Here is a 115,343-nt window from a genome sequence, read left to right on the forward strand (position 1 = left end):
CTCATGAAGGCTGTCTGTTTGTATCAGAGTGCCGTCCAAGTCACAAACCAAAGGCAGCTGGCGATCAAAGCAGTCCAGATCGAGCATCTTCCCCTCACCAATCACCGCGACATCATCAGAGAGGCGAACGTCCTCAGGGCGGAGCTCCCGATAAGGATCCAAAGTGCGGCGAGCGTGACGCGGACCTAACATGATGCTTTTGCCTCTTTTTATCGACCGAGACATCACCCAAGAGATGACCACAGGTCCGTACTCCAGACGCATTGCGACAAAAGAGCATCAAGACTCGTGCCAACTGTGCGAAACGAGGGGGGGAGACTTTCTGCACATCGTTCAGTGACGGGTATGAGTGGCGGCAGGAACGCTGCTGGGCAGCGCAGTGTCGCCGACTTGACAAAATCGACAGCGGGTGTCGCTTGTTTGAAGTTTCCTACGATCGACTTGTCCAGCATCGAATCGAGTCCAGGCCAGGGTCGAACGGCACTTGGTCTAAACCCGAGAGCTGAGTCATCGCGAGCTTACCCAATATTACCCAATCGCCGCCTTCGTCGCCGTTGCGCCAGATATGGGGCTGCCGTAAGCCCTTCATCATGGAGCGAGTGGAGAAGCGATCGGAGGGGTCGCAAGTGCTCCAAAACGGAGGAGAACATGAAACGTCGCGCCTTTACCGCCGGGCTGGCGGCTTTGCCGTTCCTCGGCACCAGTCTGACCCGCGCTTTCGCACAAAGCGCTGCTGCTCCGCTCCCGAAAAGCTATTCGGGGCAGAAGATTCGTGCTCTCGCCTCGACCGGCGCGGTTTGGGAGTCAATGGCAAACATCAGCCGGGAATTCACTGAGGCGACCGGCGTTGCGGTTGAGTACGTCAATCTTTCCTACAATGAGCAGTACCAGAAGCTGATCCTCGATCTGACCAGCGGCGCGGCCTCATTCGACGTCTTCAACTTCGCCTACCAGTGGAAGTATGAGATCGAACCTTATTCCGCTGATCTCGCGAACATCGCAACCGAAATTCCCGGCGCTCCAGACCTCGCCCTCGATGATTACCCAAAGCGCGCCTTAGACATCTACGGTCGCGTCAAAGACAAGCTTGTCGGACTACCGACGATCGGCGACGTTACGCTTTTCGTCTGGAACAAGGATGCCTACAAGGCTGCGGGACTGGACCCGGCCGTCGGACCGAAGACCTGGGACGAAGTTGCAGAGCGCGGAGTCAAGCTCGTCGGCAACGGCCAGTTCGGCTATGCCATGCCGGCAGGCAAAGGCATTCAGACGACAGTCACCTGGATTTTGATTTTCAAGTCGATGGGTGGCGAATATTTCAACCCCTCCGGTGCGCCGACCTTCGGTAGCGAAGCCGGCGTCAAGACCATGAAATTCCTGGTCGAGAAACTTGCCCCAATCAGCCCGCCTGGCAATCTGACATGGGATTTCCCGGAGATGTTCAACAGCCTCTCCACGGGTCAGGCCGCGCAATCGATGATGTGGCCGGGAGCGTTCGGCGATCTGCTTAACCCGAAGACATCCCAGGTCCACGACAAGGTCGCCTGGTCGCCGACGCCACAGGCGTCACTGCTTGGTGGCTGGGCGATGGGTGTAAATGATTCTTCCCGTGCCAAGGATGCAGCTAAGCTCTATGTTGCCTGGCTCACATCACCCGACATTGTTCGTCGCATGGGCCTGATGGCAGGCGCCCCAGCCCGCATTTCAGCGCTTAAGGATCCGGAACTAGTCAAGCAGGCACCGAACCGCCCCGCCGTCCTTGCCGGCTTACAGGGCGACGTTGCCGAATATCCGCCGATCAAGGAAGCCGAGCAGATCCACATCATGATCTATGATGAGGTGAATGCGGCGGTGGCGAAGATCAAGACGCCGGAACAGGCGGCTAGCGATCTGCAGGGCAAGGTGGAGTCGTTCATGCGGCGCCGCGGTTATCTCAAGACTTGAAGCCGCGCTCCCGCGAGGGGCAGGTGATCCTCCCGCCTGCCCCTCCTGTTACAACGGCAAATCCGTGGTGGTTAGTTGATGACAATTTCACAAACAATGATCGGCGATAGAGTGGTGCCCCGGCGGCGGCGCATCCGTATGAGTTCGGTGTTCTGGTTTACGCTGCCGGCCGCGGCAATCATGCTGCTCGTGGTGGGCGTGCCGCTCGTTTATTCGTTCTACTACAGCTTCACGGGCTGGTCCCTCGTCTTACCTGGCAGCGACCAGGACTTCATCGGGCTTCTCAACTACACCGACGTGCTTGGCAGTAGCGAATTTTGGGCCGCGATCCGCGTGACGCTGATCTACGCTGTCGTGGCGGTCAGTCTGGAATGCGCCCTCGGCATCCTCTTTGCGGTGCTCCTGAACATGGAATTCTTCGGCCGGGGACTATTTCGCTCCCTGATGTTGATCCCCATGGTGATCACCCCCGCGGTGGTCGGCATTTTCTGGAAGCTGCTCTACGAACAGGATTCCGGCGTCTTCAACTATCTGCTCGGCACCATCGGCTTCGAGCCTGTGCCGTGGCTCAGTCTCACCTTTGCGCTCGCGTCCGTCATCATCATGGATGTCTGGCAGTCGACGCCATTTTTCACGCTGATCATCCTGGCGGGCCTGCAGTCGCTCGACCGAGATACGATAAACGCGGCGCAGGCAGATGGTGCCAATGCGTTTCAGGTCTTCCGCTACCTGACGTTGCCGCACCTTGTGCCCTACATCATGATTGCAGCTGCGTTTCGCATAATCGGCGTCATGGCCGACTTCGACAAAATCTTCCTGTTGACGCTGGGCGGGCCCGGAAACAGCACGACGACGCTGAGCGTCTATGCCTACAACACGGGATTTAAAGTCTTCGACATCGGCAGAACTACAGCGATCTCCTGGATCTATGTCGTTTTCGTCCTTCTGATCAGCGCTCCGCTGATCTGGCGCCTGTTCCGTGGCGCTAGCGTCAACCGGCACTAGGGAGGTCAGCTATGATTGCTGCAACCATGGCCAATCGCTCCACACGCAAGATGCTCCTGACACTCTTCTGGTGCGCGCTCGCCTTTGTATATCTTTTTCCCTACACGTGGATGGTGCTGACCGGATTTCGGCATGGCGTCGACACGATCTCTGTTCCGCCACGCATCATCTTCCAGCCGACGCTCGACGGGTTCCGACACCTCTTTGAGGTGACCGGGTTCCAGAAATACCTCTTCAACAGTGCTGTGGTGACCGTGGCGAGCGTCCTGTTGGTCATTGGTGTTTCGGCTCCCGCCGCTTATGCCCTTGCCCATCTTAGCAAGCGCAGCGGGGTCCTGCTGGTCGCAATTCTCATCGCCCGCATCATCCCGGGAATTGCGATCGGTGTGCCGGTCTACCTGCTTGCCACGCGCTTACATCAACTCGATACCTACCAGGCGCTCGTCGTCATCAACGTCGCCGTCAACATTCCCTTTGCGATGTGGCTAATGCGCAGCTTCTTCATGGAGGTTCATCCGAGCCTGCGCGAGGCGGCGATCTCGGACGGCTGCAGCGAATGGCAGGTGTTCACGACGATCATGCTGCCGCTGGTGCTTGGAGGAATGCTGGCAACGTCGGTGTTCGTATTCATCGGGGTGTGGAACGAGTTTCTCTTTGCGCTGATTCTGACCACTTCGGTCAGTCCGACGGCGCCGCTCGCGATGCTCGGCTTCAGGACCCAGTACGGCGTGCAATGGGATGCGGTGGGCGCTGCCGCGCTGCTTGTCTCGACGCCTGTTATCATCTTCGCCTTCATCATGCAGCGTTATCTGGTGCAAGGCCTCACCATGGGATCCGTCAAATGACAGGCAGGGCTGAACAGATTCACAGAAAGGCCAGCAGATTATGACTGATGTGACTATCCACAATGTGACCAAGCGCTACGGCGCTCTGACAGTCATCCCTCAACTTTCATTCCGGATCGAGGACGGGGAGTTTGTCGTGCTGGTCGGGCCCTCAGGATGCGGCAAGTCCACCCTCTTACGCATGCTGGCGGGGCTGGAGGAAATTTCCGGCGGCGAGCTCCTGATGGGGAAAGAGGTGATCAATGACCGTCCCGCCAAAGAGCGCGACATGGCGATCGTCTTCCAGAACTACGCGCTCTATCCCCATATGACGGTCGCCGAGAATATGGGCTTTGCGCTGAAGCTCCGCAAAAGACCACGGGCGGAGATTGATGAACGCGTCGACAAGGCCGCGGCGATCCTCGGTCTCGGCAGTTTACTAGACCGCTATCCCCGCGCCCTTTCTGGCGGCCAGCGTCAACGGGTTGCGATGGGGCGGGCAATCGTGCGCGATCCACAGGTCTTCCTGTTCGACGAGCCGTTGTCGAATCTCGACGCCAAGCTCAGGGTGCAGATGCGGGCCGAGATCAAGGCCTTGCACCAGCGGCTGAAGATTACCACCGTCTATGTGACCCACGATCAGATCGAGGCCATGACCATGGCCGACAAGATCGTGGTCATGAATGACGGTAGGGTAGAGCAGATGGGCACGCCACTTGAACTCTACGATCGACCGGTCAACCTCTTCGTAGGCGGCTTTATCGGGTCGCCGGCGATGAACTTCCTGCCCGCCAGGATCGCCTCTGCAAGCAATTCGGTGCTGAAGACCCCCGAAGGCGTCGACCTGCCGATCGGTGGCGGTATGGGGCTTGCGGGACGCTCGCAGGTGACCTACGGCATTCGACCGGAGCACCTACAGCTCGGAGAAACAGGCATTCCGGCGGAGGTCGTAGTCGTGGAGCCGACCGGCTCGGAAACGCAGCTCTACGTCACGGTGGCAGGCCGGGAGATCATCGCCGTCCTGCGGGATCGGGTCGATGTACGGCCGGGCGAGAAAATCTGGCTCACACCCAAACCCGGATGCGCGCATCTCTTCGATCCTGATTCCGGGATGCGGATTACCAACTGAATTCGCGTTCAAGTCTCGTCGATGGCGTCAGGAAGGCGAAACAGCCCGAGCGTGGTCTCATGCGCAAGCTCCGTTAGCTCTGCGAGCATAGCGTCAGTCGCATGCCGTGCTGCAATTAGTCCACTGACACCGATGGCGACGGCTTCTTGTGCCATGCCAAAACTATCGACCACTGCGAGGGCGCTGAACCTATTCGCGACCGCCGCCCGCAGCAGATTGATTTCGGTCGCCGCGCCGTATCCAAAGTCCTCGAGACCGACCCGCATTTCGCCGTCGATCGCAGTAACGCTCGGGAAATTGACGACGCCAGTGCACCCGGCGGTCTCTAGCGCCTTCAGGATGTCGACGTGGCGGCGGAACGGGTCGAGCGCAAGCACGCCGGCAAAAATCTGGTCCACTCGTGGGAACCCGTTCGTGATCTCCGCGAGAAGGCGCCCGTTGGCGTCGTGGACCGGAAGCAGCACCAGGCTGTCGTAAGCGCTGCTCGCCAGCCCATCGCACGAAGGGCAAAAGATGGAGACGGCCTGTGGCTCGCGATGGGGGATCGCCGCAAGGCGGGTTACGATGTCGACGGGGCGAAGAGAAGAAGAATGCATCTTGGTCCTGCGAAACGGTTACCCAATTCTACCCAAAACGTCCGGCCGCGCCAATTGATTTGCGGCAGGCTCGGCGGCTAGGTTTTTGCTGAGGTGAAAAGGCCGACGGAGCGCCGGTCAGGAGTAGAACAATGAACACAGTTTATGTGGTGGGTACCTGCGACACCAAGGGCGGCGAGTTGCGCTATCTACGCGACCTTATCCGCGACGCCGGTTGTGACGCAGTTCTGGTCGATGTCTCGGTATCGGAGTTTCACAAGGAGGCCGCCGATGTGGACGTTCAACCATCGGAGGTGGCGCGTTTTCATCCGAACTCTCCGAAGGCCGAGGCGCTCAAGGACCGCGGCAAAGCGGTCGCCGCCATGTCTGAGGCGCTGATAGCGTTTTTACGCTCCCGTCCGGACGTTGACGGTATCATCGGCGCGGGCGGAACGGGCGGCACGGCGCTGATCGCCCCTGCCATGCGCGCGCTGCCGATCGGCACGCCGAAGGTGCTCGTCTCCACCGTCGCTTCAGGCAATGTCGCCCCCTATGTCGGACCGACCGATATCAGCATGATGTATTCGGTGACGGACGTCTCGGGACTGAACCGTATCTCACGCGTCGTTCTCGCCAACGCCGCCCATTCCGTGGCCGGTATGGTGCTCAACAAGCCGACTGGCATCGCGGCCGATGAGCGGCCGGCGATCGGCCTGACCATGTTCGGGGTCACCACCCCTTGCGTCCAGGCAGTCACCCGGGCGCTGGAAGCCGAGTTCGACTGCCTGGTGTTCCACGCTACGGGCACCGGCGGGCAATCCTTCGAGAAGCTCGCCGATTCCGGTCTGCTCGTCGGCGGCATCGATGTCTCCACGACCGAGGTCTGTGATTATCTCGTGGGCGGTGTCTTCCCCTGCACGGCCGACCGCTTCGGCGCCTTCGCCCGGACCAGACTGCCCTATGTCGGCTCCTGCGGCGCGCTCGACATGGTCAATTTCGGCGCCATTGACACGGTCCCCAGCCAGTTTCACGCGCGCCGCCTGCACGTGCACAATCCCCAGGTCACGCTGATGCGCACGACCCCGGAGGAGTGCGACAGGATCGGCGAGTGGATCGGTGAGCGGTTGAACCTTTGCGAGGGACCGGTGCGCTTCCTGATTCCGGAGTTGGGCGTCTCGGCGATCGATGCGCCCGGTCAACCCTTCCACGACCCACAAGCCGACGCCGCGCTGTTTTCGGCGCTCGAACGCACGTTACGGTGCGCTGGCACGCGGCAGTTGATCCGCGTCCCCCTCCACATCAACGACCCGCAATTTGCGGAACTCCTCGTCACTAACTTCAAAGAGGCCCTTCGTGAGCACTGATATCTTTGCCAAGCGTCCCACTCGTTCTGAGCTGCTCGAGCATTTCCACAAGAAGATCTGGGCCGGCGAGCCGATCATCGGCGGCGGCGCCGGTACGGGCCTGTCCGCCAAGAGCGAGGAAGCCGGCGATATCGACCTCATCGTGATCTACAATTCCGGCCGCTATCGCATGGCCGGCCGCGGCTCGCTTGCCGGCCTTCTCGCCTATGGCAACGCCAACCAGATCGTCGTGGAGATGGCGAGCGAGGTCTTGCCGGTCGTCAGACGCACCCCAGTGCTCGCGGGCGTCAATGGCACGGATCCATTCGTCGTCATGTCGACCTTCCTGCGTGAACTCAAGGAGATTGGCTTTGCCGGCGTCCAGAACTTCCCGACCGTGGGCCTGATTGACGGGCTCTTCCGCCAGAACCTCGAAGAGACGGGCATGAGTTATGCCCAGGAAGTCGAGATGATTGCCGAGGCGCACCGGCTCGATCTCTTGACGACGCCCTACGTGTTCAGCCCGGAGGACGCGATCGCGATGGCGAACGCCGGCGCCGATATCCTCGTCTGCCATATGGGATTGACGACGGGCGGCGCAATCGGCGCACAGACGGGCAAATCGATGGAGGACTGCGTCACTCTGATCAATCAGTGCATCAAAGCGGCAAGAGAGGTCCGCGAAGACATCATCATCCTCTGCCACGGCGGCCCGATCGCCAATCCGGAGGATGCCCGCTGCATGCTCGATGCCTGCCCAGGATGCCACGGCTTCTATGGGGCGAGCAGCATGGAGCGGCTGCCGACCGAGGACGCGATCAAGTCGCAGACGCGCGCCTTCAAGGCAATCCGGCGCAAGAGCGCCTGACGGAAGAGGAGACAGGAAGATGTCGGTCTTTAAAAGTGGAGATCAGCCGCCCGGCTGGTGCGAACTCACCTCATTTGAGTTCGCCGATCTTTCCGACCAGCCGCGGCCGGTTCCGATAACGGCTCAAAAGCAGCGCCTGCTCGTCACGCGCGGATCGTGCCGGCTGACCGGCGCAAAGGGAGCGCAGGTCTTCAGCGAAGGTCAGTTCGCCGATATGGATGCGGCGGACGGCCCCTTCACCGTGGATTCCGGCGACGGCACCGCCCAGGTCATCGTTTTCTACGGCCGCTGGGGTAATGAACTGGGCGGGTGCGGCGTGTTCAAGCTTGCTCCGGACTCGCTCATTCAGGTGAAAGGCGATCCGGTCAGCTACCCGAAGTCGACCAATTTCGATTCCCACTATCACGACTGCGACGAGTACTGGGTGATCATCGAGGGGGCGGGTACCGTCGTCGTCGGCGCGCGCAGCTTCGAGGTCGAGGTCGGCGATTGCGTTGCCATCGGCATGGGATACCATCACGATCTTCCTGAGGTTCGGGCTGACGTGAAGGGTGCGTATTTCGAGACGACGCTCGAAGGAAGGAAGCGTTTCGGTCACCTCTGGGAGCACACGCACGGGCCTGCCGATATTCGCCAGGAGCGCGTCTGACCGTGCGCGCCAAGTCCTGCTCATCTGGAGGTGAATTTCATGACGTATAGGGTCCTGCATATCGGCGCCGGCGGCTTCGGAGAGCGCTGGTGCGACACGTTCCTGCCGCCGAATGTGGTTGACGGAACGATCGAGGTTGCCGGCCTCGTGGACATCGATGCCAAAGCGCTCGAAACCGGCCGGAAGCATCTCCACTTGGAGGCGGGACAGTGTTTCACCTCGGCCGCACAGGCCTTCCAGACGGTCGACGCCGACTTCTGCACCATCGTCATCCCGCCCGCTCTGCATGAGGGAATCGTCGACCTGGCGCTCGCCCGCGGCATGCATATTCTGTCCGAGAAGCCGATCGCCGACACCATGGAGGCTTCCGTCCGTATCGCTGAAAAGGTACGAGCGGCGGGCTTAAAGATGGGCGTCACAATGAGCCACCGGTTTGATCAGGATAAATCGACGCTGAGGGCGCTCGTCGCTGCGGACGCCATCGGCCGCGTCAATACGGTGTCATGTCGGTTCGCCGGCGACTTCCGTGTTTATGATTCCTGGGGGCGTTTTCGCCATGAGATGATACATCCTATGCTAATCGAGGGTGCCGTGCATCACCTGGATATCATCGCCGATCTAGCCGGAGCACCCTGCACGTCGATTTATGCCCGAACTTGGAAGCCAGAATGGGCGGATTACAAGGGCGACACAGACGCCATAGTATTGATGGACTTCGGCAACGGCGCTCGTGGTGTGTATGAAGGATCGTCGGCACAAGCCACGGGCCTTAACGACTGGACATTCGAATATTTTCGGGTGGAGGGGGAAACCGGGACGGCTATTCTCGACCACCGTGAGATCGAGGTATTCCACCGCTATCCGATGCGACTTCGACATACGAGCCGTCAGGGAAAAGGTCAGCAAGTGTCGCTGCTACCGGGCCAGAAGTGGCAGAATTCACTTTTGATCGAGCAATTCTGCCAGTGGCTCGACGGCGGCCCGCCCATGGCAACCAGTGTCTGGGACAACCTGCAGTCTGTTGCGCTAGTGTTCTCGGCCATCGAAAGCGCGCGACTGGACCAGCCGGTGAAAGTACAGGAATTCCTCCAATCCTATTGGCAGGGGGCTTCGATCGAGCCTCAATAAGCTGTAGATTGGCCTGACAATGGCTGAGCTTGTCGTTCACGCTTCGGAATCGCTAACTTCGTCGTCAGCTCGCGCACTCGCAAGAGCCGATATTGTCGCGACCCTTAAAGCTGCCCTCAACAAACCTAACACCACTCTCGTGGGCGCTGCAATCGGCACAGGATTGGCCGCCCAGGCTGCCTCGCGAGGTGGCGCCGACTTTATACTCGCACTGAACGCCGGCCGTTTGCGTAGCATGGGGGCGCCCTCAATTTTTTCCCTGCTCGCATTGCGAAGCAGCAATGACTTCGTCTTGGATTTCGCCCAATCAGAGATCCTGCCGTTCGCCAAAATACCGGTTTTCTTCGGAGCTTGTGCGTTCGATCCCCGCCGCCCGATAGAGACTGAACTGGAAAGGATCGCAGATGCGGGCTTCGGCGGGATCGTTAACTTCCCCACGTCCGTCTTCCTTGATGGACGCTTTCGCACCAACATCGAGCGCGCAGGGCTGGGATTCCAGCGTGAACTTGAAATGCTCCGTGCCGCCCAGAGAAGAAACATGGCGACTCTCGCCTATGTTCGAACAGTAACAGAGGCTCAGCAGGCCGCTGAGGCCGGTGTGGACATCATCAACCTCAATCTCGGCTGGAACGTCGGAGGAACCGTTGGGAGTCGCACTGGGCTCAGCCTCACTCAGGCGGCCGAGTATGCAAAGATTGTCTTCCGTCGGATACGCAGCATTTCACAAGAGACTCTTTGTGTTCTAGAGGGCGGTCCCATCGTCAGTCCGGACCAAATGTATGAGGTATCGGCGGTATCCAAGGCAGACGGATACATCGGCGGCTCTACCATTGATCGAGTGCCTCTCGAAGCCTCTATGGAGCAGATTACGTCCGCCTTTAAATCCGTCGGCACGTTGCAAAAGCGAATTGATGAATTGGAGCGCCAACTCGAGCATGCGCAGCGCGAATATTCAATCGTCGGGCGGTCACCCTCTATTCAGCAAATCAAGCAACGCATCGAAAAGCTTGCGGCATCGACGCTGCCGGTTCTGATTACCGGCGGAGCCGGAACAGGCAAAAAGCTCTTGGGGCGAGGCATTCATGAGGCGGCCAGACGCTCCGGGACCAAGCTAATCAATGTCGGCCCAGTCGACGCAAGCGGTGTATCGCTTTTCGGCTCCGTCCAAACGGAGCGCGGAAAGAAGGCGCTTGGGCTGCTGCAATACCATCCGAAGGCCACCTTGCTGATCGAGAACGTCGAATGCCTATGCATCGACGCTCAGGAACGACTGGTGGAAGTGATTGAGACAGGCATTTGTCCCCGTCTCGGGGATAACGAGAGAGGGCGCTTCGAGGGCCGCCTAATCCTGACGTCGAAGCAAACACTATCCCAGTTGGGCTCAAGCGGGCTTTTGATACCTTCGCTAGCGTCGCGTCTGTCTCCTGGACACGTGTTCATCCCCGATTTGCGTGACCGCCTCGAAGACCTGCCACTTCTTGCGGAACACTTCCTTCAAGAACTTAGAAAAGATCGTCGTAGCCGAAAGCTATCAGTTGACCACTCAGCTTACCGCATTCTTATGACATATGGATGGCCCGGAAACGTCCGTGAGCTACGGTCTGTATTGGAGACTGCTGCCATGAATTGCGAGGGCGACTGGATCCAAGCCGAGTGTCTGCCTCCGCTTGGTACCTCATCCCAGCCTCAGCCGCACTCGGCGGACGAACGGGAGTGGATCCTTGACGCTTTGCAGCGGCATCGTTTCCGCCGCGGGGAAACTGCGCGCTACCTCGGGATATCGCGCAAGAGCCTATACAACAAAATGCGAGCTTACGGTCTCCCATTGCAGCAACGCACCACCTCCTAGCCTGGGCGATCAAATCCTTAGGAGCGCCTTACCCAATTCGTGCCTTTCGATCCGCATTTGCATTGTCCGATCGTCGACAAATGTCAGACATACGACAAAACGGTGTTTGAGCTTTCATCTTGATTAGAATGGTTTTCTCGTTGGCACGCTGCGTGCATCCTCGTTCGCAAATGCGTCTCGGAGCCAAGACTACGATGCAATGATTACACTCACAGAATAATGCCATCCTCGCATTGAAGGATGCTCTTTCGGGGCTCGTCGGTCTGAGATTCCTTGTGGGCCCGGAGAGCGGGCCGCGTGAGCCCGATGCTGTCATTGAAACGGGTGCGGCTAAATCACGGTCCTGATCTGTCTGTCACCGGCCTGACCCTGTATGCCTCACGGATTTGCTTGGTTTTTCTCCTCGACAATCATAACGCGTCGGAAACGTGCGCCCGCGGCGAGTCCGCCGAGTGCCAGAAACCGGGAGAACGCCTGGCAGGCTTTTAATGAGGCGGTCGAGGAGTACTCCTCTGGCGCCGCGTCCCAGCGGGCTCGGCGCCAGTTCGTGAGCCTCATGTCATTTCGACTAAGCGGAGGAGTATCTTGAGGCCTATCTACCTCGACAATAACGCGACGACGCATGTCGACGCCCAGGTTCTCCAGGCGATGCTGCCGTTCTTTACAGGTCAGTTTGGCAACGCTTCGTCGATGCACGACATTGGCGCCGCTGCCGGCGCCGTGATGAAAGCGGCGCGTCGTCAGTTGCAAGCTCTGATCGGTGCGCAGTTCGACCATGAGCTCATTTTCACCTCAGGCGGGACCGAAAGCGACAATACGGCGATCCTTTCCGGGCTCGACGTGATGCCCGAGCGTACGGAGATCGTCACCTCGGCAGTCGAGCATCCGGCAGTGTTGACGCTCTGCACCCATCTTGAGAAGACGCGCGGCGTCAAAGTGCATAGAATTCCGGTGGATCACCATGGCCGACTCGACCTTAACGCCTACGGCAAGGCCCTTTCCGCTCGCGTGGCACTTGTTTCGATCATGTGGGCGAACAACGAGACGGGTACGATATTCCCGGTGGCTGAGCTTGCCGAGATGGCCAAGAAAGTCGGCGCACTTTTCCATACGGACGCAGTGCAGGCCGTCGGCAGGCTTCCGATGGACCTGAAGTCGACCGCTATCGACATGCTGTCGCTCTCCGGTCACAAACTACATGGGCCGAAAGGTATCGGCGCACTGTATGTAAGGCGGGGTGTGCCTTTCTCCTCGCTAATTAAGGGAGGGCATCAGGAGCGCGACCGACGTGCGGGCACGGAGAATACGCCCGGAATTGTAGGTCTTGGCAAGGCGGCCGAACTGGCCTTAGGGTGCATGGACGACGAAACCACACGGGTGAAGCTGCTCCGCGACCGATTGGAGCAGGGACTTCTTGAGCGCATTCCCGACGCCTTCGTCACCGGTGATCCGCTGGAGCGGTTGCCCAATACTGCAAACATTGCCTTCGATAGCATCGATGGCGAGGCCATACAGTCTCTGCTCAATCGTGACGGCATCGCCTGCTCCTCCGGCTCCGCCTGTTCCTCTGGCTCCTTGGAGCGGAGCCATGTCCTAGAAGCCATGGGCATCCGGGGCGCACGCGGGGCGATACGCTTCTCCTTTTCACGCTATAACTGCGAGGAGGATGTCAACCGGGTGTTTGAAGTGCTGCCAGGGATCGTGGAGAAACTGCGCGACCTTTCCCCAATATCTTCAAAGCGCACGAAATGCTGGTGATTTCGGTTGGCGATACCTGTGCCGATAACAACGAATCTGGTGGGTCTGGGGTTTCAATGAAGCAACGAACTCGTTTCTCAGCCGTTGCAGCCGCTGTTGCGGCAAAACGGTCTCAATGGTCAGCGGCTGCATAACCACACTTTGCATCTTCTGTCCTATGTCCGCTCCAACCGCAGTGGCATCATCAAATTCGCAATCCGCTAGCGCGCCGACCTGCCCGTCGCAACCACCGTTGCCGAATCTGCAGTCAATTCCGTGCGCGCAAGGGCATGTGAAGAAATAACAGATGCGCTGGTCTCAGTGCGGTTGGCTACAGCTTTTTAATTCAATCGACGGTGCGCAAGGCCGATTGATCGCGTTAGTTCCCTGTTTTCTCGGCGGCGACCTTGACTGAGCCCGTGCCCGTCGAAAGCGGGATAATGGTGCAGCCGCCAAGTGCGGCGACCGGATGTGAGGTTGTATAGGCCCGATGACGCTTTCAGTTACCCACATTTCATTCCGGTGAGGATGCCTTGATGCTTTGCCCTCTTGCGTAGCAGGAATCGCCCGTGATTCCTTGTCTGGCACCGAATCGCACAAGAGCGGTGCCAATGGACGCAGGAGTGAATGCGTGGTTTGATGACGAACTTGCCGGTTCCACCTTCGCAGACGAGCGGCTTGGCAAGCGGTTACGTCGGCTTGTGGAGAGATTGGACGGAGCCATGGGAGCAAGCGTTCCACTGGCGTGTCAGGACTGGGCCAACACCAAGGCGGTCAAGTGCAGACCGCCGCGATGATGCCGGCTGAGTCCGCCCGGCGCTGGATCAGCAAATATGCGTCAGCCGGAGTTAGGCGGATCGACTTTCACAACACCAAGGATGATAACTGCACATCACGCGTTGGCAATCGCGCTAGCTCGAATGCTCGACGAGACTGTTTTAACCGGGCAGACCACCTTTACCGCTGAGTTCGACCTGACAGCAGAGCGGCGCAACGCTTATCGGGCATTGCCCGACCTATCACATCATTCCAGGCGACTGCAGGAACGACCGATTTGGTGCCGAGGGACTGACCACTTCAGCGTCCATATCGAGAATGCGGACGTTCAGGTTAGCCAGACCAAGCTTTACGCTTTGCCCGAAGCGGTCAATCGTGCGACGCTAGTCAACCCTCCGCCGATCAAACCACCGTGGCCAAATTGGTAGGACTGCTGTGTTTAATCTCTAGTCCGAACAGCTGCCTCCCACATACTCCCAGAGGATCATTCGAGACGGTGGTGGATTGATGTTTTTTTAAGGATGAGCATGCAACAGCTGACATAATGAAATTGGCGGTTTAGTAGGAGACCGGGTTTGGACACAGTACATTTTCCGCCCATGCATCGTATGCGAGGAGCATTACCCGCTATAAAGACTCCCGAGGTCAAGGCTTTACTCGAGACTTTAATTAGCTCGGTCACCGCCCAGGCAGATCTCTATGCCTGCTTGCTGTTCCTCGAGACGCTAGTGAAGGAAAAAGATGCGAAGATTTTATTTTCAAGGTCGATAGTTCTATTAAGCAATGATTTTCCGAGTGGTATCTTCACATCGACCACAACGATCGATGATTTGATAGAGAAAATCAGGTGCGGTGAATTCGTCCCGGATGCGCGTAACCGTATCATTGTCGCGTTCACATCGATTTTTGAGGCGGCGGTTACCGCGGCGATGAGCCATTTCAATATACAAGCCCCCACCGGCAACCAAAAATTTCAAGATTTCAATGGTGCCACCTATGAAACCAAAACCGTCAATCAGTGGCTGAAGCTTTATCGCGAAACCATAGCGCAATGGCCAAACGACAAATACTTCACACAAGCGGTTAATACGCACGCGGCCACTTATTGGTCGAATCTGTATAAGTCCCGAAACCAAATCGTACATGACGGCGGCAGAGCGAAGCAGGACCAAGTTTCACTGGACGGCAAACCGTGGGGAGTTACTGCCGTCGGGCAGCCGATTAAGACGGTTCACAACAAAATTGACGACGTCATCCAGTTTTTCGATAATTCATTCGGTAAATTTTTGTGCGACTTGGACAAATTTCCATAAACAATGACCGCTGCTGGGCATAGTGGCTTTTAATTCACCGCCTTGAACAGAATCGAACCTTCGACCCATAAATAGGATTTCAACTTTTCGGCCATGCACAACGTGGAATACTATTGTAGCGCTTGCGTCCTTCGTTGCCAGTAACATTCGCTACATTAGTAGCGAAACATAATTCGACTCGAAGATCCGCTGATCGCTCTCTATCGCCAAGCGGAGATGACAGTAGAGTGCCCAATACTTGCGCCATATTGGGTCATCAGGCGGCAGATATTCGATTGTGAGACCGATGTTGCTCGCCGCCTCCCAGCCGATCATCTGGCCATGCGATGGATAACGGTTAATATCCATCAACTCGCTGGCAATCCTTGAAAAGTTCAGTCCACGCCGCTTAAGGAGGTTCTCAGCAAACAGCCGAGCACGATCTTTGACCGACTTAAACTTGCGAACTAAGATCGGGTCAAATTTCTCAAACGTGATGCGACTTGCGGTATCGTCTGGTGTATCATTCAGTGCCTTCCGGGCCTCGTCGTAAGCGTTGAGATAGGTCAGGACCGAATATATTACATCGTTACCATTTCCGTCTTTTGACGACACTTGTGGGTCTATTGGTCCAAGCTCGGACGAGTCGCTCATCAATATTGCGTTGGCGCCGAGCGCCATTAATGTACCAGCGCTCTTGGCGTAGTCAGGTACGATGACCCGAAGCCGCCCTTCCTCCCCAACGGCGTTTCGTAGGAGCGTTATCAGCTTTTCGGCGGCATCAACATCACCACCCGGCGTATGTAGCATTAGATCGATCGGCGCGCCGGGAGGCACATTGTGTAGCATATCTACGAAGCCGAGCGTGTCCAGTCTATCTACCGGGGCTTTGTTGCCAGCAACATAACATAACAACTTTGGCTGACTCGTCTCGATCTCGCGAATAATTGTTTGACGCTGGTAACGCGCTGCATTCATTGCCGTGAACATAGGCGTCTTCTCGATTGCGCGAGGAGGCTGCGGCGCGATAGGATTCTGCTCGTCCCTAGTTTCTCCAGTCTCACTCATCGGTCACTATCCTTTGCCCACATGATCCGGCCATATCGAATAAAATAATGGCAACGCCTCTGACTACCGCGGTAGTCTATACTCGGAGAAATTGTTAGTCGCGCACCTTTAGCCAACTTCCAATACGGAAGTCGCCCAGAATCCGCATTCAACATAATTCGATGGCCAGTACGACATGGACAGTCAAAAACGATCCACTTAGTCTGGTGTGTGTCACCTACCAGTGCGACACCATTATTCGGTAGTCGGTCTGGCACTTCGTCGGCCGACTCCGCTATGCCGACAATCCGCCAGCGCAGAAACGGCAGCCAATGCCACCAGGAAACCTTCATTCCGCCCCCCACAGTTGTCCGAGGAACGGTTCTTCCTCGCCTGCGCCCCACTTCCCTTGCGATGGGTGGCAGTAATGGGCGCTGCGTGGCAGGGCGCGATTGGTCGAAATTTCACGCTCATGCAGACGCAGCAGCGTCTCGGTGGGGCGATCGGGCGGACCATAGCCAATCAGTCGATCGAGCAGTTCATTTACGCCCGCCGCAGCCACAGCCGTTGTAAAGGCAACGACCGCCGGCTCCACTCGACCAAGTGCGGGTGCGTAACCCTCATCGGCTAAGCGTCGTCGTTCCTCCGGCGTTTTCATCTCGGCCGCTGCGCGGGCCATATCCACTCGCTCCCGGCAGACCAGACAACCGGCGCCCGGCACTAATGTCGTGACACGCCCATCGATGCCGCTCAGTACGCCGAGACTGTCACTGCTTAGCAAGACGCCGAGATCGATCACCGGCGTCAAGAGATAGGTTGAAAGCCGGGACAGAACTAACCGTCCGGCGTTGTCGTCGGTGCAGCCGAAGACGACATCCCTGTCTGAGAGGGTCTTGGCAACACTCTTCATCGTGATCATTCCCCGCACCGCGGTGCAGGCAAGATCGGGCGATATGGCCGTCAGATGATCACGCAACACTTCAGCTTTGGGCCGTCCGACATCACGCGGGGTCGAGCCATAGACGCGGGTAACATTGCTATCGGAAAGGACGTCGTTGTCCACTAGTAGCAAGTGACGCACACCGAGCCGGACGAGTTGCTCGGCGACGGCTGATCCAGTTCCTCCGGCACCAACAATGCCGACACGCAGCTCGCCAAGGACAGTTTGTATCGCCGAACCGAATGCTCGCACATTGCGATCGAACAATGAGCCCGGCCGACTTACATGCGCCCGAAAGTTGCAGATTAGCCGCCAACGCTCTCCAAGCACCCAAAGGCGGTCAATCGCGATCGTTTCTCCATTTTCAGGAATGATTTCACCACTAAATACGAAATCCCGTCCGCGCGGAGACACGATCAAGGTCCCATAGTAGCCAGAGCCGCTGCGTAACTGGAAGAGGTCGGAGATTTCCCGATCGACTTGACGATCATGCGTGCTTGGAAGAGGAACACCGTCTTGACCCGGGTGCGTATGAAACCAAATTGGTATCGCACTATCCGCCTCCGCCGCCCCCAACGCTCCTACATAACCATCGGAACGAATGAGCATATGGTGCGAGCTTTGCTCAACATATGAGTCCGGCGATACCCAATGCAGGCTGCGGGCAAGCAGTCGGACGTGTCCGCCCTCCGCTACGACGCGACGCACGAGCAGAACGGCAGCACGTTCCACTGGGCTGCAGGACGCAGCCGCGATCTCGTCAGCTATCACCTCTGTAAGAACGAGCGTCGCCGTCATGCAGCGAACGACCTAGCTGCAGTCTCAAGCTCTTTGCGAACGAGCGCTAGATAGCTCTCCAGCGAATCGACCCCAGATCTCCACTGCCCGGGATTGAGGTGACGCGACCAGCGCTGCCAGGTTCGACCGAAATGAACTTCCTGAGACTCCGTGGCGGGGATCGTCCGACCATCAACTCGACCTATTGCAGGTGAAAACCACCACATATCGGGCGGGACATCGGGATACCCTGGCGAGAGGCGCAATAGAAGATCAGACCCTGAGGCAGTAAACCCAATGGGTAGCGGAAACGAAGGGATCAAGATGCAGATCATGCCGCCGTCGAGTGAGACGGCACTACCAGATAGGCGCGCCGCCAGATAATCTTGGTCAATCGATGGAAGCATTAGAAGCACCTCTTACTGCTTGCCTGGATTTATTTGCGCCGGCGCGGTGAAAAAGCGTAAACCGTTACGCATTTCCACCTCGGTATCAGCCTCGATCTTGCGGTCTGACCCTCCAGGCACCACCTCAAAGAGATCGCGATCCGACCCCACGTGGGGCTCCGGCAAGCGCCGTAGCAGCGCGCCAGTCAATACCGGCTCCTGAACCTTATATGAGGTGCGGTCGATCTTGATTTCATACGCCTTGGGTCGGTCAGGCCGACCCGGATCTTCAACATGATGCGATTCGCTCATTGCTATCTCCATATTTGCCACCGTGATACCATGATACCACGTCACTTGACAAGCGCGAAAGTTTGGTGCAAAAACGCAGTTATGAAGCAAGCAAAAGCGATGACAGTCCGCCTCTCTGATGAGCAAGCAAAGGCGCTTGAAATGGTGGCTAGCGTGGAAAATCTACCCGTGTCAGATGTGATTAGGGCGGCGATCTCAACTCATATCGAGAGTCGTCGACGCGATCCGAGTTTCCAAGAAGGGCTCAAGGATCGTATCTCGGAGGCCAGAAAGCTGCTTGATCGTTAGGGCACTTTGTCTTAGCGGTAGTTGATTCCATTGCATGCTTCGAAGGTGGGCGACGAATGAAAAAAACGAAAATACGATCAACCGACGACACCCATGTGCTTGGGCAGCGCACTTTTGCAGCTATCACCGCCGTCGAGGGTATTAGCTTGAGTGCCGCCAGCCGGAAGCGTCTCGCCGATATGAAAAAACGCAATCTTTCCCACGACGAGCAGCGTCTTGAAGTTATCCGCGCTTACGTCGATACAAAGACACGTGACTAGTGTCGGATGGCTACGATGCCTTCGACGACCCTTATGCCTATAAGAGGACAACAACTCTCAAGAATAAACTCGGGTTACGTGATTCTGCACTGCTAGAATCGTTTGAGCTGGAAATGACGACCCTGCGGGCGCGCGAAGCTTTGCCAAAAGGCAATTTTGATGCCCCTCATTTCCGTCGCGTTCATTTCCATTTGTTCCAAGATGTTTACAAATGGGCCGGAAAATACCGAACGGTTCGAACGTCCAAGGGCGGAAATGCATTTTGCTTTCCCGAATACATCGACCGCGAAATGAACCGTCTTTTTGCCACATTGAAAAGATCGCTCGGGGCGGGAAATGATGAACAGTTTGTCCGTGAGGCAGCGGAGTTTCTTGCCGAGCTGAACGCTATTCACCCGTTCAGAGAAGGCAATGGGCGCACACAACTCACTTTCATGTCGATGGTCAGCAAGAGCGCCGGCTTCCCGCTAGACTTTTCTGTCGTTCGACGAGCCTCCTTCCTTCCAGCGATGATTGCAAGCTACGCGGGGCAGCTAGATCCACTGATTGCCGAATTTCGAAGATTACGCCGGTAGCGTGGCCCACGCCCCCACGTTCAAGATTTTAGCGATGCGGTGAACATTCAGCTGCCGATAACAGCGTTCCATAGTGCCGTTATCGAGAGGCCAAGAATCTGGCGGTGAACCGCGCCGGGTTTGCCGGAGGCTCCAACTTCTGAGAATGCGGAGCCGATATGAGCAAGACAACGAAACGCCTTGCTCTCGCGCGACTGATCCGCTTTGCCAGGGCGTTGGCGCCAGCCCTGCGAAGCCGCGATCTGCTTTCGGTTGTCGAAGCTCCGATAGAGACCTTCTGACCAGAGCACGGCGGCAAATTCCGGACCGATCCCTCGCAGGTCGATCAACATCGCCTGTGGCGCCGATGCTCCTTCGGCCTTCAGGGCGATCAAGGCGTCCCGTTCAGCCTCGACGGTCTTGATCTGCTCAATCAGAAGCTCAAGCCGATCGAGCTCGCGGCTGATCTGACCCTTGAGATGCGGCGGCAACGGACGTCCGTCGCCGGTCTTCAACTCGTCGAGCCGCTTCCGTCGGTTGCAGCGCAACGGCTCGTAGCCGGAGATACCCTGGCAGAACAGCAATCCTTTGATCCGGTTGGCATGTTGAATCCGCTCGACGGTCAGCGTCTTGCGCTCACGGCAGAGCCGTCGGCGATCTTCTTCCTCCGGGCTTGGTGCTTTGACCATTGCGCAAACACGAGGCTCTCCACGCTTGAAAGCCAACAGCGCTCGGCCAGCGCCTCGCCATCCAATCTGTCCGTCTTCGCTCGCCGTCGCCTGCGCGAGGTTGCGATTGAAGCTGGATCGACGACGTAACTTTCTATGCCGTTTGCCTTCAGCACACGATCGATCCAGAAGCCGTCAAGTCCTGCTTCCTGAATGGTCACGATCGGAAACTGATTGGCCGTGCGAGATCGCGCCTTCTCCTGGAGCTGAGCAAAACGACCCAGCAATGCAGTTACGTTGCCGGCAACCACCGAGTGCTTCGACATCCTCTCGCCGTTTCCCGGCGATAACGATGTGATCAGCCAGGTTGAGCGACTGAGTTCCAATGACACGAAAATTGCGGCAAGATCGGTACGGATAGCGGTCGGCAAATGCAGTTGGGAAGTTCCAGCTTCCATGACGGCGTCTCCTATGAGGTGAATGCGTTATCACGGCCTCACTTTGCCAGAGCGCCGCCCGCTATTCACTCCCCATGGGATCTTATGTGAGGTCGCTCGAGTTCGCCGCGACGATCCGAAGGTTAAATGCGGAGGTGACACAATGCTATCGGCAAGAAGAGAGGGACCAGCATATCGCCGCAATCAGCCGAAACGGCCGGATGAGCCAGCAGGAGATCTTGCACATCAATGATCCGGCCGGCTCACGCTTCAAGGGGTACAAAAGCGTCTATGTTCGCGACCTGGTGCTCAAGGCGGAGCTCGTGCATTACCGTCGCGAATGCTGGGTGACGCCGGATGGAAAGACGGTGCTGGCACGGCTTTGGTGCATGGATCGTTCAGCAGCTTGAGTTAAGTGGGACACTCCCGCAATAGCCGTTGTAGCTCCGCCATGCCTTTCAAACACAATGCTCATGGCTTGGGGCAGTGGGGCAGAGCGACGGTAGGTGCTCCAAACCTGCTGATTTAAGCTGGTTTCGCGAGTGCCGCAGCATGGCGTGCGGCGCACGATCTCACTGGGTCGCCGACTTCCTGAACGCAAGAATGACAACCTATCTTGTTATTGTCAGCCGAGCAGCCGGCTCTGCCGCTTTTATGCGCCTCCTCACTGCTACAGAGAACAAATGGCACGAGAGACGCGTTCGCGTGCTCTATGAACACAATCGATTTCATCGTGGACAACCTGCTGGCAACGGAAATTACAAGATGTCCGCGGAATGCATAGTTGAGACGGCGGGAGCATCTCATTTGACGCGTCTGCACCGGGTTTAGGACACAGCTTTGTTGAGCAAACTCGTTTTGTCTCAAGTTAAATAGCTGAAAAGCTGACAGGAAGTCTTTCGGTGTTTTTGGCACGAGCCTTGCAGCCCTGTAGCGAAACGGCGGGAGCTGCCGGCGAGCATTCCTTTCTCGGCTAAATCCAGCGGACGGACCGGGGCTACAAGAGCAACATGTCAGATATCTACCAGAGTACGTTCTACCGGAGAAGGCATTGACCACAGCGTCAATCCCTTCCGCCATAGAGCGGATTATCCCGCGACTGAGGAGGACTTCTGATCCATAACGTCTTTAGCAATCCTCGACGCACTCGGAAGCGAAGCAGTCGGTTCGAGGTCGGCATTGACACCGAAATCCATATGCCCCAGCAAGAAGTGCGATTCACAGTGCTAAACAGTGGAAATAAGCTTGGGAATGCGAGTTCGTATCTGAACAGCAGCGCACCCTATTGGAGGAAGAACCTTATTGTTTGTGCTGCCGGTTCGTTCACCACGACCGTCGCCATGACAATGATACTTCCCTTCTTACCCCTATATATCCGGGAACTAGGCGTCAGCGACCAAGCGTCCATAGCGCAGTTTTCGGGCGTGGCTTACGGCGTGACTTTCCTTGCGGCCGCACTGGTTGCCCCGCTCTGGGGAAGACTTGCCGACCGCTACGGTCGGAAGGCGATGATGGTTCGCGCAAGCTTGGGCGTGGTCGCAGCGATGGCCTTAATGGGTGTGGCTCAAGATGTATGGCAGTTGCTGGCTATGAGATTTTTAGCCGGTCTACTCGGAGGCTACTCGTCTGGATCATATGCTTTGGTAGCGACACAGGTTCCCAAAGACCGTATTGGCTGGGCGTTGGGGTTCTTGGCCACGGGGATTATGGGGGGCAACCTCGTCGGCCCGCTGATCGGCGGATTTCTACCAACATTAATCGGCATTCGAGAAACGTTCTTTTTGACCGCGGCCTTAGTCTTCCTCACTTTTGTTGCCAGCGCATTTTTGATCAGAGAGGATTTCAATGCTCGAACGACAGAGCGTGAATATTCCAACAGTTGGTCGACGATCCCAAGCAGGAGGCCTGTCTTGGCAATGCTGGCGACGGGCTTGCTTCTGATGATCGCCAATATGTCCATTGAACCAATAACAGCGATTTACATTTCGCAACTCGTCGAGCCTAATCGCCATGTTACCCTTTGGGCCGGTCTCGTCATTTCGGGTACAGCGTTTGGGAGTGTTCTTTCCGCCTCGCACCTTGGAAGACTGGCAGATCGCGTCGGACACTGGAAAGTTATCGTTGTCGCGATGTGCACCGCTGCGGCACTCCTTCTGTCACAAGCTTTCGTTACGAACGTTTTGGAGTTGGTGGGGCTGCGAATATTGATGGGGCTCGTTTTAGGGGGATTGCTGCCTTGTATCGGCAGCGTGATACGCCACAGCGTCCCCGAGCAAGCCGTCGGCGCGATCCTCGGCTGGTCGACATCGGCGCAGCACGCCGGTCAAGTGCTGGGCCCGGCCATTGGGGGCGTATTAGCTGCTCATGCCGGTATACATTCAGTGTTCTTTTTTACCTCGTTCCTAATGCTCGTCGGAGGTTTTATCGCTTGGAGCAGTCGACCTCAAGCGAACAGTGCTTAAAGGTCGAGCCCATTAGCCAACCTGCACGAATAGCAGCGAGCCAGCCTGCAATGGCCTGGCCTTATTGCCTTTAGACGCGGGATTTCGCGTGGTGCCCAGCTTCGAGCAGCTCGTCACTCTACGGGCCACTGGGATCACTGTCGGCGGTCCATTCCGCAATGTGACGGCAAGGGCTGGGCTTATGAAGTGATCAATCCCAGCCCAGTAGGCCAAAGGTCCGGACAGTGCTCCACGCGAACATTCACTGATTTTCATGTGCCCGCAACAAGATATATTATAAAGTATATTTAGTTATAATGATTTATGAAAGACCATCCGGTGTCCTGCTATATATAAAGTTACGGTGCCGTTCCAGGATATATTAAAACATATACCAGTTTAGTCATTGCATTTCTTCGAAAATGCATTCAGCCTTTATTTTATGAAGGAGGAATGACAGTGGATCAGAAAGTTTTTATCTCCAACCCGATCGGAGCCGTTGAGAACCCGACAACGACGCTCCTTGATCTTATTTACTCCAGCGATCTGTCGTTCCTCATGGAAGCTCATGATGGACTTTCAGCGGCAATCGCCAGGCAGGCTGGCTTCAAGGGGCTTTGGGCCTCGGGACTTTCGATCGCTTCGGCGCTTGGCTATCGAGACGCGAACGAGGCGAGCTGGACCGACGTCGTGCACGTGGTGGAGCGGATGGCCGATGCCAGCGGACTGCCCATCTTGGCCGACGGTGACTCGGGCTTCGGCAATTTCAACAACGCCCGGCTATTGGCAATGAAGCTCTTGCAGCACGGCGCCGCCGGTGTCTGCCTGGAAGATAAGGTCTTCCCGAAAAGGAACAGTTTCATCGGAGAGCGTCACCCGCTCGTCGATATCGATGAGTTTTCCGGCCGCCTTCGAGCAGTCAAGGACACGACCGGGAACGACCTCGTGCTGGTCGCTCGCATCGAAGCGCTGATCGCCGGCTACGGTCTGGACGAGGCTCTGCAGCGCGCGGACGCCTATGCGGACGCTGGCGCCGACGCGATCCTTATCCATTCACGCAAGAGCGATGCGAATGAGGTCCTCGGTTTTGCGAAGCAGTGGCAGAAGCTTCCAATCGTGATTGTGCCGACCAAATATTACCGCACTCCGGTCTCGGCATATCGAGATGCCTGCATCTCAACGGTGATTTGGGCCAACCACGCAATGCGGGCTGCGGTTGCCGGGATGCGCGCGGTGTGCGGCCGTATAGCCGCCGAAGAGAGCATCGCCGGGATAGAGCCGGAAGTCGCCACACTCGAAGAGATCTTTGATCTCCTCGGTTACGACGAATTGGCATCGGCCGAAGATCGCTATCTGCCGAGAGAGAAATGATGGACGTCGGGGACTGACGCGCCAGCCGGATATCGATACTTGAATTCTTTAGGAGGCGCACATGCTTGCGCAACGGATGTCTTCGCTCTTAGAGCCAGGAACGGCTGCGGCGCGCGAGATCGCCAGGATTGCAGCAGCAGCCGGAAGGCCAATCGTCGATCTCGCCGCTGGCGAGGTGGTCATCGGGCTGCCGCCGACAGTACGCGAAGGCGCCATTGCTGCAATCGAGGCTGGCGCCAACCGCTACACGGATTCGATCGGTATCGAGCCATTGCGGGAGGCGGTAGCCGAAAAGCTGACGGCGAGCACGCATGTAAATTGGGCGGCTCAGAACATCGTCATCACCAACGGTGCCAAGCAAGCACTCCTGAATGCGGTGTTCGCAATTCTCGATCCTGGCGACGAAGCGATCATCTTCCGGCCCTGCTGGCCAACGATTCCGTCACAGGTCCTGCTCGCAGGCGCAAAGCCCGTCTTCGTCGATGTGAAGCCGCCGACGTATATTCCGACGCTCGAAGCCATTCACGCCGCCGTCACGTCGCAAACGAAGGCGATAATCCTCAACTCACCGAACAATCCAACCGGCGCAGTTTACGACCGGACAACCCTGCAGGCGATCGGCGACCTCGCCGTCAACTATCAACTCTGGATCGTTTCGGATGAATGTTATTCGAGTTTCGTCTTCAACGGCCACGGACACGAGTCGATCGTCACCGCCCATCCCGGTGTCCGGGCGCAGACTATTCTGGTCAATTCTTTTTCGAAGGAACTAGCAATTACGGGCTGGCGTCTCGGATACTTCGCGGCCCCGCCGGCAATCGTATCGGCAGCAAAGAAGTTGCAAAGCCATATGACGTCGAATGTCAACGTCATAGCCCAGCATGCGATCCTGCACCACCTCAAGGTCTCCGACGGCTCGTTCGAGAGGGACATGTTCAAGCGCCTCGCTTCGGCGCGGCGGGACGGCATCGCGGTTCTATCGCGGCTTGTGGACGTTCAGACGCCATTGGCCGACGGATCTTTCTACTTTTATCTCGACCTTGGCGAACGAATAGCCAAGCTGCCTGTCAACGGTCCGGTTCAGGGCATCGATGACATCGCACGAATTCTCCTTGAGGAAGCCGGTGTCGCCGCGGTGGCAGGCTCGACCTTCGGCGATCCAGCAGGCTTGCGCCTGTCGTTTGGTGCACCGGGCGAACTTCTGATCCCGGCCCTTGAACGGGTGGTTGATACGCTCAACGCGCTGAACGACCGTCAGCGGCCAAAAGATGTTTTTTCCCGAAGCGGAGGCTTATCGTGACAGAGGTAACAAGGGCCGTCATTCTGGCTGCGGGGCTTGGTTCGCGTCTTCGCCCCCACACCGATCTTCTGCCGAAACCTCTCGTGAAGGTGCTTGGCACACCGATCCTGCACAACACCCTGCATCAGCTTTCGGAGCATGGAGTGTCAGAGGCGACGATCGTCGTCGGCTATCGGCAAGAGGCGATCCGTGAGGCCTGCGGCTGTCGTTTCGGAAATGTGGAGATTTCCTACGTTACCAATCCGATATTCGATCGCACGGGCAGCGCCTATTCGCTCTGGATGGCTCGCGACACCCTTCTCGCCGACCACACGCTCTTCATCGAAGGCGATGTGTTTTTTGACGGTGAGGTACTCGGCCGCACCCTTGAGAACCAGAGGCGTTCGCTGAGCGACCAGAATGTCGCTGCGGTCGCCTCCTTTACCATGGGAATGAGCGGCTCAGCCGTTAAGCTCGGCGCCAACGGCTTGGTTTCGACTTTCGTCATGAACCAGACCCGGCAAGCGGCGCAAGCGCTGGATCTGTTTAAGGTCATCAATATTACCGCGTTTTCGGCCGCGACGTCGCGCGTCCATCTCGTGCCGGCTCTGCAATGCGCCGTGGAGGCCAGCGCCACGACGGCCTACGTAGAACAGATCCAGGGATCTCTTAGAGTCGGATTCGAAAAGCGTTCAACGATATCCATACCTTGCTAGCCGTCTGGTGATGAGACGAATGTGGGCGATCATGATCCACGCTTCGGCTGATGCGATCGAGCGTTCGACGTCTTTGGCCAATCTGCGGCATCTGCCAAGCCAGGCGAAGGTCCGTTCGACCACCCATCGACGCGGCAGAACCTCGAAGCCTTTCGCCTTGTCTGAGCGCTTGATGATCTCGATCGTCCAGCGCCCGATCTTTTTCAGTCGCCGCTTCAACTTATCGCCCGCATAGCCACCATCGGCGAAGACATGCAGTAACCATGGCCACCTGTGGCGGATGGATTTCAGGAGATCGGGAGCACCGTCGCGATCCTGGATGTCGGCGCTGTGCACCATGAGACCGACCATCAGGCCGAGCGTATCGACGATGATATGGCGCTTGCGGCCTTTGGTCTTCTTGCCCGCGTCATAGCCCCGGATGCCGCCGCTTTCGGTGGTTTTGACGCTCTGGCTATCGATCACACCGGCCGTCGGGCTTGCCTCCTTGCCCTCCAACTCGCGCGTTTCCATCACGAGACGATGGTTGATGCGTGGCCAAAGTCCCAGCGCTCTCCATTCATAGAAATAGCGCTGGACGGTCGAGCAGGGTGGAAAATCCTTCGGCAGCATCCGCCATTGGCAACCAGTTGTGGCGATGTAAAGCAGGGCATTCACCACCTCTCGCAAATCCGTGGTCCGCGGGCGGCCCAAGCGGCGCGGCATTGGCAGGAAAGGCTGAACCAGACCCCATTCCCGATCCGTCATATCGCTTGCGTAGCGTGCCGTTCGCCGGGCATATTGCCGACGGGTGATTTTGGTCCAGGCCATCGTGTTCTCCATCGAATCTCGCAAATCCGAAGGAATCATAACCTGTTGAAATCACCCACCTCTTTTTGAGGCAGCCTCTTATTGATCGCGGCGAACTTCGTCTTTCGACTGTCGACTGCTCTGACACGCGCTGGTTCGAGATCGACACCGAGGCCGACCTCCGGATGGCCGAAAAACTCTTTGCGGATGGCTGCTGCAATCAAAGGGCACCCGACCACACTGAATTGGCAGGGGGGATGCCGTGATGCTTCACAATCTCCGGGATTACGCCAACGCCATCACCGCTGTCAGCTACCTCTTCGCGATCACCGGGCTTTTCCTCGCGATGAACGGCCATATCGAACTCGGGACGGCGTTCGTACTCTGGACTTGGTTCCTTGATCACTGGGATGGACATGTCGCACGCAAGACGAAGGACCGCCGGCGGCCGGGTGTGGCGGATTTCGGGAAGAGCTTTGACGGGTTCGGAGATTTTATCCACGGCATCCTTTTCCCGTCGATCATCATCACACTTGTTGGTCATGGGAGCTTGCTATCTTTCGTCGCCGTTGCCGCGTTGATCATGGCCGGCGCTATCCGGCTCAGCTACTTCGAGAATGTTGGTCTAACTTCGGATGCGAAATTCAGCGGTATCCCCGTTTCATACGATACGCCGCTACTGGCGTTGCTGCTTCTTACGAGGCCGCAATTTCCTGATAATGCCTTTCCAACAGTATTGGCGATAGCCTTCATCATACTCGCACCGCTCCACGTCACGACCGCAATTAGGGTCCCTGCTATCCGGGCAAGCGCTTTGCCGATCGCGACTTTCTGCGCGATCGCCGGTTCAATCGCGCTAGCAACGGCTGCGGTGACGGATCGTTAAGAGGGCTGAACATCCTGTGGATCCAGGCACGGAGAGAGAAATGGGCAGACCTTGGAACATCCGGGAAGTTGGGTGGCCTTCCGCCACACTCATTGACGTTGGAAGGAATTTTCCACCTTCGAGCCCAGTTGGGGGAACGGCGATATACAAGGCGCTTTCATATCTTCTGAAAACCGACATCGCTGACGCGGTTTGGCTTTCCTCGCTTTGTCGCAAAAAGAACGATCGTAATGCCGGCGCCGTGTGGCATGCGCGCCAGATGCGCCAGAAGCCGGGGTCGGAAGGGATCCACCTCCTTACGGTTTCCCGCCAACCATGGCTGTTCAAGCACGGGTGATCATCGGAAGAGCTGTCTCGCCTTTTATTGCACGTGCGACACTCGTATCGGGATTTCTGGCCGTTCCGACCATTTATTCGCAACCGGTTTGTAAGGAAGAGAAGACGACCATGAGCGGGTTTATCGGGTTCTTTGGCAATGTCGGCTTTGATCTGAGGCGAGCCGCGGACCTTCTCTCTCATCGCGGATGTCGACATGCATTCGAGAACGATCGCTTTGGCATAGCTGCGGTAATGGACAGCGATAACGGCCTCTTCACCTCAGAGCACGTTACGGTTGCCGTAAGTGGAAACCCCTACTATTTGCCCGGGCGTCTGTTGTCCGCAAGGGAGCTGGCAGACGAATACCTTGCATCGGGAACGGTTCAGGCATCAACTATTCTCGGAACCTTTTCTTTCGTTATTTTCGATTCAAAGGCTGAACGAGTTCTCCTTTATCGTGATGCGATAGGCATTACTCCGCTCTATGTTATGAGGCTGGAGAACACTGTCTATTTCGCAACAGAGTACAAGGCACTCTTGAACGTGCCTGGATTTCATCGCCAAATTGACGTTCGTGCCGTAAATCACTTCCTTTCAACCGGATGGAACATCCATGGCACGACATTCTTTTGCGATATACGCCCTGTTCAACCTGGCCGACTTGTTGCTCACACGCCAGATGCGACAATCCTCAACAATCCGAAGGATAGACGGATCGAGACGGACGGCACAAACAAGGTCACATCCGACGATCTGCTAGCCGCGCTCGATCAGTCGATTGACTCCTCTTTGTCCGTCAGCGGACCGAATATCGGCATCATGTTAAGTGGTGGAGTTGATTCCGCTCTGATTGCCGCACTTCTAAAGCGCAGGGTTGGTGAAAAGCCTGTCAGATCCTTCACAGTTGGATACGGTGAGAGCGATCCGGAGATTATCGGAGCTCGGCAAACCGCGCATGCATTAGGGCTCGACCATAGTGAACTCATTCTTTCCCTTGACGAGTTTGATAAACTGATCGCTCCAGCGATATGGACCATGGAGAACGTTTGTGGCTTCGACGAGTATCCATGTCTGTTTGGCTTGCTACAATCGGTTAAGGGGACTGTTGATACCGTCTTTTCGGGTAACTTTTCTGACACCATATTCGCTGGCATGGCGACCCATCGTAAGATTTGGGAAGACGACCATGTGGCCCATCGTAAAAGTTCTGCGGGTAAAAACATCTCCAACGACGCGCCAGAAGGCGCCGAACTTGTTTCCGATCCGTGGACTTATCCCGCACTTTCGCGAAGTCTGACAGAGGAACTTTCGCGCGCGCTCACGGAACGGGATGAGCGAATGAGTGCGCAGGAGCTGTTCGTTGCATCAATTGGTGCACACTTTATATTGCCATATTCTCACCCCGCCGTGATCAATGTGGCCATGCTCTGTACGGATGAGCAAAAGTTGAGCGCCGAAAGAAACAAAATCATTCTACGCGATGCTGCACGCAATGTTCTGCCGTCTAGCATATCCGAACGTCAGAAGCATATTCAGCAGATGCCGTATGATCGAAGGATGCAAGATTATTTACTGCATCAGCTCGACGGAATTCTCTGTGATAGCAGCTGCATCTCGCGTCGATATATTCGGTATACCTATCTGCTATACATACGATCCTTGTTGAAGCAACGTATAAATGTGACGAGCATTCAAAAAGCCTGGAATATTATTGCTTTTGAAACTTGGTGTCGGCTCTTTCTGCCGTCGTAAGCGGCTTCGGAACAGAACAACAGGATTTTACAACATCGCAGTCCGCTGATGGCGGGACATAGCCATTCGACCTTGGAGAGTTCATTGCGGGTACACTACCCGTCACGGCTCGCGCTTGCTGGAGGTTTTCGGGCTCGGCTCCTAAAGAGGCTTTAGCGCATCGGGAACGCCGCGAAGTTCGATCGTGTCCCGGCAAGTGGTGTAGCTGATGGGAGGTAGCAAAGCCGAGTGCCCGCGCGCTTCTCGCTGCGCTGTAGCGGGTGATCGGCTTTGCGGGCGGCCATCAGTGTTTTCCGCTAGGGTCGGGTTGTTCAAGACCAACCTGACGGAAAGACCACCGATGACCAATGACATGATGAACGTGCGCTCCCTCGTTGAGAAGAGCGCCGATGCAGATTTATTGCGTGAGATGATTGGCTTTGCCGCCGAGCGGCTGATGGAGTTGGAAGTCGGCTCGGCCACGGGTGCTGACTTCGGTGAGAAGAACCCGATGCGGCTCGCTCAACGCAATGGCTACCGTGACCGCGATTGGGAGACGCGGGCTGGCACCGTCGAGCTTCGCATTCCGAAGCTGCGCAAGGGCAGCTACTTCCCAAGCTTTCTCGAACCGCGTCGGATGGCGGAAAAGGCCCTGACGGCGGTTATCCAGGAAGCGTATATTCAAGGGATATCAACACGCTCTGTCGACGACTTGGTCAAGGCCATGGGCATGTCTGGCATCTCCAAAAGCCATATGTGGACGGCCCCCTCCTTGCAAGAATTCCTTTGATGATATTGATCGGATCGCTTGCGTTCATATGTCCGGCCTGTTGTTGCGCTCGCACATGAACGCTGGCCAAGATGGATTCCGCGACGTGGGTTCCAAACAGGTTTTGCGACCAAACTGGCCACTGGCTTTTACGGAGTATTCCGCGTCTCGGATCGATCGATCACACCATCTCCTCGTTTCCTGCAAGTTCACGCGTCAGATCAGCGCGGCAGCTTTGATTGCCAATTCACCACGGCTATCTGATCTCTTATGCTGCGGCGGACAACTTTGATGACCCAACGTTTTGGCGGTAGACGTCACCGGTCACCATCATACTCCACGCAATCCGGGCGATCTTGTTGGCCAACGCGACCGCGACGAGTTTAGGTGCCTTACGCTTGAGCAATGCCGCGAGCCATGGTGAAGCATTCCTTCCACGTCCCACTCTCACATGCCGAAGCAACGACGTCGCACCCACTACTAAGGTTTTGCGTAATACCTCGTCTCCGGCCCTCGTAATGACACCGAGCCTGACTTTGCCTGCAGTCGAATGGTCCTTGGGCGTTAGCCCCAGCCAAGCGGAAAATTGTCTGCCAGATGCAAACAACTCTGGCGCAGGTGCTTTCATCACCAGGAGTACTGCACCGATTGGCCCGACACCCGGGATTTTTGCGAGGCGGCGACAGCATTCATTGTTCCTGTACCAGGCCATCAGCTTTGCCTCCACTTCCTTGCGCCGCTCATTCAACTGCACGAACTCATCGGCCAGTGATGCGAACAGGTCTCGTGCCAGATCTGGAATGGTCTCATCGATCCTGATGCGTTCCAAAAGCAGCGGAATATGAGACAGGCCTTTGGCGGCAGTCAGCCCAAACTCGGCCGCATAGCCGCGAATACTATTCGTAAGCTGCGTCTGTGCGGCAACAACACGTTCCCGTAAGCCAACCAGCATCAGCGCGGCTTGCTGGTCAACCGACTTCACCGGTACGAACCGCATTGTCGGGCGGCTCACTGCCTCACAGAGCGCTTCTGCATCCGCTGCATCATTCTTGCCGCGTTTGACATAGGGCTTCACCAGCTGGGGCGGGATCAGTTTGACCTCATGCCCGAGCGCTGACAGTAATCGAGCCCAATGGTGTGAAGCACCGCAGGCTTCGATTGCGATCAGGGTCGGAGGGCACTCGGTAAAGAAGTCGACCATTTCCCTACGCCGCATCTTCTTGCGCAGGATTGGCCGCTCAGCAGCGTCGACACCATGCAGTTGAAAGACATGCTTTGACGTATCCATGCCAATACGAATAATCTTTTCCACGGACGGCTCCCTGTTTGAGTTAACAACGACTCACCCTGGCACGTTTCGATGCCGTTTTAGGGGCCGTCCACTCCAGCAGGTGAGCCGTCTATGCGAAGAGATCGACGTCAAGGTCAAAGCGTTCCTCGACAGGCCAATTGAAGGCGAGTGGCCGTATGTATGGGTGGATGCGACCTACCTCAAAGTCCGGCGCGGCGGCCGCATCGTTTCCGTTGCCGTTATCATCGCCGTCGGCGTCAACAGCGATGGTCGACGCGAGGTCCTGGGAATGGAAGTCGGCACGTCGGAAGCCGAGCCGATATGGACGGAATTCCTGCGCAGGCTGACACGTCGAGGATTACGTGGTGTGAAGCTTGTTGTCTCCGATGCTCACGAAGGTCTTAAGGCCGCCGTCACCAAGGTTCTCAACGCCACCTGGCAACGGTGCCGGGTTCACTTCATGAGGAACGTACTGGCGCATGCTGGAAAGAGTGGCAGGCGGGTCGTATCCGCCTTCATCGCCACCGCCTTTGCCCAGGAGACGCCGGAGGCCGCCAGCGCTCAATGGCGCAGCGTCGCTGATCAGATCAGACCGAAAGTGCCGAAGCTTGCCACCATCATGGACGACGCTGAAGAGGACGTGCTCGCCTATATGACCTTCCCGAAAGAGCACCGGGCGAAGCTCCACTCAACGAATCCAATTGAGCGTCTCAACGGCGAAATTAAACGCCGCACCGAGGTCGTCGGCATCTTTCCGAACGACGAAGCCATCGTCCGTCTCGTCGGTGCACTGCTGCTCGAACAGAATGATGAATGGGCCGTCCAACGCGCCAGGTACATGACGCTTGAGACCATGGCACAAATGAGCCATGATCCCCAAATCAGTCTGCCCGCTGTGGCACGCTGACATCCCCTCCGACCCGACGTCGGAAAGCACGGCAATCAGCCGTCAGCTACACCACTCCCATGGACACGATCCGAAGTTCGGCGCTGGGAAACCCGCTGCGCGAGAAAGATACCTAGCTTTAAAAGGAAAAATGAAGGCCAGCGGCTCAGGCCGCTACTTTGCAATCTCTCGACCATTGCGTCACCCATCCGCGGTTCCGCTTTCGATATAGATCGTTCCTCCAACGTGAACGCGCTGCAGAACCTGCCTGAACTTCCCCAGCCTTGCTTCGAAGGTTTCGCGACGGACGTGCGGGAGAGCCTTCGAGTCATGTTCCAGAATTTCATGCAGAATCCGTCCGCTCATGCTTTCTGGCTTGGAAAATCCAAGAAGGTGCAGGATCGTCGGCGCAATATCGCAGATACCGGTCGGAGCTGAAGAGACGGCACCTCGGCCAGAAAAGGCCGAGCCGGCTATAACACCGACGGCGGCAAGCTCCTTTGGATTGAGGCCCCCGTGGACACCGAGGCCCGATCGGCGGTCATTGTCATAGAACGTGCCGCCCTCAAGCCCGAAGGAATCCACACCGTGGTCGGCACGGAAGCAAAAGGAAACGTCCGGGGCGCGAACGTGATCGCCAAGTGCGAGGTGATTGCCGAGACTGCCGGGAGCGATGCCCTCGGTTTCGTTTTTTGCGCGAGTGAAGATCGGTCCGCACCAAACCTCGCCCGCAATCGCCGCCACAAGACGGGCAACATGTTCGTCTCTTGGGTCCGACAGATACAGCGCGCCGACCTGACCAGGCACGACGACGACGTCGACATCCGGGCCAAGTGCTATGCCGGGCCGAAAGCCAGCGCCGCGTAGGCAGTCGGCGACGGAGACGCGTGTGTGGCCAGTGATGTGACCATGATCGGAAATCGCCATGATCTGCACATCTTCAGTTCGTCCCTCCGCTTCCCACCAGTCCAGGACCCGGCCGAACTGGCGGTCGCAGTGTGCGATGATCCCGCGTGTCGCCGCGGCGCCCGTGCCGTGGACATGGGACGTAATATCGGGCTCACCAAAAGACAGGACGGTGACATCCGGTCGGTATTTCGGCCAAACCACGCTTAGGAACGCCGAGGTGATCCAATCCTGCCCGGCCGTGTCGGGCTCGTTTTCGGGCGGTGCCGGCGGAAGCTTGCCCACAAGCGCTTCCGCTGCAGCCAGCACCCCGTCGGGTGTACAGACGTCGCGGAAATGACCGGAGAGGCGCACATGGCCGAAGTCTTCGGCCTTATGATGGAAGAAACGCGTCGTACCGGCCGTATTGGTCGCCAAAACAGCCATAGGGCGGCCGCGGGCGGCAAGGATCTCACCAAGCGACGGTACGGACATAAGCCGCCCTTCGCTTGCCAAATCAAGCTTGCGCAATAATACCGCGTCTGAAGTATCGACAAAGCGCGGCGGTGAGACCGAGCGATCGATATATTTGTTGCCCACCATTCCATGCCCCGCGGTCGCAGCGCCGGTAATGAGGCTCGGGAATGCGCAACGGGTTTCGCTGGGATAGATCGTGCGATGCTCCGCCAGCGTGACACCGAGAGCCTGCAACCGGCAAAGGTTTGGTGTCAGATCAGGGGAAACGAGGTCGGGCCGAAGGCCGTCGAAGCTGACGATGAGAAATCGCATGAGTTGTAATTCCAGTTGCTAAAGGGGGTATAGGCAAATGTCAGGCGCAGATCGCCAGATCCCGCGACAACGTCCAACATGAGCAACCATATTCGCACCAACGGTCGACTGATCCTCGATCATGCATGGCCCATCGCGGTCGTACGGGCGTCGCGCAAAGGGACGGCGGGTCGGAGCCAGCCCAAGCCTGCGTTTGAGAGTTGAAGCCGAAAGACGCCTGGCAAGCCGTTCGGATCATTTGCGCCTATCCGACGACCCTGCGAATGGACCGCAGCCAGTTTCCCCCGAGGATCGCTTCGATCTCATCGCGCGAATATCCGCGGTCGATGAGAGTAGCTGTGATATTGCAAAGCCCCGCGATCGTTTCGACACCCTGCGGATATTTGAGATTGAAGAAGTCGTCGTTCGTCCCCCAGATATCGGGCCTCAGCGATCGCCAGCGAATGGATTCGGGCGGTTGGGTCTTGGAGGCGATCAAGCCATCGCTGTAATCAAGACCAAGGCCACACGATGAGAAGCCAAAATGGGACGTTATGTGATCCGCATGATCGATCAGGTCCGATACCGTGGCTTGGGTTTTTCGAACCGTGCGCGTCACGCAGCAAAGGCCGATCATTCCGCCCTTTGCGACAACCGCACTCAGTTCATCGTCCTTTACATTTCGATCGTTAGGCGTGACCGAAAAGGCATTGGCATGGGTGAACGTCGGATTGGTCGCAAGTTCTATTGCCTGCCGGCGGGATTGATGACCGGTATGCGACAGGTCCAGAAACATCGGCAATTCGTTGACCGCTGCGATGAAGTCCTTTCCCAGGAAGCTTAAGCCCGCGTCATTCAGTTCCCCACAACCGGAGCCCAGCTTATTCGACTGCGAATAGGTCAGTCCGATGAACCGGAGCCCAAGGCGAAAAAGCAGGGACACTCTCCAGAGTTGATCATCGATCATCGAGGCTCCCTGCGTGCCCGGCATGACCGCCAGCTTTCCGTCCTTTGCTGCTCTCTCGATGTCGGAGCTGTTCAGCGCTAAATGAAGCAGTGGGTTGGCCTCGATCTTGCGAAGAAAGGTTTCGAAAGATCTCAGCGTGCTTTCCCAATCCTGTTCCGCCGCGAAGGTAACGTTTGTCGCGTTGACACCGGCGTCGAGGCAAGCCTCTGCATAAGGCTTGTCAAGGACATAATTGAGCGACAGACAGTCGAACACGAAGCTGCTCCTGATAATTTCGACGGCATCGTCGCGAATTGATCGCATCTTTATTGTCTCCTTGGCGTCTTATGCGATTGTGATGCTTTCAAGCTGCTTCTTGGCTGACGATCGGTTTGCAGTCTCACTGCAGTCCCTTGTCCAGTCGGTCGCGCAACCAGTCCCCCAACAAGCTGATCGAGAGCGTCGTCGTGACGATCAGCGCCGCAGGCGCAAACATGATCCAGGGTGCGCGGGTCATGTATTCCCGGCCATAGCCGACCATGTTACCGAGGCTCGTCATTGGCGGCTGAACGCCGAGGCCGAGGAACGACAGGCTGCTTTCCATGAGAATGATTTCCGGAAAGGTCAGCGTCATCGACACAATGAGCGTGGAGGAGATGTTCGGCAGGATATGACGCAGATAAACGCGGAACGGGCTTGCGCCCAACTGACGAACCGCGCCAGCATATCCTTGCGCGCTCGCCGCGATCGCAAGCCCGCGTGAGATGCGGGCATAACGCTCCCAACCGTAAAGGCCCATCAGTCCAATGAAGAGCGGCAAAGCATTGCCGAAAAATGCCAGCACCGAAAGCGAAAGGATCAGAAACGGCATGGCTGCCTGGAAATCGGCCAGCATCAGGATCAACTGCTCGACGCGCCCGCGAAAGTGCGCCGCGACAAAGCCCATGGTCGTCCCGAAGCAGGCGGAGATCAGCGTCGCCCCGAGAGCGACCAGAGCTGAGATCCGAACAGAGAAGATCAATCGCGACAGCACATCGCGACCGAGCTCGTCTGTTCCAAGCCAATGCTGCGGATGAAAAGGCGAGGACAGACGGTTTGGCAGGTCAAGAGCCGTATATTGGTAAGGCGCGATCTGGTTGGCGAGCAATGCAACCAGCACGGTGAGGCCGATCCAGATGAGGCTGGCGATGACTGCGAAGGGCATAGGACGATGTTGCCGCGTCTTATGCTTGGGGACCGCCGTCTCGTTTACTTTTTCCATCATGGTCATAGCTCAGTGCCCTCCAGCCGAGTTGGCGTTGGCCAAGCGCGGATCGAGGAAGCCGTAGAGGAAATCGACGACGAGGTTCGAAAGCACCATTGCGACGGCGACCAGCAGCAAAATGCATTGAACGACGGCGAGATCTCGCGCCGCCACAGACACCACCAGCAGGTTACCGACACCTGGCCAGGAAAATACGCTCTCGACGACAACCGAACCGGCGATCAGATTGCCGACCATGAAGCCGACAATGGTTACCGTGGGGATTGCGGCGTTCGGCAGTGCGTGACCGCGCACGACCGCGGCCCAGGGAATTCCCTTGGCACTGGCAGTCCGCACGTAGGGCTGTCCCAGCACCTCGAGCATTGCGCTTCGAACGAAGCGGGCGAGCACGGCGGCGCCGCCGACGCCGAGCGTGATGATCGGTAGGACGAGATGCTGCAGCCCGCCCGTGCCGCCGGTCGGCAGCCACGCAACCCAGATGGCGAGCAGTTGAACCAAAACCAGGCCAAGCACGAAATTTGGCACGGTATAACCCGCGACCGCGGTCACCATGACGGCGCGGTCAATGGCGCTGTCCCGATGCAAGGCGGCGTAGATGCCGGCGGGAATGCCGATCGCCAATTTCAAAACGAGCGCTGGCAGGGTGAGCATGAGCGTTGCCGGGATACGGGCGAGGACAACATCGAGAGCGGGTCCGCCGCTGCGCATCGACCGACCAAGATCGCCCTCGAAGATCGCCGCGAAATACTTGAGGTATTGAATCCACAGCGGCTGATCGAGTCCCCATCCCTGCCGAAAGGCGGCCATGGCCTCGGGTGACGCGTCATCGCCCATAATGCTGCGGGCAGGATCGCCGGAAAGCCGGAGCACAATGAAGGCGAACGTAACGACCAGCGCGACCGTCAGGAAGGCGCGCAGGATACGGATGGCAAAATATCGAAACATCAGGGGCCAACCTTCTTAAGCGGTGGGCTGGCATCGACTGCATGGCAGGCGACAGTCCGTCCGTCCGACAGGGTTGAGTATGTGGGAGAGGTCTGCGCGCATTCCGCACGCGCGATCGGACAGCGCGGGTGGAAGGCGCATCCGGTCGGACGTGCCGCCGGGTTCGGCGGCTCGCCCTTGAGGATGATGCGCTCGCGGGTGCGTCGGCCCGCAACGGGAACCGCCGAGACCAGCGCCTTGGTATAGGGGTGCGATGGGCTCGATAGGAGGAGATTTGTCTCGCCGACCTCGACGATGCGGCCGAGATACATCACGGCCATGCGCTGGCTGACCTGGCGAACGACCTTCAGGTCGTGGCTGATGAAGAGGAGGCTCAGGTCCATGTCTTTTTGCAGGTCCATGAGCAGGTTTACGACTTGCGCCTGGATGGACACGTCGAGGGCCGAGACCGGTTCGTCACAGACCAGCAAGGCAGGTTGCATGACGAGCGCCCGTGCTAAAACAGCACGCTGACGCTGGCCCCCCGAAATCTGAGACGGCAGGCTGGACGCGTGGCTCGCATTGAGGCCAACGGCGCTGAGCATGGCTAGCGCTCTGTCGTTGCGCTCGGATGCTGCCCCGATCTCGTGGACGTCCAACGGTTCGCGTACCTGATCGAGGATGGTCAGGCGGCGATCCAGCGCCGCCAGCGAATCTTGGTAGATCATTTGCATGTGCGCGCGCAGCCGGCGCCAGCCGCGGGTATCTGCGTGCGGCATCTCCGCGCCACGGAAGAGAACCTGACCGCTGTTCGGCCGTTCAAGGCCAAGCGCGATCCGACCCGTGGTCGACTTTCCCGAGCCGGATTCGCCGACGAGTGCCAGCGTCTCACCTGGTTGCAGCGACAGCGATACGTCGTCGACGGCGCGGATCGGAATTGTCTTTCCGAAAAGCCCCTGACGGGTCGCATAGTTTCGAGAGATGTTCTGAAGTTCGAGAAGGTTGGCCGTCATACGAGCATGCTTTCGCTCGGCGTTTGGATGTGCCCGTTTCTCACCGCCGGACCAGAAATACAGGCTGAGAAGCGTCCAGCTTCGGTTGCCATGAGTTGCGGAGCGGCTGTCTCGCAAGCCTCGGAGCGCTGGCGACATCTGGGTGCGAACGGGCATCCCGGAGGCATGTTTGCCGGATCCGGCACCTGCCCTTCGATCGGAACAAGCCGATGCAATGCACCCTCGAAGGGCGGCAAGGCCGCCAGCAGACCTTGGGTATAGGGATGGTGCGGATTAGCGAAGATCGAATCCGACGGTGCTATCTCGACGACGCGGCCGGCATACATGACGACAATGCGGTCGCAGGTCTCTGAAACGACCCCGAGATCGTGGCTGATCAAAACAAGAGCCATTCCGGTCTCACGCCGGATGGTCGTCAGAAGGTCGAGTATCTGTGCCTGGATCGTGGCGTCGAGCGCGGTCGTTGGTTCGTCGGCAACCAGAACGTCCGGTTTTCCGGCAAGCGCCATGGCGATCATCACCCGTTGGTTCTGACCGCCGGACAGTTCATGGGGATAGGCATCGAACCGACGGGCCGCGTCCGGAAGACCGACGAGGTCGAAGAGACGCTTTGTCTCTGCCCGGATGCCCGAGCCGGAAACACCTTGGTGGCGGGTGAGAACTTCACCGATCTGGCGGCCGATCCGCAGCACTGGATTAAGTGCGCTTGACGGATCCTGGAAGATCATTCCGACGCGCCCGCCCCGAATTCTGTCGAGGTCGGACGGGACTGCCCTCAGCAGTTGTTTTCCGTCGAGGCGAACGCTTCCTCCCACCACGGCCGTCTTCGGCAGGAGCCCCAGAGCGGCAAGCCAGGTCACGGATTTGCCGCTGCCTGACTCGCCGACGATACCGAGCGCCTCGCCCCGCGCAAGCGTGAGGTCGATTCCTTGAAGAACCCGTACACCTTTGAAGTCGACTGTCAGGGCTTCGATCGAGAGCAAGGATCCCGACGCCGACGTCGCCGGGAAAGCAGATGCCACTGTGGTGCCGGCAAGATGTTCCACTGCCGTCCCTCCAAGATTCATTTGCGCGCGTAAGCCGCATTGAATGGGCCGAAGTTCAGATCGAGCGTCTGGCCGGGCACCCAGGCGATGTCCTTGCGCTTGCCGTAGAACTGACCGGAACCGTGTAGGATTACGCAAGGCGGATCGTCCCGGTCGACGATCTCAAGCATGCGCCTGATGATGACCCGGCGTGCCTGCGGATCGGTCGTCTGCTGCAGTTTCTCGCCAAGGCCGAAATATTCTTCGTTTTTCCAGAGGCCAGCATTAACGTTCTCGCCGGACGGTCCGAGTATGCGCCACGGAAAACCGAGCGGGTCGGGAATGGTCGCGGTATTGGAATTGTCGTAGATCGCGTGAACTGGTTTTTTCTCGATCTGCGCGAAATTCTCCATCATCTGGATCTCGACGTTGAGCCCGACGGCCCGCCACATCTCAATCATGATCTGCGCGCCTGCCACCTGGTTCGGATAGTAGTTGTTCAGGAGCTTGTAGGTGATGGTTTCGCCCTTGTAACCGGCTTCGGACAGGAGCTTGCGTGCCAAATCGGGGTCGTAGGCGAGCGCCGGGTAATCCGCGATGTAGGCTTCCCCGAAACTCGGGAGCTGATAGCCATTGGGGACAAGGAGCTTGTTTTGCCACAAGGCCTCGACCAGAGCCTTGCGGTCGATTGCGAGGCTAAGGGCGCGTCGGACGCCAACCTTGTTCAGCACCGGGTCGGTCGTATCGATATTCAGCGCTCGGATGTTCTGCACTGGTCCGCCAGCGACTTCGAGTTCGGCATGCTTTTCGATCTCGGGGAACATGTCCGGGGCGATGTCCGTGATGAAATCCACCTCTCCGGCGATCAGCGCGTTCATTCGCGAGGCAACCTCCGGAATGATCCGGAAATATATGCCGGCGTAGGGAGGCGTCCCGCCCCAATAGGCGTCGTGCGCGGCAAGCTTGACCTCGACATCAAGAGATTGGCTGACGATCCGATAGGGTCCTGCACCAATTGGCGCGGCAGTCCAAGCATCCCAGGAGCCCGCCGCTTCGAAGGCGCGCTTGCTGACGATTTCCGAGCCCCAGGAGGCCAGTCGCTTTTCCAGAAGAGCGTCGTCGTTTTTCGCATGAACGACAACGGTGTGGCTGTCGATAATCTCGACCCTGTCGATCGAACCCATCGTCTGCATGGCAGTCGACTTGCCTGCCATGCCTGGGCCAAGCAGGTGCTGTGGGCTGAAGCTGAAGGCGACGTCCTCGGCGGTGAACGCACCGCCATCATGGAAGGTCACCCCCTTGCGCAGGAAAAGGCGAACGGATTTTGCGTCCAGACGCTCCCAACGTTCGGCGAGGGCCGGTCGCAGTGCCATAGCAGGGGTCTGGTCGTAGGCGAGCAGTGTGTCGAACATCTGCGTCGCGATACGCCGTGTCGCAGTATGCGTATAAAGAGCCGGTTCGACGGCTGGGGGGAAGCCTGACAAGCCGATTTTCAGCGTCGTGCGATCAGCTGCCTGCGCCGGGGTGAAACGCACTCCGGCCATCGCCATCAGCCCGCCGGCGGCACTCGCGGTGATCAACTTGCGTCTTGTGAGGCTCAGTTCGAGCATGAGAATTCCTTTTCGGTTGCTTGGGCGGAACCCTCAGGGCTCGGCAATTGAGGCATATTCTCTGGATGGGAGGGCCATTTCGGCCGTTCAGTTCGTGGCTAGCGATCGGACGAAGGGTTCGAACCATCGGATCTGGTCCAACCCCATGCTCCAACCGCTCTTCTGAGCCGCGTCTACAAAGCGCTGTGCACTACTGGCCAGCCGCAACGGCCGCACTCGACGTCATGAAGACATTCGGGACTATCCGTCGTAGTCCACGTCGCGTCTGCACGCGTCCCGAGCGCCGTGCCGTGGGGCCTCTCCTGCGCGACACATTTCAGATCAGACGTCGCGGCAAACGACTTGCCGATCCTTGCTATTGAATTTCCCGCCATTGTGTTCCCCTTCATTTTCGAGGGCCCTGTACCAGGCCAGAAGTTTTTGGCGTTGGTAGGTAGCTATTCGGCCAGTTTTGCTACAAGTAAATGACGGGCATCGAATAATTCGATATCAAAATCACAATTGCGGATGGGTGTTTTTTTCGCGCCGCCGTCATGTGCGCAAAAAGTTGATAGGGAGCGATACCGTCGCGTAGGAGATGTCGATATCTGGAGATGAAGTTGGCTGACGAGAACGAATTGTCCCTGAACGCGGTGCGCGCCTTCGTGCAGGTGGCGCGAGATAACAGCGTCACCCGCGCGTCGAAGACGCTTGGCATCACGCAGAGTTCGGTCAGCCGCCATCTTGCGGTGCTGGAGGAATATTTCGGGGCAAAGCTGATCGAACGGCGCGGTCGCCAGAGCCAGTTGACCGACTTCGGGCGGCTCTTCGCCGACGCCGTGGCCGAACCGCTCGACACCATCCTGTTCACCGCCAAGCGGATGCGCCGCAACGGCAGGAAGGACGCCAACCGCCTGGTCGTGCGCACATCGCTCGCGACGTTCGCCTATACGGTTCTCATTCCGAACTTGCGCGAATTTTCCAAGGAAATGGGCGGCGTGACCGTCGATGTCATCAGTTCCCTTTCTGCCCCCGCTTCGACAGACAGTTTCGACGTGCTGCTCACCCGCGACCTGATGCTGAGCGAACCGGGGGATCGTTGGGACGTCTACGATGAGCAACTGGTATGCGTCGGCGCGCCAGACTGTGTCGCCGGACGCGGACTCAAGGCCTTGCGCAACACCCCCGTCATCGCCGTCACCTCCCGCCCCGATATTCTGCCCACCTGGCTGCGCGGCCTCGACCTGAAAACCGCCGACATCACGTCCGGTGCGCGCTACGACCACCACTATCTTGCCCTCCCAGCGGTCACGACCGGACATAGCCTGCTTGTGACGCCGCATATCGTGGTTGCGGACCTGATCCGGCAAGGTCTTCTGGAGGTTCTTGCCGGCTCGCGCGCACCGAGCGGCATGCAATATCGTGCTTACGCGATTGACCGCAGCAGCAATCCGGATGTCGCTCGCGCCTTCTGCCGCTGGCTCACCCGACTTTGCCGGAAGATGACGGAGGAAGACGTCGCGGGCAGATAGCCGCGTTCGATCATCGCAAAATGCGATCGGTTGGGCGCCCATACGCGATACCAAAACTAGCGAGAAGACCCCTCTCCTCGTAGTTCTCTGTCACATCAAGAGCCGAGGAGAGTTGCGTGTCGCTCATCGCCAAGAGATTACGGGCCGTCAGGCCCTCCCAAACCAAAGCCATGACGGCCGCAGCCGCCATCCTGAAGGAAAAGGGCATCGATGTCATTGCTCTGAGTCAGGGCGAGCCGGATTTCGACACCCCTGAAGCCGTCCAGGACGCGGGGATCGCGGCAATCAGAAACGGCAACACCCGATATACGCCGGTCGCCGGAGTCAAGCCGCTGCGCGAGGCGATCCGTGAGAAGCTCGCGCGCGATAACGGGCTCGACTACGATATCGAGCAGATCACCGTCGGCTGCGGCGCCAAGCAGATCGTCTTCAATGCGCTCTTTGCCAGCCTCGACCCCGGTGACGAGGTGATCATCCCGGCGCCTTGCTGGGTGTCCTATCCGGACATGGTTCGGCTGGCAGGCGGCGAGCCGGTTCTCGTCCCATGCCACGAACACTTCGGCTTCAAGCTGAAACCGGTCGATCTTGAGGCGGCGATCACGCCGCGCACAAAGTGGCTGATGCTGAACTCGCCCAACAATCCGACGGGCGCGGTCTACTCCAAGTCCGACCTTGCCGCTCTGGCCGAGGTGCTTCGCAAGCACAAACAGGTGCATGTGCTAGCCGACGACATCTACGAGAAGCTGGTTTACGGCGTACGCTTTGCCACGATGGCCGAAGCCGCTCGCGACCTGATCGATCGCGTCCTGACGGTCAACGGCGTTTCGAAGTCGAGCGCGATGACCGGCTGGCGGCTCGGCTATGGCGCCGGGCCCAAGGACCTGATCAAGGCGATGAACACGATCGAGGGCCAGACGTCATCGCATACGAGTTCGATCTCCCAATATGCCGCGATCGAAGCGATCGCAGGAGATCAGAGCTATATCGAGACCTTCGTTTCCGAGTTCCGCAAGCGCCGCGATTTCGTGGTCGAGAAGATCAACGAGGCTGACGGCCTTAAATGCCGGACGCCGGATGGCGCCTTCTATGTTTTCGTCAACTGCGAAGGCGTAATCGGCAAGGTCACTCCTCAGGGCACGGTCATTGCAGACGATATGAATTTTGCGATGTACCTGCTGGAGCAGTTCGGCGTCGCCGTCGTTCCGGGCTCAGGCTTCATGGCCTCACCCTTTATCCGCATCTCCTACGCCGCATCGATCGAAGAGCTGCAGCAGGCCTGCGGCCGCATCCTTGCAGCCTGCGAAGCCCTTTCCAAAAGCGAGACCAGTTATGAGCAACGCAAAGCAACTGCGTAACCGCATGGCCGAACGCGGCCTCGTCCATATCATGGCCGCCCACAGCCCGCTTTCAGCCATTCTCGCTGAAGAGGCGGGTTTCGACGGCATCTGGGCATCCGGCTTCGAACTGTCGGCGCTCTATGGCCTTGCAGACATGAGCCTGATTACGATGACCCAGCATCTTGACATGTTGCGTGCCATCGCCGGTCAGTCGTCCCTGCCGATCGTTGCCGACATCGACACGGGATATGGCAACGCACTGAATGTCATCCATGCCATTCGCGAATATGAGAAAGCGGGTACGGCTGCCGTCGTGATCGAAGACAAGACCTTCCCGAAGGTCACCAGTCTTGCCGCCGATGGCCGCCAGGAACTGCTGCGTATCGAGGAGTACCAGGGCAAGATCGAGGCCGCGGTCGCATCGCGCACCGACCCGGATTTCCTTGTCATCGCCCGCACGGAAGCCCTGATCGCCGGCCTTGGCGAAAAGGAGGCGCTGACGCGTGGCCTCGCCTATGCCGAGGCCGGGGCGGACATGATCCTGATTCACTCCAAGAAAAAGGACGCGGCCGAGATCGAGAGCTTCTCGCGGGCTTGGAAGGGGCCTGTCCCGCTAGTCATCGTTCCCAACGCCTACCCGGAACTCGATGCCACGCGCATTCGCGCGCTCGGCAATATCCAGATGACCATCTACGGCAATTACGGCATCCGCGCCGCGACGACAGCGATGCAGGATACGTTCCGGCGGATCATAGCCGACGGCGGCGTGCAGAATGTCCACAGCGACATCGTGCCGGTCGAAGAAATCTTCCGGCTTCAGAAGATGGACCGGGTCAAGTTAGACGAAAAGCGGTTCCTGAGATAGGAAGGCAGTATGCGCCTAACAGCCGCTGCCAATATGGATCATCCTGAAATCGCATCTCGCTTGTCCACAATGCAGATGGCGTGACGGTGTCTTTCGACTTTGTCCGGATCGGGGCTTTTCGCACCCGGTTCGGAGACGACGTCTTCATCGAAGTTGCAATCGATTTGTCGAAGGAATGGCCGAGATATTCAGTGAAGGATGAACTATGGCTCTGGAAGGAGGAGGTTCAGGCGCATGTCATGTTCCGAGCGCGCCGCCTGATAGCGATAGGGGTGAGGATGGCTACGATAGTTGATCTTGTGGGGGCGAAGAGATTGAGCGCATTGATCCCTTCATAATCGTCGGGGTAATCTAGCTTTTTACGTTTGAAAGCGGAACTACGATTGGCCATTGGCGCGATCATCGCCCGTTCAGGCGATACAAGACGCTCGCCCTTTCATGTATGTTTCCTGGCAATACCCGCGCCTTCTCGGACACCAATGTCCAGGCGAGGCGTCGCAATTCGGCTGCTCCGGAGGGAAAAATGCGCAAGGCAATTCTGGTGGTAAGCGCGGCGGCCGCTCTCGCATGCTCGGGCGCCGCATCGGCGCAGTCGCTCCCCCAGCCCGTTCAGGCGGCGATCGACGAGTCCAAGAAAGACTGCGGAGGGCCTGCCAAGCTTGAAAAGGGCTTCGTCAGCATCAAGGACATCAACGGCGATCAGGTTCCGGATTACATTCTTGATTACGCTCATTTGAAATGTGTGGGCATGCCTTCGTCCTTTTGCGGTTCGGCTGGCTGCGAGACGCAGATTTTCGTGGCCAAACCCGACAAAAGTTACAAATCCGTCTTTGACGGCTATGTGCAGGGCATAGGCTTTGTCGAGATCGCAGGGCGACCGGCGATCAAGCTTGCCCTGCATGGAAGTAGCTGCGGCCGCGCCGGGTCCGACACCTGCTATTCGACCCTGTACTGGAACGGCAGGGATTTCAAACCGGAGCAAGGAAAAATCGATCAGCCTGCCACGGAAAAAGCGACGGCCGCGGGCGGTGACCTGGACGTCCAAATTCTGGAAGAGGGCGGAGACGGTCAGGTGGCAAACTGCTCGAGCAACATGGTTGCCGGACTAAAAGCCAACGGTGACGGCTTTCTCGCAATAAGGTCCGGGCCTGGCAGCCAGTACCGCCAGCTTGGCGAGCTTCACAATGGCGATATGGTCATCGCCTTCCAGCAGCGCGGACAGTGGGCCGGGGTCGTCTACGGGAGCGAGACCCCCAATGTGAGATGCCATTCAACGAAAACGCACCCCCTGCCCTATAAGAACAAGGGCTGGGTCAACGCGAATTGGCTCAAACTCGTTGCCGACTGACCGGGCGTTGTGTTGGCATTCGTTCGCATCTGCCAAGCATTTGGCGGCGCAAATATGGGCACAAGATGGTTCCGCATTTACTGTATCCTGAAGCGTACGCGACAGTGCCGTATCGCTCTGAGATAATTGCCTCTCTTGTTCTTGAAAATGTCGGGTCACCAATCCACTTCGTCGACACATTTTGACGACCAGTCGTTGTGGATGATGAATGGTCGGCTCTTCGGCAGAGGCCCCAGGTAAGCGCCGGATCTCGATCAGCCAGCCCCTCCCAACCGACGCCTGAATATACCGCAACTTGTCCCCGCCAGAGTGAGTACCTTCACGCTCGGCTGCCGACTCATTGACATGGCGGGGCTCGCCCATTATGTTACATGTAACAATCATATTGGGGTTTGATCATGGCAAGCTCGGTCAACGAACGAGTCCAAAAGCGCCGTGAGACGTTGCGCGCCGCTGGGCTGCGTCCTGTGCAAATATGGGTTCCTGATACTCGTCGCCCTGGTTTTGCCGCCGAATGCCATCGTCAGTCCGTTCAGGTAGCCCTTGCCGATGCCGCCGACCGCGGTCTGCAAGACTTCCTTGACGCCGCTCTCGGCGACCTGGACGACGAGGGTGAAGCGTGAGGCGCGGTGACATTGTGACCGTCGCAATCAGCGGTGATTTCGGCAAGCCGCGTCCAGCACTAATCATCCAGGCCGATCAGTTTGATGCAACTGGAACGATCACTGTCCTGCTGATTTCCAGCACACTGGTCGACGCGCCGCTCATTCGACCAACCATTCAGCCAACAGTACAAAGCGGATTGCGAAAAGCCTCGCAAGTGATGGTGGACAAAGCCATGTCCGTGAAACGGGATAGAATTGGTACAACGATCGGTCGCCTGGAAGATGATGCGCTCCTGGCGGTCACAAGATCGCTCGCCGTTTTTTTAGGTGTCGCTTAAGGATGAACCCATCCGAGATGCTGGTAGCCCGGCATAACTTCGGCCGCATCCCCGTGTACCACGCCGGGAAGAACCTGCCGGCGCTCGGATAGCTCCATCTGGCGCAGATCGTGGCCGTCGAAGTACAGAAGATCGAAGGCGTAGAAAATCGCTTGCCCCGCACTCCGTTTACCGCCGCGACCGCCCAGCGCCTGCTGAAGGGCACCGAAGTCTGACCGTCCTACGTCATCAAGAACAACCGCCTCGCCATCGAGGATGGCGGTCCCACCTCCAGAGTTCAGATCAATTTGAGGCGCACCGAACGTGGATGCATCCGTTATAACGATGTGTTTTATCCAAACAAGCAATTACTCAAACCGTCCGGCAAGGCATATGAATGGGTCTGGTGGGGTTGTTTCATAAGGAGGATTGGCGATGGAAAAAACAATTCTGGGCGGCCCCGGCAGCAACAGTCTCTTTGGCAGCAATGGTGACGACATAATGGTCGATCCGACGGGAAATGACTGGATCGACGGCGGTCCCGGCAATGACTCCATCTCGGCCGGCGAGGGAAATGACCGAGTATTCGGTGGCGTGGGCAATGACCACGTGTTTGGCGACGAGGGCAACGACTACCTCTACGGCGACAGTGGCCTCGACAAACCGCGCATGCTCGCTACGGCCCTCCTCGGTGGGGACAACGACAAGCTCTACGGCGGCTCCGGCGATGACGTCCTCTTCGCGGGCGACGGTAGGGACTCTCTGACCGGTGATGCAGGCCACGACACCTTTGTGTTCCAGTTCCACAACCCGATGGCGGGGTTCGATCCAAACTACGAGCCAAAATCGGACCACACCAGCATTGTGGATTTCGACCCAATGCAAGATACCTTTACCTTCGACGCGGTAGGTCTTGGCAGCGATGGTCTTGAGGCGAATTTCGTTAATCATGCGGCGCGCGGCAATCAGGTGGACACGTTCTATAGCGGCCCTGCCAGTGGCGCGAACGGCGAGCACGTCATCGTGATCACCGATCACAGCTTCGCCGACGGTTCAGCAGCAGCCGGGGATATCTCCGGCGAGGCTGCAGGTGATATCGTTGCCTATTTTAATTACAACACAATGACGGCGGATCTGGGTTATGTTACCTCCGAGAACCACGTGGACGACTTTGCGCACTTGAGCAACGTGCAAAGTTTGCTCCACTTGGCCGGCCTCGGCCTGACCGCGTCGGATTTCATGTTCTGCTAGGATTGATATCGATTGATGTTGCGGTGAAGGTGAATATCTGATTACTCGCGATCCGAACCTAATTCGGATGGCAAAGGATTACAGGATCGAACCTTGCCATCCCCGATTTCAGACGAACACTGGTCGATGCCTCGTCGCGTTGCTTGCGAGTTGGACAAGGTCCTCGATGGTAGCGGTCCGAGGCAGGCTATGAAGTCCTTTCAGGGAAGCCCTCGACCTTTCGAGGCTAAGCTATAAGGACGGCGCCTCTTCGCTGCCCGACGTTCTTGACGCGCAGTGTTCGTTTTCAATGCGCAGGAAAGCCTTGGCTGAGGCCATTCAGCAGAGCGCTGCCGACTAAATCTCTCTGAGCGTCGCGATTGGCGCCGGTTATATTCCCGCTGAAAAGATTAATCATTGCTGCTAAGCCGACCACGGTCGTCAAGGTCGCTGCCAAGACGGCACGGAACTTACCCGACCAATCGGCCTTGCGCATGGTCGACCGAATTAGGAAGCTGTAGCCCCCTACTGAGCCCCAGCGCACCTGTTGCTTTTCACCGTTCCCTCGGCGACCAGAATTGACTGCAGGTTCGGCAACGGTGGGTGCGGCGCGCAGTCGGTGCGACAGGGGGCCCGAAGCTTGATAATGCTATCGCTGTTCGGGCGGTATATAGGAACGAGCAATCGAATCGTTCGCTTCATATGCGGTCTGTAAAAATGGGCGCGAAATACCTCATCTACGCTGATCTCCAGATACCGTCTTTCCAGGATCGCCCTCCCCGCTGTAACTCTTGGAGATCGCGCCCAGTGCCCGCGAGCGCAGCATCTTGCAATTCCGGTTCATGCGCATTAGATGTGGTTATGTAACCACGAGTCTTGGAGGCTCGCCGTGACCGTCACCACGCTTTCAGGACGAGAACTCAATCAGGATCTTGGCCGCGCAAAGCGCGCCGCCAAAGATGGCCCTGTGATCATCACCGACAGGGGACGGCCCGCGCACGTTCTCCTATCGTTCGACGAGTACAAGCGCCTCACAGGTAAGATGCGGACGCTCGGTGACATGCTGGTGGCGCCGGGTGCGGAAGATATCGACTTGCCGCTCCCGCAACGCACTGAATACGCCCAACCGGTCGATCTATCTTGATGCTGCTGCTCGATACCAATGTCGTCTCCGAACTGCGCAAGGTTGCGACCGGCAAGGCTGATCCCAATGTCGCGGTCTGGAACGAAACCGTCGATCCCGCCGAGACCTTCATTTCATCTGTCGTCCTGCACGAATTGGAGGTTGGCGTTCGGCTGGTGGAGCACAATGATGCAGTCGCCGGGAAGGTGATGCGCAATTGGCTGGAAAATAACGTTCACACAGCGTTTTCCGGCCGCATCCTGCCTCTGGACGAGGCGGCGGCCGTTCAGGCGGCCCAATGGCATGTGCCCAATCCCAAACCGATCAACGACGCCTATATTGCTGCGACAGCTTTCACCCGTCGGATGACGCTGGTCACGCGCAACGTCAAAGATTTCGAGGGAATGGGAGTTGCGCTCGTCAATCCGTGGGAGCATTCGATATAGGATTCTTAAGAATCCCACAGAGATCGTTCGTATGATCTCCGAACGACAATCATTGCATTGCGCGTTTGAGAGAGTTCGGACGTTCACGAACTAGACGCGAAAGTCATCCACCGAGCATCATCTCAGACAATTTACTCAATTACCGCTGCGGCATTTTCCGCAGTTTGCAAATCTTGAGGATGGAAGCGGCGCGCTCTTATATGTAGTTGAACATGTGAAAATCGCCCCCCGGCGCGCGGGATGCATGGGAAGAAGATCAGCCAGGCCGAGATCGCATGTGTTCCGCCGAGATCAGTCCGGATCTGCCGAGATGCGACGGAATCCCGGCATGATAGCGAGATTCGCATGGCTAAAGGCAATCGGTCCTGCTGCTTCTCGCGCAGCGGACTAACCACTATTCCTTCCGTTATCCAAGATTAAAGTTTGTGTTTAATAGCCTGGCTGAGGCGCTTTGCGCCCTCAACAAGAGTGGTGGGGCGGCCTGCGAAAGTTAGCCGCAGGAAAGAGCCTTCTGGGTCGGCAGGAAACCATGGGCGACCAGCGCCAATGATAACGCCGTTCCGGGCCAGGTCTGCAGCGAGTGCGACATCGCAGACCCGATCCGGCAAGCGTAGCCAAAGGTGCATGCCTCCGGTCGGGACATCGAACGTCACGCAGTCCCCAACTTCCTCGCGCAGCACCCCGACGAGGACATCGCGCCGCTCGATTAGGGCAGCGCGGGCGGCCTTGAGATGACGCTTCCATCCTGGCGCGGACACAACGGCCAAAGCCGCCGCTTGCAAGGGACCGGAAACAAAAAAGTCTTGACTTCCGCGGGCCACCTTCAGCCGTGCAAGGGCCGCTCCCCTTGCGATAACGGCTGCGACCCTCAAACCGGGTGCAGCTGATTTGGCAAGGGACCGAATATAAATAACGTGTCCGTGGCGATCAGTCGTCGCGAGCGGAGCCGGTGCATTGCCTGCCAGATCGAGATCCCGCGCCCAGTCGTCCTCGATGATGAAGGCGCGCGCCTTTGCCGCGATGTCGAGGACAGCAGCTCGCCGCTCGTTCGACATCACGACGCCCGAAGGATTGGAGAAGGTTGGCTGGCTGTAAAAGACCCGGGCCCCCGTCTGTTGGAAGGCGTCCTCCAGCAGTTCCGGTCGCACCCCGTTTTCGTCAATGGCTACGGGAATCACTTCAAGGCCCGCCGCCCGGGCAGCCGAAATGGCGCCAGTGTAGGTCGGCGTCTCCACAAGAATTGGACGTCCAGGCGGCACGAGTGCCCGCAGGGTCGCAGTGATCGCCGCCTGTCCGCCGTTGCATATGATGACATCGTGGGGCGAGAACACGGCGCCGTTTCCGATCTCGCGCGCGAACCACGCCCGCAATGACTGAAGACCCTCGATCGGCAGTCTATCCCAAAGATCGACACGACCTGCGGCTCGACGGAGCGCGTGTGCCAAAAGGCCAGACGCCTGTAGATCAGGCGGCAGGTAGCCCATGCTCAAGATCAGGCCGTCGGCTGGTGGAAGTGTCAATGAAGTTTCCAAAAAACCACCGTCTCCGCGCGCAGCTCCAAGCGCGACAGATTGCCAAGATAGGTCGACAACCTCGGCGGGACTTGCGGGCCCTTCGCGAACGAAGGTTCCTTGGCCTGGGCGAGGCTCGATCAGTCCCTCGCTGACGAGTTGGGCAAATGCTCGCTCCACCGTGGCTGGACTGACATGGAATTCCTTCATGAGAGAACGCACCGAAGGCAGTCGAAGCCCAGGCTTTGCCGAGGCTATCTCCCTGCGCAGCGATTGTGTAACGGTCAAGAGTCTGTTATCTACTTTCATGAGAAAGATAGATAACGCTATTAGTCCAAAAAGGGAAACGCTTTCGCCTGTGACGCCTGTCATGGCCGAAACGAACCAGAAGCTGCTTGATTGGTTGCCCGCGAGCGTTCTGGTGCCCTATCTCATTACCGCCATTGCACTCGCCCTTGCCTATGGTTCAAGCTTTCTGCTTGTCGACGCAATGCAATTCGCAGGCTTTCAGGCATCTGCCGCCGGAGGCATCGTCAGTGCTGGAATCATAGCGACCCTGATCGGTGCTATATTCGCGGGGCGGCTGGCGGAATATACAGGTATCTTGCCCCTCATTGCCGTCTCTTCTCTTGTCATGGCGGCCGCGATGACCAGCTTTGCACTGGTCGGAACTGGCGGTCTGGCGTTTGCCTATGCCGGCGGCGTTCTGCTCGGTTTTGGTTGGGCGGTCTTTTACACGCTCGCTCCAATCCAGCTCATTGATCGCCTCAAACCTTCCGCCCGCTTGGAAGCTCTGACTCTCCTTTCAGGATCCCAAATGCTCGGCATCGGCGGATCAGCTCCGCTGGGTCACTTCATTGCTGACCAGATCGGCAATCCCAGCGCCGCGTACGCATTTTATGCCGTCTTCTGCGTGGTAGCTGCGGTATTCGCTATGTTCGTACAGACACGTTTGAAGCGTCAGCCGCAACTTTCCGCACGCGCCGTTGCTCTCTCCGTCCCAACGAGCCTGTCCATTTTACGCGGGAAAACGGTGTTGCCGGTGATCATGATGGGAATTGGTGCTTGTATTTTCGCTGGTCTGTCCACGTTTCAAAGCATATATGCCGCCTCGCGAGGACTTTCACCCAATGTCTTCTTTCTGACATTCACTGTTACGACGGTCGCATTGCGGTTTTCGCTCGCCTCGATGATCGGTAAATTGCCGCTCGCTCGCCTGGCGCTCGCTCTCTTCGTAACAACACTAATTGGGATCGGACTTCTGGTTTTGAACTCGGGAAGCGCGCTGTTGTACGTCTTCGCCAGCGTTCTCTTTGCAGTAGGCTACGGCCTCACCTATTCCACCTTGAATGCCATGGTGGTGAACCTCGCTAGCGAGCGAGGTCTCTCGATCTCCGTCGCCTCTCAAGTCTTCGCGCTCGCTTATTTCGTCGGATCGTTCGGCTTCCCGTATTTCGGCGGCCTATTAATTGCAGCACATGGCATCGATGTTGCAATGCTCGCAATGGCAGGGCTGGTCGCTATCAACATCGCTATCATCAGCCAGACACTTCGCAGGCCGATGTAGGAAACCGATCACGTATCATTTTCGCCCAATGCTCGATCGGTTGCCGCACTCAACGTATGTTTTTTGACCATAGGAAAGATTCTATGGAAATTCTGGACCTAATCGGTATTGGGATCGGACCCTTCAATCTTAGTCTTGCTGCACTGGCGCACCCGACGCGCCTGCGCACGATTTTTTTCGAAAAAGAATGCAGCTTCGTGTGGCATCCAGGACTGCTGCTGCCCAATAGTCGCCTGCAGGTATCTCCGCTGAAGGACTGCGTGACGCTTGCAGATCCCACTAGTCCATTTTCTTTCCTCAACTATCTTGCAATGCATGGACGACTTTACAATTTCCTGAACCGGCGCGACGCAAAGACGTCACGCAGTGAGTTCACACACTATTTCCAGTGGGTTGCACATCACTTGCCCAGCCTTCGGTTTGGCGAGGAAGTGACCGACATCGCCAAATTCGACAAGGGTTACCGCGTGACGACGACGCGAGATGACTATCATGCCCGCGCGGTTGCGATCGGCGTCGGTGTCGTTCCGAACATCCCCGAATGCGCCAAACCTTGGCTGGGCGATAAGGTCTATCATGTGGCGAGCTATCTAGATCAGTCACCAATTGGTGTGGGTGAACGCGTAATGGTTGTTGGCGGCGGCCAGAGCGGTGCGGAGGTCGTCGAACACCTGTTGGGCAATCCTGATGTGCGTAAGATCATATGGGTGACGTCACGTGCGAACCTGTTCACGAGGGATGACAGCGCTTTCGTCAACATGTCGTACACGCCATCTTATAGCCAGCGCTTTCATTCGCTGCCACTTCAAGAACGTCGGGCTATCGTCGATGACGAATTACTCACCAGTGACGGCATTTCAGCCGAATTGTGCAACCGCATCTATGAAATTAGCTATCATCGTAGCGCGAGTGGCTATAGTGACGAGATCATTCAACTGCTGCCCGCACTCGTTATGAAGGAGTTGTCTCCTCATCCACATGGTTGGCAAGCGCTGTTGGCTCCCCGTGGCGCGCCTTTGCGAACAGTAGAAGCCGATCGTATCGTACTTGCCACCGGTTTTCAGCCTCGCTCGCTTCCGTTCATCGATCGCCTATTGGCTTCCGCCGTCATCGAAGATGACCTGCCGGTCGTAGATGAAGATTACGCCGTTCAATTCAAGGATAGTGCTCCAGGCCAGGTTTATCTGCAGAGCCGGACGCGCGTCCAAAACGGCTTGCAGAGTGTGAATTTGTCACTCGTAGCGTACCGAAATAGCCGCATCGTCAATAGACTGCTCGGGCGTGATCATTATGCGAACGTCCCAGATCGGCAGATCTTCGGGGTCTAGAATGGCAACATGCAAGAACAAAAGGATCGATAATTCTCCGCAAAAGCAATGCAGCTCGCCAAACAGCACCGTGCACAAGGACAAACGGGCGACATTTCCATGAACCGGCAAACTGCCTTCTCAACCGGGGCAGCTTTTTCAGGCAGATCAATTCTGATGAGGAGAGACTTACCCATGTTAACCGAAGCACAAAAAGCAACATGGCATAAAACTGGATACCTCAAGTTAGAGGAATTTTTCGACCAGGAAAGTCGTGACCGTCTCTCAACTCTTGTCGAAGATATTTCGTGCTGGGAGATAAGCGACGACAAATGGTTGATGTGGTTCGAAAAAACGACGGACAACAAAAAAATAATTTCCAAGGTCGAGAACTTCCTCGAATTCAATGCCCCTCTGCGTGACCTGATCCTGGCTGACCACCGTATCGAGTCAATCGTCGAGTCCTTGTTGGAGGAAGATGCCCGGATGCTCAAAGAGCTGCTGATCTTCAAATATCCCGATAGTGGCGGCTATCGCCCGCATCAGGACATCTACCATGTCCCTCATAAGCTGCCAGACCGGATGGTCCATGCAATTGTTGCAATCGGCATCGACGATTCCGGCCCAGACAATGGAGGGCTTTTCTTCAGCCCCGCCAATCACAAGAAGGGTGTATTTCCGATGGATGCCGGCGGTGTGATTTACCCCGACATCGTCGAAACGTTCGCCTGGGAGCCGGTGTCATGGAAGGCCGGCGACATCTTTATCTTTGACGATTATGCGCCGCATTATTCGAAACCTAATAAAAGTGAAAATTCCCGGAGGGTAATTTACTTGGTGTTCCAGCGCGCTTCCACCGGGGGCCCAACGCGGGCCGAGTACAACAAACTCAAGCGCGCCTACAATCCTCCCGAGGGCAAGGTCTCCAACATCGATGAACTCAAGCCGCCGAACGGCATTTTCTATCGCGAGTGAAGCACCGCGTGGGAGGCAAACATGTATACGAAACAGATCGACGGCTCAATCATGCGCCCGGAGTTTGGCGTTCTGGTGTGCCGATTGCTTGAACATCTGCCGCAGACGGTCGCAACGGGCTTCGGGACTTCGATTGTGGAGGTGGTGGCGAACGGTGCAGTCGATCTTCATTCGCACCCAGAGCACGAACTTTGGGTACTGATCTCGGGCAGTGGCGTGTTCGAAGCCGACGGCGAAACCACGGCGGTCGGCGAGAACACGTTGCTCTACATAAGGCCACACCAAACGCACGCGATCAAAAATAGCGACCCTGAAACCAGTCTGAAGTTCTTTTCGATATGGTGGGATTGAATTGAGCGTAAAGCAAAAAACTTACTTTGCCTGCTCGGCGCCCCCATGCCCGAATGGAAAGCTGCACCTTGGGCATATTGGAGGGGTGTACCTGCTAACAGACGTGTTCATACGCTTTCAGCGAATGGTAGGGAATGCGGCCTATCACGTAACAGGTGCTGATGAACATGGCACTTATACGCTGTTGAAAGCCCGCAAGCTTGGCAGGCCAGTTGATGACGTTGCACAAATGCACATTGATGAAATCCTGCGTTGTCTGCGGGTAGTAGATATTGAGCCGGACGTATTTGTCAGGACTTCAAGCGAAGACCACAAAGAGCGAAGTCTCGCAATCTACGACCAACTAAGAGCCTTAGGCTACATCGAGCTGCGGGACGCAGAGCAATTGTATTGCGAAACGTGCGGAGAGTTCGCAGCAGACTCACTTGCGATCGGGCGGTGCCCGGCTTGCAATGCGGAAACAGATAGTAACCTTTGCGAAGATTGCGGCCTCGCGCTGCAGCACAATCTACTACGCAATCCCATCCACACCGTATGCGGATGCAGCCTTGTTTTACGACCGATCCGCCAGGCCCATTTTGACCTCAAGAAATTTGCTCCCGCACTTGATGACGCCATTGAGGCCAGCAGATGGCCGGAGACCATAAAATGCAAAGAACGCGACTGGTTACGGACAAAATTGCGGTCATTGCCAATGTCGCGGCATTTCGATCGTGGTGTGACGTTGAGCTCCCCGGCAGATGTGGCAGGTCAAACTCTGCTGACGTGGTTTGAAGGATTGTGGTGCTACGAGACAGGAATCGAACGCATCTGCAAGCAAAGTGGTGCAGATCTTGACGACACTTTGCGTGACCCGAATACGAAACTCGTATTCTTCATGGGCCAGGATAACCGATTTTATTATACGATCGGCGTCACTGCTGGTTTGTTCGCACGTGGTTACGCGATCCCACACAATCATGCGATCCAGGACTTTTATAAACTCGAAAGCGCAAAATTTTCTACTGGCCGCGATCATGCTTTGTGGGCTGACGAGGTGGCGGCAGACATCGACACGAACGTGCTGCGCTATTATTTGGCCAGCATTGCAAAGCCATTTGGCAGAAACGACAACGATTTTCTGATCGAGGGGCTGGTTCAGGCGGAGGTGCGCATTCATGCTTTCGAAACCGTTTTGCGCCGACACGCTGGATGTAACGAGACGCTGAGGGTCGACAAACTCACGCGCGAGCAGATCCACAATGCTAAACGGTATTGCGAAGCCATGGAGGACACGCGCGTTTGGGATGCTCTAAATGCGTTGAACGCTTTTTTCGACGCTGCGAGTTTTTCAAAGACAGGTACCTTGGTCAGCGCAACGGAAATTTCGGTATTCCTGAGCCTTCTTTATCCGGTGACCCCGACACTTGCGGCTCGCTATGGTGCTTGCTTTTTCGGACTCGGATGGCGACCCCGGCTCTATGACGAAGCTATTCAGCCAAGTGCAGGCTCACGTGAAGCGATTGATTTCACCCGATTTGCCCGCCCGATTCCGGCCGCCTTTATAGCAGCCTACCAAAAACGATTTAGGCAACCACAGACGAAGGCGTGACTTCCTGCCTACCGCAGCGAGATCTGCACGGCTTTAAACATAGTCGGTTGTTCATTGACGATGTCAAAACCACGAATGCTTTTGTCCGCTTCACACTGTTGCGCGTTCCGGCGAACGGTTTTGATACGCAGGTGGAGACTTCAATTGTTTAGCGTCGATCGGATTGGCGTCCTTCGCGTTCCTATGGAGCGAATCTGCCTTATTCGCTGCATAATCCTTTCCGCCTGATCAACAATTTCGGGCACCGAGGTAAGTTCACCGAACGTCCCCCGGGCCAATGGGCCGGCAATGAACAGGTCATCGACGGGTGTCCCGTCCCGTGCTAAGGCGCGATTCTCGCGATCGCATTTGATGCCGAGACCATGCGGATCCTTTGTGATCAAAGCGGCGCGCTCGAGGTCCAACAAACAGGCCTGGCTGCCGATTACATTCTCATGATCGGGGCCGGTTGCGAGAATCAGCCACTGTGCGCGGTCCTTCTCTATATTGCCATGCGGCGTAGTTGCGACGTCGACTAAAATGTCTCGGCTGCCGCATTCGGCGGAAACTATTCTTCCCGCACGAATGTGGAGGCGACCAGCTGCTGTCTCGCGGGCGACGAGTTCCTTGATTTGAGGTGGCATCCGGAAGCGGTGGATGTCGTACCATCTACGAAGATGGCGCAAGAAACACCGTTGCTCCTCGAGCGGCAGCGCCTGCCATATTGCCTGCCCCTGATGCCGCAGCGCATCGAAAACGATCTGCCAGGGCAATCTTTTTTCCGTTACGTCGCTGATAGCCAATCGAACCTGTCGCAGAAGGCAAAGCGCCGTCTTAGGAACGCGTTTTAGCAAGTCATCACCGTCTAGCGTGAAGCTGCCCGTCGCGTGGGGCCGCGGCAGACGTCCTGAACGCGACAATAAAGTGATCTCTCCACTATGACCGCGAGCGCGCAAGGTTGCTAGCACGTCAAGTGCGGTCAATCCGGCACCGATGATCCATATATTGTCCCTTTGCTGGATCTTTTGAAAAGCGCCAGAGGTAGAGGGATTTGAGACAAAACGTGGATGAAATTGCAGCGCAGAAGCAAATTGTGCTGGCGTCCTTGGTGGCGGATGACCGGTAGCAACAACGACGATGTCGGCGTGAAGGATCGTCCCGGCATTTCCTTCGATTCGCCAGCGGCCATTCTGTCGATGAATGCGCTCGACACGCTCGCACGCATGTATGATGCTGCCATTTTCGAGAAGCGGCCGCATCTCATTGTCCATGAAGTCCGCAAAATCACCTCTCCGTGCATAGATTGCTCCCTCTGTTCCAGCCTCCGGATCTCGCCCAGCACGACCGGTTTCACAAAACCAGCGGGCGAACCTCTGCGGGTCTCCGGGTATTGCCCGCATCCGGTGGGCGGCAACGTTTAAGCGAAGTGACGGATCATTTGTGTCGTAGGCAACGCCGGCACCAAGGCGCGACCTTGGCTCGAAGACCACAATCTCATCAGGCTCGAACAGGCCTGAGAGTGCGAGCAAGCGACTTATCGTCGCCCCACTGAACCCGCCTCCGACAATGGCCACCCGGCTCACGGTAGTCAACGAAGGCGACGGTTCTTGTGAGGACTGCATTGGTTTCAATAAACCTAACTCCCTTCGGCTAACAGTGGCTGAAACAATGCACACTTATTTTATAGATTCAATCCATAAATATGTTGTCCCGGGTCCGGCATTTACCTCGAGCGCCGTGAGCACAATCTTGGGGTCGAGACTTAATTGGGTTCACAATGAGATCGCCACGGCGAGACAGACGCCCGATAGGGAGATGTCCGCTGTCGTGGCGATGCGTTGGAGATCCTTGAGCCGCGCTCTACCGCCTGACGAGAGCTGACACGGAAGAGAATCAAGCGGCAAAGTTGCGGCTGTATCGAAAGCTCTCCATCAGCGGGGCAAAGGCTTCAACGGCGAAAGCGGTCAAAACGCGGCCAATCCCAGGGGTGGTCCGCACGCGTCGCGCCGTATCGGCTTCCGCTACCAGCGCCTTGATCTTCCGGCTGGGATTGATGCGGATCCTCTTCTCGGCAATCTGCTCCACCAAATCACGGCACTCCTCGCGCTCAAATCGGGCAACACGGTTCAGTGCATTCAGGATATCTTTAATCCCGTTGAGCTGACGATTTCCTTGTGAAACAATATCCGCATACTAGATGCAGTGGACGACATCGCGCGCCACCATTTCCTCATAGGCAGGAAGCAGGGCGGCAAGCGCAGCCCTCTCAATAGCCGAGTTCACCGGCCACCAAACGGTATAGCGCCTTTCTACCTTAGCGCTTGGCGCGTAGACCCCTAGGATCCCTTCTGCATGCTTAACCAAATGGACACCGCTCACCCTCAATCCAAGGTCAGGCAACCATATGTCACCCACGGCTAGGATTTCATAGCTGTGGCTACCATTGTCTCTCCATTTTCGAATGTACAAAACTTCAGCTTTCATACCGGCTATTCCATCTGCGACAATGCAGGATCGCTGCGGGCAATGTGCGTGCTTGTTTTCTGAAACTCCCATACGGACAGCCTTCATTTCGCGGATTTGACATGCTGTTCGCCATCCGTCATCGGCTTTCACAGCAGCTCGCGCTGACATTCATCTCGCCACGGCCGAAAACTTGGATCCTGTTCTGACTTCCACGAGAGCGGACCGCGACGAACTTGTCGACGTTGAGGTTTGCACTGCCGCCCGTCGGCCATGCATGGCTAACTCGTCGGATGGGCCGCCAGACATTAGCGAGAATAGCGGCAGGATCTCCGCGCAGGGATAAGGGGTTCACCCGTGGTCCCCACGCAATTCGGGTCGCTTTGTGCCCACTCGTTCGAGCTTATTGTAGGATCCCGTTGAGGTCTCACCGCAGCTGCGAAGCCCCACTCATATCCGTTTGAACTTGGCATCAAGGCTCCACGCTCCCGGACCGGCCAAGACCAGGTAGAGGAACACGAAGCAAAACAGGATCGCTGCATCGCCGCCGTTAAGCACGGGAAAAATGCTGTGGCCTGGTAAATGTATGATCCAATAGGCGACGGCCATTTGACCTGACAAAAGAAAGGCTACCGGTCTCGTCAGGACGCCAACAAGAATAGCCAGGCCGCCGATCACCTCCAGAAGACCCGCAGTCAACATGAAGGGTGACAAACCACCCAAACCTCCTGTTCCGACGAGGCCGCCTGAAGGGAAGCTAAATAGCTTCATGGTGCCATGTTCGATGAATAGTAGCGCGGTAACGATCCTCAGCACGGCAAGTGCCGTCTGCGCGTATTTCGAAACATCCTTCAAAGCAGTCTCCAGTTTTCCGTTTGTCTCGTCGAAAAGGCCTAATCGACTGGAATTCGCATTAGATTCCGCCGTGGCCGTTAACACGGACCAGGGCGGATCATTCCTCGCAAATATCGTGCCATAGGAACTGCCCGGAAGCGTACGATGGTTACCGTGCAGGAGGGATAGGGATTCTGGGTGCGAAATCGTGGCAAACGATTCTGAAGCTTCACAGGAGCGGCTGACGCGCCCCACCTTTCAAATAGCACTGACACACTATTCATGCAGGACGGCTTGAAGGTCACTGCTTCTTTCTTCTTAATTCAGCCGCGCGACGATTGTAGAAGGCAAGGATTGCCCGTCTGACGATTCTGAAGGTTTTAAGGTAACAACATTCATGCATGATGCTGTCGTTATTCGTTCCGGTATTTCACAGGCAGTTGTCAACCGAAAAGGAGCAGAGCTAGTTGGGTGGCGGGTCGGTGCAAACGACCTCCTTTGGTCCCGGCGCCCTCCAGGTTGGAACCAAGCTTGTCCCCTGATGTTTCCTTCATGCGGATGGAGTGAGGCTTCGCTTGTCGAAATAAAAGGGCAACTTTATCCGATGCCCGTTCACGGCTTCATCAGCATGCAGGAATTTGACGTGGTTTCCATCTCCAAAAGCGAGGTGACATTAGAAACATCTGACGATGAATTCACGAAAACGATGTTTCCATTTTGTTTTATTTTCAGGATTACGTATAAAATTTCAGATAGTGAGCTGAACGTCGATATTTCCGTAAAAAACAGCTCCCGTAGTGAACTCCTCCCTTATGCGATCGGAATACATCCGGGATTTAGATGGCCCTTACTGTCTGCCCGGAAAGATACCTGGCGGCTGGAATTCGAGAAATTGGAATCCCCTCTCGTCCCATGCATATCTTCCGAAGGTCTAATTCGAAGTATTCAACGGAAAATTTCATTTCACGGGCGGTACCTTCATCTAAATGAGAGCCTTTTCCAAAATGAAGCCCTTTGTTTTTTGAATGCAAACAGTAAACGTCTGTCGCTGGTTGGGGAAAAGGCCTCCATTACAATTGAGGCGCCAAATGCACGTCACTGGGTCGTATGGTCTCTTCCACAGCAAGACTTCCTCGCGTTAGAACCATGTACAGGTCATGGTGACATGGAGGGTAGACGCATTCCATTCGAAGAGCGGGATTATAATGTCAACCTCGCCCCAGGAGAGGAGCAAATATTTCGAGTACGATTTGAGTTTGCGCAGCACGAAGATTAGTCTTCAGAAGACTTGCACTATAGGGCATATCAGCGGCGTTGCGTTCACGCCTCTATTTGACCTGCTTGTCCGCTGAATCGATTGGTGTTGAAACAAAGCGCATCCCAATGCCGAGCTTCTTGATATAGCGCCTTATGTCGAAGGTGCGGGAAGGCTCCGCATTTTAACAAGTTTGCAGGAGCAGCGTAGAGACTTATTCCGATAACGGTTCGTTACGGTCTCGCGGCGATGGTCTGCGGCGCAACAGTCGTGCAGACCACCGTGCAAATAAATAAATGCCTAAGATATGAATTGAATACGCTTTTTTATTTGTAAAATCAAATCATTAGCTTCAACTATGCCTCTTCCGTTTTGGGAGGACTTGTGCATACATCGGGCGAACTCACCTCTGCGACGACGTCGCACGGGCAGATGACAACGGCGGTGGGTGAAATGCCGGAGTGTTTTCAATTGGTTTCATCTCCATCGATCGCGTGCCGCACGCCGACCCTAAGCGAGGCGTTTGGCTCGACTTTTGTTTGCATACCCGTTGCAGGAAGTCATCAAGCTTCCCCTAAGTCTTGCGTTCGCCCGGGAGATTTCTCCTTCGGCACGAAAAATGCTTGGCTCATGCGGGAGCCCCCGTAAACGGAGAAAGATTTATGAGCCGCGCCAGTTCATCCGCAGCTTTCCTTATTACGGCTTCGGCCGCGCTTTTTGCATTCTACGCAATCCATGTGGAAGATTCTTCAAGTACCGGCGCGACTTGGAGCCCTTGGCAAAATCGACATGGATCCACCCGAGTGTGAACATTGGGCGTCGTCATGCGACGTCGAGTTCAAATGCGGAGGCGAATTTCAAACATCAGTCCGAACGAACCCGCGCTGTGATCCATGACGTAGATCAGTGTGATCCGAACAACCAATTTTTCCAAACAGTCGCGTGCCATTATCAAGCGTAAAAAAAGATGAAGCTGTAAGTTAGGCAGCGTCGTCATCGAAGCGCCGAGTGTCACGTTTCCCCTAAGAGCGTGATCATGTAATTCAATCGTAGGTAACGTGATGATATCCATTCGTACAGCCGCCCCCGCCCTGCTGCTTCTGCTGGCAGGTTGCGTCAGCGGCCCCGAGCATAAGACACCGGAAATGCCCCTAGCGGCCAAGTTCTCGGAGGGCGGTACGAAGATCAACGGCGACGTCGCAGGTTCGCAATGGTGGACCGCCTTCGGCGACAGGAAGCTGAATGCCTTGGTTGAACAAGGACTTGCAGAAAACCTCAATATCCAGCAGGCGCTGGAGCGCATCAATCAGGCGCAGGCGCAGGTCGTCAGCGCTGCGGCCGGCGGAATGCCGAGCCTTCTCGTGTCAGGCAGCAACACGCTCAGGGGCGAAAAGGGCAGTCAGCGCAACAAGAGGGAAACGGAAAACACCACCGGCGGCGGCCTCACGGCTTCGTGGCTGCTCGATCTGTGGGGCCAATACCGTCGCGCCAAGGAAAGCGCCAACGCATCGCTGGATGCGGCCTATTCCAACGTCGACGTTGCTCGCCTGACCTATCTCCGGGATCTGGCAAACAGCTACGTCAATGTCCGCTATTATCAGGCCCGCGTCGCGATCGCACGGGACAACCTGAAGTCTCGCCGCGAAACGCTTGAACTCACCAAATTCCAGCTCGATGCCGGCGCCGTTTCCCGCCTCGACGTTGTCCAAGCCGAAGGTCTCGTCAACTCGACGCTTTCCGAAATTCCGGGCCTCGAAATCAGCTACCGTCAGGCCGTGCATCATATCGCAACCCTGCTGAACGTACCGTCGGCAACCATTATCGCCCAGTTGCAGGGTGGCGGCGTCCAGCCGGTATTCCCCGGTCGCGTCAATTCCGGCGTCCCGGCCGACCTCATCCGCAACCGGCCCGACATCCGGGTCGCCGAGCGTAACCTTGCCGCTGCGACCGCTCAGATCGGCGTGGCGGAGGCCCAGCTCTATCCGACGATCACGCTCGGCGGTTCGATTTCGCCGTCCTATACCCATACGAAGTCCAACAACGGCAACCTGACGAAATGGTCGTTCGGTCCGAGCCTGTCGCTGCCGATCTTCGATGGCGGCGCATTGCGCGCCAATGTCAAGAGTGCCGAATCCACCAGCCGCGAGCGGTATATCGTCTGGAAGCAGACCGTGCTGTCTGGTGTCGAACAGGTCGAAAGCGCCCTGTCGGCCGTCAGCCGCGATGCCCAGACGGTTGGCGCACTGCGGGCGCAGGTGAAGTCGTATCAGGAAGCCCTCGATCTTTCCACGGAAAGCTATAAGGACGGCGCATCTTCGCTTCTCGACGTTCTCGACGCGCAGCGTTCGGTTTCTAATGCGCAGGAAAGCCTCGCTGAGGCCGTCCAGCAAAGCGCTCTCGACTACATCTCTCTGAACATCACGATCGGCGCCGGCTATATTCCCGCCGAAAAGCCGACTGTTGTTGCGAAGCCGGCCACGTTTGTCAAAGTCGCCGCCGAGCAGGCACGGAACTGACCCGATCAACCGGCCTTGCGCAGTCGGGCGGCTTACGTCGGGGTCAAACGTAGCGACATAGGCGAGTTTTCCTCAGGACAGTACATGGAAGCCTCGGGATGTTGTCGACAAATTGTTGGTCTGTGTTCCAGCGTCACCCCGGAATACGAGCTCGATGACCAAGATCTAATCGACCTGACAGCTGGACACTCGTTATTCATACCGTCAGGCGTGGTTCAAAAGACCTTGGCAACGACGAAGCGTCAGAATTGGCGACCTATGTGGGGTCAGACCTCGCCGAGACCGCGAAGTAAGTCAGAACGTCGCGGCGACACCTTATTCACATCCGTGAAGACGAGGTTCGTGGCGAAAGTCGATTGTTCCCACTGGCCCTATTTTTAATCATGCTCCTGTCGGCGGCGCTGCGGCGGACGGTTCGGACGCAAGCGCGCTACGCAGACGCTCCTCCTGCTCGGGCGAGAGCGACGTTCTCAATATCCGCGCATGTTCGCCCTGGAACTCCTGCAGCACCTTCTCCGGCTGAACCTTCCGAATTAGCAAAAAGAGCGCCGAGCTGTTTACCGGGATCGTGTCGGCCAGCCGCGTAATGAGGTCGTCGTCGATGCCGTAGTCCGTCATCGAGCCTGCCAAAGCGCCGGAACCTGCTCCGAAGGCACCGCCGAGAACCATGCCCGCAAGAGGATTTAGGAACAAAAGGCCGACAAGCGATCCCCAGATGGCGCCCGACAACCCGCCACTCGCGGCGCCGGCTGCTGTCAGATTGACGCTCTGCTTCAGACGAACCTTGCCCGAAGCGTCGCGGATCGCAACCACGGAGTCTTCAAGATCGACCAGATATTCCTTCTGGAGTTGAATGAGGCGATTGAGGACAACGTCCGCCTGGTCGGAGTTGTCAAAGCCGAGCACTACGAGTTCAGACATCGTTTTTTCCTTCGGTTTGGTGTTGCTGATATCGAAATTCGCCTTAATCCGAGAATTTTACCACGTCCGTGTGAGGTTGCGATGAAAGTAGGTACCCGCTTGCCGTCTGCGACCGATCAGCCATTGTCTATAACATCCGCTCGCATCGCCATTTCATCAGCCTGAATTAATGTGAAGTTGTCATTATGCCGGACCATACTGACCTCACTGATGATTGAGCGCACGTTGATCCCGCTCGAGACCGACGCAGTGAGCATCGCTTGCTCACGGTCTTTTCCGGCATTGGTACTCTCGTAACGCGGACTACCGCAATGCGATCTTGGAATTCGATTGGGCGCCCGGCGGCGAAACGGAATGCGGCGAATGCTACATGCGCCGCGGCTCTCGAAGCATCAAGGGATCGCAAGCGGGCCAGAGCGGGCCTGCAGCTTGGAGTAAGCCATTGACGAAGTGGCGTAATCGAGCCCATGGCGGTTCTGAAGTTCCAACCTGCAATCAAGCCTCTTTTGGATAAAGGAAAGCCCAGCTCTTGATGTGATGGGATTCGAACTTGCAGAGCCTGCAATTATCAACGCCACACGAGCTGTCGTCACGCCCTGAAACGGTCAAATGAGGTGAGGCGTCTCATCGGTGGATCAGCGTCATCCCAGCGATAGATTTCAGAGCGCAGATAGCGAAGCTCGTCGTCGAGACCCTCTTCTGCAATCTCGGTCCACCAACATTTCGGGCGACCATCACTACCATCCGACCAACGGTAGCCGCGCGCCTTCAGGTGATCCTTCATGTCGAACGGACTGTTTTCGGCGTAGATGCGGACACGACAACGCTGGCTGGCTTGATAGAGTTCGGCGAACGGCGTTTGCCCGAAGCCGATGCAATCCTCTGCGAGAACTTCGAGCAACGCAAAACAGTCATCCACTGCCCGATGCCCCTCATGAAAATAGCCTGCCTGTCCGATCAAATATCCAAGCTTGGTTCCTTCGAAGCGACGTGACGCCCAATCGATTTCCGAGACCGAGCACGCCCAGGCTTTGCCGGCGAATATGGGTGAAAAGGCCTCGCAGAAGGGCCGATCGAAGCCAGCATTGTGAGCGATGATGAGGTCGGCTCCTTCGACAAGCGCGCGCAGTTGCTGAAGATCAATGATTTGGCCGGCCACCATTTCGTCGGTGATGCCGGTCAGACGCGTGATCTCTTCTGGGATTGGTGTGCTCGGCTGCTGTAGGCCACCATAGACGCCGATGATGTCGCCGATATTGCCCGCTTCATCAAAGGTGAACGCAACAGCGCCGACCTCGACGATTTCGTCCTTGCGATGGTTGAGGCCAGTGGTTTCGGTATCGAGGATAACGCCCTTCAACGGGAATCCGGGCCGCGCCTCCGTTGCGATGGCACGCGGTTCGAGTTTTTTGAGGATGCGATATCGGCCGGTCGCCTGGAGTTGCTGCACCATGTCGTCCTCACTCAAGGCAGCCGATGGTTGGCGCTTCGGGAGCAATGAAGCAGCTGCCTTCGCGGAAGGTGTCTCACTTGAAACAAACAAATCGAACTGCTGCGTCACTCAGTCCCCGACGTTATCTTAGAACGAACTCTCCAGACTGCATTGTCCGGCAAATCGGTATAGGCTATCTCCTCCAAAAAATCAGGAGAAAAAGCACAGGATAACGGCGATGTAACTGATCTGACATGCGTCACAGCCCGACCGTACCGCCTCTCACACAATGATGCATGTTGGTCTACTTAGACAGGATCGCCGGTCCAGTCTTCATGTCTACGGCGTATTCGGATCACGAAAATTGCTCCGTTTTCCTCGATCCTGTAGACAATAGGATGGGCCTCGAACGGATGAATTCTAACTGGTGGCGAAATCTCTTCCAGCTCACGTGCCATTCGCGGGTTGGCGGCAATGAGGTCAAGCACAGCGAACAAGTCATCATGATATCGCCTCGCCTGTGTGGATCCGAACATGCTTACACCTTGTTCGGCGATCGCAATGATGTCCTCTTCCGCCTCAACTGAAAGGCTAAAATTAAAATGCATTATCTGCTGCCGCGCATAGTGTCCACGCGCGCGACTGCCGCAACAAAGAAGGCGCCGAGCTTCGCACTTGACCGCAGGAGGCAATATCAATGACAGGCCGAGGGTTGGAATTCGCGTGATTTGATCGACAACGAGAAGCGTTTGCCAAAAACGCCTCCAGTCCCGATCAAGGTGTGGGTTCGATGACTTTATGCTGAGATGGAGTCATCTCTAGGGATTTCCCCGTATCGCCGCCGAGATCGCCTGGCAAATTACTGAACTCCGTCTCTCGCCCGCAGGTCGCATGGCGTCGAAGCGCTCGGCGATTGAACGATTTGAGCAAATTTTGCAGGTCGTCGACGAAGGTGAAGATGACCGGGATAATGATGAGGCTGAGCAGCGTTGATATCATCACGCCGCCGATCACCACAATGGCCATCGGCTGCCGGAAGCTGGAATCCCCACCCGACAGGCTGAGCGCGGCCGGCAGCATGCCCGAGGCCATGGCAAGGGTGGTCATGACGATCGGCCGCGCCCGCTTGTGGCAGGCATCGACGAGCGCATCGAACCGGGACATGCCTCGGCGACGTGACATGATCGCATATTCGATGAGAAGGATGGAGTTCTTCGTCACAACGCCCATCAGCATGAGAAGGCCGATGACGGCAGGCATCGAGAAACTGGTGCCCGTCACCACCAGCGGCACCAGCGCGCCGCCGAGCGAGAGCGGCAGGGCCATCAGAAGCGTGAGCGGCTGCAGGAAATCGTGGAACAGCAGGACGAGCACCGTATAGATGCAGAACACACCGATCGCCATCGCAAGCGCGAAGCTCTGGAACAGCTCGGAGCTGCGCTGAAGCTCGCCGTGTTCCACCAGCGTAACGCCTGGCGGCAGATGCTGGAGAGCCGGCAGCGCCTTCGCCTCGCGGTTGACGTCGCCGAGGATGCGGCCATTGAGTTCGACGGAAACGGTGACATTGCGCATGCGGTCGATACGATCGATCTCCGAAGGACTGCCGCCGATGCGGATATCGGCAATCGATCCGAGATCGACATTGCCTTTGGCGCCGGGAACGCGCATGTTTTTGATGTCGTCGAGATTGGTGCGCGTTTCCGGCGAGAAGCGGACGACGATCGGGATCTGCCGCTGTGGCAGATTGAGCTTCGGCAGATCCGAGGAATATTCCCCATTTGTCGCCACGCGCACGGCGCTCGCGATTGCATTCGATGTCACGCCGAGCGCTGCAGCACGCGCAAAATCGGGGGTGATCTGGATTTCCGGCGCTTGCCTCGCCGCCGTCGATGTCACGGCGCCTATGCCCTGCAGCGTTCGAAGCTGCTCCTCGAGCGCCGTGCTTGCGCTGTCGAGGGCATTGGCATCGTCGCTGGCCAGAGTGAACTCGAGCTTGGTACCGTTGCCGATACCGACCGCCACACGCACTCCGGGGAGGACGGAGAGCGCCTGCCGGATATCGTTCTCGATCTCCGACTGCTTGCGGTCGCGCCCATCAATCGGCGTCAGCGTGGCGACGATCGCGGCAGACCCGACACTGCTCCTGGCGACCGTCGCACCACCGCCCGAGGATCCCGAGCCGACAGCAGCAAACACATGTGTCACGTCGGGAATCTCACTGAGAATATCTGCGGCCTTCCTGGTTGCAGCGTCGGTTTGCTCGACAGTGGCGCCGGGCTGCAGGGTGAGCGTGATCTGCGTCCGCGAGTCGTCAGCGGCTGGCAGGTATCCCGTTCTTAAGAGGGGGATAACGGAAAGCGAAACCGCAACGACGACGGCAGTCACGGCCACTGTTGTCTTCCGGTGATCGAGGGCAGCCTTCGCGAGCGCCATATAGGCGCGCATGATTCGGCCATCCTTCTGCTCCGACGGATGAGCCTTCATGAAATAGGCGGCCATCATGGGGGTAAGCAGACGCGCAACGACAAGCGAGGCAACGACGGCAACAGCGGCGGTGATGCCGAACTGACGGAACAGGAGGCCCGGTATGCCGCTCATGAATGCCGTCGGCAGGAAGACGGCGACCAGCGTGAAGGTGGTGGCGATGACGGCCAGCCCGATCTCGTTGGCCGCCTCCATCGCGGCATCGATCGGCCGCTTGCCCATCTGCAGGTGGCGGGCAATGTTTTCAATCTCGACGATGGCGTCGTCGACGAGAATACCTACCACAAGCGACAGCGCCAGCAAGGTGACGACGTTCAGACTGAAGCCCGCCAGGTACATGACCAGGAAGGTCGGTATGGCCGACAAGGGCAGTGCCACAGCCGACAGGATCGTCGCGCGCCAGTCCCGAAGGAAGAGCCAGACGACCACGATTGCCAGGATCGCACCCTCATACAGTATGTGCATCGAGCCGTCATAATTGCCGAGAATTGACCCGATCAGGCTGTAGACTGCATGGATCTGCACATTGGGATGCGACGCTGCGAAGTTTTTCATTGCCGTGCTAACGTCAGCCGAAACGCTGCTGTCGGAAAACCCGTTCGAACGCTTGATTTCGACGGCGATCACCGGCTTGCCGTCGAGATAGGCCATCGAGGAGCGCTCCGCGAAGCTGTCCTTGACCGAGGCGATGTCGTCGAGCCGGGCCTGCTGCCCGTTAGCGAGCGGTATAGTGAGCTCCCTCAGGGCCCCGACCGACTCTACGGCGCCGAGCGTGCGCAATGTCTGACGCGTGCCGCCGACTTCGCCAAGGCCGCCAGACTTGTCGGCTTGCACGGCCTTCAACTGCGCTGATACGGTCGCGGCGGTGACGCCGAACGACGCCATCGTCGAAGGATCGAGATCGACATGGACCTCGCGATCGATCCCGCCGATGCGGTTGACCTGGCCGACGCCCGGGACCGATAGCAGTGCCTTGGTCAGATCGTTATCGACAAACCAGGAGAGTTCGGTCTCGTTGAGAGCGGTCGAGCGGACGGCATAGGTGACAAGTGCGGAGCTTTGGACGGTGGCCTTCGTAACGATCGGTGTCGCCATCTGTGCCGGCAGATCGGCCTTGACGCTATCGACGGCATTGCGGACCTCATTGAGGGCCGTTTCGCTGTCTTTCTGCAGCTTGAAGGATACCTTGGTCGAGACGGTGCCGTCGGTGATCGTCGTGAGAATATGATCGAGATGGCTCAAGGAGGTGAGGCTATCCTCGATGGTGCGGGCAACCTCCGTCTCGAGCTGCGTCGGCGCAGCGCCGTCGAGCGTGGCGGTGACACTGATAGTCGGCAGGTCCATATCCGGAAAGTACTGAACCGCCAGCTGTTTGAATGCCCAAAGCCCGCCAAATCCAAACATCACAAACAGCAATATCGCTGGTATGGGATTGCGGATCGAGAAGGCGGAGAAATTCATCAGTTCTTCTCCGCAATCTTCACGAGGTCATTGTCCGACAGAAAGGCACCGCCCGACGTCACGACCTTCGACGACCGATCGATGCCGAAGACGATCTCGACTTCACCATTGTTGCGGCGGCCGGTTTCGACGCGGACCCGTCGCACCCGCTTGTCCTCGCCGGCGGTGAAGACGTAGCTGATGCCATCCCGGAACACGATTGCGGTCTCGGGGACGGTGAGCGCCGGTGTGGTCTGCAACTCGATGCTGCCCGTGACGTAGAGGCCGGTCCGCGGACGAATGTCGGCGGGAAGCGCGACATAGACGATCGCCCGGCTGGTGTCGGTGCTGACCGAGGGTCCGACAAGCCGCACCTTGCCGGCAATGACGTGACCTTCCGGCCCGTTGATCCTAACGCTCAGGCCTTCCGAAATCCGCGGCAGATAACGCGCCGATACTTCGGCCTGCCATTCGACACGCTGCTGGCGCACCATGCGGAACAGCTCGGTGCCGGTGGAGACGACGGCGCCGAGGTTGGCGGAACGCGAGGTTATGAGGCCATCGTCGGCGGCGGTGATGGTCGTATGCGCAAGCTTGATCTTTTCGCCGTCGAGCGCTGCTTCCTCCGATGTCAGGCTTGCCGTCGCCGTCTGCTCGTCCGCCAGATATTCAGTGATTTTCTCGTCGGCGAGGGCCCCCGAAGTGCTGAGCTGGCGTGCACGATCCGCATTCGCCTTGGCCTTTGTCAGATTTGCCTTGGCAGTCACGACAGCCGCCTCCTGCTTGCGAAGGTCCGCCAGTACGCTGTCCTGCGAAAGCCGGGCCAGCGTCTGCCCCTTCGTGACCACGGACCCGACATCCGCCAGGACGTCGGTGATGCGCAGGCCGCTCGTCTCGGAGGCGATGATTGCTTCCTGCCAGGGTTTCAGCCAGCCGCTCGCGGGAACGGTTTCCGGCCAGTCCCGTATTGCCGGCGCCGTCAGAGAAACGGTCAGAGCGGGTGCGGCCGCCTGTTCAGCCATGCTATTGGCGCAGGGAAACTGGAGTGCTGCACAGACAAGAACGGCAACGAGTAGAAGACACGGTTTTCTCAAATGGCAATTCCTCGCAGTTCACGGGTGTCCGCGCGCAACCGTGGCGTCAAAAATGTCGGCTGTTGTGGTGCAAAGTTGAAATGCCTGACGGTCTCGAAGGTGACAAAACTCAACTGTTCAAAACATCTTGGCGACACCAGTGATGTCGGGCTATTCCGCCATCCAAAGCAGCAGTTTTTTGTCGGCGACTCCGTCAGAGATCGCCAATCAGCTGCTGGATTGAGCCAGGATTGGGCGCGCTCGCCAACTATAACAAGACCACCTACGGCCGGGGAGAGGCTAGCGTTTTGAGGACACTGGCATCCGATTGGACCAGGGAAACACAGAGTCAAAGTTGTCTTCGAGGAGGTGAATACCGCTAAATCGCCTCTTAAGGTTCGCGTGGGACAATAGAGCCTGTTGCGCCGACGTTTGCTGCGTCTGGTCATCCTATTGCGTATGCTGCTTCCTCGACAGCTCGGCCTACACGCATGCGGATGGCCTCGGAAATCACCTCCCCGTGGGCGAAGTCATTACGGGTGGCATAGATTGCGGTCGGCATCGCAAGCGCTTCAAAGAACCCGAACAGAGGGCGCAACTGATGCTCGACGACAAGCGAATGACGCTCGCCTCCGCCCGTCGCAGCGATGATGATAGGCTTGCCCCTCAGCGATGTTGGATCGAGCAAATCGAAATAGTGCTTGAATAGGCCGGTGTAACTGCCCTTGTAGGTGGGTGAGCCTACAACCAGGACATCTGCCTCCAGCATTTGGTCTACGACCCCGCGTGCTTGAGCGTTAAGGTCGTCTAGCCGTTTGGCCGCCAATAGTGAAGGTCCAAGGTCATCGACATCGAAGGACTGCGCCACCGCTCGCGTTTTGATTGCCAATTGCCCGACGATATGGTCGACGAATGTGCGCGTCGTGGACGGTCGTGTTATGTTCCCCGAGAAGCCAAATATCTTCGTTTGCGGCATGTCGATCTCCAAATGCTCAGCAGTTATAAGTCATCTAAACTCTGTCATTCGTCCCTTACGGAAACGATGACCTATTCGACGGTGACTGATTTCGCCAGATTGCGCGGCTGATCGACGTCCGTGCCCGCAAACACGGCCGTATGATAGGCGAGTAATTGGACCGGCAGCGAGAAGATCATCGGCGCAATGATCTCGTCCACATTTGGAAGAACGATTGTTTGCATCGTGTCGAGCTTCAAGGCGCGAGCGCCCTTCTCATCCGTGATCAAGATGATCCGTCCGCCGCGGGCCGCAACCTCCTGCATGTTGGAAGCGGTCTTATCGAAAAAGCGGTCGTGCGGTGCGATCACGATAACCGGCATGTTCTCATCGATGAGAGCAATTGGACCGTGTTTCAGTTCGCCGGCAGCATACCCTTGCGCGTGAATATAGGAAATCTCCTTTAGTTTCAGGGCGCCTTCCATGGCCAAAGGGAAGCTGGTTCCGCGGCCAAGATAGAGCACGGCGCGGCACTTTGCCAATTCACGCGATAGAAGTTCGATCCTGGGTTGGATGCTGTTGAGCACCTGCCCCATGACGCGCGGCATCTCGGCAAGCCGGCCGACCAGTGTCTGTTCCTCCTTCTCCGTAAGGGTGCCACGCGCCCTGCCGGCAGCAACCGCGAGCGCAGCCAATACGGCGAGTTGGCATGTAAAGGCCTTCGTAGACGCAACGCCGATCTCCGGTCCGGCGAGGATCGGGAACACAGTGTCGGACTCTCGTGCTATCGTCGATTCGGGCGTGTTGACGACTGCACCGGTCTTCAAGCCGTGCTCCTTGCAATAGCGTAGGCAAGCAAGTGTATCGGCCGTCTCGCCCGATTGTGAGATGAAGAGAGCTGCCACCTGTGGCGAGAACGGGATTTCGCGGTACCGAAATTCGGAGGCGACATCAATTTCGACCGGCAGACGTGCGTAGTGCTCGAACCAGTATTTGCCGATCAGTCCGGCCAAGTACGCAGTGCCGCAGGCGGAGATCGCCAAGCTTTGCACGTTGGCGAAGACGGTGTCGCGCCAAGCCGCGACCACCTGATTGTCGCTGAAGTTGAGGTAATGGCCAAGGGTATCGGAGATGGCCTCCGGCTGGTCGTAAATCTCCTTCTCCATGAAATGGCGATAGTTGCCCTTGTCGATCATATGGGCCGTCACCACCGAGATCTGCCGCGGTCGGGTGGTGACCTTTCCGTCGATATCGAAGATACGTACGCCAGTCTTGTCGATGACCGCCCAATCGCCGTCGATCAGGTAGGTGATCTCGTTAGTGAAGGGCGCCAGCGCAATCGCGTCCGATCCGAGAAACATCTCGCCGCTTCCGTGACCGATCGCGAGCGGCGGGCCATTCCGGGCAGCCATGATGGTCGAAGGGTCCTCCTCGAAGAGCAGAGCCAGCGAGTAAGCGCCTCGGACGCGCTTCAGCATCGCATGCATAGCTTCGCGCCGGCCCATGCCGTCCCGGCGAAGTCTTGCCACGAGATGCGCGATGACCTCCGTGTCGGTGTCGGTTTGGAACTCGGTGCCGGCCGCGGTCAGCTCATCCTTCAATTCGGCGAAATTCTCGATTATCCCATTGTGGACGACTGCGATGCCGTCGCTAAAATGTGGGTGGGCATTGCGTTCCGTCGGCGCGCCATGGGTTGCCCAGCGCGTATGGCCAATGCCGATTGTGCCCGCCAGGGGCTGTTCTTTCAGCTTTGCTTCAAGGTTGAGGAGCTTGCCCTCACAGCGCCGGCGATGGAGCGCTCCACCGTCGATCGTCGCGACGCCTGCCGAATCGTAGCCACGATATTCAAGCCGTTTCAATGCGTCTATCAGCCGGTCCGAAACCGGATGATGGCCGACAATACCCACAATCCCGCACATACATTCTCCGCGTTTTCGCATATCGGCCACAACGCACTCACCTAGTCCGTCAGTCTGGAGTGAGCGAAGCTGCTTCACTCCTTGATCGCCATGACGGCTATCATTCCGTCAGAACTCCGTGGCAAAACCGTCGTGCTGTCGCGCTAAGCCAAATTCAGCGCGTTCTAACGGCACTCGACTTATTGGAAAAATCGATTCTTTGGATCGCACCCATTTACGTCATGGATTATCGCCGCATCGGTTTTCACGCTGGGACCACGGGTGCCGCCTCGGACATAAACCGGCCGGTTTCCCAAGGCAGAGGTAACGTCCGTCATGATGCGCTCAGCAGCCATCATTGGTGCCAGGTATCTACGGAAACCTCGAAGGCGGGACGGTAGGTCCGCTCACACAGCCTTTTAGAAGTCACCTTCGAGCGTTCTTGTGGGAAAGCCTCCCTGGCAATAAATATCGTCTCGACCGCTCATCGAACTCGCACAAAGGATGACTTTTCGTGTCAATCTACTGTTGGAAGTTTATACGGGTTATCGCATTTGCACCTGCTGCTGCGATCATGCTGGCCGCGCATAACATATCGGCGCAGGAATCGTTCACCGCGGTGCAATGGCCAAACACGCCAACGGCACGGATTGAGGCACTTGCGATTCTCCAAACCTTGAATGCAAATCTCCTGAGTAATGCTAGCGCCACTTTGACGCTCGACCGGTGGTGTGCCGGACACAATCTCGCACCGCAAGGTTCTAAGATCGTTGCACAGCGGGTACGCGGGAGAGACAAGCCCGTCAATAGCCGCATCCGAGAACTTCTGGCGGTCGGCCCCGACGAGCCCATCGCCTACCGACATGTCCGCCTCGTTTGCGGCAATCGCGTCCTTTCTGAGGCTGACAATTGGTATGTTCCGGCAAGGCTGACAATGGACATGAATAAAGCGTTGAATACGAGCGACGTCGCCTTTGGCAGAGCCGTCCAATCTCTTAATTTCACCCGCACAAATCTATCTTCCAATTTGCTGTGGTCCCCTCTTCCAGAAGGATGGGACGTGGAAAAGGAACTACCGACACCCGCAACGGGATCTCTTATACTACCGCCCTTTCTTCTCGAACATCATGCAGTGCTGAAGCTTCAGGACGGCACTCCGTTCAGTGCGCTGGTCGAAAGCTATACGAGCAATGTATTGGACTTCCCGCCTCCACCTCTGCTTACCCACTAAGTGCCCATTGGCGCTGCGACCAAAAGCGCAGCGCCCGGGATGGTATTTTCGATCGCGACCGTAAGACAGCGTCGCCGTTGCCGAAGCTCGTCGGGTGCGTTTGTACCCGGCGAGCTTGCAGCTGTCGGTATTATTCGGTGTTGTCGATGGCGATCCGCTTGACGTTGGCTCGCTCCTTCTCGGTCTTCGGCAGCGTAACCGTAAGAAGACCGTTCTTGAACGTTGCGGCGACCTTACTCTCATCAAGCTGGCGACCCAAAGCCAGTCGCCGTTCGAAGCGTCCGTAATAACGCTCGCTGAACCCGCGATCCTTGTCCTCGGTATCGGACTTGTTTTCACCGCGAAGCGTAAGCACGCCGTCTTTCAGCAGCAACTCGATATCCTCTGGATCGATGCCCGGAATTTCCGCTATCACTCGGATTTCGTCGTCATTCTCCTTGATCTCTACGTGCGGCCACTCGCCGCCAATCGGCGATGTGCCACCAAACAACGATGGCGGACCGAAACTGCGGAAGACTTCGTCGAACAGACGGTTGACATTGCGGTGAAGCGACAGGAACGGGTCCATGTCGTCGCCACGATAGACGTTCGGAACCTGGCTGTTGCCACGGCTCCATGGGATCAGGTCACGTACACTCATGACTATCATCCTTTCTTCGGTTTTTTTCCTCCTGTCGTGCGATGACGTCCTTGGCGGTTCGGGAACAGCCGAGGAGTAAGCAGGTGCGCATCACGCTAGGCTTTGGCGCCCTCAATCTGCTTTGAAGCGGCTTTGGCAGTCTCGGCTTGGATGGCAATCCGACGCGACTTCATCTCCTCAGGTGTTTCCTTCTTGAGATTGATGAGGAGTAGCCCGTTTTCGAGCTTTGCGCCTTCGACGATCACGTGATCAGCCAGCTCAAATCTGCGCACAAACGACCTTACGGGAAGGCCTTGATGCAGATATAGTGCTTCGTCGTCCTCGGACTTCGCGCCGTTCACCACGAGCATTTTTGCCTCGTGGGTGATCGTCAGTTCGCTTTCGGCAAAACCTGCCACCGCGATCGCGATGCGATACGTGTCTTCGCCGAGTTTTAGGATGTTGAAAGGCGGCCACTTGTCGGCGTTAACGCTGGCATTTTCGAGAAGATCGAATATGCGGTCGAAGCCGATGCTGGACCTATAGAAAGGGGTAAGATCGAGGTTTGTTCTCATAGCTACATCCTCCACGGAGCAACATAGATACGAGGAACGCCAAGAAGCTCGGCGCCCCTGACGTCGTCGACTCTTTTTGGCGTCGACGACAGATGAAATGGGTAGCTAGCGAGGTAGGGTCAAGAGGGCGCGCAAGACTTTTCGAGCGGGAGTGACCTCAAACAATCACTATAAGCTCATACGGTTAGGAATCTAGACGTTCGAGAGCTTTGGAATCTCACCATCGTGTTAAAACCGCAAAAATCAAAACCGAGATAGGTTGGCGCGATGCCAAATGGATTACAGTTCGCGCGTCATTTTCATTCCGATGCCGCGTGTAGAAACTCATAAGAACCTCTTTGTCCATGCGCAGAAGGTCGTCACGTTCGATCTCTCGAACGATGGTAATCTGAAGTGAAATTCCTTTCGAACGCTCGGGAGAAGATGCCGTAGGGCGTCGAATCTCGCCAATATGGTCAAGGTTAAGCTCGGCCCCAAGGCGCAACGCGGTTATGATGCCCGCGTGTGGTAACACTCGGTCCACCCAAGGAGAACGGATGTCGCCACGGCGATAACTGCAGGTGTCTTGGCGCTTCGCCGTCAGAGGGCGCCCAGAGCAGCGATCATCTTCATAATGGCGTCCATTTGGACAGCACCCTTGATCGCATAGTTGCTGCCTGTAAAGCCCCACCAGTCCCAACAACCCCGGGGATTATACGGCCTCCGGAATGACTTATTGACTTGCGGATACAGCACTATGATACCGTTGGTATCCGCCCAGTTATTCAGATAGAGCTTGGTATACCAATCGTCCCCAATCGATTGCTGCGATTGGCGGCAGCCATGGATGGAAACATGCAGTTTGCAGTTGGCCCTAGGCTTGCCGCAGCTGTCGGGGATAAAGACATGCCCCACATCCGCCATGCTCGACACCGGGTTGGCGGCCCCGTAGAGTTTCTGGTCGAACGCCCTCAACTTCCCAGTTGGTTTGGCGGCCGGCTGGTTAAGCTTGCCATAGATGAACTGCAAAATCGCGCCAGCCTGGTCGTAATTGTTGTCGTTGGCAGTATTTGGGGGATCGTTCACACATTCGTTGATGTACGGCGTTGCGTTGGTCGGGCACAAATTCCCGAAGACCTTCGAAACAAACGAGTGACCGGCAGGGTAATTGCTGACATAGGCGAGGTTTGAATCGGGAACTCGGGCCAATTTGAAAAACTGGACGCTAGCATCGACGGCACTTTGCTTGACGATCGTATCGGCCGTACCGCTGAAAATGTAAATCTTCTTTGATTCAAGGTTGGAAAGCGGGTCGATGGCGCCGATCCGCGAAGACGTTTCCGCCGCAGCGAACAACATCGCAGGATTTGGAGGAACGCGCGGCACTTGGCCCATGCAGATTCCCGTATAGGTGAGATTGCCCATAGCGCAAAAATAAGGTCCACCAGCGACAATGCCGGCTCCCATGAAACTTGATGAATACGCGACCTGCAACTGCGAGGCCATGAACGCTCCCGATGATAGGCCCGACACCGAGATCGCGTTGCGATCGATCTTCAGTTTTGGCAGCGCTTGGGTTTGTGCCACCCCGGTCAGCAGCAGCAGGCTGAAACTTGCGGTGACAATTCGTTTAACCAAGCTACAAAACCTGGTTTTCTTCCAATCCGGAAAAATCTTTGCGCTCATACCCTCATACCCCTTTGCGGGAATAGCTTTGGTCGCGCCCTTAAATTTGCGACCAGATTGTCAGAGGAGGCTTTTCGTGCCACATGCGGTTCACTGCCCCTGCCGAAAGCCACAGATTCGATTGCAATTGTTGCCGCGCTGCTAAACATAGAAGATGCCCAACCTCGGATCCAATGTCGTGGTGCATTCCTCCACGACTGATTTCGTACAAATCCCATGCCACCAAAAACGGCATATCATCAAAATGTTGGGGTATGGCTCCTCGCCGTGCGCCGCGTCGACGTATTCCACAAAATCGTATGTCGCTCGCTTTTGGAGACGTGACGAATTGATTGGTTCGTTGACAGCCTGATCGGGGAGCCCTCAGCGATCATTATGAGTGTGCTTTAACTGAACTGTGATGGAACTCCCGAGAATATGGCAAGGCTGGCATTTCTTTCGAATTATGCCGGTCTGAATCCGGAGATCCCCGACCCGTTCTGCACCGGGTAATAAAGTCACTATTCGAAAGATCTCATCGACATTGGTGATTTCGGGCTACTCTGCCATCCTAGACGGCAAGCTCCTGTAGGCAACAGCGATAGCGCTCGTCAACGATGACCGGTCGACTGGCGGCCACGAGGCTCGTCTTTCGAGAGTCCTGGTACCCGCCTTACTAAGACGACCTAGCGGGCCGAGGTTTGAGCAAATTACGGTCATTTAAAGAGGATAACCGCGCTGTTCAATGCTCGAGCGCGCCGTATTACCTCGTTATTCCGCTGCTACCTTAGCGGCTTCGGCGGCATACTTTCGGGCCGTCGCCCTCAGCCGGTCGGTGTATTCGTAGATCTGGTCGAGCGTATCGACGATTAAGCGCTCTTCGTTTTCCCCGTCGAAGAGCCCGATGTACTTGACTGACCTGTTGAAGTGGAGTCGCGCCAACGGTTTGCGATTGTTGTTGTCGATGAGTATCGCGCAGTAGGACTTAGCGTCTCGCATGACCACACGCTTTGCGCTGATGGTTTCGCGAACGATCGCTTTTACGATCATGTAGCCTTCTACTTCCTCTTCGGTCGTTATGACCTCAGGGTCTTCGGCGACGGGGGCATCAATCTTCTCGATGACCTCCTGCGTCTCCGCAAGAGCGCTAGACAACCGACTCTTCACCGTATCCATGATCACTTCGCGAAACGCGGTCCGGACGACGCCTGTCAGCATTTCCCGTACGGGAGCCGTTATCCTGCCCTCGTAGACATCGTGCGAGACCATCTTTACGAATTCCTCGCTCGGCTCCTCAATAAGCTTGGAAATGACCTGCTTTATGCCCGAAGTGTACTTGAGACGCTCTGCGGTGGCCAAAATGTTCGAGACGTCGAAAGTGGATTTCTCGAACTTACGCAGTTCGGACAAAATGCCCGACTGGACGTCGCTAATGTCGAAAACGAGGAATGGTCGAGCATCGAGCTTGTTCGGCGCTTCAAGGTCGGTGTAGAAATTGAAGGTCCGGCCATTTGTGAGGATCGCGAACTTGGCATCGGTGACACTGAAGTACCGATAGAGCTGGTCGAGGTGCTTGCGCTCCAACGCCACAGAAATCGGTTTGCATTCGATCAGGATTCTGATCTGATTGTCGATCTTGATCGCATAGTCAACCTTCTCGCCCTTCTTCCCCACAGCGTCCGCGGTGAACTCCGGCACGACTTCCGACGGGTCAAAGACATCGTAGCCCAAAGCCCGCAGGAACGGGAGAACGACCGCAGTCTTCACCGCTTCCTCCGTCGCCATCGTACTAGAATGCGACTTGACCCGCTCCGCAATTGCGCGAAGACTTTCTTCAATCGAACTCATCTTCCCTCCCAAGACGGTTGCATAAAAATCCGCCCTCCGCAACTTATCGCAGATTTTTCGATAAGTCTTTAGCAACCGCCATGATATTTTAGTGCACCCGGGAAACTGCGCCACGGTAAGAAGACCGGCCCAGGCCGTTGCAGGATGCGTATGTCTGTAGCACCGTCGTAGTGTAGAAAAACAAACCCGCTCTCACTAATCTCTTTTTGTTTGCCCTGGAAAGATCGTCGAAGATAGCATTGCCGGCGTTACGGCGGACATGGCGGCCAGCGACCATGAAGAACCTGCCCGACGGGATCGGAGCGTTTCGTGGGCAAAGCCATTGCCGGCTCTTCACTATGGAAGGCCAACCAAAGGGCGTGGCTTGGTAGTGTATAGTGCTCGCCGCGAGTTCTTTTATGAGCAAAACAGGATAACTGAGCGGAAATGGCGTCGATGGGCTTGCATTTGTCGCATTTAGACGGTGTTTGTCACCCCCATGATTCTGATGGGTGTCAAAGCGGAGGCAAAATGGGCGTGCGGCAGCGGATGGGGTTGAAGTTCAAGGATGAGATCGCGTTCCTGAAGGGCTGGAAGCGCGACCGCACAGCGGTAGGCGCCATAACGCCCACTTCCGTTGCGACGGCAAGGAAGATGGCAAGCGTTATCGATCCTTTCTCCAGCCTTCCTGTCCTTGAACTGGGTCCGGGAACCGGCGTAATCACAAAACAGATCCTGGCGCGCGGCGTTGGGCCCAAGGAGCTCTTGTCCATCGAGTATTCGCCCGAGTTCTGTCGGCATCTTCAGCAGGAGTTTCCCGAGGTCGACGTTCGATGTGGAGACGCCTTTGCGTTGGATCTCGTTCTGGGCGCTCAGCGAGGTGCAAAGTTCGACTGCGTCATCTCCGCTGTGCCCCTCCTTCATTTGCCGCCTTCAAAGCGATTGTCGCTGATCCTCGATCTTCTCGAACGGATTCCGACAGGGCGGCCCGTCGTCCAAATCACCTATGGATTGCTCTCTCCAGTCGTCGCGCTTCCCGCCGGATACGAGGTCCGTCACCTGGCTTTCATGATGCGCAACATTCCGCCGGCACAACTTTGGACCTACCGAAAGACGAGATGACCTCGGCCATCTCATAAACATTGATCGAAAAGTTTTGATCGCTGGGCTGATGACGAACGCGACCGATGTGGAAAGCGCTTGGGCGGCTTTCCAGACGCGCGCTGCCCTTCGTTCGACCAGCGCCCAGAGCGGGCCGAACGATCGAAGATCGAGGCCTCGGGCGGCCAAGAAATGTCCGTCTCTATCTCATCGCGGACAATCGCTCCGGCAGTCACACCGCGCCGGCGGTTTCCTCAATGTCATCACGTTGATGGTGAAAATGGCGCTGACTGCCCAGCGCTTTCGGGAAAAAGGGCCGCCGTAAGAAGGGTGTTGCTCGCGCCGGGGATTGGATCCAGCGACTGCAACGGGCATTGCGCCAAAGCGCATTGCAAAGCCCGCCAAAGCGCCATCCAGATTGCAAAAGTCGATCTGTTGGGCACCAAAAGCGGCCTCATAGAAGTCGGCAACCTCTGTTCCCGGCCATCCTCTAAGCTAAGAACAAAGACATTCCGATGCTGATATCGTTGGCTATCTCAATCCTCTCTCATCAGGGGAATCACCGAGTTCAAATATGCCATAAGCCGGTCGATACGATGGCATCGCGCAGGCAGGCGGCCGATGAAATCCGCCCGGCATTTCGAGACCGCAGGCCGCAGATCGTGACCTGGTCGATGCAGTCGAGCGTCGTTGCGTGAGGCACCTCCCTAACCAGTCCAATCCCGCTCTCTGTTGATGGAGTCCTGGCCCGGTTCCGGATCTTCCACCCGCGAGCGGTCCGCTAGCCATGCTGCGGCCGCTTCCGCGTCGCGCAGCGGTGATCGCGCCCTCCCCGGGCGGGCCTTTTGTGGAGTGATCGAGCGGGAATTGGGCCGCTCCGAAGGAACCACTCACATGTCGCACGAATCTCTCACTCGCCCAGTCCCACACTTTCCAGCTCTCCCGCAACCTGATGGTCCCGGTCACCCTCTTCTCCGTCGACGGCGGATAACGGCGTCCTGCCGTCCGACGCAATCGACGCCGATGAACGATCTTGAGATCGTCCATGAATACACGCCTTGGCATTGAGCCGGCGGCATGGCCTGCGGCGTGCCGCTAGCGAGCGGCAGGCCGCAAGGGAGGCTTCGCCGCGGTCGACCTTGCACGATTCACCAAATTGCCAGCCGCGCCCTTGCGTCCTTTGCTCTTCGCGGCCGCTGAAGTGGCCGATGAATAGAACTGACGAGCAGGAGGCGATCGCTTTCGCGATCGGAAGGAAAATGGAGAGAAGAGAAATAGAATCGCTTCGCGACAAGGTAAGCTGCGCCGCCGTGCTGGATAAGAACGGGTTTGCCATTGACGTCAAGGAAAGCACCCGGCGGGCGGTCAAGTACCGCCGCGGCAGTGAGATCATCATCGTGACGCATGGAGGGCGTGGATGGTTCGATCCGCTCAGCGATGCGAAAGGCGATATCTTTGGATTGGTCGAGCACCTTGACCGTGTTGGCTTTTCGGCATGCGTCGCAAAGGTCGCGGACCTCATAGGCTTCCATATTTCCAAGGCTGAGTGGCAGCCTGGCATTCCGGACGGCCAATCCGACCTTCCGCTTGGCGATCGCTGGCAGGCGCGCCGCCGCCCCTGGCGGGGTTCATCAACATGGCGGTACCTGCAGGACGTGCGTTGCCTGCCGACGGTTCTTTTATGCTCGGCGATCAAACGCAACCTTCTTCGCGAAGGTCCGCAAGGCACCATGTGGGCCGCCCATACGAACGAGGCAGGCGGTGTCACAGGCTGGGAGGCGCGCGGTCCGCAATACCGCGGGTTCGCCTCGGGAGGAACGAAGGTTCTCTTTCGTCTGGGGTCGCGTGCAGCGGTGCGACTGGCCGTCACGGAAGCTGCGATCGACGCGATGAGCCTTGCGGCAATCGAGGGCCTGCGAGACGGCACACTCTACCTCAGCACCGGCGGCGGCTGGTCGCCGACCACGGCCGCGGCACTCCGCAGGCTTGCGTCGGGCCCCAACGTCCAGCTTGTCGCTGCCACCGACGCCAACCCACAAGGCGAGATGTTTGCCGAGCGACTACGCGCACTTGCCGAGGAGGCGGGATGCGACTGGATGCGACTTCGCCCGTCACAAGAAGACTGGAACGAAGTTCAGAAGCTACGCCCGAAGCGGGGCAGCGAGAAACAGAAATTGGAGGAAGAAGCGAAAGAGGAAGAGGCGTGCCGCAGGCGAGCCGGCCGCGTCAAGGGAGGCTTCTCCCGGCTAAAGCCAGCCCTGGATGCGGGAGGTCGCGATGCCGGCGGCAGGAAACGGATCACGAAGGACTGAAGAAGATGGCAGGGTCGAGAGGACTGAGCCGCGCTTGGTCCGCCCGCGCAAGGAGCCGCAAATGGCCTCTTCCCTCCGCAAGTGTTTCAGGGCGTCGCAAGCCGCCAGCAGATGTTTCCCACGTTCGACCGCCACGTCCAGCGACCCGATCGTCGGGACCGTGACGCAACTCCGCTCTATGCAGGCGAATGGTTCGAAATCCCCGAGGCCGAGCACGATTACATGTTCGAGATCCTGCCGCCGATCTGGATCCGCGGCTCGCTGTTCGCGATGCGGGAATTCCTCACCGGCTCGGTGACATACGTGTTCTTCGCGCTGCGCATCGACGAGGCGATCCGTTACTTCCACGGTTACTGCGACCTCTCCGACAAGGTGTACGACGAAGTCGCCGCCAAGCTGCCGGTCCAACTGCGCCACCTCCCCGCGCCGATCGCATCTGTGCGCGACCTGGTTGCGCGCGGCAGCGCCGATGCCGCGACGTATGGCGGTTACCGCAATCGACGGCTATCACTACACAACCCTGCTGCAGCGCACCGGCGCAACCCAGGAGCTCGATCTTGCCGTCACCATGACGCCGCTCGGCGCGGTTTCACGGCTCGAGCATGCGCTCGACGGTGTCGATGAGGCGCAGGAGCGCTATCGGTATCGCTTGCACGAGGCCGAGCGGCGGTCTTGTCTCCTATCGCTCGCGCGACGGCGGCATGTTCGCGTTCGCGGACGACCTTTCCGACAAGCGCCAACAGGTTCGGGAGGTCGATGAGGTCCTGGCGACCGCGGCGCGCGGGGAAACGGCGGGGACGTCTGACGCCGCTTGACGATCAAGCCCGTCTCGATGGGTCGTCCGTGGCGGTGCAGCACGCGCATAGCTGCATTGCACAATAAATGTTTTCCTTCCGATCAAAAATTAATCATAGTGCACACAGCTGATGCACATGGCGGATTTCCTCCCAGTGCCGCCGCAGCAGCTGTTCCCCTCTGGAGGTTTATTGACCTTCACGCTTCATGGGCCGCGGTTTTCGCTGGCCCATTTTTTTTGTTCAGGTCATCCGACGATTTATCCGCGCACGATCCTGACGCGACTCCCCTTGCCAGCAAACTGCGCGTGGTCCGATAGCATCTGACACTTTCGGGCTTGTGAGGCATGGGCCCCTTGTCCATCTTGTGGTCTTCGGTCCATTGGGACAGATTGGAGCTATCGAATGCCTGAAACACGTTCACCGCGACTTGCTGTACTAATTGACGCTGACAATGCGTCGGCCAAGATCGTTGACGGCTTATTCGAGGAAATAGCCAAAATCGGCGAGGCGAGCGTCCGACGCATATACGGTGACTTCGCAAACGCTCGCTCGAAAGCCTGGATCGACGTCCTTGCCAGGCACGCGATCATTCCGCAGCAGCAATTTGCCTACACGACCGGTAAAAATGCCTCTGATATCACACTTGTGATCGACGCCATGGACCTCCTCCACAGCGGGCGCTTCGACGGCTTTTGCCTTGTTTCCTCCGACAGCGATTTTACACGCCTCGCCTCTCGGATCCGTGAGCAAGGCATCGATGTGTTCGGTTTTGGCGAGCAGAAAACGCCCGAAAGCTTCCGCCAGGCGTGCCGGAGGTTTATCTACACTGAAAACCTCCTCCCTTCAGCGCCTACAAATGGTGGAGATGCTACTCAGGCAACTCCTTCGCTCCAGCCGCCAAGCGCAGCGGCGCCGATCATCAGAAAGGTCATCGCGCAGATGGAGAGTGAGGATGGTTGGGTGCCGCTCGGCGCAGTCGGAACGCAGCTTGCGAACCTCTCTTCAGACTTCGATCCCCGAACATCAGGAAGCTCAGCGACCTCGTGAAGAAGACAAATGCGTTCGAGATAGACCATTCGGACAGCAGACCTCTGCGCATCCGCGTCAAACAACCTTCTGCCAAGAAAAGCGCCAAGTGACGTTTAGTACGGGTCTCCATCAGCACGTTTTGGTTCGCCGCATCCTCCAAGCTTTGTGGTGAGAGAGCAAGGGATAGGCGAATGGAAATGGAAGAAAAGATGGAGGAAGACTACTCGCAGATCGAGTAGCCGGGCGTCGCTGACGCTCAACCGCGCCGCTCGCAATGGCGGCCACTGGTCCTCGCAGGGCTGTCAGCTCCGCTCGTCCTTCGCGGCAGCGATGCTCGGCCGCAGTTGCACCCGGCTGCCCGCTCCGCGCTTCGGGTTGTGTCTTCGGAAGGAATGAAGACGCGAAGGACAGGCAGAGGCCTGTCCAATCCTCGAAAAGGAATATCCCATGCAATTGATGAAGGTCGATCCGCGTGCGTTAAAGGACGACCCCGACAACACGCGCCAGTCGAAGTCGACGCCCCAGGCCGACGCCCTGCTTGGCGACGATCAAGGCCGTCGGCGTGATCCAGCGCCGGTCATTTCCCGGAAGCCGGCGGCAACGGTTACATCATCGAAGCCGGTCACCGCCCCACCAGTGTGGCGATCGCCGCCGGTATCGAGGAAATCGACGTGGTCGTGGTCGCGGTGGCCAACGACAACGGCGCGATGCGCTCGATGACCGAGAATATAGCTTGTGCCTTAATCCCATCGATCAATGCGCGGCATCGAGCGGCTGGTCGCGCTCGGCTGGACCGAGGAGGCGGTCGCCGTAGCGCTTGCCTTTCCCGTCCGCCAGATCCGCAAGCTTCGTCTGCTCGCAAACCTCTTGCCCTCCATGCTCGATCAGATAGCCAAGGGCGATATGCCGAACGAGCAGCGGCTCAGAACGATTGCGGCCGCCTCGCACGACGAGCAAAAAGAGGTCTGGAAGGCCCACTAGCCGAAGAAAGGCGAACGGCGGCCTGGTGGCAGATCGCCAACGGTCTCACAAAGACCCGTATGTATGCACGTGATGCAAGCTTCGGCGACGATCTGCGCCAGGCCTATGGGATCGAGTGGGCGGAGGACCTGTTCGGCCCTGCCGATGAGGACAATCGCTATACCACCAATGTCGAAGAGTTGCTTGGCGCCCAGCAGGAATGGATGGCGAGCAACGTGCCGAAGAAGGGTACCATCGTCGAAGTCAACAATTGGGGCCAGCCGGACCTGCCGAAGAAAGCCGAACGCGTCTACGGCAAGCCAGGCAAAGGCGACTGTACCGCGATCGCGAGGGCAAGGTGCACAGCGTCCACTGCCGGATGCCCGAGGTCAGGAAGCCCACCGGTCAGACCGGCCCGGCAGCTGATGGGGCGGAGGAGGCCCGTAACAGCCGAGGCCGGCTGATCCGCAAGGAGGGCGAGCGCAGCCTCGGCGCCACCAGCCTTTCGTGGGAGCGCCTGTCGTTGATTTGAGGACGTCACCTTCCTCCCCATGCCGGATTGCCCTTCGTTTTGCTGCGGTCTGAACCGGCGGCCGTGCGCTTCCAGGCCGCTATCGCGCCGCGGAGCGGCCGGACCCCGCCGTCCTTCACGGAGCAGGCTTGCGTGCTTTATCGAGGACAGGTTGCCCTCTTCGCACGCAAACCGGCTCCGCTCGTCCAGGAGGGGCCGGACCTTGAGGCGCCCGTCTTTCCGCCGGTCCGGGGTGACCGCACCGAAGGGCAAGCCGGCATGGGGCCGGAGCCGCTTCGGACGACCTCGAAAGGAAACGACCATGGCCAAGTCCACTCCCTCATCCCGGCAATCCACGCGTGTCGTGCAACTGCGCAAAGGCGCCACCGTCGAGATGGTTCGGCTGACTTGCCCCGACGCCATGCAGGCGCTGAAGATCGCCGAGAGTTTCGGAACCGCCGTCATCGACAGCGACGGCATCCGCGACCTGCACGAGCGGCTCGTCACGGAGACAGCCGACGCGCTCGGCGACGGCCTTGGCGACAAGGCCATGCAGATCCACCTGCAACGGATCGTCGGCGCCTACGTCGGCTCCGCCCATGGCGCCGGCCAGTTCTACAGCCGCGCGGTCACCGAGGCACGCGATGCCACGGCCAAGGCCGCCAACGATGCCCGGGACGAGGACCTCGACGGTCCCGTCGGCTATGACAGCGCCGCCCAGCGTAAGCGCGAATTTGCCGCCGACATGGGCATACAGGCCCATTCGCTCAGAATGGCGGCGGAAGGCGCCGTCGCCGCCTATGTCCAGGTGATCGGCGAGAGCTGGAAACCGTTCGACCGTCCCGTCGAACAACCGGGCCGCGCGCTCGACCGCAAGGCTGCCGAAGCGCAGATCTCCGCCTTCGACTAGCCACTTCCGGCGGGGTTCCGGCCCCGCCTTTTCCATCAACTCGAGCCGGCCGGTTCCATGGCGGGACCGGCCTGTTGTCGTTTTGCGAACCCGGCCAGCAAGGAAAAAGAAATGAAGCCGATGGCACGCCCGTCGCCGCACGTTCCTTCGTCGGGTCTGCAGGAGCCGCCGGCGGATGCAACGGCTTCGCCGTCCTCCACTGCGTTGCGGCTGTTCCGGTGCATCCACCGGCTGATCTGCTCCTGCTTTCGCCCTCCGTAACGGGCGGCGACGGGCGCGGCCTTGAAACGGAGGTTTGGATATGAGCAAGACCGAAAATCAGCGGGGCGATCTCTACAGCCGCATCACCGACAGGATCATCGAAGACCTGGCGAAAGGCGTGCGGCCCTGGATGAAACCATGGAATTCGGCGAACACGGCAGGCCACATTACCCGCCCGCTGCGTTACAACGGGCAACCCTATTCTGGCGTCAACGTGCTGCTTTTATGGTCGGAGGGTATCACACGGGGTTATACGTCATCCACATGGATGACGTTCAAGCAGGCCCTGGAACTGAGCGGCGCAGTGCGCAAGGGCGAGACCGGCACGACCGTCGTCTTCGCAAGCCGATTCACCAAGTCCGAAACCGACGGGAACGGCGGCGAGGTCGAGCGGGAGATCCCTTTCCTGAAAGCCTACAGCGTCTTCAACGTCGAACAGATCGACGGACTTCCCGACCAGTATCATCACCGGCCGGCACCGGTTCTCGATCCGGTTGAACGGGTTGGGCATGCCGATCGGTTCTTCCGCGACACCGGCGCTGCAATCCGCCATGGCGGCAACCAGGCCTTCTTTGCGCCTGCCGCCGATCTCATCCAGATGCCACCATTTGAGAGCTTCAAGGATGCGGCAAGCTACTACGCGACTTTAAGCCACGAGGTCACGCACTGGACGGCGCCGGCCCACCGCCTCGCTCGCGACCTCAGCCGCTATGCCAAGGACAAATCCGAGCGAGCCCGCGAGGAACTGATAGCGGAGCTCGGTAGCTGCTTCCTTTGCGCCGATCTCGGGATTGTTCCCGAGCTCGAGCCCCGCCCCGATCACGCCTCCTACCTCGACTCCTGGCTTAAGGTCCTGACCGACGACAGACGGGCGATATTCCAGGCGTCGGCGCATGCGCAACGGGCCGTAGCGTTCCTGCATTCGCTGCAGCTCGCCGCAGCCGACGAGCGGCTCGTCGCGTGAAGACTTGTCAGCGCCGGTCGTTGGCCTCGCCAGCGGTCGGCAACTCTTGCCCGTCGGTCGGGGGGCGCGTCACGATCAGCCGCGAGGTCCAGTTTGCCCCAGATCGAGGTTGTCCGGTCGATCGGCTTGAGCTTCCGGGACGGCTTGATTTCGACGATAAACGGCTTTGTCTGCTGACGTATAGATCCTCAGGCGACGGTTCGCGAGGCGCCGCGATAGCGCGGAGCGGGCAATGCAACGCCCTCACGCTGGGTGGTTCTGCGAGGTTTGGGCTAGGCATGTGGACAAGACAGCGGACTGATCGTTGTAGCGTCCGGGCAGGCACCGGGGACGGGCTGCCATTGCCATATCCCTTCGAGCACTGCAGCAAGCCACGTCCTTCGCGGGCTCGATGAGGCATGTCTGATCGAAGACCGGCTTCGCCTCGATCGTCTTCCCGCAACGGCCTTGCGAAACTTTCTTCCGCTGAGCGCGATGCGCTCATTCCTCGCGGAGCAACAAAGCTTCTCCTCGCCGCCCGCCATTTCATTTCGGCCCTACGGGTGCGGACCGATCGTCCCCGATCCTTGCGACAGCCATCGAGGCCGCGATGGGCGCGGCCCGAGACAGCAAAGGAATACGACAATGGCAACCATCGGCACCTTCACCACCTCCGAAACCGGCTTCAACGGATCGATCCGCACGCTCGCCCTCAACGTCAAGGCCCGCATCGCCCGCATCGAAAACCCCTCCGACAAGGGCCCGCACTTCCGCATCTACGCAGGCAACGTCGAGCTGGGCGCGGCCTGGCAGAAGCGCTCCGAGCAGGACCGCGACTACCTCTCGGTCAAGCTCGACGATCCGAGCTTCCCTGCCCCGATCTACGCGACGCTCACAGAGGTCGAGGGCGAAGAGGGCTACCAGCTGATCTGGTCCCGCCCTAACCGGGACTGACACGCAGACGGCCCCGCTAAAGCGGGGCCGTCGATCTCTCGGTTAAAGGCCGGCTCAAAAGCGGTCCGCAAACCCTTACGTGTTCAAGGCGTCCTTCAGAGCCTTGGCAGGCTGGAAGCCCAGCTTTCTTGCCGCAGCAACCTTGATCGCCGCACCGGTCGACGGATTGCGGCCTTCGCGCTCCGGGGTATGCTTCACCTTGAATTTCCCGAAGCCGGGAATGAACGTCTCGGCGCCGGAGGTGGCAGCGGCCGTGATCGCCGCAAATACAGCTTCGACGATCGCCTTTCCCTGCACCTTCGTCAGGCCGTGGTCTGACGCGATCTTGTCAGCGAATCACGACTCCTTATTCGGTTGCGATGGACCGAACCGCTTTGGCAACGACCTCCAGAGCGTGCACGTCGAGTTCAATGACCCCATCAGACTTCTCGCCGATCGTTTTCGGCTTTGCGCCGCTGTTGTCCCAGATCCAGGCCTTGTCGGCTTGTTCCAGAAACCAGGGAAATTGCTCAAGGGACCGTTGGTACCGCTGGCGGACTTTTTCGTCGGGTACCGGATGTCCGCCTTTGGCTACGCGCAACTTGATCCGCTCGATCGAGCGCTCGGGGCTATCGACGACGACATATAAGAACCAGACCGCGAATCCGAGCGCCTTCGCCGCTACCACGAGACGTCGATACTTCTCTGTCGACAGGACTGTTTCGACGCCGATTGTTTTGTGGACGTTGATCGACGCTTCAAGCCAAGACTCGATCCGTTGAACCGCGGTTAGGTTGGCTTCCAGCGGCGGTCTGGACTCGACTTTGCTGATTCTGGCAGCCAGTAGATCCGGATTTACGATCCAGACTGAGCGACCTTCCATTTCAAGGTCGGCATTCTCGTACACGCTGCTTTTCCCAGAGCCATTTGGCCCGGCGATGATCAGGAAGACTGGCTGCTCAATCTTCGATGGGAGCACGATCAAGGACGCCAGTTACAGCCTTGTTCTCGCGACGCGCCTTGGCGACATTCTTGCTGAACACGTAGCTCAGATCTTTTCCGAGCGTCTTGCTCTGCGCGTCGATCGTCCGAACAGTCAGAAACTGCCCGGTACCTGCGTCACGCACGCGTTTCTGCGTGACCGCGGTATCGCGTACGCCGACTTTGGCACTTCCAAATTTTTTGACGACGACTTTGGCCATGTCTGCTCCAACCTTTCCGCAAATATAGCAATCATTTTCCCACCCGAAAAGAGCCTGTTGGCTTTTGACTGGAGGGTGTGCGAGCCTTGCTATGAGAGCGAACGGCTTCACGTTGAAGGCGAAGCAGCCGAATCGCATTGCGAAATCTACCAGGCGTGGGCCGCCACTGTCATGTCCCTTTGTCTGGTTATTCGTGGCTCCAGGGGCGCCTCGATGGGGCACGTCTGACGCGGACCGGCTGCGCCTCGCTCGCTACCCGCAACGGCGCTTCGAAATTTTCATCACCAACCGGGACTGAGCCGGAAACGCCCCAACGTGAGGCGGGGCCGACTGGCCAGATAGGCAAGCCGACGACAGACATCGAGCCTGCCGCCGGCTTTTTCGGTGCGATACGGAACCGGAATATGTTCGGCGTCAAGATCCCGTTCTTCGTCGAGATCGAGATGTCCTTCGAGACCGACTGGAACAGGCGCCGATGAGGCCCGCTTCGGCGGGCCATTCTCATGTTGGCACGGAGGTGCGTGGACGATAGCCGCGCTTTCGTTTCTGCCGCAGCAGGTCGAGAAACAGTTCGACTGCTTCCTCTTCCCGCCCGAAATGGTGGACCATCATCTGACCCTTCGTGCCGATGCGGCCCCATTTCCGGAGCAGGCAGACATCCCCGAACAGGTTGGGCTCGATCGACATGGCGTAGTAGCGCGCCATGTTTCTGGCGGCGTCAGAGCGTTCGACATAAAGATGGTACGGTTGCGCGATCATGAGACAAGAATCGCCTATGCCGGGAATCGCGTCCAACGAGACTTATGAATCGGTCGGCAAGGATCGATTCATATCGCTGATGACCTGCGACCGGACACGATGGCCTTGCTCGAATTTGCCTGATGACGGTCCGTGCGGATGGCGACCATCGATAAGGAACTTAAACCAATTCCGCGGGATTTCCTTTCGAGGCTGGGCTTGGCACAATGAGCGTCTTCGACTGCCGCCGACATCAGATGATAGAGGTTTAATTTCAGGGAGCTTCGCTTTTTTTAGGCGTGCGCTGGCGCAGGTTTCTCACTTCGCCGGGATTTCACCTCCGAGAAGATCATAAATTTCGAAAATAGCATGAGGATGTCACATGAAAGGCTATCTTCCCTATGTCATCGGCGCATTGTTGGGCGCCATCGTCGCGGTCGCTGTGTCCATTCTCTTCGGCCTTGATGGGATGTTCCAGCTTGCGGTCTTGGCGCTGCTGCCGGTTCTGGGTGCTGCGCTGGTCGAGCGCTTTTACTATCGCGGGTCACGAGCGCGCTAACGTGACTATCAACAGATGGATATCGGGCCTCGGTCGTGCAAAGCCGACGGTTCTTGGGCGAGACGCCTGCGGCGCACGGCTCTATTCGCGATGCTCACGGTGCCCGAAAACGGTCTCCGCCCATCCAGGTGCGATCCTCTCGCAGCCCCTCACCCGCACCATCCATGTCTTGCGCCGTCCCAGCGCCGGGCAAGACCTTCATCGATGAGGCGGTCGCCGAGCGAGCGCCCTTCCCGTGTAACGGTCCGGAGTTTTCGGCCATACTTGTCCTCGTCCCGCAAGCCTACTGACAACGAGAACTTGCCGGCGTTCAGAAGCGCCAGCAGGCGCGCTTTCGCTGCCTCGCCCTTGATCCGTTCCGCCTCGCAGCGCGGTGGGCTGAGCTCCGGCGTGTCGATGTCAGCGATGCGGATTTTTTCTCCCCCAAACCAGAAAGTGTCGCCATCGACGACGCAGTTCATTCGCACGCTCTCGCCGCACAACGAAAACGTGGCCTGCGACGTATCCGTTGTCGGCGCCTTGGCCAAAGCTAAGATGCCAGAAAGATCGCCGGCGCCGGCAAAGGCAAACCATCCGCCTGCTCCAATGATGATGGCTGAGATGACCGCCATCAGCGACTTGCGCGGGCCGTTCTGTCCAGTTCGGAATTTTCGCTGCGGCCGATATCGATCGCTCCCGCGGCCGGATTTGCGCCGCGGTCTCAACGGCACCACATTCGATTTCGCCACGTGCCTGTCCTCTGCTGTTCGCATCAATCTACGTCGAGCCCGGTTTCTTCTGTCTTTACGAACAAGCCGGCCTCAGATGGAGTTTAGGAGCGGGCGCAGTCGGTCCCGCCTCCCCGGTGTGGGCCACTATGTTGAGGCTCCTGCGGCTGCGCTTTTTCCCGCTCCTTGCACGACGAGAATTCCAGAAATCCCGCCCTTCGGCGGACGCCCACGCTGATTTCTCCGATACTCTTCATTGTTCTCGATCGGCCTTGCTCGCTGCGCTGCGCGCCGGCCGATCGGGCGAATTCTCTGCGGGGTTCGCTGCTTTCGAAAACGCTCTCGCGCCCACGCACCCCTTCATATCGTCACGCCGAAACCAGATCGCGCGTCCGCATCTGAGCGGCGCGTTTCCGGCGGTGAAGACGATCTGCTCGTCGGCCCGCATGCGCAGCACCTCGTGCGGCTGGATCAGCGGCCTGGCGGCGAGTTGCTTCGACCGCGTGCGCGACGATCCTTTCGATTGGACACTGCGGCTGACCTGATCGATCTCGACGGTCGTCATGCCGCAGCGGCGTGAGATGTAGTCGGCAGTCTCGGGATCGTTGATCGCGGCGAATGAAATCCAGCTTGCGCTCTCGAACCATTTGCTCGCCGCATCGCGGCCGCCATAGGTCTCGCGCATCTGGCCGATCGACTGGTAGATCATGGTCAGCGTGATTCCATACTTACGGCCGGCGTCGCGCGCGGTCTCCAGGATGCGCATGTAGCCGAGGCGCGCCACCTCATCGAGAAGGAACAGTGCCCTTCCCTGCATCTCTCCGTTGCGGTTGTAGATCGCGTTCAGAAACGCGCCGATGATGACGCGCGCCAGGCCCGCATGCGTCTCCAGCGTCTTGAGATCGATGTTGATGAAGACATCCGTCTTTCCGTCCGCCAGATCGCTCGTCGAAAAGGAAGTTCCCGAGACCAGCGCGGCGTAGTTCGGATAGGACAGCCAGTGCGTTTCCTTGACCGCGTTGGCATATACGCCCGAGAAGGTTTCCGGCGTCATGTTGACGAAGGCTGCGACATTCTCCTTGACGAAATCCGAATTCGAATCGTCGTAGATTTCATGCAGCCGCTGGCGCAGTTGGGGCTCTGGCTCGGACAGGTTCTTGCGTACTTGCCGGAGTGTCTGGTCGTTTTCCGTCGTGTGGCCTGAGAGGCAAACGTCGGCAATGAGAGCCGTCAGCAACTGCAAGGCCGAGGCGCGGAAGAAGTCGTCACGGACCCCACGCGCGCCACCGCTGTCGCTCATGATCCACGATGCGACGGAGGCGATATCCTCCTCTTTCGTTCCCCCGAACCGGCCGATCCAGTCGAGCGCGTTGAAGCCGATTTCCGAGTGTTTCGGATCGAGCACGAAGACGTCGCGGTTGGCGTCGCCACGGTGCTTCAACACCATTGGCGCAACCTCGTTCGAAGGATCGAGGACAACGAGCGCGCCACCCCACTTGAGCGCCGTCGGGATCGTGACCGATGTCGTCTTGAAGCCGCCGGATCCGGCGAACACGATGCCGTGCGACGAGCCGAACGAGCCGTCGAAGCAAAGCAGCGGCGACTTGCCGCCCGCTCCCCAGCTCGCGGCGCTGTCGGCGCGAAACGATGGTGCCGCGATGCTATCCCGGTCGACCCGGTAGCGCTCGCCGATGACGATGCCGCCGCTCTCGGCAAACAGCTTTTCGGCTTGCGATAGTTTCATCCAGTCGGCCTCGCCGTGCAGCGCCCGTTTCCCAACGATGCGCTTCGGTTCGGCCCTCGCGAATGTCGCGTTGCCGGCAATCGCCACACGCATGCCGAACAGCGCCGACATCAGCACGGCAGCAGCCCCGATCGCCGTCGCGGGATCGAGATAGTTGAAGACGGTTTTGCCGGCCGGGACTTGTTCGAGATACGCGGAGAGCCTCGATGCCTCGCGCAGGACCGCTAGGACGAGCGTCGCTGTCGCGCCCGTGACAACGCCCCATCCTGCCGTCCTGATCCGCGCGGAGCCTGCGCTCGCAAACAGAAAGATGATGCCGACGACGGACGCGGCGACATAGGGCAGAGCGATGCCGGCACGGCCGAGCATCTGCCGGGCGGCATCGCTCTTGCCGAAGTGGGATAGCCACAGTTCGGTCCCGGTCATGCCGATGGCCATCAGCATCATCAACGCGCATGGCGCTACGAACAGCAGGATCCTAGTCATCTCTCTCTCCGAACGCTTCAGCACCGAGTGCGGCGAGCCGTGAGCGCTCCTGTGCGTCTCCCTTCAGGCGCGCGGCGGCATCGATGAGGAGCCCGAGCAGCAGCGCGCGCTTCTCGTAGCGCAGCCCCGCCTTGATGATCAGGCCGCCGAGCTCGATCTTTTCGCGCGTGTCCTTCTTGCGGGCATCTGATGTCGTGGATCTTCGCATCCGCTCAAGCCTCGCCAGTCCTGCCCTCAGCCGTACCAGGCGGGTTCTGCGCGGCGGGCGCGCTGCCCTCGCCTGCGCCGCTTGCCCCCTTCCCTCCGGTCGAACGGACCTTGCCTCCGCGAAAGCGTTTCGCCAGATCCTCGAATGCTGCCTGCAGTTCACCCTCGTCGATCTCGATCTCACCGAGCCCGGCTTTAAGCGCGATCCGGCCGATGCGCTCGGCCTCCCGGGTCTCGGCGAGCTTCAATTGCTCCTGGAGCCTGGCGATTTCGTCGCGGATTTTCGAGGATGGTTTCTTCATGTCCGGATGTCTCCTTGGGTGCGAAAGCTTGTCTTTCGGACCCCATCTTCCGGATGTCGGTGCGGAACGCACTACTGTGAATCCTACAATCGCCAAGGGCGATGCTTTCGTGGATGATCCCGGCCGCTCGACAAGAGCGGCATCCGAAGGGCGCAATTATACGTCGCTGGCGCGACGTTCTTTTGAGAGCGCCTGGCGGAGCCGATCTCGCTGGCGAACATGTTGATTTTGCTCGGAATCGGGAGAGAATTCCGCCGTGGCCGTTCCTCATTTCTCCGTCAGCATCGTCGCCCGCGGCTCCGGCCGCAGCGCTGTGCTGTCGGCGGCCTATCGGCATTGCGCCAAGATGGAGTACGAGCGGGAGGCCCGCACGATCGACTACACCCGCAAGCAGGGCTTGCTGCACGAGGAGTTCGTCATCCCTGCCGATGCGCCGTCATGGCTGCGGACGATGATTGCCGACCGATCCGTCTCCGGCGCGTCGGAAGCGTTCTGGAACAGTGTCGAAATCTTCGAGAAACGCGTCGATGCCCAGCTTGCAAAGGATGTGACCGTTGCGCTGCCGATGGAGCTCTCAAGCGAGCAGAACATCGAACTGGTGCGGGATTTTATCGAGCGTCACATCACGTCGAAGGGCATGATCGCCGACTGGGTCTATCACGATGCACCCGGCAATCCGCATGTGCACCTGATGACGACGCTCCGGCCGCTGACCGAAGACGGGTTCGGCGCCAAGAAGGTTGCAGTGACCGGCCCTGGCGGCAAGCCAGTGCGCAACGATGCCGGCAAGATCGTCTACGAGCTCTGGGCCGGCAGCCTCGACGATTTCAATGCCTTTCGTGACGGCTGGTTCGCCTGTCAGAACCGGCACCTGGCGCGCGCCGGCCTCGATCTCCGCGTCGACGGCCATTCCTTCGAGAAGCAGGGGATCAATCTGACGCCAACCATCCACCTCGGTGTCGGCGCCAAGGCGATCGAGCGCAAGTCGGCGGAAGCCGAGCGGGCCCCTTCGCTGGAGCGGTTGGAGCTGCAGGAGGAGCGCCGGGCCGAAAACGCCCGCCGCATTCAGCGCCGTCCCGAGCTCGTGCTCGACCTGATCACGCGGGAGAAGAGCGTCTTCGACGAACGCGACGTTGCCAAGATCCTCCACCGCTACATAGACGACGCTGGCCTCTTCCAAAGTCTGATGGCAAGGATCCTGCAGAGCCCCGAAACGCTCCGGCTCGAACGCGAGCGGATCGAGTTTTCAGGCGGCCTACGCGTGCCGACGAAATACACGACGCGGGACCTCGTCCGGCTGGAAGCAGAGATGGCCAACCGGGCGATCTGGCTGGCTCAACGCTCTTCTCACGGCGTTGCGGACGCTGTGCGCGAAGCCACCTTCGCCCGCCACCTGCGCCTGGCGGACGAGCAGAAGACGGCGATCGCACATGTTACCGGCGGCGAGCGCATCGCTGCGGTGATCGGACGTGCAGGCGCCGGCAAGACGACGATGATGAAGGCGGCGCGCGAAGCCTGGGAAGCGGCCGGTTATCGCGTCGTCGGCGGGGCGCTTGCGGGCAAGGCCGCCGAGGGCCTGGAGAAGGAAGCCGGCATTCTCTCCCGCACGCTGTCATCATGGGAACTGCGCTGGAACCAAGGCCGCAATCAGCTGGACGACAAAACCGTATTCGTTCTCGACGAAGCGGGCATGGTGTCGTCGCGGCAGATGGCGCTGTTTGTCGAAGCGGCGACCAAGGCCGGCGCCAAACTCGTGCTTGTCGGAGATCCGGAACAGCTCCAGCCGATCGAAGCCGGCGCTGCCTTCCGCGCCATTGCCGACCGCATCGGCTATGGCGAACTCGAAAACATCTACCGCCAGCGTGAACAGTGGATGCGCGAGGCGTCGCTCGATCTGGCCCGCGGCAATATCGGCAGAGCCGTCGAAGCCTATCGCGCCCAGGGCCGCGTCAGCGGAGCCGATCTCAAGGCCGATGCCGTGCAGGCGCTGATTGCCGATTGGAACCGCGACTACGATCCGCAAAGGTCGAGCCTCATTCTTGCGCACTTGCGAAGAGACGTGCGCATGCTCAACGGCATGGCTCGCGCAAAGCTCGTCGAACGCGGTCTCGTCGCCGACGGTTTCGCCTTCCGGACCGAAGACGGGCACCGAAAATTCGCGGCCGGCGACCAGATCGTGTTCCTGAAGAACGAGGGCTCGCTCGGCGTCAAGAACGGTATGCTGGCGAAGGTCGTGGACGCAACGCCCGGGCGTATTGTCGCGGAAGTCGGAGACGGCGAACACCGCCGCCAGGTCACGGTCGAACAACGCTTCTACGCCAATCTCGATCACGGCTATGCCACCACGATCCATAAGAGCCAGGGTGCCACCGTCGATAGGGTGAAGGTGCTGGCTTCCCTCTCTCTCGACCGCCATCTCACTTACGTGGCCATGACCCGTCACCGAGAGGACTTCGGTCTCTACCACGGCCGCCGATCTTTCGCCAAGGCAGGCGGCCTGATCCCGATCCTGTCGCGCAGACAAGCCAAGGAAACGACGCTCGATTATGCGAGTGGCCGCTTCTACGCCCAAGCCCTTCGCTTCGCCGACGCCCGTGGCCTTCACCTCGTTAACGTCGCACGCACTGTCGTTCGCGACCGGATCGAATGGACCGTCCGGCAAAAGTCGAAGCTCGCCGCGCTTGGCGCTCGTCTGGCGGCAATCGCCCGCAGGCTTGGTCTGTCCGCCGGCGCGGCCAAGACCAGTCAATCGCACAGCATGCAGGAGGCAAAACCCATGGTATCGGGCATCACCACGTTCCCAAAATCGCTGGAACAGGTCGTCGAGGACCTGCTTGCAGCGGACCCCGGCTTGAAGAAGCAATGGGAGGAAGTCTCAGCGCGCTTCCATCTCGTCTACGCTCAGCCGGAAGACGCGTTCAAGGCTGTCAACGTCGATGCGATGCTGAGAAACGAAGCGGCGGCGAAATCGACGATCACCAAGATCGGTTCCGAGCCGGAGACCTTTGGTGCGCTGAAAGGCAAGACCGGGATCCTTGCCGGCCGCGCCGACAAGCAGGCCCATGAGAGGGCCGTCACCAATGCGCCGGCGCTTGCCCGAAACCTGGAACGCTATCTGCGGCAGCGCACGGAGGCGGAACACAAATATGACGCCGAGGAGCGCGCCGTCCGCATGAAGATCTCTCTCGACATCCCGGCGCTGTCGCCGGCGGCAAAGCAGACGCTCGAACGCGTCCGTGACGCCATCGATCGCAACGACCTTCCCGCAGGACTCGAAAACGCGCTCGCCGACAAAATGGTGAAAGCCGAACTCGAAGGTTTTGCGAGAGCCGTATCGGAACGTTTCGGGGAACGCACCTTCCTACCGCTCGCCGCCAAAGACATGACAGGTCAGACCTTCCAGTCGGTGACCTCGAGCATGTCTGCCGGGCAGAAGGCGGAAGTGCAATCGGCCTGGAGCACGATGCGAACGGTGCAGCAACTTTCCGCGCATGAGCGCACGACCGAGGCGTTGAAGCAGGCCGAGACGCTGCGGCAAACGAAGAGCCAGGGGCTCTCGCTCAAATGACGCGTCCGGGTCGAACACGCGAGCGAGCCATGGCGCAGCGAAAACAAGCTGCCGTCACTTCATCGGTTTCTGCTGCCGCCATCGCAGTGATCGGACTGGCCGGTCTATTAGGCAGCTATCGCATCAATCTTACGCCGAGCGAGCCACTTGGCCTCTGGCAGATTGTCCCGCTCGACCGTTCGCCTGGTGTGGACGACCTGGTGTTCATCTGCCCACCGGACACAGCCGCCATGCACGAAGCGAGGGCGCGCGGCTATCTCCGCTCCGGACTTTGCCCCGGTCATCTCGCGCCGCTCATCAAGTCGGTGGTCGCGGTCGCCGGCCAGCGCGTCGAGATCGCCAACGAGGTGACGGTCGATGGGCGCCTGGTTCGTGCTTCCACTGTCGCCGAAAAAGACGGAGAAGGTCGGCCGCTGACACGGTTTTCGGGCGGCGTGGTACCGGGCGGTGAGGTCTTCCTGCATGCGGCCTTCGCCGGCTCGTTCGACTCCCGTTATTTCGGGCCTGTGCCGACATCCGGCATTCTCGGTCTGGCGCGTGAGGTGCTGACCTATGCGCCATGACTGGGTTTGGCCAACGCTGCTTATCATCGCCTCGGTCGGCGTCGGATCGGTGGCATGGAGCGGCCACGTGCTGTTGTTGCCGGTGGCGCTCGGCTTTCCCGTCCTCTGGTCGCTGTCGAGAACGAAAAAGACGGCAACCTTGGTTTCCGCAGCATATTTCCTGTCGGCGTCGCGCGGCCTGCCGCAAGGCGTGGCCACCTTCTATGCTGCGGATATCTGGCCGGGCCTGCTGCTGTGGCTGGCTGCCTCGGCCAGCTTTGTCGCGGCGCATGCGCTCCTGTGGACGAAGGAGGTTGGCCTTCGTCCGGGCCGCTACGTCCTGGCGGCCGTACTGATGGTGGTTCCCCCTTTCGGCATTACCGGCTGGGCGCATCCCATCACGGCCGCAGGCGTGTTGTTTCCGGGATGGGGATGGTGGGGACTGGCCGTCACGACAGCCGGCTTGGCGGGCCTCGTTTCCCGCCTCTGCCCAACTGTCGCCATGGGCCTTATAGGCTTCTGGCTTTGGTCCGCCGCTTCGTGGACGGACCCGAAGCTACCGGAAGCCTGGCGGGGCGTCGATCTCGAATTGGGTGCGTCGGTCGGGCGGGACACCAGCATGGCCCGCCACCGTGATCTAATTGCAACGGTGCTTGAACGAGGGACCGACGGTGTTCGAACCGTCATCCTTCCTGAAAGTACGTTGGGCTTCTGGACGCCGACGGTCGAACGGCTTTGGATCCGCGCGCTATCAGGGCATGACACGACCGTTCTCGCGGGCGCGGCAGTCGTTAACGCGGCCGGATACGACAATGTGGTGGTTGCAATCTCCGCAGATAGCAGTCGGATCCTCTACCGGGAACGGATGCCGGTTCCGGGCTCGATGTGGCAGCCCTGGCAGCCGCTCTTCGGCGGCAACGCCGGAGCGCAAGCGCACATCTTTGCAAATCCTGTCGTCGCGCTCGGCTCCGGGCGGGTGGCGGTGCTGATCTGCTACGAGCAACTGCTCGTCTGGCCGGTCTTGCAATCGATGCTCGGCAGTCCGGACGTGATCGTTGCGGTCGGCAACGGCTGGTGGACCAAAGGCACGTCCATTGTCGCCATCCAGCGCGCCAGCACCGCCGCCTGGGCAAAGCTGTTTTCCAGGCCAGTCGTTTTTTCTTTCAACACCTGATGCCGAGGAGGTCCCATGCTCGACGCCGCCCTTATCAAAGACTGCGCCGACCCTTCACTGAAACCCGCGATCGTCGAGCAGTTCGTCGCGGCGGCGGGCTCTGCCGATCCCCTTGCGGTGACCGTGCGCTCGGGAGGGCGGTTGATCCTGGTGCCCAAGGCCAGATCACCCGACGAGGCGATGGACATCGTGCGCCAATATGCCGGCAACGCTGTCGTTCGTGTCGGTCTGACGCAGTTTCCAGCCGGTGTGGGCGTCAAGGACCTGGCCGATCTCAAAACGGATTTGGTCGATGCTTGCCAGAACCTGCGCAAGGGAACGGCGATGTTCGCCAAGGTCCTGCGCATTGTTGCCAAATGGTACGGCGATCCGAAGAGCGATGACGTCTTCCGCCAGATTTTCGAGGATGCGCTCTATGCGTGGAAAGCCGGCGAGTTCGAGGGCGTCGGTGTGTTTCAAGCGCAGGATCCAGGAGCCTCCATCGAATTGCCTCGGCAAAGCGAAGCGCGGTCCGTCGATGAACCGCCAGCCACCGCGACCACTCCCGAGATGCGGACGAAGGTGAATGAGGTTATTGGCCAAGCCGGAATTCGGATCGATCTTTCGAGGATCGGAGGCAAATAAGCACTCGAGTTTCTTACGTCGGAAACGGCGCGACGGATGGAACATCCCCGGCATGCATAATCATCCTCGTCGAAAAGTTGAAGGGCAATTCCAAAGTGCCAACGCCACAGGCGAAAAAGGGTACCGCGGAACGTTCGCCGGATGGCATGACCTTTTATGGCCGCATAGCAATTCCTCCAGAGCCTGTCGGACATTCGGGGTTGAGGACGCGCTGAGCATTGCGTCCTTGTTTGCCTTGTTTTCGGTTCCCAGCCCTGTACCCGTCATCTCAGTGGCTCAATTTTTGTCTCAGGCCGACGTTTCAGCAGTTCAGACGCCTCAACACCTAAGACCGTCGCCAGGCGATCGACAACGTCGATGCTTGCATTATAGACACTGCGCTCCAAAGAACTGATATAAGTTCGATCGATGCCTGCCTCAAACGCGAGCTCTTCTTGCGACAGGCCTTTGGCTTGACGCGCGGCTTTCAGATTCCGTGCAAACACCTCTCGAATCTCCATGCTGGAGAGAGCAGCGGCTTGCAGAGTATTTCTCCACGGAGTATTCTCTACAGCCGTATTCCGGATATGGAATGTTCATACGAATCAGGGTGATTAGGCGTTCACTGATGCCCTCTTCTTGCGAGCAATGAATTGTCGAGTTTGTAGCCACCCATCTTACTGAAGGATGGGATCTATTCTGCAAAGCGTATACGCTACCGGAAGGTCTCGATCCTTGCCGGGTCGCAAACGAGGTAAGAGGAGAAGCGGATGGACAACGAGGTCTCATTCGAGACAAGCGGCAAAAGAGAGTCTCGTTATAAAGCGATGCGAGAAGCCGATTTGAAAGCGTTAGCAATTTCTGCGATCCGCGAGCACCGCCGACTTCTAGCCGCGGATGAAGCTGTCTACGAAGCGTGGACTCTTGCAACCGCCAACGCCTCGACTTCCAGGGACGTGCTCAAGAGCCTGCAAGATGAGTATCTCGATCGTCAAAAGAAGTCAGAAGCGCAGCAGGAAGAACTCTCGGAAATCGTCGATGCGCTTGGTTATGTTCCCGATGTGCCCTCCGAAAACAACGAATGATGGTTAAACCAAACCGCGGTCCTTCGCGATTGCCACGAGCTGAGGGATCGTCGCGGCATTCAGCTTTTTGCGTGCGCGATCGAAATGGTGTTGCACTGTTCGTTGGGTAATTCCCATTAAAATGGCAATCTCCCAAGCCTTTTTACCCTTTGCCGCCCACGTAAGACACATCGCTTCCTTTGGTGAAAGCAGCCGGCTGGGTGCGACGATCGTCGACGCAGCTATGATCTTCAGGCGATAGTGAATTGCCAACACCGCCTGAAGCGGGTTTAGTTGCTTTTGACATTTTGAAATATCAGCTTTATGCCCCGAGGACGCGAATGTCAGCATAATGATCGAGCCGAAACTGCCTTGAACGGGAACCGTCACCCCACTGCGAATGCCATGTTCTACCGCTTCATCCCGAAAACGATTGAACTCAGAGCTCCCACGAGACGGCCAGTCATCGATCGCCCAGGAAAACATCTCCATCCGGCGTTTGGCTTCCGTAACGACCGGATCCACCCGAGAATATTGGTTGCTTAGGTAAATTTTCTGCCATTTCTCGGGATAGGAACTGAGCGCGCGGGCGCTAAGGCCTTCCGTTTGCAGATATGCAAAGAATTGAAATCCGCACGAATGAACGAACCCTTTGAGCCCGCGTTTGATCATCCGTTCATCGTATGAGGCTTCAACCATGTCAATGAGAGCGCTTAAGGCTGGATCCACAGACCTGTCTCCTTTCTGTTGTACGTGAAGGCGCCCCCGCTCCTTCGGAAGTGATACAGATCTGCGCTCACCCGCGCAAACGTCTATTCACCTCTATTTCGCAATCAAACCTTCTGACCAAGAGATGAAGTTAAACAAAGATCTCTTCTGATGCTGTATCACTGACTGCTGTACGTAGAGGGGAAGACGATATCCTGATCGACCAAGACATTGAACTCGTATCCCGGCCGGATTTGGATTGTCGGCTGAACGTTCAAGTTTTTCGAGATCGTCTGCTCGGCAACGCGACCGAAGGTGTCCGCAAAATTCCGTCTGGCGGCATCGGAGGCCGTGTCCTGGGTGGCAAGCGTCGTGCTTTCGGGCATCGACATGTCGATGCCGGTTCCGAGTATCGCGACAAGTGCTGCCGAACTCCACGTGCGCCAGAGATGCCGATCGACCTTATCCTTGAACCCGCCATAACCTGCCCCATCGGTCCCAGCCATGCCGCCGATTTGCAGCGTCGAGCCATTCGGGAAGATCAGATCGGTCCAGACGACGAGCACGCGGTCCTGGCCAAAGGAAACCTTGGAATCGTAACGGCCGAACAACTTGGCTCCCTGCGGGATCAGGAGCCGGTAGCCGGTGGCGCTATCATAGACATTCTGGCTGATCTGCCCGATGATCCGGCCCGGAAGGTCTGAGTTGAGACCTGTGATCAACGTGGCTGGAATGACCGAGCCGCGCTTCAGCTCATACGGCGACATCTGCGGCACGACCTTATTCGGCAAATAGCCAAGATCCTTGATGTCCTGATTGAAGAAATCCTCCTTCGAACTTTGGGCATTCGGGTCGACGTTCTGGGCCGTCAGCCCGGATTTCGATGCGGCGGTGTAGAGATCAGAAGCATTGTTGGCTGTCGTCGTCGCAGTCTGACGACCGGCGTCTGTGGAACTTTTAGCGGCCTTCTCGACATCAGAAATATCCACCTTCAAAGGCGAGTCCAAAGCGGTTGCCCGCGCCTGCAGGTGAGCCATCCGCTGGCGCTGAGCTTCACGGATATATTGTTCATCCTGCTCCCGCTTTAGGCGGGCTCGCCATTCCTCCTCTGATTCGAGCTGCGGGCCTCTTTCTTGCCGTTCCGTAGGCCGGCGGTCTATAACAGGTGCTCCCTTCTCCACCTTCTGCTCGACGGTGGGTGTTGGCTGGAGCACTTCGCGCTCACCTGGCTCGCCGATGATGCCGTCACTGATGCCGCGCTTGAGCTGGTCACCGAAGTTCGTCGCCGGTGTATTCAAGTTGCTGTCGATATCGTAGCTCCAGTTGAAGGGAAGTCCTCGCCACGATAGGCCGATCACGACCACGCCGAAGAATAGCGCGATGAGGACGGTTGCGGTAATAATTGGCAGCCGATTGAGGCGGCGCATTCCTTTCGGATCGTCGGCTTGCTTTGAAGGGCCGAGCTGGAGCGATTGGATCATACCTTTCCCCTCAATTACGCTGCATGATGGAGAGCGGACTTGCCGGCGTCGCACCGGCGGCCGTTGCTTTGTATGCGCGGCCAAGGGTAATGGACGGTGTTGACAGCCGCGCGAGCACCTGATCTTGAGTGCCATCGATCGCGTAAGTGAGCTCGACCGGTTTCACGTCCTTTCCAACTTTGCCGTCGGTTAGAACGGTGTAGCCAGAGCCCTTGAGGGCCGCCTCGAGTGCCGCCGCAAACTCCGATGTGTCCCTTTCCATCTTGATTGTCGTCGACCTCACGGGACTGATCTGCTCGGCGAGCCGGCTTGCCATGTCGGCGGCGATGGCACTTGCGGCGGGCCCGGAGACCGGCGCGGCGTTTGACCTGGCGTCAGACCCATCCCCAGCAGTTTGGCATGCGGTGAGAAAGCCGCTGATGATGATGACGAGAAGCTTGTGCATAGCTTAGCCTCCTCGCCGAATGGTAATCTTCTGCTGGCGCCAGCCGACGCCGGAGACGAGGATCGCCTCGTCGACGGCATAATCGACGATCATCAAGTCGTTCTTCATTCGGTAATTGACGATGCGGCTCTGGCCGCCGTGGATCACGACCAGCACCGGTGCATCCTGACCTGAGATCGACTTCGAAAACTGGATGTAGGTTTTCACGCCATCCGAATAGACCCGCGTCGGCTTCCAAGGTGCCGAGCCACTCACGGAATATGAGAAGTTCAGTTTGTCGGGTGCCGCCCCGGGAATGCCGCCGGTCTCGAGCCGGGAATTGATGTCGGCGAGCTTGGTCGAGACGTCCTCCGGATATTCGAAGCCGACGCGTGCCATGTACTGGCTCGGATGTGACTTGAGCTGGATGTAATAGGTGCGTCGCGACGTCGTGACCACCATCGAGGTGACAAGACCTACTTCCGACGGCTTGACGATCAGATGGATCGCTTGGCCGCCGATTGCACCGGAGGTGGCAGGCTCCACCTTCCAGCGAACAGTATCTCCAACGAGAACATCGCGGACGATCTCGCCGCTCTGGAGTTCGATATCGCAGACCTGCAAGGGCGAGCAGACAACGGACGGCTGGGTTTCGCCGAAGAGAAAGGTGACCTTGCCATCGGAGCCTGCCGTCACCAGTCCGGGCGCGACGCGCCATTTCCTGGAAATGGTCGTGCCATTCACCTCATTTGCCGTCATGGTCTGCGCCTCAGCGCCGCCCACAAAGACGAGTCCCGCCAAGCAGCCGGTGGCTGCAATTAGTGCTGTTCTGTGCATGTCAAATCCCCTGCCCTCAAAGCTGTGCCGTCCAGTCAAAATCCCTAACGTAGAGGCCGATCGGATTGAGGCGGATGGTCGCCTCGTCCTGCGGCGCGGTAAGCGCAACCGTCGCGATTCCGCGGAACCGGCGCGTCCCGGTTTCCTTGCCCTTCCGGTCCCGTTCGTATTCGGTCCAGTCGATCTGATAAGTCTGATTGGAGAGCGCCACTATGTTGTTGACCTCGATGGCGATCGTCGACGACTTCGCCTTTTCGAACGGCGAATTGCTGCGGAACCAGTCATTGATCTTCTGGGTCGAGGGATCGGAAGCTCGCAGAAGCGCATAGGTTCGATCGATATATTGCTTTTGCACTACGGCATCCGGTGTGACGCTGCGGAAGCTCGTTACGAAGTTGCCAAGCGTGGCGCGCACCACCCGCACATCCGCGTATTCGATCTGCTCGGGGAACCCTGAGGTGACCGAGGTGCCGAGCTTGTCGACCTGGACGATATAAGGCACCAGCTTCACCTGCGTGCTTAGGTATATCGCGTACCCGAAGCCGATCACGGCCATGGTCAGACCCAGTATGCCGACGATGCGCCATGCGGCCGCGGCCTGCACATAGGAGCCGTATCGCTCATTCCATTCCTGGCGCGCGGCAAGATACGGGTTTTCGGGAGCGCGTTTCGCTGCCATCGATCGATCACTTTCTGATTGCTATTAGTCTTTAAGTTCGGGAAGTGGCTTTGGTCCGCTGTGCCCACTGCGCGCCTGATCCAGCTTGGCGTTAGCAAGGCCTAGGATAGACCCGGCGTAGGCACCGGGAGAGCCGATGGCCTTCTCCTTGGTAGCCGAGCCCGCCGCTTTTCCTGCCGAGCCGATCCCTGCGCCGAAACCCCGCAGCATTGCGCCTGCGACGGATGACCCCGCGGCGCGCGCGGTTTGAGCCGCCGCAAATCCCGCCCCGGCAGCGCCCGCCGCGAGGAACCCTGCTCCTGTCGCAAACGATGCGGCCTGACCACCGTGCCTTATTGCCTCCATTCCGCCCGAGACGGACGCGCCCTGAACAACACCCTGCATGATGTTCGGGACGTAGATGGCGATAATGAAGACCACGACAGCGATACCAGCGATCGCAAGCGCAGTCTGGAACTGGTCGCCAATGTCGGGCTGGTCTGCCAACCCGATCAGCACCTCTGATCCGATACGCGAGATCATGACGAGCGCCATGAGTTTCATTCCGACCGAGAAGGCGTAGACCAAATATCGGACCGCGAAATCCTTTGTATAGGACGAGCCGCCAAGCCCCAGCATGATCATACCGGCAAGAAGGCCGATATACATCTCAACCATGACCGACACGAAAATCGCGGCGACAAGCGAGAATGAGATGACGACGACGACCATTGCAAAAGCAGCCGAGATCGCCAACGCGTTGTCCTCAAAAAGACCGAACTGTATCTTTTCCGACATCTTCGTTGCGACGGCGAGTCCAGCATTGAAGACGTCTGCTGGGGAGGCCGTGCCGCCTCCAGCCCCAATCTCAAACAAACTATCCACCACTGCCTTCGCAAAGGCCGGCCCCTGTCCCAAAACGAAGGCAAAAAAGCCGACGAATATGATCCGCCGGACAAGCTCGGCAAACCAGCTGTCTAGCGAAGCTGCCTGCAATGCGAGCCAGACGGCGGCGATGCCAATCTCGATTGTCGCGAGGATCCAGAACAAGGATTTCGCCGCATCCATGACAGTAGTTTCCCACCCCTTTGCGGCCGTGGTGATCTGGCTCTGTAATGAGGTCAGCACTGAACCTTCTTGGGCGACTGCCGGCTGTGCTGCCAGCATGCAGAAGGTGGCAATCACCATCGCGGTGCGGAGCCGCCGAAGACATATTGTTGTCATGTGCTTACCACTCGACTTTCATCTTTTCGCCGCCGGAGGTGGAAGGGGCAGTCCCGCTGAAGAATTTCTCACGCCGCGCCTGCGCAAGGTCCTTGTCGGTCTGTTCGGTCTGGAGCCAGGTGCCCATCATCGTCATTTGCTGCGAGACGAGGCCGCGAAGCTTCTGAATCTGGGCGACCTGTTGCGCGGCGATCTCATGCCCGACCTGCAGGGCTTTCATCTGCCCGTCGGCGGTCTCGGACATGGACCGCAGCGAGGACATCGTGCCTTCCTCGCTATCGAATTGCTCGGCCGTCAGACTCGCCGCCTTCAGCGTGCTGGCGATCGTGTCCCGGTTCGTATCGGACCAGGACTGATAGGTGGTAGAAAACGACGAATTGTCTGGCAGGTTGGTTTTAAGGCTTGAGTAGCTCTGAAAACGTTGTTGCAACACATCATCCGCATTGCCCATGGAAAACGAGATGCTCTGGCCCTGGTCGACGATGCTGCGCAGCTGGTTGAGATCGCTTTCGACCTGCCCCCACATATGCGACGGAAGCGTCGCCGTGTTCTGGAGGAGGTTTTGGTAGATATTCAGCTGCGTTTCGATCTGTTGTGCGAGCTGGCTGATCTGGGTGAGCTGGTTCTGGATCTGCTCGCCGGACTTCCCGACCAAAGCGACCAGCTCGCCATTATTGAGGACCTGCGTCCACTCGGTGGCGGCACCCGTGGCAGTTCCAGCATTTGCGGGCACGACAGTGCCGGCCATCAATGCGACAGCCGCCAGGCCAGTGAGCAATTTATTCGAGGTTGAGCAGCGCTGCGGCATCCTGAACTCCTCTCGTTCGTAGCCAGTGGATCGGCCAGTCGCGGCCGTGTTTGGAACTGAGCGTGCGGATGCGCTTCAGGTCTTCCTTGCCGGATGCGCCAACGAAACTGAGCGCCACGGGGCCGAGCGACATGTCGAAGAGCCGCCTGCCTTCGGACGTTGCGACGTAATATTCTCGCTTAGGAATCGCATTCGAAACGATCTCGATCTGTCTCTCGTTGAAGCCAATCCGCTCATAGAACTCGCGGGTCCCAGGCTCACTTGCGGCGCCGTTCGGCAGGCAAATTTTCGTGGGGCAGGATTCCTTCAACACGTCGATGATGCCGGAACGCTCAGCATCGGAAATGGATTGCGTGGCCAATACCACCGCGCAGTTCGCCTTGCGCAGCACCTTCAGCCACTCTCGGATCTTGCTCCTGAAGACCGGATGGCCGAGCATCAGCCAGGCTTCGTCTAGGACGATGAGGCTCGGTGAGCCATCGAGGCGCTTTTCGATGCGGCGGAACAGATAGGTGAGAACAGGTACGAGGTTCCGCTCGCCCATGTTCATCAACTCTTCGATCTCAAAGGTCTGGAATGAGCCAAGCAACAGTCCGTCTTTCTCAGCATCGAGAAGCTGGCCCATGGGACCATCGACGGTGTAGTGATGGAGCGCGTCCTTGATCTCGCGCATCTGTACGCCGCTTACAAAGTCCGAGAGAGATCGGCCCGCTGCACTGGCCATCAAGCCAATCTGGCGAGAGACCGCATTGCGGTGGTCCGGGGTGATGGTCACGCCCTGCAGCGCGATCAACATCTCGATCCATTCCGCGGCCCATGCGCGATCACTGTCGCTGGAGAGGTCCGACAGCGGGCAGAAGGCCAGCGCCTTCGCCTCTTCTTGAGCGTCGCCACCGATCTCATAGTGATCACCTCCGGTGGCAAGGGTCAGCGGAAGGAGAGAGTTCCCCTTGTCAAAGGCGAAGATCTGGGCGCGTTCATAGCGCCGGAACTGCGCGGCGATTAGTGCAAGCAGCGTCGACTTGCCCGAACCGGTCGGCCCAAAAATGAGTGTGTGACCGACGTCGTCGACATGTAGGTTCAGCCGGAACGGCGTCGACCCGCTCGCCACCTGCATCAGTGGCGGTGAATTCGGCGGGTAGAACGGGCACGGCGCGACAGGGGAGCCCGACCAGACAGAGTTGAGCGGAATGAGATCGGCAAGGTTGCTGGTATTGATCAGCGGTTCGCGGATGTTGCAATACCAATTGCCCGGTAGGCTGCCGAGGTAGGCATCGGTGGCGTTGAGCGTTTCGATGCGCGCCCCGAAGCCCTCCGCCTGAATAAGTCTGCGGATGGACTCTGCCTTTTCCTGCAGTCCTTCACGATCGTGATCGAAGAGAACGATGACGGGCGTGTAATAGCCGTATGCGACCAACTGCGACGAAGCCTGGGCGATAGCCTCTTCTGTCTCGGCGACCATGTTCATGGCGTCCTGATCAAGCGAACGGCTCTGCGTCTGAAAAAGCTGGTCGAAGAATGGGCGCACCTTCTGCTGCCATTTCTTGCGGGTCCGCTCCAGTTTTTGTCTGGCCTCCTGCGCGTCGAGAAAAATGAAGCGCGACGACCAGCGGTAGGTTAGCGGCATGAGATCGAGGCTGTTGAGGATCCCCGGCCAGCTCTCGGCCGGCAGGCCGTCGATCGCGACGACACCGAGGAAGCGGCTTTCAACCTTTGAGGTCAGCCCATGTTCAAGCTCGGCGGTCGCGATCCAGTCGAGATACATGGGCGCATCCGGCAGCCGGATCGGATGGTTGTCACCAGTGATGCAGAAGCGAACGAATTGGAGCAGTTCGTCGTAGCGGGCAACCCGCGCCCCTCCCCTCTCGAGAGCCTCCCGCGTTTCCATGCGACGGATCGAAAGCGTATTGGCGAAATACTGCTCGATCTCGCGGACCGCGTTCTTGAAAATGAACAGCACCGTGTCGGCATAGGTCTTCTTGCGGCTCACCTCGTCCGAGTAGATGTATTTGCTGAGCGCCGTTTTTTTGGATTCGAGCGGCCGATAGGTCAGGATCAGCGCGTGTTTACTCTCGAAATGCCCCTGTTCGCGGGCGAAATGCGCCCGCCGCTCGGCGTCGATCGCGCGAGTTACAGGATCGGGAAAGTGACAACGATTATCCGACGGATAGTCGAATGTCGGGATGCGAACTGCCTCGACCTGGATCATCCAGCCGCTCCCGAGCCGCGAGAGGATTGTATTGATATGGCGCGACAGTTCGTTGCGATCGAGGGCCGTGGCGCTCTCTGAATCTGGTCCCGCAAAATACCAGGCGGCCATCAGGCTTCCGTCTTTCAACAGGAGAACACCATTGTCGACGAGGCCGGCATAGGGGACGAGATCAGCAAAGGATGGGTCGGGGGCCCGGAAGCGTTTGAGAGCGACCATGCGTTCCTCTCAATACCGGCGCCACGGCGAGGAGGTCGCCTTGTAGTAATGCTTGTACGAGATATGGCGGACATAGACCTGTCGCATGAGCGGATCGGCCTTTGCCATCATTCTCAAGAGCCCGACGATGACAATCCAGACGCCAACGCCGAAGAGCGCCGAATAGATCGTAAGAACGACGAAGATGAGGATGACTGCGGCCAAGCCGGTGATCAGCACCAGTTCCCGGTCCGCGCCCACCAGAAGGTTCGGGCGCGACAGCGCGCGGTGGATGCGGTTCCGCTGCAGACCGGACGCGGACTCAGCCATTTGTCACTCCTGCGCCTTGGAAGCCGTCCGAGGCGACCAGCTCCCTCGTCAGGCCAATTGAAGCTCCAGTCGCGCCGAACAGGCCCACAATGGTCGTGGCACCGAGCAGAATGCCGGCGACGAGAACCACGTATACAAGTCGCCGCGCGAAGTCGTTCAACTCCCCACCAAATATGAGCATGCCGCCGGCTATGGCGACAGCCGCAAGTGCGATGTATCCTGCGACAGGTCCGGTGATCGACTCTTGAATCTGCTGCAGTGGTCCTTCCCAGGGCAGTCCGCCACCGCCCGAACTGGCGAGTGCCGGATCAAGCGAAGCGAGAACTGTCGTTAGGACAGAGAATGTGACCTTGGCGAGCGAAGGCTTACGCGACATGACGGGCCTCCTCTTCCTCATCGAGTTGGTCTGAACCGATCTGGTATTGGCCCTCCGCGAACCGTTCGATGTGGATGACGTCTCGAACCCGTCGCCCGCGCGGTGTCCGTTCAATGGAGATGATGAGGTCGACTGCCTCACCGATAACCTCGTGCATCGGCTGCTGGCTTGCTTCTGCGGTCAATTGTTCAAAGCGGCGGAGGGCCGACATGGCGGTGTTCGAGTGAATTGTCGCAACGCCTCCGGGATGACCGGTGTTCCACGCCTTCAGCAGAGTCAACGCGGCACCGTCGCGGACTTCGCCGACGACAATCCTGTCGGGGCGCAGTCGCATCGTGCTCTTCAGCAATCGTGACATATCAACGGTATCGCTGGTATGCAGAAGAACGGCGTTCTCGGCCGAACAATGAATTTCGGCGGTATCTTCGAGGATCACCAAACGGTCTTCGGGGGCGAATTTGACGATCTCATCGATCAACGCGTTCGCAAGCGTCGTTTTGCCAGAACCGGCGCCCCCGGATACGATGATGTTTCGCCTTTTGGAAATCGCCTTTCGGATCATTAAGGCGTGGCATCCCGTCAGCGCGCCTGACCGCACATATTCTTCCAGCGGAATTAGGCGTGGGGCACGGCGGCGGATCGTAAAGGCTGGCTTGGCGACCGCTGGTGGTAAAAGGCCTTCGAAGCGGTGCCCACCTATCGGGAGCTCGCCGGAGATGATCGGTTGCTTCGTGTCTACCTGGGACTGAAGGAAATGCGCCACAATTCCGATCACCGTTTCCGCGGCGACGGGGGACATTTCGCCGGCCGCCGCAACGCCGTGAGCGAGGCGCTCAATAAAGAGCTTTCCGTCCGGATTGAGCATTATTTCGATCACATCCACGTCTTCCAATGCGGCGCACAGCTTATGGCCGAGCGCGTCTTGAAGTTTGCAGACAAGCCGGTGGTGAGAGCGGAGCTGGTTCATGGATTTCTCCTTTTCCGCTGCCCATCTGGGGAGATGAATTCAGAACGGTAACTGGATGGACGAAGCCTCAGGAATGTCTCGGCGTTCACCGGTAAGGTGCCCGCGACGGCAATTGTCTTGCCAATGTTCTTTGGTTCGCCCAATCGCGATAGGTGCCACCCAACGCGTGCAAGGATCCGCTCGAATCGAAGATCGGTCACCGTGACGAGCTCCGTGTACCCATTTGCGATGCACCATTCGATGATGCCTGCGAACATGGTCAAAGTGGCCTCGTGGACGAGGCCTCCTCCGCGAAGATCGACCAAGGTTGTGTCCACGCAAAAACGGGAGCTTTCGATCATACTTGGATGGGCGTTTAGGTGTCCATGCGTTAGCAGTGACGAAAAGACATGGGTCACCATCGTCGGACCCATGGCCGGCAGGAGTCTAGCGCATCCTGCCACACGAGCGCTGTCCGATACGGCGAGTATGTAAGTCGGCTGGAGAGCGTCGAAGACGTCCGCTTCCCGGCCGTCAAGAACACCGACCTCCCAACCCAACCGATTTGAAAACACTTGAGCTCGAAGTCGATGATGTGCTTCGAGAAGGTGCTGTGCAGGAAGCCCATGTCTGGTCGATATCGCAACAACCTTCATACTGATCTCCGTCGCTTAAATTTATCGACAAAGATCAGCACGGATTAGAATGGCTGGGCAGTTGTAGAATCCTACAAGGTATTTTGGTGAGTCGCGCGCGGTTTTGGGCGACAACGCGCTGATCTGATCTCGCGTGTTATTCCCTTAGTTGTAGGAATCACCAGTGAACAAATATGCAACGAACGTTGTGACTCGGAGCGGTAACAGATTGGATTTGCAAGGGAAATACCGATGGCGGCGTTAACCATAGGTCAAGGGGCGTCCCGGCTATTAACAGTTTATTAGCCGCATTTTCCTTGCCGGCCCGCGAGAATCGGACATAATAACGGTTCAGTGGCAATATCGGGCCGAAAACCGTTATCTGAAAGATTTCTGACAATGAACGCTAATTCGATGGCTTCGCTTAAGATGCCGATGCACTTTGAAGATCAAATCCTAGAACAGGGTGATTTGATCTCGAAAAAGCTGCACCTACTTAGCGTACAACGATTCCCGCCCAACGCGAAAAAGACATTGCGAAGCTTCTCGCTGGCGGAGGTCGCGACCTATGTCGGCGTATCGCAGAGCACATTGAAAAAGCTGCATCTGGACGGAAAGGGCCCCTCCCCTCAAACATCGTCCTCCGGTCGTCGCTCCTACACCGCCGAACAGATGTTGGAACTGCGTCAATATCTGGATACGCACGGTCGATCCGACAACCGCATGTATGTTCCCCACCGGCGCGGCGGTGAAAAGCTGCAGGTGCTTGCTGTAGTCAACTTCAAAGGGGGCTCGGGGAAAACCACGACCGCCGCGCATTTAGCGCAGTACCTGGCATTGACGGGGCATCGCGTCCTTGCCGTAGACCTCGACCCTCAAGCATCCCTTTCGTCTCTGCACGGCTTCCAACCGGAGCTCGATCAGA

103 protein-coding genes and 7 pseudogenes (2 of these 110 running past the window's edge) are annotated in these 115,343 nt (G+C 58.0%); 57 read left to right on the forward strand and 53 right to left on the reverse strand.

Translation table 11 applies throughout. The features are described from left to right. Positions 1 to 87, reverse strand: partial view of a UbiA family prenyltransferase gene (locus CCGE531_RS32050; protein ID WP_120670923.1) — the start only. The gene continues 1,356 nt to the left of window position 1, outside the view; only the first 87 of its 1,443 coding nucleotides appear in the window; the start codon lies at positions 85 to 87; its stop codon lies beyond the left edge, outside the window. 561 nt (positions 88 to 648) lie between these two features. Between CCGE531_RS32050 and CCGE531_RS32055 the strand changes: the two genes are divergently transcribed. From CCGE531_RS32055 to ugpC, 4 genes are all read left to right on the forward strand, one after another. Continuing rightward, positions 649 to 1,944, forward strand: a complete 1,296-nt coding sequence (locus tag CCGE531_RS32055; RefSeq protein WP_120670924.1) for an extracellular solute-binding protein — start codon at positions 649 to 651, stop codon at positions 1,942 to 1,944. Between the two features lie 78 nt (positions 1,945 to 2,022). Further along, positions 2,023 to 2,949, forward strand: coding sequence for a sugar ABC transporter permease (locus CCGE531_RS32060; protein WP_120670925.1), 927 nt, complete (start codon positions 2,023 to 2,025; stop codon positions 2,947 to 2,949). An 11-nt stretch (positions 2,950 to 2,960) separates the two neighbouring features. Next, entirely contained in the window at positions 2,961 to 3,794 is an 834-nt protein-coding gene (locus CCGE531_RS32065) for a carbohydrate ABC transporter permease (protein WP_120670926.1), read from the forward strand. A 40-nt stretch (positions 3,795 to 3,834) separates the two neighbouring features. Continuing rightward, positions 3,835 to 4,902: a sn-glycerol-3-phosphate ABC transporter ATP-binding protein UgpC gene (gene ugpC / locus CCGE531_RS32070; RefSeq protein WP_120670927.1), complete on the forward strand. Its 1,068-nt coding sequence runs from the start codon at positions 3,835 to 3,837 to the stop codon at positions 4,900 to 4,902. Positions 4,903 to 4,910: 8 nt separating this feature from the next. Here ugpC and CCGE531_RS32075 read toward each other — a convergent pair whose 3' ends face one another. Next, the gene (locus CCGE531_RS32075) at positions 4,911 to 5,498 is read right to left on the reverse strand and encodes a phosphoenolpyruvate hydrolase family protein (RefSeq protein ID WP_120670928.1); all 588 of its coding nucleotides are present in this window, start codon (positions 5,496 to 5,498) and stop codon (positions 4,911 to 4,913) included. Between the two features lie 131 nt (positions 5,499 to 5,629). Here CCGE531_RS32075 and CCGE531_RS32080 point away from each other — a divergent pair, with 131 nt between their 5' ends. The 8 genes from CCGE531_RS32080 to CCGE531_RS32120 all read left to right on the forward strand — a co-directional run bounded on the left by CCGE531_RS32080 (position 5,630) and on the right by CCGE531_RS32120 (position 15,141). Further along, complete coding sequence (locus CCGE531_RS32080) at positions 5,630 to 6,841, forward strand: Tm-1-like ATP-binding domain-containing protein (protein ID WP_120670929.1); 1,212 nt, start codon at positions 5,630 to 5,632, stop codon at positions 6,839 to 6,841. After that, complete coding sequence (locus CCGE531_RS32085; protein WP_120670930.1) at positions 6,831 to 7,688, forward strand: phosphoenolpyruvate hydrolase family protein; 858 nt, start codon at positions 6,831 to 6,833, stop codon at positions 7,686 to 7,688. The genes CCGE531_RS32080 and CCGE531_RS32085 overlap by 11 nt, the downstream gene beginning before the upstream one ends. Before the next feature lie 19 nt (positions 7,689 to 7,707). Then, positions 7,708 to 8,337, forward strand: a complete 630-nt coding sequence (locus CCGE531_RS32090; RefSeq protein ID WP_120670931.1) for a cupin domain-containing protein — start codon at positions 7,708 to 7,710, stop codon at positions 8,335 to 8,337. A 39-nt stretch (positions 8,338 to 8,376) separates the two neighbouring features. After that, on the forward strand, positions 8,377 to 9,465 hold the full coding sequence (locus tag CCGE531_RS32095; RefSeq protein ID WP_120670932.1) for a Gfo/Idh/MocA family oxidoreductase: 1,089 nt from the start codon (positions 8,377 to 8,379) through the stop codon (positions 9,463 to 9,465). A 19-nt stretch (positions 9,466 to 9,484) separates the two neighbouring features. Beyond that, complete coding sequence (locus tag CCGE531_RS32100; RefSeq protein ID WP_120670933.1) at positions 9,485 to 11,314, forward strand: phosphoenolpyruvate hydrolase family protein; 1,830 nt, start codon at positions 9,485 to 9,487, stop codon at positions 11,312 to 11,314. Between the two features lie 585 nt (positions 11,315 to 11,899). Continuing rightward, positions 11,900 to 13,072, forward strand: coding sequence for a cysteine desulfurase NifS (gene nifS / locus CCGE531_RS32110; RefSeq protein ID WP_120670934.1), 1,173 nt, complete (start codon positions 11,900 to 11,902; stop codon positions 13,070 to 13,072). Positions 13,073 to 13,662: 590 nt separating this feature from the next. Next, positions 13,663 to 13,848, forward strand: coding sequence for a transposase (locus CCGE531_RS32115; protein ID WP_245459572.1), 186 nt, complete (start codon positions 13,663 to 13,665; stop codon positions 13,846 to 13,848). Between the two features lie 555 nt (positions 13,849 to 14,403). Continuing rightward, positions 14,404 to 15,141 carry a hypothetical protein gene (locus CCGE531_RS32120; protein WP_162944149.1) on the forward strand — a complete coding sequence of 246 codons (738 nt, stop codon included), beginning with the start codon at positions 14,404 to 14,406 and terminating at the stop codon, positions 15,139 to 15,141. Between the two features lie 150 nt (positions 15,142 to 15,291). On the opposite strand, the gene CCGE531_RS32125 is transcribed toward CCGE531_RS32120, so the two are convergent. The 3 genes from CCGE531_RS32125 to CCGE531_RS32140 form a co-directional block, all read right to left on the reverse strand. Beyond that, positions 15,292 to 16,188: a hypothetical protein gene (locus tag CCGE531_RS32125; protein WP_120670936.1), complete on the reverse strand. Its 897-nt coding sequence runs from the start codon at positions 16,186 to 16,188 to the stop codon at positions 15,292 to 15,294. Between the two features lie 328 nt (positions 16,189 to 16,516). Further along, on the reverse strand, positions 16,517 to 17,905 hold the full coding sequence (locus CCGE531_RS32130; protein ID WP_120670937.1) for a ThiF family adenylyltransferase: 1,389 nt from the start codon (positions 17,903 to 17,905) through the stop codon (positions 16,517 to 16,519). A gap of 398 nt (positions 17,906 to 18,303) precedes the next feature. After that, the gene (locus CCGE531_RS32140) at positions 18,304 to 18,582 is read right to left on the reverse strand and encodes a multiubiquitin domain-containing protein (RefSeq protein ID WP_162944151.1); all 279 of its coding nucleotides are present in this window, start codon (positions 18,580 to 18,582) and stop codon (positions 18,304 to 18,306) included. Between the two features lie 344 nt (positions 18,583 to 18,926). Here CCGE531_RS32140 and CCGE531_RS32150 point away from each other — a divergent pair, with 344 nt between their 5' ends. Both CCGE531_RS32150 and CCGE531_RS32155 read left to right on the forward strand, forming a co-directional pair. Then, positions 18,927 to 19,130, forward strand: a complete 204-nt coding sequence (locus CCGE531_RS32150) for a hypothetical protein (protein ID WP_120670941.1) — start codon at positions 18,927 to 18,929, stop codon at positions 19,128 to 19,130. Next, positions 19,130 to 19,705 (forward strand): Fic family protein, encoded by a 576-nt coding sequence (locus tag CCGE531_RS32155; RefSeq protein WP_120670942.1) that lies wholly within the window; start codon positions 19,130 to 19,132, stop codon positions 19,703 to 19,705. Before CCGE531_RS32150 ends, CCGE531_RS32155 begins: the two co-directional genes overlap by 1 nt. 147 nt (positions 19,706 to 19,852) lie before the next feature. Here the strand turns inward: CCGE531_RS32155 and CCGE531_RS32160 are convergent. Then, positions 19,853 to 20,810, reverse strand: a pseudogene (locus CCGE531_RS32160) (IS110 family transposase); the annotation flags it as partial. A gap of 197 nt (positions 20,811 to 21,007) precedes the next feature. Between CCGE531_RS32160 and CCGE531_RS32165 the strand changes: the two are divergent. The 5 genes and pseudogenes from CCGE531_RS32165 to CCGE531_RS32190 all read left to right on the forward strand — a co-directional run. Continuing rightward, a pseudogene (locus tag CCGE531_RS32165) lies at positions 21,008 to 21,166 on the forward strand (cell division protein ZapB); the annotation flags it as partial. A gap of 819 nt (positions 21,167 to 21,985) precedes the next feature. Then, entirely contained in the window at positions 21,986 to 23,251 is a 1,266-nt protein-coding gene (locus CCGE531_RS32175) for an MFS transporter (protein ID WP_120670943.1), read from the forward strand. Between the two features lie 432 nt (positions 23,252 to 23,683). After that, positions 23,684 to 24,601 (forward strand): phosphoenolpyruvate mutase, encoded by a 918-nt coding sequence (aepX, locus tag CCGE531_RS32180; RefSeq protein ID WP_120670944.1) that lies wholly within the window; start codon positions 23,684 to 23,686, stop codon positions 24,599 to 24,601. A gap of 61 nt (positions 24,602 to 24,662) precedes the next feature. Next, on the forward strand, positions 24,663 to 25,901 hold the full coding sequence (locus CCGE531_RS32185) for an aminotransferase class I/II-fold pyridoxal phosphate-dependent enzyme (RefSeq protein WP_120670945.1): 1,239 nt from the start codon (positions 24,663 to 24,665) through the stop codon (positions 25,899 to 25,901). Next, complete coding sequence (locus CCGE531_RS32190) at positions 25,898 to 26,596, forward strand: phosphocholine cytidylyltransferase family protein (protein WP_120670946.1); 699 nt, start codon at positions 25,898 to 25,900, stop codon at positions 26,594 to 26,596. The genes CCGE531_RS32185 and CCGE531_RS32190 overlap by 4 nt, the downstream gene beginning before the upstream one ends. Here CCGE531_RS32190 and CCGE531_RS32195 read toward each other — a convergent pair. Further along, positions 26,573 to 27,406 carry an IS5-like element ISRtr4 family transposase gene (locus CCGE531_RS32195; RefSeq protein ID WP_004126132.1) on the reverse strand — a complete coding sequence of 278 codons (834 nt, stop codon included), beginning with the start codon at positions 27,404 to 27,406 and terminating at the stop codon, positions 26,573 to 26,575. The two genes, CCGE531_RS32190 and CCGE531_RS32195, sit on opposite strands and share 24 nt — an antisense overlap. A 244-nt stretch (positions 27,407 to 27,650) precedes the next feature. Between CCGE531_RS32195 and CCGE531_RS32205 the strand changes: the two genes are divergently transcribed. The 3 genes and pseudogenes from CCGE531_RS32205 to CCGE531_RS32220 form a co-directional block, all read left to right on the forward strand. Next, positions 27,651 to 28,271 (forward strand): CDP-alcohol phosphatidyltransferase family protein, encoded by a 621-nt coding sequence (locus tag CCGE531_RS32205; RefSeq protein WP_120670948.1) that lies wholly within the window; start codon positions 27,651 to 27,653, stop codon positions 28,269 to 28,271. A gap of 315 nt (positions 28,272 to 28,586) precedes the next feature. Further along, a complete protein-coding gene (locus tag CCGE531_RS32210; RefSeq protein WP_120670949.1) occupies positions 28,587 to 30,341 on the forward strand; it encodes an asparagine synthase-related protein in 1,755 nt (584 codons plus the stop codon). A 340-nt stretch (positions 30,342 to 30,681) separates the two neighbouring features. Further along, positions 30,682 to 31,071 (forward strand): annotated as a pseudogene (locus CCGE531_RS32220) (transposase); the annotation flags it as partial. A gap of 286 nt (positions 31,072 to 31,357) precedes the next feature. Here the strand turns inward: CCGE531_RS32220 and CCGE531_RS32225 are convergent. Beyond that, entirely contained in the window at positions 31,358 to 32,401 is a 1,044-nt protein-coding gene (locus CCGE531_RS32225) for an IS110 family transposase (protein WP_120670951.1), read from the reverse strand. 76 nt (positions 32,402 to 32,477) lie between these two features. Between CCGE531_RS32225 and CCGE531_RS32230 the strand changes: the two are divergent. Next, positions 32,478 to 33,287, forward strand: a pseudogene (locus CCGE531_RS32230) (IS256 family transposase); the annotation flags it as partial. Between the two features lie 180 nt (positions 33,288 to 33,467). Here the strand turns inward: CCGE531_RS32230 and CCGE531_RS32235 are convergent. From CCGE531_RS32235 to CCGE531_RS32265, 7 genes are all read right to left on the reverse strand, one after another. Further along, positions 33,468 to 34,940, reverse strand: a complete 1,473-nt coding sequence (locus CCGE531_RS32235; RefSeq protein ID WP_120670952.1) for an alkaline phosphatase family protein — start codon at positions 34,938 to 34,940, stop codon at positions 33,468 to 33,470. 244 nt (positions 34,941 to 35,184) lie between these two features. Further along, positions 35,185 to 36,189: a membrane dipeptidase gene (locus CCGE531_RS32240; protein WP_120670953.1), complete on the reverse strand. Its 1,005-nt coding sequence runs from the start codon at positions 36,187 to 36,189 to the stop codon at positions 35,185 to 35,187. A 76-nt stretch (positions 36,190 to 36,265) separates the two neighbouring features. Then, the gene (locus CCGE531_RS32245; protein ID WP_245459613.1) at positions 36,266 to 37,069 is read right to left on the reverse strand and encodes an ABC transporter permease; all 804 of its coding nucleotides are present in this window, start codon (positions 37,067 to 37,069) and stop codon (positions 36,266 to 36,268) included. A 69-nt stretch (positions 37,070 to 37,138) separates the two neighbouring features. Next, positions 37,139 to 38,074: an ABC transporter permease gene (locus CCGE531_RS32250; protein WP_120670955.1), complete on the reverse strand. Its 936-nt coding sequence runs from the start codon at positions 38,072 to 38,074 to the stop codon at positions 37,139 to 37,141. Then, positions 38,074 to 39,066, reverse strand: a complete 993-nt coding sequence (locus CCGE531_RS32255; RefSeq protein WP_120670956.1) for an ABC transporter ATP-binding protein — start codon at positions 39,064 to 39,066, stop codon at positions 38,074 to 38,076. Before CCGE531_RS32255 ends, CCGE531_RS32250 begins: the two co-directional genes overlap by 1 nt. Further along, on the reverse strand, positions 39,063 to 40,049 hold the full coding sequence (locus tag CCGE531_RS32260) for an ABC transporter ATP-binding protein (RefSeq protein ID WP_245459614.1): 987 nt from the start codon (positions 40,047 to 40,049) through the stop codon (positions 39,063 to 39,065). The genes CCGE531_RS32255 and CCGE531_RS32260 overlap by 4 nt, the downstream gene beginning before the upstream one ends. Positions 40,050 to 40,129: 80 nt before the next feature. Continuing rightward, positions 40,130 to 41,701: an ABC transporter substrate-binding protein gene (locus CCGE531_RS32265; protein WP_120670958.1), complete on the reverse strand. Its 1,572-nt coding sequence runs from the start codon at positions 41,699 to 41,701 to the stop codon at positions 40,130 to 40,132. Between the two features lie 599 nt (positions 41,702 to 42,300). Between CCGE531_RS32265 and CCGE531_RS32270 the strand changes: the two genes are divergently transcribed. From CCGE531_RS32270 to CCGE531_RS32300, 6 genes are all read left to right on the forward strand, one after another. Next, positions 42,301 to 43,212, forward strand: coding sequence for a LysR family transcriptional regulator (locus tag CCGE531_RS32270; protein ID WP_120671021.1), 912 nt, complete (start codon positions 42,301 to 42,303; stop codon positions 43,210 to 43,212). Positions 43,213 to 43,382: 170 nt separating this feature from the next. Next, positions 43,383 to 44,567: a pyridoxal phosphate-dependent aminotransferase gene (locus tag CCGE531_RS32275; RefSeq protein WP_120670959.1), complete on the forward strand. Its 1,185-nt coding sequence runs from the start codon at positions 43,383 to 43,385 to the stop codon at positions 44,565 to 44,567. After that, positions 44,542 to 45,414: an isocitrate lyase/phosphoenolpyruvate mutase family protein gene (locus tag CCGE531_RS32280; RefSeq protein ID WP_120670960.1), complete on the forward strand. Its 873-nt coding sequence runs from the start codon at positions 44,542 to 44,544 to the stop codon at positions 45,412 to 45,414. Before CCGE531_RS32275 ends, CCGE531_RS32280 begins: the two co-directional genes overlap by 26 nt. A gap of 523 nt (positions 45,415 to 45,937) precedes the next feature. After that, positions 45,938 to 46,762 (forward strand): hypothetical protein, encoded by an 825-nt coding sequence (locus CCGE531_RS32290; RefSeq protein ID WP_245459574.1) that lies wholly within the window; start codon positions 45,938 to 45,940, stop codon positions 46,760 to 46,762. Between the two features lie 398 nt (positions 46,763 to 47,160). Next, positions 47,161 to 47,385, forward strand: coding sequence for an antitoxin MazE family protein (locus CCGE531_RS32295; RefSeq protein WP_120671022.1), 225 nt, complete (start codon positions 47,161 to 47,163; stop codon positions 47,383 to 47,385). Continuing rightward, on the forward strand, positions 47,382 to 47,705 hold the full coding sequence (locus CCGE531_RS32300) for a type II toxin-antitoxin system PemK/MazF family toxin (RefSeq protein WP_004119734.1): 324 nt from the start codon (positions 47,382 to 47,384) through the stop codon (positions 47,703 to 47,705). The genes CCGE531_RS32295 and CCGE531_RS32300 overlap by 4 nt, the downstream gene beginning before the upstream one ends. Before the next feature lie 50 nt (positions 47,706 to 47,755). On the opposite strand, the pseudogene CCGE531_RS35120 reads toward CCGE531_RS32300, so the two are convergent. Beyond that, a pseudogene (locus CCGE531_RS35120) lies at positions 47,756 to 47,971 on the reverse strand (ATP-dependent DNA ligase); the annotation flags it as partial. A 148-nt stretch (positions 47,972 to 48,119) separates the two neighbouring features. On the opposite strand from CCGE531_RS35120, the gene CCGE531_RS32310 reads away from it, so the two are divergent. The 3 genes from CCGE531_RS32310 to CCGE531_RS32325 all read left to right on the forward strand — a co-directional run bounded on the left by CCGE531_RS32310 (position 48,120) and on the right by CCGE531_RS32325 (position 50,483). Beyond that, positions 48,120 to 48,935, forward strand: coding sequence for a calcium-binding protein (locus CCGE531_RS32310; RefSeq protein WP_120670964.1), 816 nt, complete (start codon positions 48,120 to 48,122; stop codon positions 48,933 to 48,935). An 868-nt stretch (positions 48,936 to 49,803) separates the two neighbouring features. After that, positions 49,804 to 50,058: a type II toxin-antitoxin system Phd/YefM family antitoxin gene (locus CCGE531_RS32320; protein ID WP_120670966.1), complete on the forward strand. Its 255-nt coding sequence runs from the start codon at positions 49,804 to 49,806 to the stop codon at positions 50,056 to 50,058. After that, positions 50,058 to 50,483, forward strand: coding sequence for a type II toxin-antitoxin system VapC family toxin (locus CCGE531_RS32325; RefSeq protein WP_120670967.1), 426 nt, complete (start codon positions 50,058 to 50,060; stop codon positions 50,481 to 50,483). The genes CCGE531_RS32320 and CCGE531_RS32325 overlap by 1 nt, the downstream gene beginning before the upstream one ends. Before the next feature lie 416 nt (positions 50,484 to 50,899). On the opposite strand, the gene CCGE531_RS32330 is transcribed toward CCGE531_RS32325, so the two are convergent. Beyond that, positions 50,900 to 52,303 (reverse strand): PLP-dependent aminotransferase family protein, encoded by a 1,404-nt coding sequence (locus CCGE531_RS32330; protein ID WP_120670968.1) that lies wholly within the window; start codon positions 52,301 to 52,303, stop codon positions 50,900 to 50,902. On the opposite strand from CCGE531_RS32330, the gene CCGE531_RS32335 reads away from it, so the two are divergent. The 5 genes from CCGE531_RS32335 to CCGE531_RS32355 all read left to right on the forward strand — a co-directional run bounded on the left by CCGE531_RS32335 (position 52,203) and on the right by CCGE531_RS32355 (position 57,785). Then, positions 52,203 to 53,561, forward strand: coding sequence for an MFS transporter (locus CCGE531_RS32335; RefSeq protein ID WP_245459581.1), 1,359 nt, complete (start codon positions 52,203 to 52,205; stop codon positions 53,559 to 53,561). The genes CCGE531_RS32330 and CCGE531_RS32335 overlap by 101 nt on opposite strands. Before the next feature lie 83 nt (positions 53,562 to 53,644). Further along, positions 53,645 to 54,889 (forward strand): SidA/IucD/PvdA family monooxygenase, encoded by a 1,245-nt coding sequence (locus tag CCGE531_RS32340; protein WP_120670970.1) that lies wholly within the window; start codon positions 53,645 to 53,647, stop codon positions 54,887 to 54,889. A 174-nt stretch (positions 54,890 to 55,063) separates the two neighbouring features. After that, entirely contained in the window at positions 55,064 to 55,843 is a 780-nt protein-coding gene (locus CCGE531_RS32345; protein ID WP_120670971.1) for a phytanoyl-CoA dioxygenase family protein, read from the forward strand. A gap of 21 nt (positions 55,844 to 55,864) precedes the next feature. Continuing rightward, positions 55,865 to 56,194 (forward strand): cupin domain-containing protein, encoded by a 330-nt coding sequence (locus CCGE531_RS32350; protein ID WP_120670972.1) that lies wholly within the window; start codon positions 55,865 to 55,867, stop codon positions 56,192 to 56,194. 1 nt (position 56,195) lies between these two features. Continuing rightward, complete coding sequence (locus CCGE531_RS32355; RefSeq protein ID WP_120670973.1) at positions 56,196 to 57,785, forward strand: class I tRNA ligase family protein; 1,590 nt, start codon at positions 56,196 to 56,198, stop codon at positions 57,783 to 57,785. A gap of 140 nt (positions 57,786 to 57,925) precedes the next feature. Here CCGE531_RS32355 and CCGE531_RS32360 read toward each other — a convergent pair whose 3' ends face one another. The 3 genes from CCGE531_RS32360 to CCGE531_RS32375 form a co-directional block, all read right to left on the reverse strand. Further along, positions 57,926 to 59,386, reverse strand: a complete 1,461-nt coding sequence (locus tag CCGE531_RS32360) for an FAD/NAD(P)-binding protein (protein ID WP_120670974.1) — start codon at positions 59,384 to 59,386, stop codon at positions 57,926 to 57,928. 271 nt (positions 59,387 to 59,657) lie between these two features. Next, a complete protein-coding gene (locus tag CCGE531_RS32365) occupies positions 59,658 to 59,852 on the reverse strand; it encodes a hypothetical protein (RefSeq protein WP_120670975.1) in 195 nt (64 codons plus the stop codon). An 825-nt stretch (positions 59,853 to 60,677) separates the two neighbouring features. Next, positions 60,678 to 61,082: a DoxX family protein gene (locus CCGE531_RS32375; protein WP_245459584.1), complete on the reverse strand. Its 405-nt coding sequence runs from the start codon at positions 61,080 to 61,082 to the stop codon at positions 60,678 to 60,680. 376 nt (positions 61,083 to 61,458) lie between these two features. Here CCGE531_RS32375 and CCGE531_RS32380 point away from each other — a divergent pair, with 376 nt between their 5' ends. After that, positions 61,459 to 62,337, forward strand: a complete 879-nt coding sequence (locus tag CCGE531_RS32380) for a hypothetical protein (protein ID WP_120670977.1) — start codon at positions 61,459 to 61,461, stop codon at positions 62,335 to 62,337. 817 nt (positions 62,338 to 63,154) lie between these two features. Here the strand turns inward: CCGE531_RS32380 and CCGE531_RS32385 are convergent. Then, complete coding sequence (locus CCGE531_RS32385) at positions 63,155 to 63,388, reverse strand: hypothetical protein (protein ID WP_120670978.1); 234 nt, start codon at positions 63,386 to 63,388, stop codon at positions 63,155 to 63,157. Between CCGE531_RS32385 and CCGE531_RS32390 the strand changes: the two genes are divergently transcribed. After that, a complete protein-coding gene (locus CCGE531_RS32390) occupies positions 63,378 to 64,832 on the forward strand; it encodes an efflux transporter outer membrane subunit (protein WP_120670979.1) in 1,455 nt (484 codons plus the stop codon). The two genes, CCGE531_RS32385 and CCGE531_RS32390, sit on opposite strands and share 11 nt — an antisense overlap. 381 nt (positions 64,833 to 65,213) lie before the next feature. Here CCGE531_RS32390 and CCGE531_RS32395 read toward each other — a convergent pair whose 3' ends face one another. From CCGE531_RS32395 to glmS, 7 genes are all read right to left on the reverse strand, one after another. Then, on the reverse strand, positions 65,214 to 65,753 hold the full coding sequence (locus CCGE531_RS32395) for a DUF1269 domain-containing protein (RefSeq protein ID WP_120670980.1): 540 nt from the start codon (positions 65,751 to 65,753) through the stop codon (positions 65,214 to 65,216). A 589-nt stretch (positions 65,754 to 66,342) separates the two neighbouring features. Further along, positions 66,343 to 67,296: a 3'-5' exonuclease gene (locus CCGE531_RS32400; protein ID WP_245459616.1), complete on the reverse strand. Its 954-nt coding sequence runs from the start codon at positions 67,294 to 67,296 to the stop codon at positions 66,343 to 66,345. Positions 67,297 to 67,493: 197 nt separating this feature from the next. Continuing rightward, complete coding sequence (locus tag CCGE531_RS32405) at positions 67,494 to 67,793, reverse strand: type II toxin-antitoxin system RelE/ParE family toxin (protein WP_120670982.1); 300 nt, start codon at positions 67,791 to 67,793, stop codon at positions 67,494 to 67,496. A gap of 166 nt (positions 67,794 to 67,959) precedes the next feature. Beyond that, positions 67,960 to 71,130 (reverse strand): efflux RND transporter permease subunit, encoded by a 3,171-nt coding sequence (locus CCGE531_RS32410; RefSeq protein ID WP_120670983.1) that lies wholly within the window; start codon positions 71,128 to 71,130, stop codon positions 67,960 to 67,962. Continuing rightward, entirely contained in the window at positions 71,130 to 72,203 is a 1,074-nt protein-coding gene (locus tag CCGE531_RS32415; protein WP_120670984.1) for an efflux RND transporter periplasmic adaptor subunit, read from the reverse strand. The genes CCGE531_RS32410 and CCGE531_RS32415 overlap by 1 nt, the downstream gene beginning before the upstream one ends. 424 nt (positions 72,204 to 72,627) lie before the next feature. Continuing rightward, a complete protein-coding gene (gene msuE / locus CCGE531_RS32420; protein ID WP_120670985.1) occupies positions 72,628 to 73,158 on the reverse strand; it encodes an FMN reductase in 531 nt (176 codons plus the stop codon). Positions 73,159 to 73,229: 71 nt separating this feature from the next. Next, positions 73,230 to 75,056 (reverse strand): glutamine--fructose-6-phosphate transaminase (isomerizing), encoded by a 1,827-nt coding sequence (gene glmS, locus CCGE531_RS32425; protein ID WP_120670986.1) that lies wholly within the window; start codon positions 75,054 to 75,056, stop codon positions 73,230 to 73,232. Positions 75,057 to 75,549: 493 nt separating this feature from the next. Here glmS and CCGE531_RS32430 point away from each other — a divergent pair, with 493 nt between their 5' ends. Continuing rightward, a complete protein-coding gene (locus CCGE531_RS32430) occupies positions 75,550 to 76,266 on the forward strand; it encodes a hypothetical protein (protein WP_120670987.1) in 717 nt (238 codons plus the stop codon). Between the two features lie 130 nt (positions 76,267 to 76,396). Here the strand turns inward: CCGE531_RS32430 and CCGE531_RS32435 are convergent, their stop codons facing one another. The 4 genes from CCGE531_RS32435 to CCGE531_RS32455 all read right to left on the reverse strand — a co-directional run bounded on the left by CCGE531_RS32435 (position 76,397) and on the right by CCGE531_RS32455 (position 80,952). Then, positions 76,397 to 76,906, reverse strand: a complete 510-nt coding sequence (locus CCGE531_RS32435) for an Hsp20/alpha crystallin family protein (protein WP_120670988.1) — start codon at positions 76,904 to 76,906, stop codon at positions 76,397 to 76,399. A 95-nt stretch (positions 76,907 to 77,001) separates the two neighbouring features. Beyond that, complete coding sequence (locus CCGE531_RS32440) at positions 77,002 to 77,460, reverse strand: Hsp20 family protein (protein ID WP_120670989.1); 459 nt, start codon at positions 77,458 to 77,460, stop codon at positions 77,002 to 77,004. Positions 77,461 to 78,039: 579 nt separating this feature from the next. Then, positions 78,040 to 79,125: a PHB depolymerase family esterase gene (locus CCGE531_RS32450; RefSeq protein WP_120670991.1), complete on the reverse strand. Its 1,086-nt coding sequence runs from the start codon at positions 79,123 to 79,125 to the stop codon at positions 78,040 to 78,042. Between the two features lie 750 nt (positions 79,126 to 79,875). Continuing rightward, positions 79,876 to 80,952, reverse strand: coding sequence for a type I restriction endonuclease (locus CCGE531_RS32455; protein WP_162944153.1), 1,077 nt, complete (start codon positions 80,950 to 80,952; stop codon positions 79,876 to 79,878). 510 nt (positions 80,953 to 81,462) lie between these two features. Here CCGE531_RS32455 and pmtA point away from each other — a divergent pair. The 9 genes and pseudogenes from pmtA (at position 81,463) to CCGE531_RS32525 (ending at position 90,709) form a co-directional block, all read left to right on the forward strand. Further along, entirely contained in the window at positions 81,463 to 82,053 is a 591-nt protein-coding gene (gene pmtA / locus CCGE531_RS32460) for a phospholipid N-methyltransferase PmtA (RefSeq protein ID WP_120670992.1), read from the forward strand. Between the two features lie 1,187 nt (positions 82,054 to 83,240). Then, the gene (locus CCGE531_RS32470) at positions 83,241 to 84,344 is read left to right on the forward strand and encodes a DUF3991 and toprim domain-containing protein (protein WP_240535449.1); all 1,104 of its coding nucleotides are present in this window, start codon (positions 83,241 to 83,243) and stop codon (positions 84,342 to 84,344) included. A gap of 111 nt (positions 84,345 to 84,455) precedes the next feature. Beyond that, on the forward strand, positions 84,456 to 84,968 hold the full coding sequence (locus CCGE531_RS32475; protein WP_245459586.1) for a DUF1419 domain-containing protein: 513 nt from the start codon (positions 84,456 to 84,458) through the stop codon (positions 84,966 to 84,968). Continuing rightward, positions 84,965 to 85,159 (forward strand): hypothetical protein, encoded by a 195-nt coding sequence (locus CCGE531_RS34695; RefSeq protein WP_028755183.1) that lies wholly within the window; start codon positions 84,965 to 84,967, stop codon positions 85,157 to 85,159. The genes CCGE531_RS32475 and CCGE531_RS34695 overlap by 4 nt, the downstream gene beginning before the upstream one ends. A gap of 384 nt (positions 85,160 to 85,543) precedes the next feature. Then, positions 85,544 to 86,280, forward strand: a pseudogene (locus CCGE531_RS32490) (NYN domain-containing protein). A 337-nt stretch (positions 86,281 to 86,617) separates the two neighbouring features. Beyond that, positions 86,618 to 87,569, forward strand: a pseudogene (locus CCGE531_RS32495) (plasmid partitioning protein); the annotation flags it as partial. 394 nt (positions 87,570 to 87,963) lie between these two features. Further along, positions 87,964 to 88,551, forward strand: a complete 588-nt coding sequence (locus CCGE531_RS32505; RefSeq protein WP_065091960.1) for a hypothetical protein — start codon at positions 87,964 to 87,966, stop codon at positions 88,549 to 88,551. A 301-nt stretch (positions 88,552 to 88,852) separates the two neighbouring features. Next, on the forward strand, positions 88,853 to 89,776 hold the full coding sequence (locus CCGE531_RS32515) for a zincin-like metallopeptidase domain-containing protein (RefSeq protein WP_028755179.1): 924 nt from the start codon (positions 88,853 to 88,855) through the stop codon (positions 89,774 to 89,776). Positions 89,777 to 90,400: 624 nt separating this feature from the next. Continuing rightward, positions 90,401 to 90,709, forward strand: coding sequence for a DUF736 domain-containing protein (locus CCGE531_RS32525; protein WP_004119799.1), 309 nt, complete (start codon positions 90,401 to 90,403; stop codon positions 90,707 to 90,709). Between the two features lie 75 nt (positions 90,710 to 90,784). Here the strand turns inward: CCGE531_RS32525 and CCGE531_RS32530 are convergent, their stop codons facing one another. From CCGE531_RS32530 to CCGE531_RS32540, 3 genes are read right to left on the reverse strand one after another with little or no spacing between them, the layout of a single operon-like run. Beyond that, entirely contained in the window at positions 90,785 to 91,033 is a 249-nt protein-coding gene (locus CCGE531_RS32530) for an HU family DNA-binding protein (RefSeq protein WP_120670995.1), read from the reverse strand. A gap of 22 nt (positions 91,034 to 91,055) precedes the next feature. Next, on the reverse strand, positions 91,056 to 91,667 hold the full coding sequence (locus CCGE531_RS32535) for a zeta toxin family protein (protein WP_028755140.1): 612 nt from the start codon (positions 91,665 to 91,667) through the stop codon (positions 91,056 to 91,058). Then, positions 91,648 to 91,890 carry a hypothetical protein gene (locus CCGE531_RS32540; protein ID WP_004119810.1) on the reverse strand — a complete coding sequence of 81 codons (243 nt, stop codon included), beginning with the start codon at positions 91,888 to 91,890 and terminating at the stop codon, positions 91,648 to 91,650. Before CCGE531_RS32540 ends, CCGE531_RS32535 begins: the two co-directional genes overlap by 20 nt. Positions 91,891 to 92,069: 179 nt before the next feature. On the opposite strand from CCGE531_RS32540, the gene CCGE531_RS32545 reads away from it, so the two are divergent. Next, positions 92,070 to 92,369, forward strand: coding sequence for a hypothetical protein (locus tag CCGE531_RS32545; protein ID WP_120670996.1), 300 nt, complete (start codon positions 92,070 to 92,072; stop codon positions 92,367 to 92,369). 22 nt (positions 92,370 to 92,391) lie between these two features. Here the strand turns inward: CCGE531_RS32545 and CCGE531_RS32550 are convergent, their stop codons facing one another. Continuing rightward, entirely contained in the window at positions 92,392 to 92,649 is a 258-nt protein-coding gene (locus CCGE531_RS32550; RefSeq protein WP_004119812.1) for a WGR domain-containing protein, read from the reverse strand. Positions 92,650 to 93,010: 361 nt separating this feature from the next. On the opposite strand from CCGE531_RS32550, the gene CCGE531_RS34610 reads away from it, so the two are divergent. After that, a complete protein-coding gene (locus CCGE531_RS34610) occupies positions 93,011 to 93,187 on the forward strand; it encodes a hypothetical protein (protein ID WP_015342042.1) in 177 nt (58 codons plus the stop codon). A 149-nt stretch (positions 93,188 to 93,336) separates the two neighbouring features. On the opposite strand, the gene CCGE531_RS32555 is transcribed toward CCGE531_RS34610, so the two are convergent. The 4 genes from CCGE531_RS32555 to traC all read right to left on the reverse strand — a co-directional run bounded on the left by CCGE531_RS32555 (position 93,337) and on the right by traC (position 96,633). Further along, positions 93,337 to 93,915 (reverse strand): thermonuclease family protein, encoded by a 579-nt coding sequence (locus tag CCGE531_RS32555; protein ID WP_004119813.1) that lies wholly within the window; start codon positions 93,913 to 93,915, stop codon positions 93,337 to 93,339. Between the two features lie 232 nt (positions 93,916 to 94,147). Then, on the reverse strand, positions 94,148 to 96,124 hold the full coding sequence (traG, locus tag CCGE531_RS32560) for a Ti-type conjugative transfer system protein TraG (RefSeq protein WP_004119814.1): 1,977 nt from the start codon (positions 96,122 to 96,124) through the stop codon (positions 94,148 to 94,150). Further along, a complete protein-coding gene (locus tag CCGE531_RS32565; RefSeq protein WP_004119826.1) occupies positions 96,117 to 96,332 on the reverse strand; it encodes a type IV conjugative transfer system coupling protein TraD in 216 nt (71 codons plus the stop codon). The genes traG and CCGE531_RS32565 overlap by 8 nt, the downstream gene beginning before the upstream one ends. Before the next feature lie 4 nt (positions 96,333 to 96,336). Next, a complete protein-coding gene (gene traC / locus CCGE531_RS32570) occupies positions 96,337 to 96,633 on the reverse strand; it encodes a conjugal transfer protein TraC (RefSeq protein ID WP_004119828.1) in 297 nt (98 codons plus the stop codon). Between the two features lie 256 nt (positions 96,634 to 96,889). On the opposite strand from traC, the gene traA reads away from it, so the two are divergent. Genes traA through CCGE531_RS32590 form a run of 4 tightly spaced genes read left to right on the forward strand, consistent with a single transcriptional unit; the run spans position 96,890 to position 102,541 of the window. Then, the gene (traA, locus tag CCGE531_RS32575) at positions 96,890 to 100,201 is read left to right on the forward strand and encodes a Ti-type conjugative transfer relaxase TraA (protein ID WP_065091806.1); all 3,312 of its coding nucleotides are present in this window, start codon (positions 96,890 to 96,892) and stop codon (positions 100,199 to 100,201) included. After that, positions 100,198 to 100,764, forward strand: a complete 567-nt coding sequence (gene traF, locus CCGE531_RS32580; protein WP_120670997.1) for a conjugative transfer signal peptidase TraF — start codon at positions 100,198 to 100,200, stop codon at positions 100,762 to 100,764. The genes traA and traF overlap by 4 nt, the downstream gene beginning before the upstream one ends. After that, positions 100,754 to 101,917 carry a conjugal transfer protein TraB gene (locus CCGE531_RS32585; RefSeq protein WP_004119833.1) on the forward strand — a complete coding sequence of 388 codons (1,164 nt, stop codon included), beginning with the start codon at positions 100,754 to 100,756 and terminating at the stop codon, positions 101,915 to 101,917. Before traF ends, CCGE531_RS32585 begins: the two co-directional genes overlap by 11 nt. A gap of 15 nt (positions 101,918 to 101,932) precedes the next feature. Further along, positions 101,933 to 102,541, forward strand: a complete 609-nt coding sequence (locus CCGE531_RS32590) for a TraH family protein (RefSeq protein WP_004119835.1) — start codon at positions 101,933 to 101,935, stop codon at positions 102,539 to 102,541. Positions 102,542 to 102,804: 263 nt separating this feature from the next. Here the strand turns inward: CCGE531_RS32590 and CCGE531_RS32595 are convergent, their stop codons facing one another. After that, positions 102,805 to 103,041, reverse strand: coding sequence for a helix-turn-helix transcriptional regulator (locus CCGE531_RS32595; protein WP_004119837.1), 237 nt, complete (start codon positions 103,039 to 103,041; stop codon positions 102,805 to 102,807). A 249-nt stretch (positions 103,042 to 103,290) separates the two neighbouring features. Here CCGE531_RS32595 and CCGE531_RS32600 point away from each other — a divergent pair, with 249 nt between their 5' ends. Further along, entirely contained in the window at positions 103,291 to 103,605 is a 315-nt protein-coding gene (locus tag CCGE531_RS32600; protein ID WP_065091805.1) for a transcriptional repressor TraM, read from the forward strand. A gap of 3 nt (positions 103,606 to 103,608) precedes the next feature. Here CCGE531_RS32600 and CCGE531_RS32605 read toward each other — a convergent pair whose 3' ends face one another. The 12 genes from CCGE531_RS32605 to traI form a co-directional block, all read right to left on the reverse strand. Then, on the reverse strand, positions 103,609 to 104,313 hold the full coding sequence (locus tag CCGE531_RS32605; RefSeq protein WP_004119842.1) for an autoinducer binding domain-containing protein: 705 nt from the start codon (positions 104,311 to 104,313) through the stop codon (positions 103,609 to 103,611). Between the two features lie 158 nt (positions 104,314 to 104,471). Beyond that, the gene (gene trbI, locus CCGE531_RS32610; protein ID WP_004119844.1) at positions 104,472 to 105,773 is read right to left on the reverse strand and encodes an IncP-type conjugal transfer protein TrbI; all 1,302 of its coding nucleotides are present in this window, start codon (positions 105,771 to 105,773) and stop codon (positions 104,472 to 104,474) included. Between the two features lie 10 nt (positions 105,774 to 105,783). Next, positions 105,784 to 106,218, reverse strand: coding sequence for a conjugal transfer protein TrbH (trbH, locus tag CCGE531_RS32615; protein WP_004119847.1), 435 nt, complete (start codon positions 106,216 to 106,218; stop codon positions 105,784 to 105,786). Positions 106,219 to 106,221: 3 nt separating this feature from the next. After that, entirely contained in the window at positions 106,222 to 107,034 is an 813-nt protein-coding gene (trbG, locus tag CCGE531_RS32620) for a P-type conjugative transfer protein TrbG (RefSeq protein ID WP_004119849.1), read from the reverse strand. A 16-nt stretch (positions 107,035 to 107,050) separates the two neighbouring features. Beyond that, complete coding sequence (locus CCGE531_RS32625) at positions 107,051 to 107,713, reverse strand: conjugal transfer protein TrbF (RefSeq protein WP_004119850.1); 663 nt, start codon at positions 107,711 to 107,713, stop codon at positions 107,051 to 107,053. 24 nt (positions 107,714 to 107,737) lie between these two features. Further along, entirely contained in the window at positions 107,738 to 108,916 is a 1,179-nt protein-coding gene (trbL, locus tag CCGE531_RS32630; RefSeq protein WP_004119851.1) for a P-type conjugative transfer protein TrbL, read from the reverse strand. Between the two features lie 4 nt (positions 108,917 to 108,920). After that, a complete protein-coding gene (trbJ, locus tag CCGE531_RS32635; RefSeq protein ID WP_004119852.1) occupies positions 108,921 to 109,724 on the reverse strand; it encodes a P-type conjugative transfer protein TrbJ in 804 nt (267 codons plus the stop codon). Continuing rightward, positions 109,696 to 112,152, reverse strand: a complete 2,457-nt coding sequence (locus CCGE531_RS32640; protein ID WP_065091804.1) for a conjugal transfer protein TrbE — start codon at positions 112,150 to 112,152, stop codon at positions 109,696 to 109,698. Before CCGE531_RS32640 ends, trbJ begins: the two co-directional genes overlap by 29 nt. A gap of 9 nt (positions 112,153 to 112,161) precedes the next feature. After that, complete coding sequence (locus CCGE531_RS32645) at positions 112,162 to 112,461, reverse strand: conjugal transfer protein TrbD (RefSeq protein WP_004119854.1); 300 nt, start codon at positions 112,459 to 112,461, stop codon at positions 112,162 to 112,164. Further along, positions 112,454 to 112,837, reverse strand: a complete 384-nt coding sequence (locus tag CCGE531_RS32650; protein WP_004119857.1) for a TrbC/VirB2 family protein — start codon at positions 112,835 to 112,837, stop codon at positions 112,454 to 112,456. Before CCGE531_RS32650 ends, CCGE531_RS32645 begins: the two co-directional genes overlap by 8 nt. Next, complete coding sequence (gene trbB, locus CCGE531_RS32655; protein ID WP_004119858.1) at positions 112,827 to 113,804, reverse strand: P-type conjugative transfer ATPase TrbB; 978 nt, start codon at positions 113,802 to 113,804, stop codon at positions 112,827 to 112,829. The genes CCGE531_RS32650 and trbB overlap by 11 nt, the downstream gene beginning before the upstream one ends. Continuing rightward, the gene (traI, locus tag CCGE531_RS32660; protein WP_004119859.1) at positions 113,801 to 114,439 is read right to left on the reverse strand and encodes an acyl-homoserine-lactone synthase TraI; all 639 of its coding nucleotides are present in this window, start codon (positions 114,437 to 114,439) and stop codon (positions 113,801 to 113,803) included. Before traI ends, trbB begins: the two co-directional genes overlap by 4 nt. A 378-nt stretch (positions 114,440 to 114,817) precedes the next feature. Here traI and repA point away from each other — a divergent pair, with 378 nt between their 5' ends. Next, positions 114,818 to 115,343 carry the 5' end (the start) of a plasmid partitioning protein RepA gene (gene repA, locus CCGE531_RS32665; RefSeq protein ID WP_028755142.1) on the forward strand. 695 nt of this gene lie beyond the right edge of the window, so 526 of the gene's 1,221 nt are visible here — the first part of the coding sequence; its start codon is at positions 114,818 to 114,820; its stop codon lies off the right edge, out of view.

The sequence above is a fragment of the Rhizobium sp. CCGE531 genome (genome assembly GCF_003627795.1).
GTDB lineage: Bacteria > Pseudomonadota > Alphaproteobacteria > Rhizobiales > Rhizobiaceae > Rhizobium.

Coding starts and splice junctions, on each gene's coding strand:
- ugpC (WP_120670927.1), top strand. CDS start 3,835: ATGACTGATGTGACTATCCACAATGTGACCAAGCGCTACGGCGCTCTG.
- traI (WP_004119859.1), bottom strand. CDS start 114,439: ATGAAGGTTGTTGCGATATCGACCAGACATGGGCTTCCTGCACAGCAC.
- trbL (WP_004119851.1), bottom strand. CDS start 108,916: ATGACAACAATATGTCTTCGGCGGCTCCGCACCGCGATGGTGATTGCC.
- CCGE531_RS32325 (WP_120670967.1), top strand. CDS start 50,058: ATGCTGCTGCTCGATACCAATGTCGTCTCCGAACTGCGCAAGGTTGCG.
- CCGE531_RS32470 (WP_240535449.1), top strand. CDS start 83,241: ATGAATAGAACTGACGAGCAGGAGGCGATCGCTTTCGCGATCGGAAGG.
- trbH (WP_004119847.1), bottom strand. CDS start 106,218: ATGCACAAGCTTCTCGTCATCATCATCAGCGGCTTTCTCACCGCATGC.
- CCGE531_RS32125 (WP_120670936.1), bottom strand. CDS start 16,188: ATGAGTGAGACTGGAGAAACTAGGGACGAGCAGAATCCTATCGCGCCG.
- CCGE531_RS32340 (WP_120670970.1), top strand. CDS start 53,645: ATGGAAATTCTGGACCTAATCGGTATTGGGATCGGACCCTTCAATCTT.
- CCGE531_RS34695 (WP_028755183.1), top strand. CDS start 84,965: ATGAGGCGCAGGAGCGCTATCGGTATCGCTTGCACGAGGCCGAGCGGC.
- CCGE531_RS34610 (WP_015342042.1), top strand. CDS start 93,011: ATGAAAGGCTATCTTCCCTATGTCATCGGCGCATTGTTGGGCGCCATC.
- trbJ (WP_004119852.1), bottom strand. CDS start 109,724: ATGCCGCAGCGCTGCTCAACCTCGAATAAATTGCTCACTGGCCTGGCG.
- CCGE531_RS32065 (WP_120670926.1), top strand. CDS start 2,961: ATGATTGCTGCAACCATGGCCAATCGCTCCACACGCAAGATGCTCCTG.
- CCGE531_RS32185 (WP_120670945.1), top strand. CDS start 24,663: ATGCTTGCGCAACGGATGTCTTCGCTCTTAGAGCCAGGAACGGCTGCG.
- CCGE531_RS32265 (WP_120670958.1), bottom strand. CDS start 41,701: ATGCTCGAACTGAGCCTCACAAGACGCAAGTTGATCACCGCGAGTGCC.
- CCGE531_RS32585 (WP_004119833.1), top strand. CDS start 100,754: ATGCGCCATGACTGGGTTTGGCCAACGCTGCTTATCATCGCCTCGGTC.
- CCGE531_RS32550 (WP_004119812.1), bottom strand. CDS start 92,649: ATGATCGCGCAACCGTACCATCTTTATGTCGAACGCTCTGACGCCGCC.
- CCGE531_RS32435 (WP_120670988.1), bottom strand. CDS start 76,906: ATGAGTGTACGTGACCTGATCCCATGGAGCCGTGGCAACAGCCAGGTT.
- CCGE531_RS32410 (WP_120670983.1), bottom strand. CDS start 71,130: ATGAATTTCTCCGCCTTCTCGATCCGCAATCCCATACCAGCGATATTG.
- CCGE531_RS32290 (WP_245459574.1), top strand. CDS start 45,938: ATGCGCAAGGCAATTCTGGTGGTAAGCGCGGCGGCCGCTCTCGCATGC.
- CCGE531_RS32175 (WP_120670943.1), top strand. CDS start 21,986: ATGCCCCAGCAAGAAGTGCGATTCACAGTGCTAAACAGTGGAAATAAG.
- CCGE531_RS32450 (WP_120670991.1), bottom strand. CDS start 79,125: ATGAGCGCAAAGATTTTTCCGGATTGGAAGAAAACCAGGTTTTGTAGC.
- CCGE531_RS32090 (WP_120670931.1), top strand. CDS start 7,708: ATGTCGGTCTTTAAAAGTGGAGATCAGCCGCCCGGCTGGTGCGAACTC.
- CCGE531_RS32380 (WP_120670977.1), top strand. CDS start 61,459: ATGCATGATGCTGTCGTTATTCGTTCCGGTATTTCACAGGCAGTTGTC.
- CCGE531_RS32390 (WP_120670979.1), top strand. CDS start 63,378: ATGATATCCATTCGTACAGCCGCCCCCGCCCTGCTGCTTCTGCTGGCA.
- CCGE531_RS32100 (WP_120670933.1), top strand. CDS start 9,485: ATGGCTGAGCTTGTCGTTCACGCTTCGGAATCGCTAACTTCGTCGTCA.
- CCGE531_RS32330 (WP_120670968.1), bottom strand. CDS start 52,303: ATGAAAGTAGATAACAGACTCTTGACCGTTACACAATCGCTGCGCAGG.
- CCGE531_RS32240 (WP_120670953.1), bottom strand. CDS start 36,189: ATGCGATCAATTCGCGACGATGCCGTCGAAATTATCAGGAGCAGCTTC.
- CCGE531_RS32395 (WP_120670980.1), bottom strand. CDS start 65,753: ATGTCTGAACTCGTAGTGCTCGGCTTTGACAACTCCGACCAGGCGGAC.
- pmtA (WP_120670992.1), top strand. CDS start 81,463: ATGGGCGTGCGGCAGCGGATGGGGTTGAAGTTCAAGGATGAGATCGCG.
- CCGE531_RS32645 (WP_004119854.1), bottom strand. CDS start 112,461: ATGGCTGAGTCCGCGTCCGGTCTGCAGCGGAACCGCATCCACCGCGCG.
- CCGE531_RS32115 (WP_245459572.1), top strand. CDS start 13,663: ATGGACGCAGGAGTGAATGCGTGGTTTGATGACGAACTTGCCGGTTCC.
- CCGE531_RS32650 (WP_004119857.1), bottom strand. CDS start 112,837: ATGTCGCGTAAGCCTTCGCTCGCCAAGGTCACATTCTCTGTCCTAACG.
- CCGE531_RS32140 (WP_162944151.1), bottom strand. CDS start 18,582: ATGAGCGAATCGCATCATGTTGAAGATCCGGGTCGGCCTGACCGACCC.
- CCGE531_RS32540 (WP_004119810.1), bottom strand. CDS start 91,890: ATGGCCAAAGTCGTCGTCAAAAAATTTGGAAGTGCCAAAGTCGGCGTA.
- CCGE531_RS32255 (WP_120670956.1), bottom strand. CDS start 39,066: ATGACGGCCAACCTTCTCGAACTTCAGAACATCTCTCGAAACTATGCG.
- CCGE531_RS32060 (WP_120670925.1), top strand. CDS start 2,023: ATGACAATTTCACAAACAATGATCGGCGATAGAGTGGTGCCCCGGCGG.
- CCGE531_RS32275 (WP_120670959.1), top strand. CDS start 43,383: ATGACGGCCGCAGCCGCCATCCTGAAGGAAAAGGGCATCGATGTCATT.
- CCGE531_RS32080 (WP_120670929.1), top strand. CDS start 5,630: ATGAACACAGTTTATGTGGTGGGTACCTGCGACACCAAGGGCGGCGAG.
- CCGE531_RS32640 (WP_065091804.1), bottom strand. CDS start 112,152: ATGGTCGCTCTCAAACGCTTCCGGGCCCCCGACCCATCCTTTGCTGAT.
- CCGE531_RS32095 (WP_120670932.1), top strand. CDS start 8,377: ATGACGTATAGGGTCCTGCATATCGGCGCCGGCGGCTTCGGAGAGCGC.
- CCGE531_RS32350 (WP_120670972.1), top strand. CDS start 55,865: ATGTATACGAAACAGATCGACGGCTCAATCATGCGCCCGGAGTTTGGC.
- CCGE531_RS32600 (WP_065091805.1), top strand. CDS start 103,291: ATGGACAACGAGGTCTCATTCGAGACAAGCGGCAAAAGAGAGTCTCGT.
- CCGE531_RS32150 (WP_120670941.1), top strand. CDS start 18,927: ATGAAAAAAACGAAAATACGATCAACCGACGACACCCATGTGCTTGGG.
- CCGE531_RS32310 (WP_120670964.1), top strand. CDS start 48,120: ATGGAAAAAACAATTCTGGGCGGCCCCGGCAGCAACAGTCTCTTTGGC.
- CCGE531_RS32280 (WP_120670960.1), top strand. CDS start 44,542: ATGAGCAACGCAAAGCAACTGCGTAACCGCATGGCCGAACGCGGCCTC.
- CCGE531_RS32360 (WP_120670974.1), bottom strand. CDS start 59,386: ATGCAGTCCTCACAAGAACCGTCGCCTTCGTTGACTACCGTGAGCCGG.
- CCGE531_RS32205 (WP_120670948.1), top strand. CDS start 27,651: ATGCTTCACAATCTCCGGGATTACGCCAACGCCATCACCGCTGTCAGC.
- CCGE531_RS32130 (WP_120670937.1), bottom strand. CDS start 17,905: ATGACGGCGACGCTCGTTCTTACAGAGGTGATAGCTGACGAGATCGCG.
- CCGE531_RS32595 (WP_004119837.1), bottom strand. CDS start 103,041: ATGGAGATTCGAGAGGTGTTTGCACGGAATCTGAAAGCCGCGCGTCAA.
- CCGE531_RS32525 (WP_004119799.1), top strand. CDS start 90,401: ATGGCAACCATCGGCACCTTCACCACCTCCGAAACCGGCTTCAACGGA.
- CCGE531_RS32515 (WP_028755179.1), top strand. CDS start 88,853: ATGAGCAAGACCGAAAATCAGCGGGGCGATCTCTACAGCCGCATCACC.
- traG (WP_004119814.1), bottom strand. CDS start 96,124: ATGACTAGGATCCTGCTGTTCGTAGCGCCATGCGCGTTGATGATGCTG.
- CCGE531_RS32345 (WP_120670971.1), top strand. CDS start 55,064: ATGTTAACCGAAGCACAAAAAGCAACATGGCATAAAACTGGATACCTC.
- trbB (WP_004119858.1), bottom strand. CDS start 113,804: ATGAACCAGCTCCGCTCTCACCACCGGCTTGTCTGCAAACTTCAAGAC.
- glmS (WP_120670986.1), bottom strand. CDS start 75,056: ATGTGCGGGATTGTGGGTATTGTCGGCCATCATCCGGTTTCGGACCGG.
- CCGE531_RS32505 (WP_065091960.1), top strand. CDS start 87,964: ATGGCCAAGTCCACTCCCTCATCCCGGCAATCCACGCGTGTCGTGCAA.
- CCGE531_RS32235 (WP_120670952.1), bottom strand. CDS start 34,940: ATGCGATTTCTCATCGTCAGCTTCGACGGCCTTCGGCCCGACCTCGTT.
- CCGE531_RS32475 (WP_245459586.1), top strand. CDS start 84,456: ATGTTTCCCACGTTCGACCGCCACGTCCAGCGACCCGATCGTCGGGAC.
- trbG (WP_004119849.1), bottom strand. CDS start 107,034: ATGCACAGAACAGCACTAATTGCAGCCACCGGCTGCTTGGCGGGACTC.
- CCGE531_RS32440 (WP_120670989.1), bottom strand. CDS start 77,460: ATGAGAACAAACCTCGATCTTACCCCTTTCTATAGGTCCAGCATCGGC.
- aepX (WP_120670944.1), top strand. CDS start 23,684: ATGACAGTGGATCAGAAAGTTTTTATCTCCAACCCGATCGGAGCCGTT.
- CCGE531_RS32195 (WP_004126132.1), bottom strand. CDS start 27,406: ATGGCCTGGACCAAAATCACCCGTCGGCAATATGCCCGGCGAACGGCA.
- trbI (WP_004119844.1), bottom strand. CDS start 105,773: ATGATCCAATCGCTCCAGCTCGGCCCTTCAAAGCAAGCCGACGATCCG.
- msuE (WP_120670985.1), bottom strand. CDS start 73,158: ATGCCGCAAACGAAGATATTTGGCTTCTCGGGGAACATAACACGACCG.
- CCGE531_RS32385 (WP_120670978.1), bottom strand. CDS start 63,388: ATGGATATCATCACGTTACCTACGATTGAATTACATGATCACGCTCTT.
- CCGE531_RS32075 (WP_120670928.1), bottom strand. CDS start 5,498: ATGCATTCTTCTTCTCTTCGCCCCGTCGACATCGTAACCCGCCTTGCG.
- CCGE531_RS32295 (WP_120671022.1), top strand. CDS start 47,161: ATGGCAAGCTCGGTCAACGAACGAGTCCAAAAGCGCCGTGAGACGTTG.
- CCGE531_RS32455 (WP_162944153.1), bottom strand. CDS start 80,952: ATGAGTTCGATTGAAGAAAGTCTTCGCGCAATTGCGGAGCGGGTCAAG.
- traC (WP_004119828.1), bottom strand. CDS start 96,633: ATGAAGAAACCATCCTCGAAAATCCGCGACGAAATCGCCAGGCTCCAG.
- CCGE531_RS32055 (WP_120670924.1), top strand. CDS start 649: ATGAAACGTCGCGCCTTTACCGCCGGGCTGGCGGCTTTGCCGTTCCTC.
- CCGE531_RS32245 (WP_245459613.1), bottom strand. CDS start 37,069: ATGCCCTTCGCAGTCATCGCCAGCCTCATCTGGATCGGCCTCACCGTG.
- CCGE531_RS32250 (WP_120670955.1), bottom strand. CDS start 38,074: ATGTTTCGATATTTTGCCATCCGTATCCTGCGCGCCTTCCTGACGGTC.
- CCGE531_RS32405 (WP_120670982.1), bottom strand. CDS start 67,793: ATGCATTTTAATTTTAGCCTTTCAGTTGAGGCGGAAGAGGACATCATT.
- traF (WP_120670997.1), top strand. CDS start 100,198: ATGACGCGTCCGGGTCGAACACGCGAGCGAGCCATGGCGCAGCGAAAA.
- CCGE531_RS32565 (WP_004119826.1), bottom strand. CDS start 96,332: ATGCGAAGATCCACGACATCAGATGCCCGCAAGAAGGACACGCGCGAA.
- CCGE531_RS32625 (WP_004119850.1), bottom strand. CDS start 107,713: ATGGCAGCGAAACGCGCTCCCGAAAACCCGTATCTTGCCGCGCGCCAG.
- CCGE531_RS32590 (WP_004119835.1), top strand. CDS start 101,933: ATGCTCGACGCCGCCCTTATCAAAGACTGCGCCGACCCTTCACTGAAA.
- CCGE531_RS32210 (WP_120670949.1), top strand. CDS start 28,587: ATGGCTGTTCAAGCACGGGTGATCATCGGAAGAGCTGTCTCGCCTTTT.
- CCGE531_RS32335 (WP_245459581.1), top strand. CDS start 52,203: ATGAGAGAACGCACCGAAGGCAGTCGAAGCCCAGGCTTTGCCGAGGCT.